Raw genomic sequence first — 115,343 nt, forward strand, 5'->3', positions numbered from 1 at the left:
GACTGGTGTCCGTTCGGGCAGGTCGGCATGTCGGAGCTTCCCTCTCTTGCGGGCTTGTCGCGCGGTTGTTGTGCGTCACTTCTTTACACGAACAGTCTTGGTGGACCGGGTCTCGAGAGTCATCTCGTCGGCCTCCTCGACCTTCGCTTTCAGTCGCACAGTACCTGCCGCCGCGTCCACCACGTCCACCACCTTCGCAAGCAGTTTCGCCGTATCGGCGTTTCCGGAGGCTCCGGCGAGCTGAACCGCGCGGCCCAGTTTGGCCGTTGCTCCGTCGATGTCTCCCGCTTTGCGCAGATCCAGCCCTTGCTGGATGGCTTGTGCCAGTTCGGCCTGCCCGGTGTAGTGGGCGACTTGGGGGTTGATCGACGTGGAGGCGGCCATGTCGTCGGTCCACACGGCCCGTACGAGACCCTGCGCACCGAGGTTCTGGACGCTGCCCCCGGGCTCCGGGATGACCAGGGAGACGCGGGCGGCCAGCATCTCCTGGCCGAGCCCGGCGGCCGGTACCTCCACGCAGACGTGGTAGTCACGGGACTCGTCGCCCCAGGAACCGGTGGGGTAGTCGCCGGCCCGCGGCCCCGCCTCGGTACGGCGGCCGGTCAGCTCCTCGACCGTCGGCGCGACCTGCTTGACGAATTTCACCGTGGTGCCGACCGGGGTCCACAGGCGCAGCGCGACGTCCGCGACCTCCTTGCCCATGGCCGTCTCCATCATCCGCGTGAAGTCGGCGGCCAGACCGGCCGGGTCGGCGACGATGTCGGCGGTGCCGAGCAGGGCGGAGGCGATCCCTGTGACTTCTTTCACTTCCCAGTCGGTCCCCACGCCGCGGGCGTCGCACGTGAAACGCCCGGCGCAGGAGTCGAGCGCCGCTCTGAGGTCCTCGGGCGACTCGTGCTCGTTGCGGCCGTCGGTGAGCAGGATGCCGTGCCGGATGGCGACGTCCGCGGTGGCCAGCAGCCGGTCGGCCAGCCGCAGCCAGGTGCCGATGGCGGTGCCGCCGCCCGCACCGAGGCTGCGCAGCGCCTGCTTGGCCTGCGCCCGGGTGGTGGCGTCGGCGACCGCGAGCCGGCCGCCGCCCGGGTAGACCTCCTTGGCCACGTGGGTGCCGGCCACGACCGTGAAGTGGACGCCGTCGCGCAGGGTGTCGATCGCGGCGGCCGTGGCGTCGCGGGCGTTGCGCATCTTGGTCGGCGGGTAGTCCATCGAGCCCGAGCAGTCGACCATCAACGCCACGGCGGCGGACGGTCCCTGGCCGGGCGAGTACAGGTGGGGCGCGGCGAGGGCGCTCCCGACCGTGCCGCCGCCGGTCGCGGTGACCGTGACGATGGCGTTGACCTCGCGGCCGCCTTCGGGCAGGTACTCGTTCTGGTAGACGTCCACCGCGAACTGCGGCACGTTCGACTTCGAGAAATTGGCCATGCCGGATCGCATCCCCCTCTACGTCCCCCCAGCGGGGGGCCTGGCTCGTTGTGCGCGGACCGCCCCCTGCGGTCCGCGAGGCCGCCCCTGAAACCCGTGCCCGTGCGGGGGCCTCAGGCCGATCCTGCCCCCTGCGGCGGGGCCGGGAACGGCAGGAGGGCCACTGTTACGTTGTCGTGGCCCCCGCCGTCCAGCGCGTGGCCGACCAGAACGCGGGCGCCGTGCAGCGGGCGGGCGGCGGCGTCCAGGGGCACGGCCTCGGCCATCTCCTCGGCGGACTCGGCGTAGTTCCACAGGCCGTCCGTGCAGACCACGACCACGCCGGCGCGGTCCGGTTTGAACGACGCGGTGTGCGGCTCCAGTTCGTAGGCGTCGGCGCCCAGCCAGCCGGTGATCGCGTGGGCGCGCTCGTCGGCGTAGGCCTCCGCCTCGTTCATCAGGCCCGCCGCGACCATCTGCGCGGCCCACGAGTCGTCCTCGGTGAGCCGGGCGGGCGGGGTGGAGCGGTCGGCCGGCACCCAGTAGACGCGGCTGTCGCCGACCCAGCCGACGACCAGGAGACCGGCGGTGACCACGGCGCCGACCAGGGTGCAGGCGGGCGCGTTCTGGTGCGGGGCCTGCTCGCGGGCGGTGGCGGGCTCGTCGGCCAGCGCGTTGACGGCCCGCGAGGCGGCGAGGATGGCGTCGTGCATGGCCTGCTGCGGGTGCGTGCCGCGCGGCAGGGCGCCGAGCAGCGAATCGCCGGCCGCCCGGGACGCGGCGAGCGAGGCGTCGTCGGGGCGGGTCGCCGAGGACACGCCGTCGCAGACGATCGCCACGGAGGCGGGGGCGCCGTCGGGCAGCGCGGTGCAGCCCACCGAGAACGCGTCCTCGTTGCGGTGGTGGCGCAGACCGCGGTCGCTGACGGCGGCGACCGGGCCCGACTCCTGCTCCATGTGGTCGCGTTCGCGAGGCTGGGCGTGCCCGCAGTTCTCGCAGTAGCCGTCGTCGTCGACCCGGCCCGCGCGGCAGGCGACGCACACCTTCTCGGCGGCGGGCGGCCCGGCGGGCGGGGCCGGCACCTGGGCCGCGGCGCCGTGTTCGCCGGTCAGCCGCGGGTCGGGTGCCTGCAGGGGGTACTCGTCGGGCTCGTCCGGCCGGTCGAAGCGCACACCGGGCGCGGGGGACTGCGCAGCGGCCGCCGGAGCTGCGGGCGGCGCCGTCGGCGGGGCGGGCGGGGGCGGCGGCAGGAGCGGGGAGCCGCCCGAGTCGGTGCCCGGGAGTTCGGCCGCCGCGTGCAGCGGGGCGGGGTGGCCGTGGCCGTCCGAGTCCCGGGCCACGGGCCAGTCCACGCCGTCCGGCGCGGGCACCGCGCCGTTGACGGCGAGGGTGGGGCTGTCCTCGGGCCGCGCGGGCACGACGGACAGGTCGTATCCGCACGCACCGCAGAAACGGTCACCCGACTCGAGGGGTTCCTCGCAGCTCGGGCACTTCGGCACAGCGGCCTGCTGGGGCATCTGCGACATCAACTACACCCACGTCCGGGGGCGGTAACGATTGGCACGTTCCACCAGGTCGATCCTCTCCTCGCCGCCCCGCGCCAGCCGGGCCAGCGTGCGGTACGAACGCTCCAGGCCGAAGCGCAGTGCGCGTTCGTCCAGGCCGCTGCCGAGCAGCGTCCGTCCCCCGGCGGCGGGAGGGACGGAACCCCGACCTCCGGAGAGTACCCAGTCCAGCGCGCAACCGAGGACCTCGGCCGACAGTTGCTCGCGCCGCGCCGGATCCAGACCGTACTCGTCCAGCGCCTCGACCTGCCGCGCGGCGGCGACCAGATCGTCCAGGAACTCCAGGTCGCCCGCGGCCGCGGTGCGCTGCCGCAGCCGCGCCCGCACGGCCGCCACGCGCGCCCCGGTGCAGTGGACGGACGACTCCGGCACCGACTCCAACGTCCGTACGGCACCGGCCCGGTCGCCGCCGGCCAACTGGACCCGGGCCAGACCGAACGCCGCGCTGACATGGCTCGGGTCGGTGGCCCACACCAGCCGGTAGTACTCGGCGGCGTTGTCCAACTGCCCCAGCACCTCGGCGCACAGGCCCAGCGCCAGCTTGGGCGCGATCTCGCCCGGGAAGGCGTCGTAGACCGCGTCGAAGGCCAGCGCGGCGTCCTCGTGGGCGCCGGTCACCAGCGTGACCAGGCCCCGGTACCAGACCACCCGCCAGTCGTCGGGGCGTTCGTCCTCCAGGTCCCCGAGGACGGCCAGCGCGCCGGACGCGTCGCCGTTCTCCAGGCGGGCCCGGATCTCCCGCAGCCGCGTCTCGGCCGACGGCGCCGGCGCGGCGGCCAGCGCGGTCAGCAGCTCGGCCGGCGCGGACGCCATCAGGCCCGCCAGGAAGCCCGCGTTGGGGTCCGCGGCGTCCACCCGGGGGACCGGCAGCGCGAGCGTCGCGGTGGGCGCGTCGGCCGCCTTGACCAGACCGGAGGCTGCGGTGCCGAGACCGCCGACGGTGCTCACGGCACCCGGCAGCGACGCGCTCGCGCCGCCCGGTGCCCCCGTGGTGCCCGCGGGACCGGTGCCCACCGGCGGGGCGTGTGCGACGGTCCCGCCCGGCGCACCCACGGCGGGAACGGTCCCGCCCGGCAGCGCGGGGGCCGGCCCTCCGTCCGGCTCCGGTGCCGGTCCCGAGCCGCCCCGGCGGCCCCTCGTACGGACCGGCCTCGCCCCGAGCCGCGACACCTCGCCGTCCAGGCGCGGGAACAGCTCCGTGTCCGTCACCCGCACCTCGGGCCCGAACAGCGTGGAGACGGCGGGCCTCGCGCGGCCCGTCTGGAGCGAGACCACCTCGCGCAGCACGCCCGTCAACTGCTCCGCCATCTCCTGCGCGGAGGCGAACCTGCGGGCCGGATCGGGGTCGGTGGCCCGCACCAGCAGCCGGTAGAACGACTCGTACCGCCGGAAGACGTCGATGTTGTCGGGGTCCGGCAGGGAGTCCGCGTAGACGGTGGTGTAGCCCTGGAAGTCGAAGGTCAGCACGGCGAGCGTGCGCCCCACCGTGTACAGGTCGGACGCCACCGACGGGCCGACGTCGGCGACCTCCGGGGCCTGGTAGCCCACCGTGCCGTAGATGGCCGACTCGTCGTCGTCCATGCGGCGGACCGCGCCCATGTCTATGAGCTTGAGCTGGTCCTCGGTCTGGATGGCGTTGTCGACCTTGAAGTCGCAGTACAGCAGCTTGCGGCTGTGCAGGTGGCCGAGCGCCTCCAGCGCCTCGATGCCGTACGCGCAGGCCTGCTCGACCGGCAGCGGGTCGCGCCGGCCCTGCGGGGAGCGCCGGGCGTTGGCGATCTCCTTGAGCGACTTCCCGCCGACGTACTCCATGACGATGTAGCCGTCGAGGGAGCCGGTGCGCTGGTCGAGGTGCTCGACGAAGTTGTAGATCCGCACGATGTTGGCGTGCTCGATCTCGGCGAGGAAGCGCCGCTCGGAGATCGCCGCCGCCATCGCGTCCTGGTCGCCGGTGTCCAGCAGGCCCTTGAGGACCACCCAGCGGTCGGAGACCGCCTTGTCGACGGCGAGATAGATCCAGCCCAGGCCGCCGTGCGCGAGGCAGCCCACCACCTCGTACTGGCCGTGCACGACGTCCCCGGCTTTCAGCTTGGGCACGAACGAGTACGGGTGGCCGCACTTGGTGCAGAAGCCCTCCGTACGGCCGGGCCGCTCGCCGCGCGCCCGGCCGACCGGCGCCCCGCAGTCCGAGCGCGAGCAGAACCGCTTGCGCTCGGGCACCTCCGGGCGGTCCATGACCATCTCGCGCGGGTCGGGCCGCGGCACCGCCGGCACCTCGACCAGACCGACGCCGAGGCGCCCGCGTCCGGTGGAACCGGCGCCCGAACCCGAGCTGCGCACCGACACCGAACGCCCCGTGGAGCGGCCCGACACGGCCCGCGAGAGCCGGCCCGACACCGAGCGCCGGGACTTCGACGACTGCGACGACGTACGGGAACTGCGGGAGCTGGAGCGGGAACCGCCGCTGCCCGACGAGCCGCGCGAGCCCCGGCCCGCTCCGGCGCCTCCGGTGACGCCGGTCGGCGTGGAGCCGAGCGCGCCGCCCGCCGCGACGACCGGCGCGAGACCGCACGTGTCGCAGTACAGCTCGCCGCCGCCCATGTCCTCGTAGGTCCCGTCGCAGCCGGGACGCTGACACGTCCGCCCTGCCTCACTCATGCCGCTGCCTCCCCCTGCTCACTCCCGCGCCGGTCCTCACTCCCGTGCCCGCCGCCCTTCGTGCGCCGGTCCTCACTCCCGTGCCGGTTCTCGTTCGCGCCCCGGTTCTCGCTCGTGCGCCGGCCGTGTTCATGCGCCGGGTCCCGTCCGGTCCGCCGGGCCGCCCTGGCCGGGTACGCGGGGGCGGTGGTGGCGAGCAGTTCGGCCGCCGCCTGCTGGTAGCGCAGGACCGCCTGTTCGGCGACGCGCAGGTCGCAGGGCGCGCTCCACAGCATGCGGCGCGCCCTCTCGTACTTCTCGGCCAGCTCCGGGTCCTCGGCGTGCCCCAGCCGGGCCATCTTCGCCTTGTACGCGTCCAGCCGGCCGCGCAGCTCGGCACGGACCGCGAGCGGCGCGGTGACCGCCGTCAACGACTCGCGGGCCCGCAGCAGTTCGTCCTCCGCCTTCTCCTCCAGGGACTCCAGGAGCGGTGACAGGCGGTGCCACTGGGCGTGTCTGCGGTACTCGGCGGCCGCCGCCAGCTGCTCCTGCAGCACGATCGGCGGGCCGCCGACCACCGGCACCTCCGTCGCGGCGATCTTCGCCAGCACCTCGCCGCGCGCGGTACGCGCCTCGGCCAGCGTGCGGTCCGCGCGCGAGAGCACGTCCCGCAGCCGCAGGATCCGCTGCTCCGCGTCCTGGCGCACGGCCAGCACCGCGTCGATCTCCCGGCGCACCTCCTCCAGCGCCCGCGCCTCCCGGTCGTACACCGTGGTGTCGGGGCGGCCGCCGCCCGGCGCCGAACTGCCCTCGGCGGGAGTCCAGAAGGCCAGCGGGTCGGAGATCACCTGCTCGCGCAGCCGGGTCAGGGTGCGGGTGATCCGCTCCAGGTCGTCCCCGGACGGGTGCTCGCCGGGGCGCACGCCGACCGAGTGCGCCAGCTTGCGGGTGCGCTGGAGCTCGGCGGCGAGTAAATCGATCCGGGCGGGCAGCGCCGACCACACCGCGTCGGCGGCGACCACCATGTCCAGGGAGGTCGCGTAGAGCTGGTTCATCCGGTCCACCAGCGTCGCCAGCGTGTACCGCTCGCTCAGCCGGCCCGGACCGCCGGGCGGCGCGGGCGCGTTGGCGGTGGCCGCGGCGCCGCCGGACACGGTGACGGCCTCGCCGCGCAGCAGCTCCGTCAGCTCCACCAGGTCCTCGCGGCTGGACCAGCGGCGTCGGGAACGGATCTCCCGGGCGGTGCGCAACGCGCCCGTGTACGCGTCGAAGTAGGTCCACAGCAGCGTGATCGACGCCTCCGCCGCGCTCCAGCGCTCGGCGGTGACGCCGGTCAGCTCGGCGCCCTCGAGGAGTCTGCGGCCCGCGTGGTCCTGGAGGGCGAGGAGCGAGGTCTCGATCGCCTCGTGCTCCGCGCCGAGCCGCGCCAGCGCACGGTCCACCTCGTCCCGGTCCATCACCGGCCCGGTGGGTCCCGTGTCGCCCATCGATCACCTCTCGCCGTAGCGGTTTTTCCTGTGCCGTGCGTGTGTTCTCTCGTGGCCCGCGCCGCGCCGCCGGTCAGCTCCCGCGCAGGTACTGCGGGGTCGGCGGCAGCGACTTCGCCGCGTCGTCCATGGTCTCCGACAGCCACCGGTCGTACGAGTGCTGCCACCCCCCGGTCCGGTCCGCGCGCCACTGCTCGAGGACCCGGTTGACCCGGCGTACCAGATCGTCGGCGTCCTTCTTCATCGCCACGCCGTAGTACTCGGTGGTGAAGGCGTCGCCCTTCAGCTCGACCGTCGGGTCCTGGGCGGCCTGGCTGGCGGCGAGGGCGCCGTCGGTGACGACCGCGTCGACCTCGCCGAGCTGGAGCCTCACCAGGCAGTCCAGTTGGTTGGGCACCGTGGTGCGCAGGTCGACGCCCTCGGGCAAGGTGCCGTCCTCCCGGTCCCGCTCCAGCGTGCTCAGCGCCGTCGAACCCGCCGCCGTGCAGATCTCCTTGCCGGCCAGGGTGCCGTCGTAGCCGGTGATCTTCGAGGACTTGGGCGCCAGGACCTGCTGGCCGGTCCGGAAGTAGGGGGCGGAGAACGCGACGTCCTCCAGCCGGTCGCAGTTGATCGTCATCGTGCGGACCACCATGTCGACCCGGCCGTCCTGGATGGCGGGGACGCGCTGGTCGGTGGGGATCGCCTTGAACTGCACGGCGTCCGCGTCACCCAGGATGTCCTCGGCGATCCGGTGCGCCAGGTCGATGTCGAAGCCCTCCAGTTCGGCGTCGCCGCCGCTGTTCGGGTCGCGGTAGCCCCAGCGGTAGCTGTTCTGGTCGACGCCGACGATCAGCTTGCGCTTCTCGCCCTCGCGGGAGCGGATCTCGTCGATGGTCGGCCCGTCGTCGCCGGAGGGGGCGAGGGTCTGCTTCTCCGGGTCCGTGCACGCCTGCGCGGCCCGCGCCTGACTGCCGTGGGCGACGCCGTGGCCGTCGTCGTCCGTGCCGGCACCGCCCCCGCCGGACGAGTGGATCACCGGCAGGAGCAGGGACGCCAGCACCGCGAGGACGCAGGCGAGGGCCATCGCCCCGACTCCGCCCCAGCCCTTCAGGCCGGCTCGCAACCGCCCGGCACGCATCCTCACGCCCCCTCTCCGGGGTACTTCCTCCCTGGGCCTCACCGACCCCCCTTCCCACCGGCTCGCCGGGCCCGCGCCCCGCCTCACCGGTACTCCGACAGCCTGCGGCCGATGCCGATCAGCGCGCCGGCCGCGCCCAGCCCGGCGAGCACGCCGGCGCCCTGCGGCAGATAGCCCATCGCGTCCAGGCCGTCGCCCGCCGCCTGCTCGAACTCCGCCTTCTCGTGGTCCAGCGCGGTGGCGAGCGCGGCGTCCACGCCGTCGAAGCACTCGACCGTGGCGCCGTCGCCGCCGATCACCAGGTCCAGCGCCTGCTGGTAGTTGCCGTTCTCGTCCTGCTCACGGGCCGAGGAGTGCCGCTTCTTCCACTCCGCCATGTTGCCGTTGGCCGTGCCGACCGGCTGCTCGCCGGCCGCGTCGTCGGCGAGCCGCCCCGCCTCGGCCAGCGCCTTGCCGAGGGCGTCCATGTTCTTGCCGAAGGCCAGGTCGTAGGCGTCGTACGTCTTGCCGTCCACCTTGGTGGTCTCCGCGCCGCGGGAGACCAGGGTCAGGTTCTCGTTGCCCCGGGCCTTGAGGGAGGCGATGCGCGCCTCGTTCAGCGCATTGAGGGAGCGCACGCCGTGCTCGTAGGAGTCGGTCAGGTTCGAGCGGGCGACGCCGTGGCCGACGACCAGCCAGAGCAGCACGATCGCGGAGGCGGCGGTCGCGGCGACCAGACCGTGGTTCAGCACCCGGTTGGTGCGCCGGTAGTGCCGGTGCTGGGCCCAGGCCAGCGCGGCGAGCAGGACCACGCCGAGGGCGATCGCCGCCCAGGGGTAGGGCTTGGCGTCGCCGTAGTCGGCGCTCAGCCGCTGGTTCTCCTTGGTGTACAGGTCCTCCGCCGCCGGGAGCATCTCCTTCTGCATCTTCTCGTTGGCGTAGCGCAGATAGGCGCCGCCGACCGGGAAGCCCTGCCGGTTGTAGGTGCGGGCGCGCTCGACCAGGCCCTTGTACTCGGGCAGCAGGCGGTTGAGTTCGGCGATGGTCTGCGCCGCCGGGGACTTCGGCTCGGAGTTGGCGGCGGCCGTCACGAGGCCCTCGGCGGCGGCGCGGATCCCGTTGTCGTACCGCGTGCGGGAGTCCTCCGTCTCCTGGCCGCCGGCCAGGAAGCCGCTGGAGGCGGCGGTGTTGGCCTCGGCGAGGGAACGGTAGATGCCGGCCGCGGCGGAGCTGAGCGGCTGGCTGCGGGTCAGCACGTCGTCGGCCGCCGCGGTCCGCTCGTTCATCTGCCAGGCGGTGACGGCCCCGAAGGCGACCACGAGCGCGGCGAGCAGCGCGCCGATGATCCGCAGCCGCCCCGGCTCGGTGACCGCCGCCGCGCGCAGCCGGTCCACACCCTCCGCGAACGCGGTGCGCCTGCGGGGCGGCGCGGACCGCGGGGGAGCGGCGGGCACACCGCCCGAACGCTGCCCCGGCACCGGCGCGGAGCGCGGCGGCACGGCGGGCGGGCCGGACGCACCGGTGCCCGGCGGCGGTGCCGCGCTGCCCTTCGGCGGTTGAGTCACCCTGACCTCCCCCATGGTCATCCGTCGCCGCAAGTATCGCTGCCCGCACCGGCATTCGCACCGGCCTTCACCCGATCTTGATGCGATCCCGGTGCAACGTGCAACGCACCACCCCTGCCCATGAATACGCCACGGGAACCGGTTCGGTTCCCGTACTGGTTCCCGTACCGGTTCCCGTCCGCCGACACGGCGGGTGAAGCGGGCGGCTCAGGCGGCGAAGTGCTCCCGGACCCGCTCACCGGCCCCGGGCGTCGCGCCCACGTGGTCGAGGCCCAGCAGCACCGCCCCCAGCACCGGCGGCGCCGTCACCACGCGCGGCACCGCCTTGGGGGCGCGGGCCGCCAGCAGCTCCCGTATCCGGCCGTCGAGCCGGGGGTGCCGGGCCGCCAGCACACTGCCGCCCAGCAGCACCGGCGCCGGTTCGGCCAGCAGGTCGAGCCGGGTCAGCGCGACCGTGGCCATGGCCACCACCTCGTCGGCCTGCCGGTCCACGACCGACCGGGCGAGCGGGTCGCCGCCGGCCGCGGTGGCGAACAGCACGGGGGTCAGCTCGTGCCGCCGTACCGGATCGATCCGCCGCAGGTGCAGGGCCTCGATGAGGGCGTACATCGAGTCGAGGCCGAAGTGCGCGGGCAGGGTCCGGGCCAGCTCGGTCGGCCCGCCGCGGCCGTCCTCCGCGCGCGCGGCGTGCCACAGCGCCTCCTCCGCCAGGCCCCAGCCGCCGCCCCAGTCGCCGGAGATGCGGCCGATGGCGGGGAAGCGGGCGGTGCGGCCGTCGGGGCGCATGCCGACGCAGTTGACGCCCGCCCCGCACACCACGGCGACGCCCAGCGGTTCGGCGACACCCGCGCGCAGGATCGCGAACGTGTCGTTGCGGACCTCCACGCCCGCACCCCACCCGCGCGCGTGCAGCGCGGCGGCCAGCTGCTCCCCCTCCACGGGCAGGTCGGCGTTGGCCAGGCACGCCGACACGTGCTCGACGGAGGTCACCCCGGCCGCCTCGAAGGCCCGCGTCACCGCCTCCGCCAGGGTGTCCACGGCCCGTTCGACCCCCACGGCGGGCGGGCGGAAGGCCCCGCCGCGTGCCGTGGCGAGGACCTCCCCGTCGCCCGTCACCACGGCCACGTCGGTCTTGCTGTTGCCCGCGTCGACGGCGAGCACGCCCCCGGTCAGGCCCACGCCAGGTGCTCCCGGTTGTGCGCGATCAGCCGGTCGGTGAGCTGCTCGGCGTACGCGTACTGGCCGACGAGCGGGTGGGCGAGCAGCGCCCGGAAGACCCGGTCCCGCCCGCCGCGCAGGGCCGCGTCCAGGGCCAGGTCCTCGTACGCGGTCACGTTGGCCATCAGCCCCGCGTACAGCGGGTCCACGTCCGCCACCGGCAGCGGGGAGGCACCCTTGCCGCCCACCGCCGCCGGCACCTCGATCACCGCGTCGTCGGGCAGGAAGGGCAGCGTGCCGCGGTTGTAGGTGTTCACCACCTGGTACGGGGAGCCCGTGCCGCCGAGCAGTGCGGCGGCGAGGTCGACGGCGGCCTCGGAGTAGTAGGCGCCGCCGCGCTTGGCGAGCAGCTCGGGCTTCTCGTCCAGGGCCGGGTCGCCGTACATTTCCAGCAGTTGCCGCTCCATCTGCGCCACCTCGGCGGCCCGGGACGGCTTGGTGCGCAGCTCGTCGACGACCTCGTCGTGGGCGTAGTAGTAGCGCAGGTAGTACGACGGCACGACACCCAGGCGGTCCAGGAGCGGCCGGGGCAGGCGCAGGTCGGCTGCGACCGTGTCCCCGTGCTCGGCCAGCAGACGGGGCAGCACGTCCTCGCCCTCGGGGCCGCCGAGCCGTACGGCGGTCTCCCAGGTGAGGTGGTTGAGGCCCACGTGGTCCAGGTGGACGTCGGCCGGCGCCACCCCGAGCAGGCCGGCGAACTTGCGCTGCAGCCCGATGGCCACGTTGCACAGCCCGACCGCCCGGTGCCCGGCCCGGAGCAGGGCGCGGGTGACGATGCCGACCGGGTTGGTGAAGTCGATGATCCAGGCGTCCGGGTTGGCCCGGCGCACCCGCTCGGCGATGTCCAGCACCACCGGCACCGTGCGCAGCGCCTTGGCGAGCCCGCCCGCGCCGGTCGTCTCCTGCCCGACGCAGCCGCACTCCAGCGGCCACGTCTCGTCCTGCTGCCTGGCGGCCTGACCGCCGACCCGCAGCTGGAGCAGTACGGCGTCGGCACCGTCGACGGCCGCGTCCAGGTCGGAGGTGGTGACCACGCGGCCGGCGTGCCCCTGCTTGGCGAAGATGCGGCGGGCGAGGCCGCCCACCAGCTCCAGCCGGTCCGCCGCCGGGTCGACGAGCACCAGCTCCTCCACCGGCAGCGTGTCCCGCAACCGGGCGAATCCGTCGATCAGTTCGGGCGTGTAGGTCGAACCGCCGCCGACCACGGTGAGTTTCATGAAGTCATCAACCCTTTACTCCGGTCAGTGTGACGCCCTCGACGAACGCCTTCTGCGCGAAGAAGAACACGAGGATCACGGGGGCCATGACCAGCACGGTGGCGGCCATGGTGAGGTTCCAGTCGGTGTGGTGGGCGCCCTTGAAGGACTCCAGGCCGTAGGAGAGGGTCCAGGCGCCGGGATTCTCGGAGGCGTAGATCTGGGGCCCGAAGTAGTCGTTCCAGGCGTAGAAGAACTGGAAGAGGGCCACGGCCGCTATGCCCGGCTTCGCCATCGGCAGCACGACCCTCAGCAGGGTGCGCAGCTCCCCGCAGCCGTCGACCTTCGCCGCGTCCAGGTACTCGTCCGGGATGGTCAGCAGGAACTGCCGCAGCAGGAAGATGGAGAAGGCGTCGCCGAAGGCCATCGGGATGATCAGCGGCCACAGCGTGCCGGACAGGTCCAGCTGCTTGGCCCAGAACAGGTACATCGGGATGACGATCACCTGCGGGGGCAGCATCATCATCGAGATCACCAGCATCAGGGACAGGTGCCGGCCCCGGAAGCGGAACTTGGCCAGCGCGTACGCCACCGGGATCGACGACGCCACGGTCAGCACGGTGCCGAGGCCCGCGTACAGCAGCGTGTTCTTCCACCAGGTGAGGAAGCCCGGCGTGTCCAGCACCGCGCGGTAGTTGCCCCACTCCCAGGTGTGCGGCCACAGGTCCCGGGTGAGGGCCTGCTGGTCGCTCATCAGCGAGGTGAGCACCACGAAGACGAACGGCAGCGTGAAGAAGAGCGCGGCGGCCACGCCGAGGGAGTGGACGGCGATCCAGTGCAGAAGCACGCGCCGACGGGCGGTGCGCTCCTCGGCGGGCGGCGGGCTGCCGGCCGCGAGGGGCCGGGCCGGCACCTCGGCCGTCGGTACCTGGGTGGTCATCGGTCACCTGCCTGGATCAGACCGCCCCGGCGGCGCATCAGCAGCGCCGTGAACGCCATCGCCAGCGCGAACAGCACGAGCGCGACCACGCAGGCGGAGCCGTAGTCGAAGCGCTGGAAGCCGAGGTTGTAGACGAGCTGGGGGAGGGTGAGGGTGGACTTGTCGGGATAGCCGGGCTCGAAGGACTGCCCGGAGCCGCCGATGATCCCGGAGGCGACCTTCCCGGCGACCAGTGGCTGCGTGTAGTACTGCATGGTCTGGATCACGCCCGTGACCACGGCGAACAGCACGATCGGCGAGATGTTCGGCAGCGTCACGAACCGGAACCGCTGCCAGGCCGAGGCCCCGTCCAGCTCGGCCGCCTCGTACTGCTCCTTCGGCACGTCGAGCAGCGCGGCCATGAAGATCACCATCAGGTCGCCCACGCCCCACACCGCGAGCGCGGTCAGCGCCGGCTTGGACCAGGCGGAGTCCGTGAACCAGCCGGGCGCGGGTACGCCCAGGCCCTCCAGGACCGAGTTGACCGGCCCCGTACCGGGGTTGAGGAGGAAGACGAAGGCGAGCGTCGCGGCGACGGGCGGGGCGAGGTAGGGCAGGTAGAAGAGGGTCCGGAAGATCCCGGCACCCGTCTTGATCTTCGTGATGAGCAGCCCGACCCCGAGCCCGAACACCACCCGGCAGGTCACCATCACCAGGACCAGCCAGAGGGTGTTGCGCAGGGCGGGCCAGAACAGCGGGTAGTCCTGGAAGACGTACGCCCAGTTCTCCAGCCCCCGGAACTCCGGGACGCCGAAGCCGTCGTACTTCATCAGCGAGAAGTACACGGTGGACACCAGGGGATAGGCGAAGAAGACGCCGAACCCGACGAGCCACGGCGACATGAAGGCCGCCGTCCGAAGCGCCGAGGAACGGCGCTTCGCGCGGAGCGTGTTGGTGGCCATGGACCGCTACTTCGTCTGCTCGATGTCGCGGTCGATCTGCTCGGCGGTCTTCTCCAGTCCCGCCTTGAGGTCCTTCACCTTGCCCGACTCGTACTGGTAGCCGAAGTCCTGGAGCGTGAGCTGGTACGTGGCGCCGTTGACGGAGGCCGGCGGGGAGTTCGACTCGGGGTGCTGGGCGATGTCCAGGAAGGTCTTGAACGCCGGGTCGGTCTTCAGGCCGGGCGACTTGAGGGCCGGGAAGGTGGAGGGCACGTTGCGGATGGCGTTGGCGAAGGCGACGACGGCCTCGGTGTCGGTCGTCATGTACTTCACCAGCTCCCACGCCGCGTTCTGCTTCTTGCTCTGCGGTGCGATGCCCATGACGGTGCCCGAGAGGAAGCCCTTGCCGTACTCGTCCACCTCGTCGTCGGCGACGGGCATCGGCGCGGTGCCGATCTCGAAGTTAACGCCGGCGTCCTTCGCCATGCCGAGCCGCCACTCGCCGTCCAGCTGCATGGCCACCTGGCCGGTGTGGAAGGGGTGTTTGGCGCCCCACTCGTCGCCGAAGGTGTTGCGGTACTTCTCCAGCTTCTCGAAGCCGCCGAGGTCGTCGACGAGCTTCTTCTGGTACGTGAACATCTCGGCGAAGGCCGGGTCCTCGGCGACGCTGGACTTGCCGTCCTCGTCGAAGTAGGCGTGGTCCCACTGGGACATGTAGTGGTCGACGACGGTCTCGTAGCCGTGGTAGTTCGGCATGAAGCCGAGCTGCTCGTACCCGTCGCCCTTGGTCTTCGTCAGCTTCTTCGCCACCTCGGCGAATTCCGACCAGGTCTTCGGCGGCGCCTTGATCCCGGCCGCCTCGAAGGCGTCCTTGTTGTAGTAGAGGCCGTAGGCGTCGCCGAGCAGGGGCAGGGCGCAGCGCGTGCCCTCGAACTGGGTGTAGTCCAGCATCGGCTTCGGGATGAGCGCGTCCAGGTCGAGCTTCGACTTCTCGACGAACGGCTTCAGGTCGAGGAAGGCGCCCGAGGAGCAGAACTTGCCGATGTTCGAGGTGGTGAACGAGGACACCACGTCGGGGCCGCTCGAACCGCCCGCGCGCAGCGCCTGGTTGAGCTTGTCGTCGTTGATGTTGCCGACGACCTTCACCTTGATGTTGGGGTGCGCCTTCTCGAACCGGTCCACGTTCGCCTGCACGGCCTTCACCTCGGCGGGGGCGCTCCAGCCGTGCCAGAAGGTGATGGTCGTCTCGGCGTTCGGGTCGTCGGAGGCGCCGGACTCGGACTGGCCGGTACAGGCGGTGGCGAGCAGGGCGAGGGAGGCGGAGGCGGCGACCGCGAGGGCCGCTTTTCGGGATATTCCGGGCATGGCGAAGCTCCCAGGGGCAGGGTGGGGACAGGTGGGTGGGGCGGGGTGGAGCCGGTGGGACGGCGCGGGGGTCAGCGCGAGGTGTCGAAGACCTCGTCGCGGGTGGTCGCGAGCGCGCTCTCCAGTGCGCCGCGCAGGACGGGGTGCTCGGTCACGTCGCCGACGGCGAGCCGGGGCCGGGAGGCGGCCAGTTCCTCCAGCTCGTCCCGGACCAGGTCGCGCAGCGCCTCGCCGCCGGCCGTGAGCGAGGTGCCGCTCAGGACCACCAGCTCGGGGTCCAGTACCGAGACGAGGGAGGCGAGGCCGGTGGCCAGGCGGGTGGCGTAGGTCTGGAGCAGCCGCCGGTGCGGGCCGTCGTCGGAGCCGGCCCGCGCGGCGCGGGCGACCAGGGCGGCGGCGACCTCGGTGTACGGGCCCGAGGGCACGTCCGTGACCCCCGACTCCCGGGCCAGTCCCGCCAGCGCCTGGGAACCGGCCAGCTCCTGGAAACCGCCGCTGCCGGTACGGCTGACCTTGCGGACCAGCGGGGCGCCCGGCACCGGCAGGAACCCGACCTCGCCGGCGCCGCCGGTCCACCCGCGGTGCAGCCGGCCGCCTAGCACCAGGGCGGCGCCCAGGCCCTCCTGGTTCCACAGCAGCACGAAGTCCTCGTGGCCCCGGGCCGCACCGAGGCGCTGCTCGGCCACGGCGGCGAGGTTCACGTCGTTCTCGTACTCGACCGGCATCGGCAGCGCGGCGGCGAGCTCGTCCAGCAGGGTTGGGGAGTGCCAGCCGGGCAGGTGGGAGGCGTAGCGCAGCCGTCCGGTGCCCGGGTCGAAGGCGCCCGGGGTGCCGATGACGAGCCGGTGCACGGCGCTCCGGTCCAGCCCCGCCGCCTTCACCGCCCCGTCGAGGGCGTCGGTGACCTGCTGGACGACGGGGGCGGCGGGGCGCCGGCCCGGGGTGGGCAGCTCGAACCGCCCGACCGTGCGCCCGGTGACGTCGGAGACGGCGGCCAGGATGCGGCCCGGGGTGACGTCGAGTCCGGCGGCGTAGGCGGCGGCGGGGTTCACCTCGTAGAGCTGGGCGCCGGGCCCCGGACGCCCCTCGGTCGTGCCCCCCGCCAGGACCAGCCCCGCCGCCTCCAGCCGGGCCAGCAACTGCGAGGCCGTCGGCTTCGACAGCCCGGTCAGTTTGCCGATCCGGGTCCGGGACAGCGGCCCGTGCTCCAGCAGGAGGTCGAGTGCGGCCCGGTCGTTCATGGCGCGCAGGACGCGCGGGGTGCCCGGCGTACCGGCGGTTCCTGCCATGCGTGTCCACACCTGCCTCTCGACCGCTCAGCTTTTCAGGGGCGGTGGGACAAGTCCACCGCGCGGATCACGGGAAACGTCCTGACCGTCAGTCTGCGCGTGTCTGTTAGGAAAGTTTCCTGTTGGACGGAGAACGTAGGCCTGCCCGCCGGGAGCCGTCAAGAGACCGTCCCCGAGGCAACGCAGTCGTTACCTGGGGGCGAAGAGTCCGGGGCGGAGACCTGCGGCGGCGGCCCGTCCTTGGCGGCGGCCCGTCCTTCTCGGCCCACGTGCGGGGTGATCAGCACGCGTGCCCGTGCGGGACGGCCGCGAGCCTCCGGCTCACGACGGCTACGAGGGCCGCCATCCGCGCGATCGCCCGCGACGCGGGCATCGATCCGTCGATGGTGACGCGTGAACGCCGAAGGGCGCCGCCCCTGCCGGCGTACGGCTGACGCGCGTACGTGCGGCGGGGGCGGCGCCCTCGGTCAAGCGGGGTGGCGGGAGGTCAGGCCTTCGCGTCGGCCTTGACCTTGGCCTTGGTCTTCGTGCCGGGCGTCTTCACCAGGTGGTCCGGGTGAGACCGGTCCAGGACCATGACCAGGCCCGCGATGATCGCGAACAGCGCGAGCGGGGCCAGGACGTAGAGCCCCAGCGTCTCGACGACGCTCAGGCCGGTGCCGGGGTCGTCGCCGTCGTCGCGCGTCAGCGCGAGCGCGGGGGACGACATGAGCAGCATCATCAGCGTCGTACCGGCTGCCAGGGCGCCGGCGCGCAGGGCGTTCTTCTTGTCCACGGTGCAAAGTTAGCGAACGCTCGCGGCGGCCGCGCGCCCGGGGTGCCCGTACGGGGCCCGCGGGCATCCCCGCTCAGTCGTCCCGGACGCCGCCGCGCCCTCGTACGGCATCGCCCGCAGCGTCGCGTACGACGTCGACCAGGGCGTGCAGCCGGGGCGAGGCGGCCAGGTCCTCCAGGGTCACCGGTCGGCCCTCGGCGTCGGCGACGGGCAGCCGCCAGTTCGGGTACTGGTCCCAGGTGCCGGGGAGGTTCTGCGGGCGGCGGTCGCCGACGGCGTCCGGGAGCCAGATGCCGGCCATGCGGGCGGGGGTGCGCAGCAGGAACCGGTGCACGGCCTGGATCTCCGCCTCCTCGGCGGGCGTTCCGGTGTCGCCGCCGGTGCCGCGCAGCAGCCCGAGCCCGGCCAGGACCTCCAGCCACTCGGCGGTGTCGGCGGCGGCCTCGGCGCGTTCCTCCTCCAGCGGGCGGGTGAGCAGGCCGAGGCGGTCGCGGAGTTCGACGTGTTCGCCGGTGAGGCGGGCCGCGGTGGACGGCAGGTCGTGGGTGGTGGCGGTGGCCAGGCAGTCGGCGCGCCACCGCTCGGGCGGCAGGGGGCGGCCGTCGCCGGTCCAGTCCCGTTCGAACCAGAGCACCGAGGTCCCCAGCACCCCGCGCTCGCGCAGCGCCTCGCGCACCCCGGGCTCCACGGTGCCCAGGTCCTCCCCGATGACGACGGCACCGGCCCGGTCGGCCTCCAGGACCAGGACGGCGAGCATGGCCTCGGCGTCGTAGTGGACGTAGGTGCCCTCGGTGGGCGGGCGGCCCCCGGGGACCCACCAGAGCCGGAACAGGCCCATGACGTGGTCGACGCGCAGCGCCCCGGCGTACCGGAACAGGCCGCGCAGCAGCTCCCGGAACGGCGCGTACCCGGACTCGGCCAGGCGGTCGGGGCGCCAGGGCGGCAGCCCCCAGTCCTGGCCCCGGGAGTTGAAGGCGTCCGGCGGCGCTCCCACCGACATGCCGGCGGCGAAGTACTCCTGCTGGGCCCAGGAGTCGGCGCCGCGCGGGTGCACCCCGACGGCGAGGTCGTGGACGATCCCGACCGGCATGCCGGCCTCGCGGGCGGTGCGCTGGGCGGCGGTCAGCTGGGTGTCGGTGAGCCAGGCGAGGCGGGAGTGGAAGTCGACGCGGTCCATCAGCTCGCGGCGGGCGCGGCCGGTCGCGGCGGAGCGGGGGTCGCGCAGGCCCTCGGGCCACCGGTGCCAGTCGGAGCCGTGGATCTCGGCGAGGGCGCACCAGGTGGCGTGGTCCTCGAGGGCGGTGCCCTGGGCGGCGAGGTAGTCGCAGTAGGCGGCGCGACGGCCGGGTCCGAGGGGGACCTGGTGGAGCAGCTCCAGGGCGTCGCGTTTCAGCTCCCAGACGGCGTCCCGGTCGATGAGGGCGTCCTTCTCCAGCACGCCCTCGCGCAGCCGCCGTGCCCGTTCCCGCAGGGCCCGGGCGCGCTCGGGGTCGGTGACGTACGCGAACTCGGGCACCTCCTCGACCCGCAGGTGCACCGGGTCGGGGAAGCGGCGCGAGGAGGGCCGGTACGGGGAGGGGTCGGTGGGGGCGCCGGGCACGGCCGCGTGCAACGGGTTGACCTGGACGAATCCGGCGCCGAGGGCGCGTCCGGCCCAGGCGGCGAGTTCGCCGAGGTCGCCGAGGTCCCCCATGCCCCAGGAGCGCCGCGAGAGGAGGGAGTAGAGCTGGACGAGGAGGCCGTAGGAGCGCACGGCGGGGGCGGGCAGCCGGGCGGGCGCGACGATCAGGTGCGCCTCGGCGGTGCGCCCGTCGGGTGCGGTGGCGGTCAGCCGGTGGACGCCGGGCGGCAGCGGCTCGACGCCGTCGCGTCGCTCGCCCTGCTCGGTGTCGACGCGCAGCCGGGTGCCGGCGGGCAGAGTGGCCAGCGCGTCCGGGGTGCCGCCGCCCTCCCAGCACACGACGGTGGGCGGCAGCAGCCGTTCGCGCAGCTCGGTCTCGCGGGCGGTGAGGGCGGCCCGTACGGCCCCGGGGGTGCCCGCGTCCACGCCGAGGGCGGCCAGCGCGAGCGTGACGGCGGCGGCCGAGGCCCGGACGGTGCGGTCCGGGGAGGGGCGGTAGGAGGTGGCGACGCCGTGCAGGGCGGCGAGCCTGGTCAGTTCCTCGGGAAGATCCTCGGCGGGGGGCTCGGCCGGCTGCGCTGCGGGCATCTGCTTCCTCTACGACCTCGTGGGTTCCGGGACGGGGACGGCGAAGGAGGGGCCGCCCTGCTCCGGCACGTCGGCCGTGAGTTCGGGCGAGGACTCGCTGGTCAGCGGTACGGCGTCGGCGAACGGCGACTCGCTGGTGAGGGGTTCGGCGTCGGGCAGCGGCGGTTCGCTGGTCAGCGGGGTCTCGGCGCAGCTGCCGGTGGCGCCGAAGACGCAGTAGTGCGGGGTCTCGGAGGCGGCGGAGGGCTCCGCCCAGGGGGTGGACGGCTCCGCCACGGGTTTGGAGGGGGCCGGCAGCAGAAGGGGCGCCAGTGCAGCCACGGGGGTCTCCTTTGGATCAGGCTCTGGGTCGGACGGTGGAACGGGCCCGTCATCGGGCCCCGGGTCGGGCGTTGTGTCGAGCACGCTTGTGGCGAGTTACGGCAGCCCCTACCCAGTCCGCGCGAGGACAGACGCCCTGATACCGCCAACGTGTCCCTGGTCACATCCACCCCCTCCCGAATCGACGCAGAACCGGCCAAAAAATCACCTAACCCGAGCGCGGATCGCCCAAACCGGTCACGTGCGCCCGCAGCTCCCCACCAGAACCCCTTCAGCTATTCACTCAGTACATGTACTCAGTGAATACTGATCGCCATGAGCACCCGTCACATCCTCCTGGGGCTGCTCGCTTCGGGGCCCAGCCACGGCTACGACCTCAAGCGGCGGCACGACGAACGCTTCCCCCAGGCCCGCCCGCTGGCGTACGGGCAGGTCTACACGACGCTGCAGCGCCTGGTACGGGACGGACTCGCCGAGGTCGACGGCACCGCGTCGGACGGCGGCCCGGAGCGGACCGCGTACCGCGCCACGGACGAGGGAGCGCGCGAACTGGAGCGCTGGGCGGGCGAGATCGCACCGCCCGCGCCCTTCGTGACGAACGAGATCTTCGCCAAGGTCGTCGTCTCGATCCTCACCGGTGGCGACGCGGGCGCCTACCTGCTGGCCCAGCGTGCCGCGCACATGGGCCGGATGCGCGAGCTCACGGCACTCAAGACGGCCCCTGGCGCGGATCTCACCACCGTGCTCTCGGCCGACTACGCCCTCAGCCACCTCGACGCCGACCTCCGTTGGATGACGACCACGGCGGCCCGGCTCACCACCCTGACCACGGAGGTCCGTACCGCATGACACACGGGGACACGGCCACGGCCACGCACGGCACCGCGGCGCCGCCGCTGCTCACGGCCCGCGACCTGGTGAAGGCGCACGGCAGGACCGAGGCCCTGCGCGGCGCCTCACTCGGCCTGCGGGCCGGGGAGATCCTGGCCGTCACCGGGGCCAGCGGCAGCGGGAAGTCGACGCTGCTGCACTGCCTGGCCGGGATCGTGCGGCCGGACGCAGGTTCGGTGACGTACGGCGGCCTGCGGCTGGAGGAACTGCCGGAGAAGAGGCTGAGCGAGCTGCGTCGCACCGACTTCGGCGTGGTCTTCCAGTTCGGGCAGCTGATCCCGGAGCTGACGGCGGTGGACAACGTGGCCCTGCCGCTGCTGCTGGCCGGCACCACCCGCGCCGAGGCCCGGGCGCGGGCCGGGGAGTGGCTGGAGCGGTTCGGGGTGCGCGGGCAGGAGGAGCTGCGGCCGGGCGAGATGAGCGGCGGCCAGGCGCAGCGGGCGGCGCTGGCCCGCGCGCTGGTCACCGGGCCGAAGGCGGTGTTCGCGGACGAGCCGACCGGCGCGCTGGACTCGCTGGCGACCGAACAGGTGATGACGGCACTGGCGCACACGGCCCGGGAGTCGGGCACGGCGGTGCTGCTGGTCACGCACGACGCCCAGGTGGCCGCGTACGCGGACCGCGAGGTCCGGCTGCGGGACGGTGCCGTGTCCCCGCTGGAGGTGACGGCGTGACCACGCTGACCTCGGACATCCGGCTGGCCCGGCAGCTCGTCCACGGCTCGGACCGCCGGGAGTGGTGGCGGATCGCGCTGACGGCGGCGGGCGCGGCGGCGGCGACGGGCTTCGCCCTGGCGGCGGTCACGCTGGCGTCGGTCCCGTCCGGCTACACCGTCTCCCACTTCCACGGCCTGCTGACCGGCGCCGGCACCCGCGGCGGGGTCATCAGCGGTCTGCTGCTGCTCCTGGTCCCGGTGCTGGCCTTCCTGGGCCAGTGCACCCGGATCGGCGCGGTGCACCGCGACCGACGGCTGGCCGGGCTGCGGCTGGCCGGGGCGACGCCGTGGCAGGTACGCCGGATCGCCGCGCTGGAGACCGGGCTCGCCTGCCTGCTGGGCTCGGCGGTGGCCACGGTCTTCTCCGCCTTGTCCGTCCTGCGCCTGTGGAGCGGACCGACGGCCGCGACCTGGGTGGGCTTCGCCCTGGTCGCCGTCGGCGTACCGGCGCTGGGCGCGGTGGCCGGCGCGGTGGCGCTGCGCCGGGTGGTGGCCTCGCCGCTGGGCCGGGTGCGCCGGACCGTGCGGCGGTCCGGGCGCGGACCGGGCCTGTTGTTCCTGAGCGGACTGACGGTGCTGGTCGCGGTGGCTCCCCTCGCCATGAACAGGGGCCATGTCGCGGGCAACCGCTTCGACTGGCACACCCCGCTGACCGTCTTCTGCCTCGTCGTCGCGCTCGGCGCGGGCGTGGTGTGGCTGGCCGGGGCCACGGCCCGGTTCACCGGCCGACTGCTCGCCGAGCGGGCCCGTACGGCGGCGCCCCTGATCGCGGCGGAACGACTGCGCGACGATCCGTGGGCCCCGGCCCGCACCCATGCCGCGGTCCTGCTGGTGACGGTGGCCGGCACCGCGTTCCTGTGCATCCGGCACGCACTGCTCACCGACCTGCACGCCATGGCTCCGGACCACCGCGCCGCCGACCTGGCGTACTACACGACGGGCCTGGACCTGACCGGCGCGGCCGTACTCGTCGCCCTGGCGATCACCCTGTCCGGCCTCGCGGTGGGCACCGCCGAGTCCCTGGCCACCCGCCGCCGCACCCTGGCCGCCCAGGTCGCCGCCGGCGTCCCCCACACGGTCCTCGGCCGCGCCCTCCTCCTGGAAACCGCCCTCCCCCTGGCCCCCGCCCTGCTGCTGGCCGGCGCCGGAGGCATGGCGATCGGCACCTGGTACGCGACCCTCACCAGCGACGGCTCCCTCCCGTGGACGGCCCTCCTGGTGGCCCCGGCGGTGTACGCGTCCTGCCTGCTCGCGGCGGCAACGGCTCTGCCCCTGCTGAGGCGTTCGGTGCGGCCGGGGGAGCTGCGGTACGCATGAGGGTTTGCGGCGTGAGCATGCGGCGGGCACCTGTTATCGGGTGCTCACGTTCTTCAGGACGAGGGCGCCGGGGCCAGGACACAGGACGGACCTCACGAGGATGCGCATGACGTCACTGCCGCACCGGATCCTCCGGGCGCTCGACCGGTTCAACGCCACTCACCCCTGGGACCACAACGCCCACTACCACCGCTGGATCCTGCGGCAGCTCCCCCGCCGGTTCGGCAGCGCGCTGGACGTCGGGTCCGGCACCGGCGACCTGGCCCGCCTGCTCGCCACCCGTGCCGACGAGGTCCACGGCGTCGACTCCGACCCCGTGATCGTCTCGCGGGCCCGCAGGCTGACCCCGGAGGCGACGGCGGCGTCCTTCACCGTCGCGGAGGCCCCGGCCAGACTCCCTGCCGGACCCCACGACGTCATCACCTGCGTCGCCACCCTCCACCACCTGCCGTTCACCGAGGCCCTCGACACCTTCCGCAGGCATCTTGCTCCGGGCGGCACCCTGATCGTCGTCGGCCTCTACCGGCCGCAGACCGCAACGGACCACCTGCTCGCCGCGACGGCGATCCCCCTGAACGCCGCCACCGGGTGGCTCAAGAACAAGGGCCGGAGCACCGCCCCGCCCGCCTCGATGACCGCCCGGACCCGGCCGGCCGACATGCCGTTCTCCGACATCACCGAAGCGGCCCGCACGGTTCTGCCCGGCGCCCGCCTACGCCGTCGCCTCTTCTGGCGCTACACCCTCACCTGGCGTCGCCCCTGACCGTCCCGCCCGCCCCAACTCCCCGCGAACCGCGCCCACGTCTGCGGCGCGAGGCGGATCATCGGCCCGCCGCCGGGGTTCTTGGGCCTGACGGTCGAGAGCTACCGCGAGGGCCGCGCCCGCCCCGACGGCTCGCCGGTCCCCAGCCACGCCTTCGCGGGCGCGGGCGAATGGGCCGACCCCGCCCCCGTCCTCATGGTCGTCGAGGTCACCTCGTACGACTCGGACACCGACCGGCGCAGCCGCGTCGACAGGCCCGGGCCTATGCCGAGACGGGCATCCCGGTGTACCTGCTGATCGACCGGGACACCTGCGAGGTCACGGTGCACAGCCGCCCGGACGGGGGACGGTACGAGACCGTGCAGACGCTGCCCTTCGGCAAGGAGGTCGTCCTGCCCGAGCCGGTCGGGATCAGCCTGGACACCGAGCCGCTGGAGAACTGGGTGCGCTGATCCGGAGCGAGGACAGACGCAGGCCCGGACCGTCAGGCGGAAATGCCGTCGATCCGGGCCATGGCGTCCTCCGCGCCGTACGGCTGCAAGTACGGCAGCCAGCGCGGGTCCCGGTGTCCCGTGCCGATGATGCGCCAGGCCAGTCCCGTCGGCGGGGCCGGTTTGTGGCGCAGGCGCCAGCCCAGTTCGACCAGGTGGCGGTCGGCCTTGACGTGGTTGCAGCGGCGGCAGGACGCCACCACGTTGTCCCACGCGTGCAGGCCCCCGCGGCTGCGCGGGATGACGTGGTCGACGCTGGTGGCGACGGCGCCGCAGTACATGCAGCGGCCTCCGTCGCGGGCGAAGAGGGCGCGGCGGGTGAGCGGTACGGGGCCCCGGTAGGGCACTCGTACGAAGCGCTTGAGCCGGACCACGCTGGGTGCGGGCACGGTGACGGTCGCGCTGTGCAGATAGGCGCCGGACTCCTCGAGGCACACGGCCTTGTTCTCCAGGACGAGGACGAGCGCGCGGCGGAGCGGTACGACGCCGAGTGGCTCGTACGACGCGTTGAGGACCAGGACATGCGGCACGGGTGCCTCCTTGGGCGTCGGCGGCGCGTGGCTCGCGCCGGGACGATCTGGTTCAGTCTCCCCTCATGGCTGGTCGTAGCGCCACCATGTCCCGGTAACGGGCTGGAAGTGTTTTCGACCACACGGGCCGCCGGGGCGCGGGCGTGACCAGTTCAAGCGCGGGTGAGCAGGGTCTCGCCCGCCCGTTTCGGGCCGAACCGCGTCCGGTGCCCCGTTAGTGTGGTGCATCTGCCCGTCCGGTGACCTTTCCGTGACCTTGGACCGGACCTCGGACCGGACCGCGCAGGACGGGCCGCCGCATCTGGAGGTTTCCGCCGTGTCCCTGTCCGCCGCCGTCCCGCCCCTGCTGGCCGCCGGTTCGTCGTCTGCGTCGTCGCCTTCGCCGTCTCCGACCCCGTCGGCGCCGACCGTGCCCTCGCTGCGGGAGGCCCACGAGAGCGCGACGAACGCCGCGGGCTGGGTCGAGGAGAACTGGTCGACGTGGCTCGCGATCGGGCTGCGGGTGCTGCTGATCGTGGTGATCGCGGTCGTGCTGCGCGCGGTGGTGCGGCGGGCGATCACCAAGCTGATAGAGCGGATGAACCGCAGGGGCGGGACGTCCGGCGGCACCGCCCTGAGCGGGCTGCTGGTCAACGCCGAGCGGCGCCGGCAGCGCTCCGAGGCGATCGGGTCCGTCCTGCGCTCGGTGGCCAGCTTCCTCATCCTGGGCACCGCGGCCCTGATGGTGCTGGGCACCTTCCAGATCAATCTGGCCCCGCTGCTCGCCTCCGCCGGTGTCGCGGGCGTCGCGATCGGCTTCGGCGCCCGCAACCTGGTCACCGACTTCCTGTCCGGCGTCTTCATGATCCTTGAGGACCAGTACGGCGTCGGCGACAGCATCGACGCGGGCGTGGCCTCCGGCGAGGTCATCGAGGTCGGGCTGCGGGTGACCAAGCTGCGCGGCGCCGACGGCGAGATCTGGTACGTCCGCAACGGCGAGGTCAAGCGCATCGGCAACCTCTCCCAGGGCTGGTCCACGGCCGGGGTCGACGTGACCGTCCGCTCCGACGAGGACCTGGACAAGGTGAAGGAGACCCTCACCGCGGTCGGCGAGCGGATGAGCAAGGAAGAGCCCTGGAACGAGATGCTCTGGGGCCCGATCGAGATCCTCGGTCTGGACTCCGTGCTGCTCGACTCCATGGTGGTGCGGGTCTCCGCGAAGACCATGCCCGGCAAGTCCCTCACCGTCGAGCGCGAGCTGCGCTGGCGGATCAAGCGGGCCTTCGACGCGGCCGGCATCGCGATCGTCGGCGGCGCCACCGTCCCGCTGGAGGGCGCCCCGGCCGCCGCCGACCCGACGGCGGGTGTCGCGGCGCCGTCGGCCTACGCGAGCACCGTGTCGCCGCAGTCCATCGCGGCGTCCCCCATTCCGCCGCCCAGCACCAGCAAGTAGCCCCTCGCCTCCCCCCGCCTACCTCTCGGTACCGGCGAGGAGCTCCCGCAGCAGGTCGGCCAGTTGACCGGCTCGTTCCGGGGCGAGGGAGGACAGCGCCTCGGTCTGGGCGGCGAGGCCCGCGCCGACCGCCTCGTCGATCAGCTCCAGCCCCCGCTCGGTGAGGGTGACCTGCAGTCCCCGGCGGTCGTGCGGGTCGGGGGAGCGGCGCAGCAGTCCCGCCCGTTCCAGCTTGTCCAGCCGGCCGGTCATGCCGCCGGTGGTGAGCATCAGCGTGGCCGACAGCTGCCGGGGGGAGAGCGTGTACGGCTCGCCGGAGCGGCGCAGGGTGGCCAGGGCGTCGAACTCCCCGCGCGAGATGCCGAAGCGGGCGTACGCCTGTTCCATCCGGTCGCCCATCGCCCGCGCCAGCCGGAAGACCCGGCCGAACACCTCCATGCCCGCCGTGTCCAGGTCGGGCCGCACCACCGCCCACTGGTCGATGATCACGTCGACGGGGTCCTTGGGGTGCTCAGTCATGGGACGAGTATCGAGGCGATGCCGGTCGGCCGCAAGAAAGTAGCTTTACGAAAACTTGCTTAGAAGTAAGCTACTTCCAACCGAGCTTTTCGTGTCGGGTTCTGCCGGCCGAGTCGCTTCTCCCGTCCGCCGAAGGGTGCCCTCATGGCCGCCGCCCGCCCCACCGTCATCGCGCTCACCGCCCTCGCCCCCGTCTCCTGGGGCACCACCTACGCCGTGACCACCGAGTTCCTGCCGTCCGACCGGCCCCTGTTCACCGCACTGGCGCGGGCCCTGCCCGCCGGTCTGCTGCTGCTCGCGCTCGCCCGGGTGCTGCCGCGCGGCGCCTGGTGGGTGAAGGCGGCGGTGCTGGGCGCGCTGAACATCGGGGCCTTCTTCCCGCTGCTGTTCCTCTCCGCCTACCGGATGCCGGGCGGCATGGCCGCCGTCGTCGGCTCGCTCGGACCGCTCCTCGTCGTCGGGCTCTCGACGCTGCTGCTCGGGCAGCGGCCCACCGCCCGTTCCGTGCTCACCGGCGCCGTCGCCGCCTTCGGCGTCAGCCTGGTGGTGCTGGAGGCGGCCGGAACACCGGACCCGCTCGGCGTGCTCGCGGCCGTCGCCGCCACCGCGGCCATGTCGGCGGGCACCGTGCTCACCCAGCGCTGGGGCCGCCCCGACGGTGTCGGCCCGCTCGCCCTCACCTCCTGGCAGCTGACCGCGGGCGGCCTGCTGCTCGCCCCGCTCGCCCTCCTGGCCGAGGGTGCCCCGCCCGCCCTGGACGGCCCGGCGGTCGGCGGTTACCTCTACCTGGCGCTGGCCAACACGGCGCTGGCGTACTGGCTCTGGTTCCGCGGGATCGGCCGGCTCTCGGCGACGCAGGTCACCTTCCTCGGCCCGCTCTCGCCGCTGACCGCCGCCGTCGTCGGCTGGGCGGCGCTCGGCGAGGCGCTCGGCCCGGTGCAGCTCGCGGGCATGGCGCTGGCGTTCGGAGCGACCCTGGCGGGGCAGCGGGCGCCGCGCGGGCGGACGGTCGCCGCCGCCGAACCGTTCGGTTCTGCTTCAAAGAACGGTCGGAAAGATTCGATGGACCTGACGGGTCCGGCCCTGCGACGGTAGGCCCGCCAGGCCTCCGACCAGGAAAGGACCTTCGTGGCCACAGCCGCCCACCGGAACCCGGCCCAGAGCGTCAGCCCCCGAGACCCCCGAGACCGCCGAGACCCCCGAGGGACCGCAGCGACGCGGCCGACGGCGCCCGTCGCTCTCGGGCTCGCGCTCGCCGTCCTCGCCACCCTCGTCTGGTCCGGCAGCTTCGTCACCTCGCGGGCCCTCGGCGACAGCGTGCCGCCGGTCCAGCACGCGTTCTGGCGCTGGGTGGTGGCCCTCGCCGTCGTCGCCCCCTTCGGCGCGCGGCGGGCCTGGCGGCAGCGGGCGCTGATCCGGCGCCACCTCGGCTTCGTGGTCCTCGCCTCCCTGCTCGGCGTGACCGTCTACAACACCCTCGTCAACCAGGCCGGCGTCACCACCCCCGCCGCCAACATGGGCATGATCATGGCGGCGTCTCCCGTACTCATGGCCGTCTACGAACGCGCGGGCGGCGTCCGGCTCGGCGCCCGCCGGGTCGCCGGGCTGGTCATCGCCTGCGCGGGCGTCCTGCTGCTCGTCGGCGGTGACGGGGCGTCCTTCTCGGCCGGCGACCTGTGGATGATCGCCGCCGCCTGCTGCTTCGGGTCGTACAGCGCGCTGCTGCGCCGCAGGCCCGAGGGGCTGGACGGGGCGGGCTTCCTGTTCACCACGTTTCTGTTCGGCACCGTCCTGCTGCTGCCCGCGCAGGGCGTCAGCCTCGCCGTGCAGGGCGGGTTCGACCCGACGCCGGACACCGTCTGGCCGCTCCTCTACGTCGGTGTCGCCTCCTCCGCGGTCGCCTTCTTCGCCTGGAACAAGGCGATCTCCCTGATCGGACCGACCCGCGCCGGGGTCGTCTACTACCTCCAGCCGGTGTGCGTCGCCCTGCTGTCCTGGGCCCTGCTCGCCGAACCGACCGGCTGGGCACAGGCGGGCTGCATGGCGCTGATCCTCGGCGGCGTCGTCCTCGGCGCGGGGGCCCGCCGGTAGGCGGCGGCGTCCGCCGGTGCGTCGCGGGGCCCGCCGGTGTGCGGCGGGGGTCCGCCGGTAGGTTGCCGCCATGGCCGACTGGGACATCCGCAAGCTGCGGATCCTGCGCACGCTGCGGGAGAGGGGCACGGTGACCGCGACGGCGGAGGCACTGCACATGACGCCGTCCGCCGTCTCGCAGCAGCTGACGAACCTCTCCAGGCAGCTCGGCGTGGAGCTGCTCCGGGCGCACGGCAGAAGGGTGCGGCTGACGGACGCGGCCCGGCTGGTGCTGCGCCACGCCGAGGCGGTGTTCGAGCAACTGGAGCGCGCCGACGCCGAACTGGCGGCCCACAGGCGCGGAGAGGTGGGCGAGGTCAGGGTCGGCGCGTTCGCCACCGCCGTCCCCGCCCTCGTCGTCCCGGCCGTCACCGCCCTGCGGTCCGGCAGCCCCGGGATCGCGGTGCGGGTAAGGGAAGCCGAGGCACAGGAGGCGTACGAGCTGCTGGCCGCCGGGGAGGTGGACCTCGCGCTGTCGCTGGCCGCGCAGGCGCCGACCGCCGCCGACCCGCGCTTCACCCGCGTCCCGCTGCTCGCCGACCCGCTCGACGTCGCCCTCCCCGGCGACCACCCGCTGGCCCGCGCGGAGGGACTGCGGCTGGCCGACCTCGCCGCCGAAGCGTGGATCTTCGGCGGCAGCGGGCCCTGGTCCGACATCACGCGTGCCGCCTGCGAGGCCGCCGGGTTCCGGCCGCACCAGGGCCACGCGGCGGCGGGCTGGCCGGCCATCCTCGCCATGGTCGGGGCGGGCATGGGCGTCGCCCTGGTCCCGCGCATGGCGGCCGTGCCCCGGGACGGGGTGGTGATGCGCGAGCTGGGCGAGGACCACCCGGTCCGGCACGTGGTCGCGGCCGTGCGCAGGGGCGCGGAGGAGGCCCCCGCGATCGCCACCGTCCTGACGGCCCTGCGGGCGGCGGCGGAGGGACGCGCCGCCTGAAGCCCACGAGGCGGAGCCGCGCGTCGACGCGGCCGGGCCGGCGCTCCTGCCCCCGAGCACGCGCAGAGGGGGCGCCCCGTGCGACACGGGGCGCCCCCTCGTCCGTACTGGACGTACCGACCGTACCGACCGCCTACTGGGCCGCCGCCGCGTCGGCCGCCTGTGCCTTCAGCGCGCGCTCGACGCCGGAGCGGGACTCCGAGACCAGCCGGCGCAGGGCCGCGTTCGGCTCGGCGGAGGCCAGCCACGCGTCCGTGCGGTCCAGGGTCTCCTGGGAGACCTGCACCGCCGGGTACAGACCGACCGCGATCTGCTGGGCCATCTCGTGCGAACGGGACTCCCAGACGTCCTTCAGCGCCTCGAAGTACCGCTCCGTGTACGACGCCAGCAGCTCGCGCTGGTCGGTCTGGACGAAGCCGGCGATGACCGCCTCCTGGACGGCGTTCGGCAGCTTGTCGGACTCCACGACCGACTCCCAGGCCTCCGCCTTGGCCGCCTCCGTCGGGCGGGCCGCCCGCGCGGTGGCCGCGTGGCGCTCACCGGCGGCGGTCTTGTCGCGCTCGTACTCGGCCGCGATCTCCGACCCGCCGAACCGGCCCACGGCCGCGAGGCGCTGCACGAACGCCCAGCGCAGCTCCGTGTCGACGGCCAGGCCCTCGATCGTCTGCGTGCCGTCCAGCAGCGCGTCGAGGAGGTCCAGCTGCTCCGGCGTCCGCGCCGTCGCCGCGAAGGCCCGCGCCCACGCCAGCTGGTGGTCGCTGCCCGCCTCGGCGGCCCGCAGGTGGGCCAGCGTGGCCTCGGTCCAGCGGGTGAGCAGCGCCTCGCGGGCGGTCGGGGCGGCGTACTGGTCGATGGCCAGCTTCACCTGGCGGTGCAGCGACTGCACGACACCGATGTCGGACTCCTTGCCGATGCCCGACAGCACCAGCGACAGGTAGTCGCGGGTCGCCAGCTCCGCGTCCCGGGTCATGTCCCACGCCGACGCCCAGCACAGGGCGCGCGGCAGCGACTCGGTGAAGTCCCCCAGGTGCTCGGTGACCACGGCCAGGGACTGCTCGTCCAGACGGACCTTGGCGTACGACAGGTCGTCGTCGTTCAGGAGCAGCACCGCCGGGCGGGGCTTGCCCACCAGCTGCGGCACGGCCGTCAGCTCGCCGTCCACGTCCAGCTCGACCCGGTCGCCGCGCACCAGCTTGCCGTCGCCGTCGAGGTCGTAGGCGCCGATCGCGATGCGGTGGGGGCGGAGGGTGGGCTCGCCCTTCGCCCCGGCGGGCAGCGCGGGGGCCTCCTGGCGGATGGCGAAGGAGGTGATGACGCCGTTCGCGTCGGTCTCGATCTCCGGGCGCAGCACGTTGATGCCGGCGGTCTCCAGCCACGCCTTCGACCAGGTCTTCAGGTCGCGGCCGGAGGTCTCCTCCAGCGCGCCCAGCAGGTCGGACAGGCGGGTGTTGCCGAACGCGTGCCGCTTGAAGTACGCCTGCACGCCCCGGAAGAACGCGTCCTCACCGACGTACGCGACGAGCTGCTTGAGGACGCTGGCGCCCTTGGCGTACGTGATGCCGTCGAAGTTGACGAGCACGTCGTCCAGGTCGCTGATGTCCGCCATGATCGGGTGCGTGGACGGCAGCTGGTCCTGCCGGTACGCCCAGGTCTTCATCTGGTTGGCGAACGTCGTCCACGAGTGCGGCCACTTCGAGCCCGGCGCGTCGGCCTGGCAGGCGGCCTCGGAGTAGGTGGCGAACGACTCGTTGAGCCACAGGTCGTTCCACCACTCCATGGTGACCAGGTCGCCGAACCACATGTGCGCCAGCTCGTGCAGGATCGTGGCCGCCCGGCCCTCGTACGCGGCGTCCGTCACCTTGGAGCGGAACACGTACTGGTCCCGGATGGTCACCGCGCCCGCGTTCTCCATCGCGCCCGCGTTGAACTCGGGCACGAAGAGCTGGTCGTACTTCTTGAACGGGTACCGGTAGTCGAACTTCTCCTGGAACCAGTCGAAGCCCTGCCGGGTCACCTCGAAGATGGCGTCCGCGTCGAGGTGCTCGGCCAGCGAGGGACGGCAGTAGATGCCGAGCGGGACGGACTGGCCGTCCTTCTCGTACACGCTGTGCACCGAGTGGTACGGGCCGACGATCAGCGCCGTGATGTACGACGAGATGCGCGGGGTCGGCTCGAACTCCCAGACGTTGTCCTTCGGTTCGGGCGTCGGCGAGTTGGAGACGACGGTCCAGCCCTCGGGGGCCTTCACGGTGAACCGGAACGTCGCCTTCAGGTCCGGCTGCTCGAAGCTGGCGAAGACCCGCCGCGCGTCCGGCACCTCGAACTGGGTGTACAGGTACGCCTGGTCGTCCACCGGGTCGACGAACCGGTGCAGGCCCTCGCCGGTGTTGGTGTACGCGCAGTCGGCGACCACGCGCAGGATGTTGCGTCCCGGCAGCAGGCCCGGCAGGGCGATGCGGGAGTCCTGGAACACCTCGGCGGGGTCGAGGGCGTCGCCGTTCAGCGTCACCTCGTGGACCGTCGGCGCGACCAGGTCGATGAAGGACTCGCCGCCGCCCTCGGCGACGTCGAAGCGCACCGTGGTCACGGACCGGTAGGTGCCGCCCTCCTGCGCGCCGGTGAGGTCGAGATCGATCTCGTACGAGTCAACGGTCAGCAGCGTCGCCCGCTGCCGCGCCTCTTCGCGAGTCAGGTTTGTGCCAGGCACGCGGTCATCTCCTCGTTATGTGTGGGTTGCGCCATCCTTCCACGTGGCCGGGAGGGAACGCGATGTCCATTTTCCGCCGGTGCCCGGCGCGCCCGCGCACGAGGCTGGATCCCATGAACGGCCACACCGCACACCCCATTCCGCCGGGCGTCCTCCAGGAACTCCGCGCCACCGACGACGCGGGCCGCCGCCCCGTCCCCGTGACCGACGAGGAGGGCGGCGCCCCGCTGCGCTGCTGCCTGCGCCACAGTCGCGCCGGTGAGCGCATCGCGCTCGTCTCCTACGCCCCGCTGCGCCGCCGGGCGGCGGCCACGGGAGCCGACCCGGGCCCGTACGACGAGCAGGGGCCGGTCTTCGTCCACGCCGAGGAGTGCCCGGGTCCGGAGACGGACCGCCTCCCCTTCACCAACTCGCACCGCGTCCTGCGCCGCTACTCCGCCCACGGGCACATCCTGGGCGGGCGGCTGGTCGGGGACCCCGGCGCCTTCGGGTACGCCCTCCGGGAAGCGTTCGACGACCCGGCCGTGGCGTTCGTCCACGTCCGGGCCGTCGAGTACGGCTGCTTCCTCTACGAGGTCACCAGGGACTAGGGGGGCGGGTCAGCCCTTCAGCTCCGCCGCCACCAGTTCCGCGATCTGCACCGCGTTCAGGGCCGCGCCCTTGCGCAGGTTGTCGTTGGAGACGAACAGGGCCAAACCGTTGTCCACGGTCTCGTCCCGGCGGATGCGGCCCACGTACGACGGGTCCTGGCCGGCCGCCTGGAGCGGGGTCGGCACCTCGGTGAGCGCCACGCCGGGGGCGCCGGCCAGCAGCTCCTTGGCGCGCTCCACGCTGATCGGGCGGGCGAAACGGGCGTTGATCTGCAGGGAGTGGCCGCTGAAGACGGGCACGCGCACGCAGGTGCCGGACACCTTCAGCTCCGGGATCTCCAGGATCTTGCGGGACTCGTTGCGGAGCTTCTGCTCCTCGTCCGTCTCGTGCAGACCGTCGTCCACGATGGAGCCGGCCATCGGCAGCACGTTGTACGCGATCGGCGCCACGTACTTCTGCGGCTTCGGGAACTCGGCGGCCGAACCGTCGTGGGTCAGCTTCGGGGCGTCCGCGCCGACCTTCTGGACCTGCTCGAACAGCTCGTCCACGCCGGCCAGACCGGAGCCGGACACCGCCTGGTACGTGGCGACGACCAGGGCCTCCAGCCCCGCCTCCGCGTGCAGCGGACGCAGCACGGGCATCGCGGCCATCGTGGTGCAGTTCGGGTTGGCGATGATGCCCTTGGGACGGTCGGCGATCGCGTGCGGGTTCACCTCGGACACCACCAGCGGGACCTCGGGGTCGCGGCGCCAGGCGGAGGAGTTGTCGATCACGACGGGGCCCTGCGAGGCGACCTTCTCGGCCAGCGCCTTGGAGGTGGCGCCGCCCGCCGAGAACAGCACGATGTCGAGCCCGGAGTAGTCGGCGGTGGCCGCGTCCTCCACCGTCACGCCGTCCAGCTCCTTGCCGGCGCTGCGCGCCGAGGCGAACAGGCGCAGCTCGGTGACCGGGAAGTCGCGCTCCGTGAGGATCCCGCGCATGACCGTGCCCACCTGACCGGTGGCTCCGACGATTCCGACCCTCACGGTGACTCCTTCTCCGTTTGTGCGCGTGTCTTCACGCGCGCTTTGCTCGGCCGAGACTTTTCCATCATGGGGCGAAGCCCGGCCCGCCTGTCCAATCCATTGCGCGGTGTGCCCGCACACTGGGACGCGGCGGCTCGGACATGGGGTGTGGTCCTTGCGCACGAACCCCGGCTGAGCTGCAGAAATTCCGTCGCCCGGTCCCCGCGCCGCAAGCTGTGCTGTTCCGCCCCTGCCCACCCCCTCCCGCCTCACACGGCGATGTGACGTACACCTCGCACCGAAAGGCGGCCGCCGGGGCGAACGTTCCGGGCTCCCCGTGCGTCGTAGGAGAAACGTGGCCGGGGGAGGAGTGGCTTTGCTGCGCAGAAGGGCCCGCCGCGGCCAGGGGGACGACGTACGCGACGACCCCCTGGACGCGGCTCAGGAACGCCGGGTGCGGGCGGTGCTCGCGCTGGGCGGGGTGCCGCAGGCGGACCTGCCGGACGGGGTGCAGCAGGTCCGCCTGCGGCTGCTGGAGCGGACGGCCAGTGGCCGCGAGGCGCCGCGCGACGTGTCCGCGTGGGCGGCGGTCGTCGCCTCCAACCTGGCCATGGACTGGCACCGGGCCAGGCGCCGCCAGGACCGGCTCGGGGAACGCCTGGCCGCGCTGCGCCAGACGGAGCACCCCCGCGACGAGGACACCAGCGTCCTGTCCCTCGCCGTCGCCCAGGGTCTGGACGAGCTGCCGGACGCCCAGCGCCAGGTCCTCGTCCTGCGCTTCTACGCCGATCTGCCGGTGCGCGGCATCGCCGAGGAGCTGGGCATCCCCGAGGGCACGGTCAAGAGCAGGCTGCACACGGCGGTACGGGCCCTGCGCGCCCGCCTGCACGAGGACGAGGTGGTGTGAGATGGCCGCCGAACGGCACCCCGGTGGGTACGACGCGCTGATGGCCGCGATCACGGGCGAGCCGCTGCCGCCGGACGCGGGGGCGGACGCCCGCGGCGAGCACCGGTCGGCGACGGCCGACGTGGCGCTGCTGCGGGAGCAGCTGCACCTGCTCGGCGACGCCCTGGGCGAACCCGTCGCGCGAGAACGCCCGAAAGCGGCGGCGGCACCACCGCCCCGGCGCCGCCCCTTCCGTCTCGCCCTGGGCGTCCTCGCGGCGGCCTGCGCCGGTGTGGTGGTCACGGGCCTGGGCTGGCTGGTGGTGCAGAGCGGCAGCGGTGCCTCGCAGGACGCGGCGAGCGGCAGCGCGGCCGACAAGTCCGCGGTGCGGCCGTCGAGCCCGTCCGCGGGCCAGGAGGCCGCCGCGGTCTTCGGCACCCCCCGCTACCTGGCCTGCGCCCGTCTCGTCGCCGAGGGCACGGTGACCGCAGCCGATCCGGTGCCCGGCACCGCACGGCACCGGATCACGCTCCGCGTGACGCAGGCCTACGCACCCGAGGGGAGCACCGGGACGGCGACGACGTTCGTCCTGGACGACGCCCTCGCCCGCCTCGCCCCCGGCGACCGGGTCCTGGTCGGCGTCCTCCGGGACCGCCCCACCGCCGACACGGTGATCACCGGTGACCGGAACATCGCCACCGTCCGCACCCGGATCACCGCCTCCCTCCCCGAGTCCCGCACCCTCACCTGCGACTGAGCCACCCGGGGGGCAAGCGAAAGGGGCGGGCGCCCGGCAAAGCGCGCCCGCCCCCTGGGGCCTGTCCGGCCCGTACCGCACCGGACTACGGCACGACCTTGCCGATCCGCACGCTGCCGAGGCCCGCGACCGTGCCGTGGGCGTTCACCAGCTGGACCCGGCCGAAGAACTCACGGCCCCCCGGGGCGGCGGCCAGGGCCGTGACGCTGCCCGTCACCGTCGCCGAGTCGCCCGTGCCGAGCCGCACCGTCGCGGCGTCGTCCACGGTGACCGAGCCGAGACCGGCGGAGAAGTACACGTCCCGGTAGTCGTACTCCGTGCTGCCCGACGGCACCGAGTAGCCCGCGACCGCCACGGTGTACGTACCGGCGGCCGGCTTCGCGAGGGAGACCGACTCCTCCGAGTCGCCGTCGGCGGACTGGGCGACGACGGCGCCGTCCTTGTAGACCGTCAGGTCCAGGTCGGCGGACGCGTCGGAGACGCCCCCGATGGCGACGTCCAGCGACTCGGCGCCCTCGGGCACCTCGACCGTGGAGGTGGCCGTCTCACCCTGCTTGATCGTCGGGCGGGACGACTCGGACGAGCCGAGCGGGCCGCCGACCAGCTTGCCCTCCAGGGCGGCGTACTCGTTGGTCACCGTCCAGGAGGCGTCCGCCGGGGTGCCCGCCTCGGCCTCGGGCACGGTGACGACCTGCGGGTCGAAGGCCGCGCCGAGCACGGTGACGTCCAGCCGGTAGGGGTTGTCGAGCAGCGGCGAGGTGCGCCGGGCCTCGACCTCGACCTCCCAGACGCCGGGCTGCGGTTCGGCGTACGCGCGCACGTCGGGGCGGCAGCCGTTGCCGTCGAGGTAGTTGTTGTAGCAGTACGGCGTGGAGGTGTTGTCGGACGGGACGCCGTACGGGTGGATGGAGATGAAACGGGTCTGGCTGTCGTCCTTGAGCCCGCCGATCGCCACCTCCAGCGACTTCGCGCCCTCGGGGACGGTCACGAAGTACGACTCGGTGCTGTTGCGCTGCACCGAGCCCTTCGCGGAGAAGTCGTACTTCAGCGGGGCGGAGACCACGACCGTGGTCAGGACCTGCCGGTCGACGCCCTCGGTGCTCGGGTCGTCGACCTCCAGGATCGCGCTCTTGAGACCGGCGGAGCCGGGCCGCGCCTCGACCTTCACGGTGACCGGCTCGTTCAGCGGCAGCTTCACCTCGTCCCGGCCGACGATCCGGAAGGTGTGCCCCGCGTTGTTCTCGAAGTCCAGCTCGTGCCGGACCGCCCGGTCCGGTCCTGTGGTGCGGGTGAGCGTGATCTCGTACGTCTTCTTCTGCCCGGCCTTCAGGCCGCCCTCGCGGTCGTACAGGCCGGTGCCGTAGCCCGGGGTCTCGAGGAACTGGTCGATCGCGGTGTCGACCGGTGCCTCGACCGTGTACTCGTGGGCGGTGGCGCCGTGCCGGATCGCCTTCCAGGCCTCGGGAACGTCGATCAGGCCCGCGCCCTCCTCGTACGCCTGCACGCCCTTGATGTGGTCGGCGGTGGAGGTCAGCGCCGTGCGCAGCTTGGCCGGGGTCAGGTCGATGCGGGCCTGCTCGGCCGCCGACAGGAGCAGCGCGGAGGCGCCGGCGGCCTGCGGGGACGCCATCGAGGTGCCCTGGAGCATGCCGTAGCCGGCGGGCAGGTCGTAGCCCGCCTCGGGGACCGGGGCGCCGGGCATCCAGGTCTGGATGGAGTTGATCGCGGCGCCGGGCGCGGTCAGCGTCGGCGTGAAGCCGCCGTCCTCACGCGGGCCGCGCGAGGAGAACGGCATCATCTGGTACTTGGTCCTCACGGCGGAGCCGTAGTTGGCGGCCCAGGTCTCGCGCGAGATGGACGCGCCGACCGAGATCACCTTGTCGGCGAGGCCCGGGTCGCCGATGGTGTTGGCGCCGGGGCCGGAGTTGCCCGCGGAGATGACCAGCTGCACGCCGTAGGTGTCGATGAGCCGCGTGTACAGCTCGGCGCGGGCGTTGTTGCCGTCGTTGAGGGCGGGCAGGCCGCCGATCGACATGTTGACGATGTCGACGCCCCGGTTGACGACGAGGTCGAACATGCCCTCGGTGAGGGCGACGTTGGTGCAGCCGCCGCTCCACGTGCACGCGCGGGACGACACGATCTTCGCGCCGGGTGCGGCGCCGTCCATGCGGCCGCCGAACAGCCCGTTGGCGGCGGCGAGTCCGGCGACGTGCGTGCCGTGTTCGGACTCGATGACGCCGATGTTGACGAAGTCGGCCTTGGCGCCCGCGGAGTTGTAGACGACGTCCTTGCGGATCTCGACGACGAAGGGCTGGCGCTCGGCCACGTCCGTCTTCGGGTCGTCGGTGCCGAAGTACCCGACCTGGAAGCCGTCCTTGTACGGCTTCATCGGGGTGTCGTCGGAGAAGTCGTGGTTGTCGTTCAGGTCGACGCGGACCGTGCCGGCCTCGGCGTCGTACAGCACGCCCCAGGAGTCGGTGGTGTCGCCGTCCCGGTTGGCGTCGCCCGCGGCGTCACCGCCGGTGGTGTACGACTCCAGGAAGGTGCTGACCCGGTACGAGCCCGCGGGCGCGGTCCAGGTCTGCCCGCCGTAGGTGAAGGTGGGGCCGGAGACCGACGTGGTCATCGGGCGCCAGGTGCGGTCGCCGTCGACGACCGGGTCGGTGGCGGTGACCCAGTCGACGATCTTGCGTTCGCCGGTGGTGGTCTTCTGCAGCGCCGGGTGGCCGAGGTCGACGCCGGAGTCGAGGATGCCGATGGTGACGCCGCGGCCGTCCGCCTTCGGGTGCTTCTTCACGAAGTCGACCGCGCCCGTCTCGAAGGACGGGTTGTACGGGTTCTTCGCCGGGGTCCAGCGGTCCGGGCCGCGGTAGTGGTCGCGGCCCTGGTGCGAGGCACCGCCCTTCGCCCCGTCCGCGCTCGGAGTCGGGTCGTCCAGCGGGATCTCGTCGCGCAGGTCGATGCCGTGTACGGAGGAGAGCTTCGCGGCGGCGGCGATGGCCGAGTCCGCCTTGGCGGTCGGGACGGTGGCGCGGACGTAGCCCAGCTCGTCGTAGGTGCGGCCGACGGTGCCGCCGGCGACCGAGTCGAGCTCCTTCGCCACCTGCTCGGTCCGGCCCGGCGCGGTGGCGACCATCATCGTGACGTTCTTCTCGCCGTCGGCCTTCGCCTCGGCGAGCAGGTCCGCGTCGTCGGAACCGAGCTTGTCGTGGGCGGACTTGACGGCGGCGTCGGCCGGGGGCGCGGTCGTCGCCGGTCCGTCGGCGGCGAGGGCCACGGGCACGGGCCCGACCGCCGCCAGCGCGGCGACGAGGCCCGTGGCCAGGACGATCCGTGCCGCGCGTCTTGCGCCCGGTATCGGTTCCCGCTGGGGGGTGTGGGTCATCGGCATCCCTTGAAGAGGAAGGAACATGCGGATCGACCGGAATCGATCGGTCCCGGCCGAAACGGTCCGGAATCCGATCCCGGACGACCGCTCAGCCTTACGCAAGGGGACGCCGTTTGGGGAGAGTTGTCCGAGACGGGATGGAGTGATGGCGTAATTCCGCCATACGCCATCAGGGACACAAGGGGCGGCCGGTGACAACCCCGGTGCAGGAGGCCGAATTGTGCTCAACCGTCCCCGACCCCGGCAACCTTCCCTCCACCCGCCCGGTCTCTCCCCCCGGACCGACCGGAACGCGAAGACGGAACGCGAAGACGGAACGCGAAACAGGACTCAAGAAGAGGACGGGGAAGAAGACATGACCGTACGCGTACGCACCACCCTGCTGGCGGCCACCGCGGTGGCACTCTCGGCGGCCCTCGCCGCCCCGGCCGCGGCGGCACCGAGCCCCGGCGGCCACGACGCGACCCGCCACGCCCTGAAGGCCGCGGTCGCGGACGGCGTACCCGGCGTGACCGCGACCGCCCGCGAAGGCCGCCGCACCTGGTCCGGGACCGAGGGAGTGGGCGACCTCAGGACCGGCGAGCCGCGCTCCGAGCGGGACCGCTACCGCGTGGGCAGCATCACCAAGACCTTCGTCGCCACCGTCGTGCTCCAACTGGAGGCCGAGGGCCGGCTCTCACTGGACGACACCGTGGACGAGTGGCTGCCGGGCGTGGTCGAGGGCAACGGCAACCACGGGGACCGCATCACCCTGCGCCAGCTCCTGAACCACACCAGCGGCATCCACAACTACACGGCCGACGAGGAGTTCGTCCGCACGTACTTCGCCAGGGACGGCTTCCTCGAGCACCGCTACGACACCGTGACGCCGCGGCAGCTGGTGGCGATCGCCACGGCCCACGAGCCGGACTTCGAGCCCGGGACCGACTGGAGGTACTCCAACACCAACTACATCCTGGCCGGCATGGTGATCGAGGAGGCCACCGGGCGCCCGTACGCCGAGGAGGTGCGCCGCCGGATCATCGACCCGCTGAAGCTGCGCGCCACGTCGGTCCCGGGCACCCGGGTCACCCTGCCGCGGCCCAGCAGCCGCGCCTACTCCAAGCTGGCCGAGACGGCGACGGGCCCGACGTACGACGTCACCCGGCTGAACCCGTCCCTGGCCGGCTCGTCCGGGGAGATGATCTCCGACTCGGCCGACCTGAACCGCTTCTACACCGCCCTGCTCCGCGGCCGGCTGCTGCCCGCGGAGCAACTGGCCGAGATGACCACCACGGTCCCCGCGATGCCGGGCGCCTCCTACGGCCTCGGCCTGATCAAGCGGGAACTCGACTGCGGCGTGACCGTCTGGGGCCACGGAGGAGGCATCCACGGCTCCTCCTCGGAGGCGGTGACGACCCGGGACGGCCGGCACGCGCTCGCCTTCAACTTCAACGGCGACTGGTCGGGCGACAGCGACGCGGTGATCGAGGCGGAGTTCTGCGGCGACTGACGGCCGGGCGGCCGCCCCGGTGGTCCCCGCGCCCACGGGACTACCGGGGCAGCACCACGACGTACGCGGCGGGCTCCCGGTCCCCGGCCGCCATCAGGGCGGTGCGCACGACGGCCGCCTGGTGCTCGGCGCAGTCCCGCAGCTTGCGGGGGGTGAGGTGCACGACCGTGATGCCGAGCCGTTCCAGATGCTCGCGCTTGCGGGCGTGCTCCGCCCAGGCGTCGTCGTCCTCCCGCGTCCGGTGCGCCCGGGTGTCCAGCTCCAGCGCCACCGCCTGCTCGGGCCAGAAGGCGTCCACACCTCCCAGGTGCGGCCCGCCGGGCAGGCGCAGGTCGACGTTCCAGACCGGCTCCGGCAGACCGTGCTCGCGCACCATCCGGTACAGGCGCTGCTCGGCCAGCGCCCGCCCCTCGGCGACCAGCGAGTCCACGGCGTCCACCACGTGCGGGCGGCTGAGCAGCCGGGCCCGGTTCAGCTCCCGCACCACCGCGGCCGGTTCGCAGTGTCCGCCGCGCACCGCCTCCGTCAGCAGCCGGCGCACGGTGCCCGGATCGGTCAGCTCCGCCACCGCGTCCGCCAGGGCCCGCGCCACCGGCGCCACCGGAACCCCGGCCAGCTCCACGGCGGTCGGCAGCGCCGCGGTGCGTACGACCCGCGCGCAGCCCGTCGTGCGCAGCCGGCGCAGCCGCGGGACCAGGACGTCGATGAGGTCCAGGGACGGCAGCGGGGGAGCGGCGGAGAACCCGTGCAGCGTCAGCGCGGCCAGTCCCGTGATCATCGCCTCCGCGTAGGCGGGCGCGGGCGGCTGCTGTCCGCCCGGCTGGACCGGCACCGAGACGGACACCCCGGGCGCCGCGGCGGAAGCCGTGCCCGTGCCGCGGTCCCGTGCCGCGTAGAGGAGCACCGCGTGCAGGCGCTCCTCGCTGGTCGGCGGGCCCGGGTGCAGCAGGACGACGTTCGGCAGGAGCTGTTGCCAGGGGCCACCCGGCCGGCACTGCTCGTTGGTCTCCGCGGCGGAGACGCCGTGCGCCCGCAGCTGGGCTGCCGTCATCAGCGGACGCCGGCCGTCGGCCAGGTCGTGGAGCGGGCGGGGGCGGGGGGAGAGCGGGGTGTTGTGCGTCATGACCGGCAATTTCCCGCGCCCGATCGGCCCCTTAACCGCTGTTACACGTCCATCGCCGAACCGGGACAAGCCCGCCCTAAAGGACGCCTGTTCGGATGCCGAAAACCCCTGGTCCGCCACAGTGCGGCCCAGGGGTTACGGCTGCTATTGCCCGCATTCCGTAACGACGACGGAACGCTCAATCGTTGGCCATGACTCGTCGGCGCGGGGCGGGGCGACGCCCTCAAGGGGGCGCGGGGCTGCATCGATGTGCGGCTCCGCCGCGTGGGCGCGATCAACCACGACGCACCCGCGCCCGACGGACAACCGGACCCGGCGGCTCACCGACCGCCGGAGGCACCGTCGCACGCCTGCGCCCGCAGAGCCCGCGCCAGATCGTCCCGCGCCTCCAGCACCAGCCTCCGCAGCGCCGGCGCCGCGTCCTCGTGCGCGGACAGCCACGCGTCGGTCGCCTCCAGCGTGTCCTGGGAGTCCCGCAGCGACGGGAACAGGCCCCGGACCACGTCCATCCCGATCTGGATGGACCGCTCGGCCCACACCCGCTCGATCGCCGCGAAGTACTTCTCGGTGTACGGGGCCAGCAGCTCCCGCTGCGAGGGCTGCGCGAAGCCGGCGATGGTCGCCTCCACCAGGGCGTTGGACAGCACGTCGGACTCCACCACCTGTGCCCAGGCCTGCGCCTTCACCGCCTCCGAGGGCCGCGAGGCCAGGCAGCGCACCTGGTGCCGCTTGCCGGAGGCCGTGTCGTCGCGGGCCAGCTCGGCGGCCAGGACGCCCTCGTCGGCGGCGCCGTGGGCCGCGAGCGGGGCGAGGAACGTCCAGCGCAGCTCCTGGTCCACGTCGAGCCCGTCGATCTTCTCCGTGCCCTCCAGCAGGCCCCGGAGCAGCGCCAGGTCCGCCTCCTCGGCCGCCACCGACGCGAAGAACCGCGCCCACGCCAGCTGCTGCTCGCTGCCCGGTGCCGCGTCCCGCAGCTCGCGCAGCGCGCCCTCGGCGAGCAGCCGGCCGCCCGTCTGCCGCCACTCGGGGGCGGCGTAGTGCACCAGCGCCGAGCCGGTCCAGGCGTGCAGCATCTGCAGGACGCCGATGTCGGACTCGCGCCCCGCGAACCGCAGCACCAGCGCCGCGAAGTCCCGCGCCGGCAGCAGCGCGTCCCGCGTCATGTTCCACAGCGCCGACCAGCACAGGGCACGGGCCAGCGGATCGGTCACGGAGCCCAGGTGCTCGCGCAGCGTCGCCAGCGAGGTGTCGTCGAAGCGCGTCTTGCAGTACGTGAGGTCGTCGTCGTTGACCAGGACCAGCTCCGGCGCCTCGGCCCCCGCCAGTTCGGCGACCACCGTGCGCGGCCCCTCGACGTCCACCTCGGCGCGCGCGTACCGCTCCAGCGCGCCCTCGGCCGTACGCCGGTACAGGCCCACAGCGACGCGGTGCGGACGCAGTTCGGGGTGCGACTCGGCCGCCTCCTGCACCACGGCCAGCTCGTCGACCGTTCCGGCCCCGCTCAGCAGCACCTGCGGCGTGAGCGAGTTGACGCCGGCCGTCTGGAGCCAGGACCGTGCCCAGGCCGCCATGTCCCGTCCGCTGGTCTCCTCCAGGACGGACAGCAGGTCGCCCAGGCGCGTGTTGCCGTACGCGTGCCGCTTGAAGTAGCGCCGCGCGCCCTCCAGGAACGCGTCCTGACCGACGTACGCCACCAGCTGCTTGAGCGCGGAGGCGCCCTTGGCGTAGGTGATGCCGTCGAAGTTCAGCTTGGCGTCCTCCAGGTCACGGATGTCGGCCGTGATCGGGTGCGTGGAGGGGAGCTGGTCGGCGCGGTACGCCCACGCCTTGCGGCGGTTGGCGAAGGTGATCCAGGCGTCCTTGAAGCGGGTCGCGCCGACGTTGGCGAACGCGCCCATGAAGTCGGCGAAGGACTCCTTCAGCCACAGGTCGTCCCACCACTCCATGGTGACCAGGTCGCCGAACCACATGTGCGCCATCTCGTGCAGGATCGTGTTGGCGCGGCCCTCGTACGACGCCCGCGTCACCTTCCCGCGGAAGATGTACTCCTCCCGGAAGGTCACCATCCCCGGGTTCTCCATCGCGCCGAGGTTGTACTCCGGCACGAACGCCTGGTCGTACTTCCCGAAGGGGTACGGGAAGTCGAAGTGGTCGTGGAAGAAGTCGAAGCCCTGCTTGGTGATCAGGAAGACGTCGTCGGCGTCGAAGTGCGGGGCGAGCCCCTTGCGGCACAGGGCGCCGAGCGGGATCTCCAGCCGGGTGCCGTCCTCGAAGACGCGCTCGTAGGAGTCCGTCACGTAGTGGTACGGACCGGCCACGACACACGTGATGTACGTCGAGATCGGCTTCGTCTCCGCGAACCGCCACACCCCGCCCGCCCGTCGCCCACCACCACCCTTCTGCGGAAGCGCTGCGCGCCCTTCTTCTCTGCGCTCGCCCGCGCCGTTGGACCACACCGTCCACTCCTCGGGCGCGCGCACCTCGAAGCGGAAGGGCGCCTTGAGGTCCGGCTGCTCGAAGTTGGCGAAGACCCGACGGGAGTCGGCCGGCTCGTACTGGGTGTACAGGTACACCTCGCCGTCCTCGGGGTCGACGAAGCGGTGCAGGCCCTCACCGGTGCGGGAGTAGGCGCACTGGGCGTCGACCACCAGCTCGTTGTCGGCGGCCAGGTCCTCCAGGGCGATCCGGGAGCCGTCGAAGACCTCGCTCGGGTCGAGGTCGCGGCCGTTCAGGGAGACGGCGGTGACGCTCGGTGCGACCAGGTCGGCGAAGCTGCTCGCGCCGGGCTCGTTGCAGCGGAAGCGGATCGTGGTGACGGACCGGAACGTGCGCGGGCCCTCGCCCTGCGCCTCGCCGACCGCCGAGCGCACGTCGAGGGACACCTCGTACCCGTCGACGGACAGCAGTGCGGCCCGCTCCCGGGCCTCGTCGCGGGACAGATTCTCACCGGGCACGGGCGGCACTCCTCGGATGGTGTTCGGTATACGGGGTCGGTATACGACTGGTGTTCCGTGGTGTTCAGTATGCGGACAGCACCGATCCTGCCATGTGCCCCTGACGCGCAGCAGCCGGGAATGGGCGGGCGGGCCGGCCGGTTGCCCCGAGAAACGCCTACTAGCGCGCCTCATGAGGAGAGACATGTCGGAGAAGACGCCTGTCGACTTCTGGTTCGACCCGCTGTGCCCCTGGGCCTGGATGACCTCCCGCTGGGTCCTGGAGGTGGAGAAGGTCAGGGACATCGAGGTCCGCTGGCACGTCATGAGCCTCGCCGTCCTCAACGAGGACAAGCTCGACGAGCTGCCCGCGGAGTACCGCGAGATGCTCGAGGTCAAGGCGTGGGGCCCGGTCCGCGTCGTCATCGCGGCCCAGCAGGAGCACGGTGCCGAGGTGCTCGGCGACCTCTACACGGCGCTCGGCACCCGCATCCACAACCAGGACCAGGGTCCGGGCAAGGAGACGGTCGCCGCCGCCCTGAAGGACGTCGGCCTGCCCGAGTCCCTCATGGACCACTGGGACGGCACCCCGTACGAGCCCCAGCTGCGCGCCTCCCACAAGGAGGGCATCGACAAGGTGGGCCAGGAGGTCGGCACCCCGGTCATCGCCGTACCCGGCGCCGACGGCGAGCAGCTCGCCTTCTTCGGCCCGGTCGTCACCCCCGCCCCCAAGGGCGAGGAGGCCGCCAAGCTCTGGGACGGCACCCTCGCGGTGGCCTCCGTGCCGGGCTTCTACGAGATCAAGCGGACCCGCACCAAGGGCCCGGACTTCAGCAACCTGTAGGTCCCCCGTGCACAGAAGGCCCCCGCGAGTCACGTCCTCGCGGGGGCCTTCCTCATTCCGCCTGCCCGGTGAAGGCTGAGAAGACGATCACGAGGCAGGACGATCAGGCGCGGCCGGCTCTCAGGGAGCCAGCAACAGCGCGTCGGTGCGGGACTTGGCGGCCTCGTAGCGCCTGGCCACGTCCTGCCAGTTCACGACGGCCCACATGGCGTCGATGAAGTCGACCTTCTGGTTCTTGTACTGCAGGTAGAAGGCGTGCTCCCAGGCGTCGAAGACCAGGATCGGGGTGGAGCCCTGGCCGACGTTGCCCTGGTGGTCGTAGATCTGCTCGACGATCAGCCGGCCGCTCAGCGGCTCGTACGCCAGGACGCCCCAGCCGGAGCCCTGGGTGGTCGCCGCGGCCTTGGTGAGCTGGGCCTTGAAACCGGCGAAGGAGCCGAAGGACTCGGCGATCGCGTCGGCGAGGTCGCCCACGCCGTCCGCCGCCAGGGGCTCGCCGCCGCCGTCGCCGGTCATGTTGTGCCAGTAGATCGAGTGCAGGATGTGGCCGGAGAGGTGGAAGGCCAGGTTCTTCTCCAGGCCGTTGATCGAGCCCCACGTCTCCTTGTCCCGCGCCTCGGCGAGCTGCTCCAGTGTGTCGTTGGCGCCCTTGACGTACGCCGCGTGGTGCTTGTCGTGGTGCAGCTCGATGATCTCGGGACTGATCACCGGAGCCAGCGCGGAGTAGTCGTACGGCAGTTCAGGAAGCGTGTAGACGGGCATGGCGGATCCCCTCCGACCCTCTTATTGCAAAAGGCTTGCAAGTGCACGCTAGCAGCAAGAGGCCGGGAAGGCGCGGGGGCGTGCCGCGGGCACACGAAAGGGCCCCCGCACGCGACCGTGCGGAGGCCCTCGGGGAATCGGGCGCCGTGCGTCAGCCGATGCGCGCCCGCCGGCGCTGCCGGGCGTAACCGACGGCCGCCAGGAACAGCGTCATCCCGCCCGTCGAGTACAGCTGCACCCGGGTGTCCGGCTCGCGGGCCATCAGGACGAACACCGCGGCCATGCCGGCCAGCGCCACCCAGGTCAGCCACGGGAAGCCCCACATGCGCACGACCAGCTTCTCGGGCGCCTCCCGCTCCAGGCGGCGGCGCAGCCGCAGCTGCGAGGCGGCGATGAAGATCCAGACGACCAGGATGACCGCGCCGATCATGTTCAGCAGCCAGGAGAAGACGTCGTCCGGACGCCAGTAGCTGAGCAGCACGCAGCCGAAGCCGAACAGGGAGGAGACCAGCACCGCGATCCGCGGCACCCCGCCCGACACCCGGCCCAGCACCTTCGGCCCCTGGCCCCGTTCGACCAGCGAGTAGCCGATGCGGGAGGCGCCGTAGATGTTGGCGTTCATCGCACTGAGCAGCGCGACCAGGACCACGACGTTCATGAGCTGACCCGCGCCCGGGATGCCCAGCTCGTCGAGGGCGGCGACGTACGGGCCCTTCTCGACCACCTCGGGCGAGTCCCACGGGACCAGGGTCACGATGACCGCCATCGAGCCGATGTAGAACAGCGCGATCCGCCACATCGCCGTCCGCACCGCGCTCGCCACGCCCTTGACCGGGTTCTCCGACTCGGCCGCCGCGATGGTCACCGTCTCCAGGCCGCCGTAGGCGAACACCGAGGCGAGCAGGCCGATGATCAGGCCGTCGCCGCCGTTGGGCAGGAAGTCGCCCAGGTGGGAGGTGCCGGGCGAGTCGGTGCCCGGCAGGACGCCGCAGATCGCCAGCACGCCCAGCACCAGGAACAGCGAGATCGCGCCGACCTTGAGGGCGGCGAACCAGAACTCGAACTCGCCGAAGTTCCTCACGGCGGCCAGGTTCGTCCCGCAGAACACCACCATGAACAGCGCCACCCACGCCCACTCGGGCGTGCCCGGCAGCCAGCCGTGCACGATCTGCGCCGCGCCGATGCCCTCCAGGCCGACGGCCGTGCACAGCAGCACCCAGAACGCCCAGCCCGCGGTGAACCCGGCCCACGGGCCGATCGCCCGCTCGGCATGGGCGGAGAAGGAACCGGACGACGGATACGCGGCGGACATCTCGCCGAGCATCCGCATCACCAGCATCACGAGGAGGCCGGAGATGGTGTAGGCGACGACGATCGAAGGCCCGGCGGCGGCGATACCGGCCCCGGAGCCGACGAACAGCCCGGCGCCGATCACCCCGCCGAGCGCGATCATCGACAGGTGGCGCTGCTTGAGGCCGTGGGAGAGGGAGGCGTCCGCCGGCTGCTGCGGCGCCTTGGTGGTGGTGCTGTTGGACATGGAGCGGCTCGTCCAATGCGTGGGGGAGCGGGTGGGGGTGCTGCGGGGAGTTGGGGGACGCGGGCGGGGCAAAAACGCCCACAGTCTCCGGTCTCGCGCCGCCCCGCGACAGCGGCTGCCCACGATACGGACGGCCGGACCACGCAACGTGATCACCCGGACACGGCGCCCGTCCGCCGTGACGACCGCCTCACCTCCTCGGTGACCGGTGTCACGCGGACGCGGCGTGTATCCCGCCCCCTTTGTCGGGAGCCCACCAAGCCGACGAGCGGGCCTTTGTCGAGCGCTGCCGGTGATCGGCTCCGGGCGGCTGGGATAGCGTCGCGGTGTCCCGACATGTCCACACCACCGCGGAGTCCCCATGAGCACCGCTGCCGTTTCCGCCCGCCGATCCGGGCAGGTCCTCGCCGACCTCATCCCCGCCTCCCGAGTCCGGGACGTCGCGCTCGTGGCGGGCGGCGCCGCGCTCACCGGCGTCGCGGCCCAGATCGCCGTGCCCGTGCCCGGCTCCCCGGTGCCGGTGACCGGCCAGACCTTCGCGGCCCTGCTGGTCGGCACCTCGCTCGGCGCCGGCCGCGGCCTGCTCTCGCTCGCGCTGTACGCCCTGGTCGGCATGGCGGGCGTGCCGTGGTTCGCGGAGGGCGGCTCCGGCACCGCCGCCCCGTCCCTCGGCTACGTCTTCGGCATGCTGCTCGCCGCCACGGTCGTGGGCGCCCTGGCCCGCCGCGGCGCCGACCGCTCGATGCTGCGCACGGCCGGCACGATGCTGCTCGGCGAGGCGGTCATCTACGCCGTCGGCGTGCCGTACCTGGCCCTCGCCGCCGACATGTCCCTCAGCGCCGCCGTCGCGGCCGGCCTCACCCCGTTCCTGATCGGCGACGCCCTCAAGGCCGCGCTGGCGATGGGCGTCCTGCCCGCCGCCTGGAAGCTGGCCGACAAGCGGTAGCGGCCTTCGGGCCCACGAAAGAGGCTCGCCGGAGCGCGGACAGCGCCCCGGCGAGCCTCTTTCGTGCGTCCGCGAGGGACGGTCAGCCCTTCTCGGCGCCGGCCACGGCCCTCCGCGCGGCGATCCGCTGCTTGACGAAGGCGACGACGAGGACGACCGCGGCGACGAGCAGCGTCAGCAGGACGGTGCTGCGCCCGTCGTGCTCGGTGTCGGTCAGCATGTAGCCGAGCACGAAGACGATGACCGCGACGGCCGCCCAGGTCAGGTACGGGTAGAGCCACATCCGCACGACCAGCTTCTCCGGGGTCTCGGCCTGGATGATCCTCCGCAGGCGCAGCTGTGAGAAGCAGATGACCAGCCAGACGAGGAGCGCCACCGCGCCGGAGGAGTTGAGCAGGAAGAGGAAGACCGTGTCGGGGAACTTGTAGTTGAAGAAGACCGCGACGAAGCCGAAGACGACGGACGACAGGATCGCCGTCTGCGGCACTCCGCGCCGGGTGGTCCGGGCGAAGGCCTTCGGCGCGTCCCCGCGCTCACCGAGCGAGAACGCCATGCGCGAGGCCGTGTAGAGCCCGGAGTTCAGGCAGGACAGCACGGACGTCAGCACGATGAAGTTCATGATCTCGCCGGCGTTCGGGATGCCGAGCGAGTCCAGTGCGGCGACGTACGAGCCCTCGTCGACGATCGACTGCGCGTCCCAGGGCAGCAGCGTGACCACGACGAAGATGGACCCGAGATAGAAGACGGCGATGCGCCAGATGATGCTGTTGGTCGCCTTGGTGACGGCCCGCTGCGGGTCCTCGGACTCTCCGGCGGCGAGGGTGGGGATCTCGCTGCCCATGAAGGAGAAGACGACGAGCAGGACGCCGGTCAGGACGGCCCCCGGCCCGTTCGGCAGGAATCCGCCGTGCCCGGTCAGATTGCCGAGCCCCGCCTGGTCGCTGTCCACACCCGGCAGCAGCCCGAAGACGGCCAGCCCGCCGACGACGATGAACGCGGCGATGGCGACGACCTTGATCCCGGCGAACCAGAACTCGAACTCGCCGTAGGAGCCGACCGAGGCGAGGTTGGTGGCCGTGAGCACCACCATCACGATCAGTGCCCACCCCCACTGCGGCACGGCGGGTATCCACCCCTCGAGGATCTTGGCCCCGGCCGTCGCCTCCACGGCCAGCACCACGACCCAGAAGAACCAGTAGAGCCAGCCGATGGAGAATCCGGCCCAGGGCCCGAGGGCCCGGTCGGCGTGGGCGGAGAACGACCCGGAGGTCGGATTGGCGGCCGACATCTCCCCGAGCATCCGCATCACCAGCACCACGAGCGTGCCGACGAGGGCGTACGAGAGAAGGATGCCGGGACCCGCGGTGGCGATCCCGGAACTGGAGCCCACGAACAGCCCGGCTCCGATGACGCCGCCGATGGCGATCATCGTGAGATGGCGGTTCTTGAGCCCTGCCTGAAGCCCGGATCGGGGCGGGGACGAGTCTGCGGACCCGTCCTCGGGTTCGGTCGTCAAGGTCGGCTGCGAAGTCATGGGGAGGGTTTTCCTTTGCGCCGGTCGAGCACTGTCCCGTACGAGCGGAGTACGAGCCGGACCAGTGAAACGGAGGGGAACGAATTCAGGAACCTTTGAATCCGGATCGTTACTTGAGCTTTCCCTGAGCTTTTAAAGTTTTACATCTCTTTTTCCCAGTCGGCACCCGAAGAGTCCGCGTCCCGGCCCGCGTGTCACACTCGACGCATGCGCGTGTATCTCGGCTCGGACCATGCGGGCTTCGAACTCAAGAACCACCTCGTCGAATGGCTCAAGGCGGCGGGGCACGAGCCCGTCGACTGCGGCCCGCACATCTACGACGCCCAGGACGACTACCCGCCCTTCTGCCTGCGCGCCGCCGAGCGCACGGCCGCGGACCCCGACGCCCTCGGCATCGTGATCGGCGGCTCCGGCAACGGCGAGCAGATCGCGGCGAACAAGGTGAAGGGCGTGCGCGCGGCGCTCGCCTGGAGCGAGGAGACGGCGTCGCTGGGCCGCCAGCACAACAACGCCAACGTCGTCGCGGTCGGCGCCCGGATGCACACGCAGGACGAGGCGACGAAGTTCGTGGAGACCTTCCTCGCCACCCCGTTCTCCGGCGACGAGCGCCACATCCGCCGCATCGACATGCTCACGGCCTACGAGACGACGGGCGACCTCCCCCCGATCCCCGCCCACCACCCGCAGCAGTAGTAGACCTCCGCCGCCCTGCCGCCCCCGCCGCACGCCCGCCGGGGGCGCACGGTTCCGCGGGAACGGGGCACGGGAAAGGACACCGCACGTGCCAGAGGGGCACACGATCCACCGGCTGGCCCAGGACTACACCGCCGCCTTCGCCCGGACGGCGGTCCGCGTCACCAGCCCCCAGGGCAAGTTCGCCGACTCCGCCGCCCTCCTCGACGGCACCGTCCTGACCACCGCCGACGCCCACGGCAAACACCTCTTCCTCGGCTTCGGGGACCTCCACTGGGTCCACATCCACCTCGGCCTCTTCGGCAAGGTCACCTTCGGCCCCGCCCCCGCACCCGCGCCCACGGACACCGTCCGCCTCCGCCTGGCGAACGGCACCGCCCACGTCGACCTCCGCGGCCCCACCACCTGCGCCCTGATCACGGAACCCGAGAAGCAGGCGATACACGACCGCCTCGGCCCCGACCCCCTGCGCCCGGACGCCGACCCCGCGGCGGCGTACCGCCGGATCTCCCGCAGCCGCACCACCGTCGCCGCCCTGCTCATGGACCAGAAGATCGTCGCGGGCGTCGGCAACGTCTACCGCGCCGAGGTCCTCTTCCGCCACGGCATCGACCCGTACCGCCCCGGCAAGGACCTCACCCCCGCCGAGTGGGACGCGATCTGGCAGGACCTCACCGAGCTCATGCGCGAGGGCGTGCGCAACAACCGCATCGACACCGTCCGCCCCGAGCACACCCCCGAGGCCATGGGCCGCCCGCCCCGCGTCGACGACCACGGCGGCGAGGTCTACGTCTACCGCCGGGCCGACCAGCCCTGCCACCTGTGCGGCGGCCCGGTCGCCACCGCTGACCTCGCCGCCCGCAACCTCTTCTGGTGCCCGAGCTGCCAGAAACGGTAGAAGGCCCCGCTCAGAACCCGTGCGGCAGCCACGGCGCCACGTCCGACCCGAACCCCACCGACGCCGCCGCCAGCGCCCCGGACCGCACCTCACGCACCCGCCCGGCCGCGGCGAGCGAACCCAGGCTCACCCCGCCGAGGTACGCGGCCCCCAACTCCCGCACGGACAGAACGAGATCCGCCGCGTCGGCCGTACGCTCGCAGGACGCCCCCTTCGCGTCGCCGCTCAGCCGCCAACGCCCCGCGTTCCAGGGGCAGAAGGCGTCCTCGACCTCGAACACCACGTCCACCGGCGCCTGGTAGGTCCGCGCCGCGAGCGCCGCCCCCACGTCCACCAGCCGCACGTACAACGCGTCCCGCAGCGCCGGCCGGCACCGCCGGACGTCCGACACCTGGTGCTGCCACGCCTCGTCGACCGGCCGCCCCCGCACCGTCAGCGTGGAGGTCAGGTCGATGTCGTACAGGAAGCGCCACAACGCCGCCTCGGTCGCCGGGTCGAGGCCGGCCAGGGCGTCCAGGACCACCGTGCCCTTCGGCCCCTGGGTCCCCCAGGCCGGCCGCACCCGGAACCGTGCGAACCCGGTGACCTCGCCGCCCCGCCGCGCGAGCACGCACTGCAGGGGCGACGCCCCGTCCCGCCCGCTCTCCGGGTCCAGCACTCCCAGCCGCTCCCAGCCGGGCCGCCGGGCCAGCATCCCGGGCCGCGCCGGCACCAGCCGCGCGTACACCGCCTCGCACGCGTCGAGCACCTCGGCGGGCGCCGCGTACCGCAGCCGTACGTCATCCGTGCCGGGCGGCACCGACAGCCTGACCCGGCTCGTGTCGATCTCCGCGCCGAGCTCGAAGGTCGCGGCGCCGTAGCCGAACCGGCCGTAGATCGCCGGCTCGGAGGCGGTCAGCACGGCCAGCGGCTCGCCCCAGGACCGTACGTCGTCCAACTGCCGCCGCATCATCGACGTCAGCACGCCCCGGCGCCGGTGCGTGGCGGCGACGCTCACCATCGTCACGCCCGCGGCGGGCACCTGCGCGCCGCCCGGCACGGTCATCCGGAAGGCGAACGCCCCCGCCGTCCCGACGCACTCCTCGCCCTCCCACACGCCGATCGACCGGTCGACCTGCGTCAGCTCCCGGAACAGCTCCAACTCCTCGGCCGGTCCCGCGATCCCGCCGAAGGCACGGATCAGCGTCCCGTACCAGGTCTCCCACTCCTCGCGCCGCAGCGCCCGCGGCTCCGCGGCCGCCGTCGTCGTCACACCGTCACCGTCGTCATCACCCGTGGACCGTCCCATGCAGCATGCGTACCAGGACCGCACGGGACGGGCGAGGCAATTTCCGCGGGGTTGCGGCGCGGAAGCCGTTCGTGAAGTTCACTGTGAAGTCCGGCCCCGGACGGGGGACAAGTGGGACCTCCCGTGCCAAGCGGCCGGTCCGATGGATAGGGTCCCGAACTAATGGCAGCAGGACGACAGCGGCGCGCGGAGGCCGAGACGTTCACGGCCCGGTGGAAGAAGCAGTGGCACCGGGCCCGCGTCGGCGTGCGCCGAGCCGCCGTCGACTACTTCCGCGGCGACGGCTCGGACTGGATCGCGCTCGCCGGACTGCTGCTCACGATCCCCGTCATCGCGGCCACCACGATGGCCAACTCCGTGTGGTGCTCGCCCTCCGCGCTGGTCATCCCGATCGTCGCGGGCGGCCTGCTGCTGCGCCCGGCGAGCCTGCTCGGCCTGTACGCGGCGGCGGCCACCGCGCTGATCGTGGAGTCCGTACAGCTCGGCCCGTACACCGAGGGCCCGTCCCGCGTCACCCCCGGCGTGGTCCTGGTGGTCGCGGCCTGCGGCTTCTTCGGGCTGCTCGTCGCCCAGTTCCGCAGCCGGGTCGGCGTGCCCTGGCGGCGCGGCGGCACCATGCTCTTCGACCTGCGCGAACGCATCCGCGTCCAGAGCAAGCTGCCCCGGCTGCCCAAGGGCTGGCACCGCGAGATGGCGCTGCGCCCGGCCGGCGGCCAGTCCTTCTCGGGCGACTTCGTCGTCGCCGCCCGCACGAACGGCGGCCGCACCCTGGAGGTCGTCCTCACCGACGTCTCCGGCAAGGGGATGGACGCGGCCTCGCGCGCCCTGCTGCTGTCGGGCGCCTTCGGCGGGCTGCTGGGCAGCCTTCCCCCGCACGCCTTCCTGCCGGCCGCCAACGGCTATCTGCTGCGCCAGGACTGGGACGAGGGCTTCGCCACCTCCATCCACCTCGTCCTGGACCTCGACTCCGGCGACTACGAGTTGTACTCCGCCGGACATCCGCCGGGCCTCCAGCTCAGCGCGGGCACCGGCCGCTGGGAGGAGAAGTCGGCCGAGGGACCGCTGCTCGGTGTGTACGACGGTGCGCAGTTCGACCAGGTGAAGGGCACCCTGCGGCCCGGAGACGTGCTGATGCTGTTCACGGACGGCCTGGTGGAGACCTCCGACCGGGACATCGCCGAGGGCATCGACCGCCTCACCGGCGAGGCCGACCGCTATGTCGCGGGCGGCTTCCACGGCGCGGCCTGGCACCTGATCGAGGCGGTGGCCAAGGACGTCAACGACGACCGGGCCCTGCTGCTGATCTGCCGGGAGGGGCCCACGGCCCAGTCCGCGACCGCGACGGACTGAAAGCCCGCGCCGGCGCGCCGACATACTGGGCCCATGTCCCACGACTCCCGTTCCCCCGCCCCCGCGCCGCTCTCCCTCGCCGAGGTCGAGGCCACCGCCCGCGCCGCCCACGACGGACAGACGGACAAGGCGGGCCGGCCGTACGCCGAGCACCTGCGAGCCGTGGCCGAGGGCGTACGGCGACGCGGCGGCGACGACGAGCAGATCGCCGCCGCCTGGCTCCACGACGCCGTGGAGGACGACGCGCTGACCGAGCGATGGCTGGAGGAGGCGCCGCTGAGCCGCCGTACCAAGGACATCGTCCTGGCCCTCACCAAGCGGCCGGGGGAGCCGCCGGAGGCGTACGCCGCGCGGATCCTCGCCACCCCCGGCGCGCCGCTGGTCAAGGAGGCGGACCTGGCGCACAACGCCGACCCCGCGCGGCTCGCCGTCCTCGACGAGGCCACCCGCACACGTCTGGCCGAGAAGTACGCGCGGATGCGCGCACTTCTCGGCCAGGGGGACGGGGGATGAGCGACGGGCGCCGCGCCGGCGGGGGGAGCCGGCCGGAGAGCTAGACGGGGACCTTCTCGCCGCTGCCGTTCGGCGCGGTGGCCTCCGCGGACGTCTCGCGCGCGCCGCCGCCGTCCTTGTCGCGCTTCTCCCGGCCCCGGGCGGCGTCGCCGGGGTCCCGCTTGAAGGCCCAGTCCATCCGCGGCTCGACCACGTACCGCATGACCCGCTGCACGGGCTTGGTGCACAGCAGGGTGATGACGGTGGCGCCGAGGACGGTGAGCCCGATCTCGCCGAGCGGCGTGTCCAGGAAGGAGTGCTGGAACCAGCCGGTGTAGCTGCCCTCCTTCACCAGGAAGCCGTGCAGCAGGTAGCCGTAGATCGTGCCGGCGCCGAGCGCGGTGAACCACATGCGCCGGCCGGGCACCCAGGCGAAGAAGCACGCGGACAGCACCACGGAGCAGCCGAAGAGCGCCAGTGTCAGGACCGGCCCGGACCACCAGGGGCCGCCCGTGTCCTGTACGGCGGCGTTGCGGTAGAACCAGCCGGTCTCCATGCGCGGCACCGACCACCAGCCGACGACCAGCGCCGCCGCGACCACCGGCACGGACCAGATCCGCACCGCGCGGCGCCGCACCAGTTGGAAGTGCTCGGGGCGCAGCAGCAGACCCAGCACGAAGCACGGCAGGAACTGCAGCACGCGCTGCATGTTCAGGTCGTTGTCGACGGTGGGCGTCACGGAGGCCAGCGCGGCGATGCCCAGGGCGATCGGGAGCGGCCAACGGACCGTCTGCCAGATGGGGGTGGTCAGCCGCCAGACGAACAGCGCGCACAGGAACCACAGGAGGTAGGTCGGGTCCAGCAGGCTGAAGTCGCTCTGCGGGTCCTCGCTGACGCGGCGGTGCAGCGTGTAGGCGACCTCGAAGACGAGGTACGGCACGGCGACACCGGTGATCAGCCGTTTGACGCGCTTGGGGCTCAGGTCGAAACTGCGCGAGAAGTAGCCGGAGATGATGATGAACGCCGGCATGTGGAACGTGTACAGGACCCGGTAGAGGGCCTCCACGGTCCGGTTCCCGTCCAGGATCTGTCCCCAGGCGTGGCCCACACCGACCAGTACGATCGCCAGGTACTTGGCGTTGTCGAAGAACGCGTCGCGCTGCCGGCTCGGCTGGGCGCGTCGGGACGGCGACTTCCGGTCGCCGTCGGATCGCAGCGAGCTAGTCATGCCACCCCCCGCCGAAAACCGGCGAGTAGTCACAGGACCTCGCTGCTCTGGTGGGGGACGAGGCAGCGTAGAACATCTGAGGCACCCTAGCGTTCTCCGTGTGATTCCGTAAAACCCTCGACGTCATTCCTGTATTTCAGGTCTTGAGTACGGTGTGAGTACCGTGCGAGTACCCCCGTATTCGGGGAACACGGCCTCTCCGGGTGCGTGACGGCTCCCACATCACGTGATGCCGTGCCAGGCCGAAGCGCCGCATGACGGGCCCCACTTGTCGTGACAAGTCCTGACTAAGAACCGCATAAGGCCGGCGGGCGACTCCGCTGGAATGTCCGCTTCAATGCGCTTACGGGGTCGGTGGGTGATCCTGTGTTCTCCCTGTGTCGATCCTGTCGGTGAACGGGCCGAGGCCTCCGTCGATGTCTCCGTCGATGCCCTGTCGATGTGTCCCCCGTGACAATTCGAATTACCTGCGAACGCATTGTGTGGGCATTGAAACGAAGCGGTCGGAATTCTTCGTACGGACGTTCCCTCGAAATCGTGTACGGGAGTGTGGGACCCGGTGCGCCCGCGTGCGCGGGGGCGTGTGCCGTCGGCGGAACCGGCCGGACGATGTGTCAGCCGCCGCATGAGGGGGCCCGGTTGGTGGCACGATGGTTCTGGCGGGGGTGTGCGGTTCCGCACCTCCGGGCCGGGAGAGCGGACCGACCGAGGGTGTGATCAGTTGTGGCCATTTCGCTGTCAGTGGTGCTGCTGTTGGCGATCATCCTGGTGGTGCTGCTGCGGGGAGGGTCCATCAAGGCGGGGCCGGCGATCGTCGCGGTCCTCTTCGGCTTCTTCCTGGCCTCGACCGGCATGGCCGACGACATCCAGCGCTTCCTGGACTCGATAGCCGACATGGTCAACTCGATCCAGTTCTAGACCGGCGGACCGCGTCCGGAGCGCACGAAGGCCTCCGGCCCGATCCCTGGGGGACCGGGCCGGAGGCCTCTCGGAGCGGGCGACGGGAATCGAACCCGCGTAGCCAGTTTGGAAGATCGCGTACGCGATTGTCGGCTGACCTGGCGAAGCGCTGACCTGCGCGACCGCTAGAACATCGCTGGTAGTCCCCGTGGCTCCCCCTGGCGTGCCTCTTGTTCGGGCACGCCAGGGGCACGCTGTCGAGCGTCACATATAGTGCAGCAGCAGGACTGCCACACCTGTCAGGGCAGTGATCAGGCTGGCGATTGCCGAGATCAACGCGGCGGTCTGGGGTGGGTGAGTTGCAGGATGAGATCTCATTGCTGTACTCTCCGCCGTACCGTTAGACGCATTGGATTGCAATGCATCTGACGGGTTGGTGGGCTCCTTGGGCAAAGGGTGCTCCATCTGGTTAAGCCAACAGGCGTCTGCGCGCGGTCAGAGGTGACGCAGGCGCCTATTTGGCGTGTCCTGAGTTGTGGATGCGCACTTTACCATGCGAGTGACTGCAACCCGTAGGCGCTATTGGCGACTTGGGCGTAAGCGGTCGACTGCTTCTGGACCGGTCGGTTCGGCTAGCGCTCACTTCCGGGTGCAGGGTGCTTTGTCTCAGACGTATTCGATCAACTCACATCAACCCACCACTCTCCCAGGCTCCCATCCCGTCCGCCGTCGACCCACACACCGTGGAGCGGGCGTGGTTCAGGGCGTCCAGGTGGAGCGCGCCACTGTACGAACGACCTGGACGCCCTGGGCCGCGTCTGCTCGGCTCTGCCTGGGTCGACGGTGGACGGGATGGGAGCACCCTACGCACGCCCTCTACGGGCCCGCGGCCGGCGACGGTGCCCCCTCCATCCCGGTGCCGGCCGATCCCCCGCCGGAGGCATCGTCTTTGACCGTCACACGCTATGCGGGCTCTACCCTCGGGCCGTAACTCGCTTGCGGCCACATGGGTCGGACCCCTGCGCCGAAGGCGTGTGGGGGGCCGACCCAAGGGGCCAGCCCGCGCCTTGCGCGGGCCCTTGATGAGGTAGAGAAACCTGTAACAGCCCTGTTCAGGCGGTCGGGGAGACGTAGCACACCGCAGGGATGGTCTCGCCGCTGCCGAAGTGGTGGATGGTCTCGCCGATCTTCCGCCAGCCAAGCCGTTCGTAAAGGCGGATAGCGGATGCGTCCTTCACCATGACATCGAGGACAAGGCGAAGCCCTTGTGCATGGGCGTGGGACACGGCGGCTTCCATGAGGCGTCGGCCGGCTGCTTGTTTCCTGGCCGACTGCACCACGAACAGCCGTGCCAGCACGCCCACGTGGTCCAGGTTGGCGCCGCTCTGTTTGACCCAAAGGTCTGCGGCAGCTTCGCCCTGCGGTTTCATCACCGCCACGTGCCCCACAATCCGCCCGCCGCTCTCCGCGACCCATGCCGCCAGAGTGTCTTCCGACTTAATCCATGCCTCGGGATCGTCGACACCCTCCACCGGATAGCCGTCCGTGTCGTGAACCTCGACTAGCGCCGCTGCGGCGCCGGACAGATCGTCGTCGGTGAACGGACGAACGGTCACGGAATCCAAGGTCAGTCCTCCTGCTCGACGGGGAGTTCGTAGAGCAATCCGGTTTGGTCAGCGCGATGGACGTACCGCGACACCTCGAAGGGGACGCCGTCCTGATCGAGGCTGGTGTGCAGCACTTCAAGGACAGGTACCCCAGGCAACAGTTCCAAGACTGCGGCCTCTTCGGGGGTCGGCATCCGCGCACTGATCTCGTCACGGACGCGTGTCATGACGTGCCCAAGATCTTGAAGGCGGCCGTAGATGCCGTCCTTGCCGGTCTTGCGCTGCATGAGCAGCGTCCCTTGGGCCTCGTCCCACCGCAGATACGTTGAGACGATCTGCACCGGCTCGTCGTCGGCGAAGTAGTGGTTCTCCCGGTGGACCACACTTTCGTCGTCGGCTGGTACGCCCAGGCGCTCGGCCACGTCCGCCGGCGGCCTTTCCCGTTCGATCGACGGCACCTCGATCCTCGCTACCTTGCCTTGCCGCTTCGCCTCTAGGCGGAACGGGGTTAGTCCCGTCTCCCGGTTCTTGAGCGAGTAGCGGTCACTGCCGAAGCGGAACAGCCGTTGCGGGGTCCGGACGAATACACCGCTGCCGTGTTTGGCAGTCACGAGCCCTTGTTCAGCGAGCAGGCGTACGGCTTCACGTGCGGTGTTGCGTGCTGCTCCGTACTGCTCGGCGAGCTTCCGTTCGGATGGCAGCTTGGCGCCGCTTCGCAGTGTTCCGGTCTCGATCTGGCGGCGTAGGTCTTCGGCGATGCGCCTGCTTGGTGGCTGTTGAGCCGAGGCGCCGGACGGGGTCATACGCCCACTCTAGCAACTGGCTCAAGCCAGATGCTTGACCGTCAAGTCCACCTGTGCTCAACTGGCTTAAGCCAGCAAGTGGCTCAAGCCAGTTGGGCGCGTAACACTCGCGTGCCCTCGACTGAGGGAGTGACGCATGCCGTCGTTCAAGATCGACCTCTCCACCGCTGTCGTGTTCGTGGCGACCGCGCCGGAACCGAAGATGGCGAACAAGAAGACCGGTGAGCGGGCCATCGACCGGGACACCGGTGCGGGTCTGTCGACCGTGGGCCTGCTGGTCTCGGACGAGGGGGAGGGCAACCTCTACCAGGTGACCGTGCCCGAGACCGGGGTCCCGGAGAACCTCCAGCCGGGTATGCCGGTGGCGGTGACCAGCCTGAAGGCGCGTGACTGGGAGAACGAGTTCAACGGCCAAAAGCGGCACGGGATCTCGTTCCGCGCGGTCGCGGTCACCCCGCTGGGGGCCTGACCATGAGCGACCTGACGATGTGGCTGGAGGCCACGGGCGCCTTAGCGGGTGCCGGCGGTCTCGGCTACGCGAAGCAGCGGGCGCCGCGCGTGTACTGGTCGACGGTGGGCCTGCCGCTGACGTGGGGCCGGTTCACCTTCTCGTACCGGTCCACGATGGACGTGTGCGGGCTGACCGTGCAGCCGTCCGGGCTGCGGGCCTTTATGACGCGCAACCTGTCCCGCCGTGAGGTGCGGCCGGTGCCGCCGAAGGTCCGCCGGATCCGGCCCACCTCGACCGGACTGCGCATCACGCTGCGGCTCCCGGCCGGCCTGGAGCCCGCCGACGTGGCCACCTCCTCGGAACGGCTGCGCCACGCCTTCGGTGTCCAGTCGGTGACCGTGGCGGAGACCAAGCCGGGGTTCGTGGAGCTGCGGATGACGGGCTACGACGTGCTGCGCCGGGTCCGTCTCCCGCGCTCCGCACAGCCGTCCGGCCTGCGGGTTCCCGTGGCGTTGCGGGAGGACGGCACGGTCTTCGAGCGGGACTACCGCGCGGTCCCCATGGCGCTCACCCTCGGCGCCACGCTGTCCGGGAAGTCCGTCTACCAGCGCAACCTGGTCAAGGGCCTGGCACAGCTTCCGGTCGGGTTGATCGGCATCGACTGTAAGCGCGGTGTCGAGCACAGCCGGTACGCGCCGCGTCTGTCGGCCCTGGCGACCGATCCGGAGATGGCCGGGCGGCTGATTGACGCGCTGGTCCTGGAGATGGGGGAGCGGTTCGATCTCCTCGCCCTGCACGGTGTCTCGGACGTGTGGGACCTGCCGTCGAAGCTGCGGCCGGTGCCGCTGGTCGTCCTGATCGACGAGGTGGCAGAGCTGTTCTTCGTCACATCGAAGAAGGACGAGGCGGCGCGGGACCGGACGGTCATGCAACTGGTGCGGTTGGGTCAGATGGCCCGTGCGGTCGGCATCTACCTGGAGGTATGCGGGCAGCGCTTCGGCTCCGACCTCGGCAAGGGTGCCACCGCTTTGCGGGCCCAGCTCACCGGCCGTGTGGTCCACCGGGTCAACGACAAGCAGACCGCCGAAATGGGCCTGGGGGACATCGCCCCGGATGCGGTTATGGCGGCGACCTCGATCCGGCCCGATCGTCCCGGTGTCGCGGTGGCCGGTGACACCTCCGGCGGCTGGTCCCGCATCCGCACCCCGGAAACTACGCCGGCCGAAGCGGCGGCCGTGTGCCGGGAGTTCGCGCACCTGACCCCGGAGCTGCCGTTTCTCGCCCCGTTCCGGCCGCCCACGCAGCAGGTGGTGCCGCCGATGCCCACCGTCCCACCGCTGATCGCCCCGCAGCCCTGACCGGAGGGAGGTGAAGAGTCGTGATCCGCTCGATCCGCATCGACGCCGTACTCATCCAGGCCGTGATCGCCGGGGCTCTGTCCTTCGCCCACCTGCACGACCTCGCCGAAGCGGCCGGACAGACCGGATGGAAGGCATGGGCCTACCCCGTCTCCGTCGATCTCCTCCTGGTCGCGGTATGGCGCCGGCTGCGCACCGAACGCTCGAAGCTGGCCTGGTTCTGGTTCCTGGTCGCCCTGGTCGCCTCCCTCGGCGCGAACATCGCCACCGCCGGGCTCCTCGACCTCGACCACGTTCCGGCCTGGCTGCGCATCCTCGTCGCCGGCTGGCCCGCCCTGGCCTTCCTCGGCGGCACCCTCCTCGCTCACACCCCCACCGACCACGCACCGGCCCCGACACCCGAGCCTGCGTCTCGGCCCGTGCCGGTCGTCGACCGCCCCTCGGCGCCCGAACCGGCCCCGGAGCCCGAACTCGCCCCGGAGATCGCAACGCCGGAGCATGCCCCGGCGCTGCCGCAAGCCCCGGCTCCCGCGGTGAGTGTGCCGCCCGCGCTGGTCGACCACGCGCGCAAGGTCGCCAGCGAGCACCGCACGCGCACCGGGGCCGACATCGACACGGCCACCCTGCGCGCTCGCCTCGGCGTCCCGGAAGACCTCGCCGGCGCGATCGTCGCCCAACTCGCCTGAAAGGAGGTGACCCGCATGCGCCCGAACCGCTTCTACGACGTGATCCGAGTCGGCCCGGTCCGCGTGGCCTCGTTCAACAACGGCCGTGGCCAGACCCGGCACACCGCCGCCTGCACCGCTCCGGAGTGCGGTTTCTCCAACGAATACGGCGACCGGTCGGCCGCCGAACTCGCCGCCCGCACCCACCGCTGCACCTGAAAGGAGGCACGCCGTGCAGTTGCCCGAAGACCAGATCCGCGCCGGACACATCCCCGCCGACCTCTACCGGCAGATCCCGCCCGGCACCGATATGCGACGCGTCGTGATCGTCCAAGAGGCCCCCCGCTCCTACAAGGGCCCGATCGTCCTGACACTCGTCGTCCTCGCCGGGTCGGTCGCGGTGCTGCTGGTGATCGCCTTCGTCGTACAGGTCGTCGCCGGCGCCGCCATCGGCGTTCTGTCGGCCACCGGCGGACTCAGCTACACGATCAACCGCACCACCAAGCGCAAGCACGTGCTCAGCAAGTAACGCCGTCCGGGGCGGCCTCTCTCGCCAAAGATCCGCCGCCCCGGACGGCTCCACCCATCCAGATCCAACGGACCCGACAGGGAAGCCTCATCATGCCCCAGCACGCCCAGAACACGCGCGTCTGCCGCGACTGCGACGGCTTCGCCACCGTCGCGATCACCACCGGCACCCGCCACGCCGACGGCTCCCGCGCCACCCTCCGCGTCGCCTGCCCGAGCTGCAAGGGCACCGGCGACACCGCCCCCGCCGCCCTGACTCAGATCGGGCGGTGACCGACATGGCTACGTCGACCCAGCCCCAGATCCTCGACTTGTTCGCCGGCCCCGGTGGCTGGTCCCAGGGCTTGCGCGCCCTCGGCCTGCGGGATGTCGGTATCGAGATCGACCCGACCGCCTGCGCCACCCGCGCCGCCGCCGGACACACCACGATCCGCGCCGACGTCGCCGCCTACCCCACCGCGCCCTTCCGCGGGAAGGTCTCCGGGCTGATCGCGTCCCCGCCGTGCCAGACGTTCAGCGCCGCTGGCCTGCGCGCCGGAAACACCGACCTGCCCCTGTGCCATCAGGTCCTGGACGACCTCACCCGCGGGCACGACACCCGCGACAGCGTCCGGGCCGCCTGCACCGACCCCCGGTCCCTCCTCGTCGTCGAACCGCTCCGCTACGCCCTGGAGCTGCGGCCGGAGTGGATCGCCCTGGAAGAGGTCCCCGCGGTGCTGCCCCTGTTCGAGCACACCGCCTGGTCCCTCGCGGCGGTCGGCTACTCGACGTGGACCGGGGTCCTCAACGCCGCTGACTTCGGTCTGGCGCAGACCCGCCGCCGGGCGTTCCTGATCGCCTCGCGCACGTGTCCGGCCCTGCCTCCGGAGCCCACCCATGCCGACGGTGGCACCGCTGCTGACCTTTTCGGTGACGGACTTCCCGCCTGGCGGTCCATGGGGGATGTGCTGGGCTGCCCGCCCGGCGAGGTCGTCACGCGCGGCAATCACACCACCGGTGGCAGCCGCTTCCCGACCACCGGCCCGTCCTGGGCGCTCACCGGCCGCGCTCGGTCCTGGCTGCTCCGCTCCGGGCAAGGCTGGAAGTCGGGCACCGGTCGGTCCGTCGGCAGCACGAGCCGGTTTGAGCGTGTGATCGGCGAGCCCTCTTTCACCATCACCGGCACGGCAAACCGCTGCAAGTGGGTGGGAGACGGTGTCGAGGAGCGCAACCTGACCTTGACGGAGGCGGCGGTCTTGCAGTCGTTCCCAGGTGACTATCCGTTCCAGGGCTCTCGCACCTCCCGGTTCCAGCAGATCGGGAACGCTGTCCCGCCCCTGCTCGGCGCTGCCGTCCTGCGCCCCCTCGTGCCGGCCGCCCTGGAGGTGGCCGCGTGAGCGACTCCGCCATCATGGCGGGCCTGGACCCGGCCACCCTCGCCGACGTGCTGAGGATGGCCGGGTCCACCGGCTTCGACCGCATCCAGGACCAGATCCGCCGTACCGGCGGCTGCTCCGACCCCATCCACCTCCAGGGCTCGACCGTCACCCGTGACGCTGCCACCGGCAAGGTGCTGCACTCCTATTCGACCGACACCGAGCCCGGCGGACGGCTCCGCGTCGCGTGCGGCAACCGGCGTGCCTCCCGCTGCCCGGCCTGCGCCTGGACCTACGCCGGCGACACCTACCACCTCATCCGTGCGGGCCTGGTCGGCGACCCCGCCAAGGGCACCCCCGAGACGATCCGGGATCACCCGCGGGTGTTCGCCACCCTGACGGCCCCCTCGTTCGGTCCGATCCACAACCGGCCCGGAAACCGTCCCTGCCGCTGCGGTGTCCGCCACGGCGAGGACGCCCCGGAGCTGGGCACCCCGCTCAACCCGGATGCGTACGACTACGCGGGCGCGGTGCTGTGGAACAACCACGCCTCCGAACTGTGGCGCTACTTCACGATCTACCTGCGCCGCGAGATCGCCAAGCACGCCGGACTCACCCAGAAGGCCGCCAAGGAACAGTCCCGAGTGTCCTTCGGCAAGGTCGCCGAGTACCAGAAGCGCGGCGCCGTGCACTTCCATGCCGTGATCCGCTTCGACGGACCCGCCGGGCCAGACGATCCGCCGCCGGCGTGGGCCACCCTCGACCTGCTCACCGACGCGATCCATGCCGCAGCCGCCCGCGTGGAAGTCGACGTAGACCCCGCCGGGGACCAGCCCGCCCGCACCCTGCGATGGGGCACACAGCTCGACGTGCGCCCCATCCGGGCCTTCGGCGACGGGGAGGACATCACCGAACAGGCTGTGGCCTCCTACGTCGCCAAGTACGCCACCAAAGCGGCCGAGACCACCGGCACCGTAGACCGCCGCATCGGCAGCAAAGACGCCCTCGTCCTGCTCGGCGTGCCCGACCACCCGGCCCGGCTCATCGCCGCGTGCCTCGACCTGCACGCGCTCTACCCGGACCGCAAGCTCCGCGACTGGGCCCACATGCTCGGCTTCCGCGGCCACTTCTCCACGAAGTCCCGGCGCTACTCGACCACCCTCGGCGAACTGCGCCAGACCCGCGCCGACTACCGCGCCGCCCAGCAACGCACCGCCCTCGGCCTGCCCGACCCCGACGACGAGGGCGCCACCACCCTCACCCTCGCCCACTGGTCCTACGCCGGCCACGGCCACACCCCCGGCGAATCCTGGCTCGCCGCCAACATCCGCCGCGACATCCAGCACAACCGCGAAACCGCCCGCGAAGAACTCGCCGCCCTGCGTGAGGAAGGACAGCAAGCCCATGAATGAGCGATACCTCAACGTGGTTCAGGTCGCCGAACTCCTCGGCACCACCGTGCGCTTCCCGCGCCGGCTGATCGAAGAGCGCCGCATCACGTACGTGAAGGTAGGTCGTCACGTGCGCATCCCCGAGAGCGCAGTCCGCGATTACATCGCTGCGAACACGGTGCAGCCTCGCCGACGGGGTACCGCTGCTCTTCCGGGGGTGGCTGCCTGATGGCTGGCAAGCGTCGACAGTTCGGGCGGGTCCGCAAGCTCCCGTCCGGTCGCTATCAGGCCCGGTACGTCGGCCCTGACGGCATGCTCCGCCCGGCCCCGGAGACGTTCCGGACGAAGAAGGACGCGGATGCCTGGCTCGCCGACAAGCAGACCGAGATGCGGCGCGGCGACTGGCACGACCCCGATGCTGGGAAGGTGGCGTTCGGCCCGTACTCGGCTGCGTGGATCGAGGAGCGGGAACTGACCACGCGGACGCGGCAGCTCTACGCCTCGCTGCTGCGGCACCACCTTGAACCCACGTTCGGCGGGGTCAACGTCGTGGACATCTCGCCCCCGCTCGTGCGTCGCTGGCGTGCTGACAAGCTCACCGCCGGCACTGGGCCGACGACTGTCGCGAAGGCATACGCCCTGCTCCGTGCAGTCCTGCACACGGCCGTTGCCGATCAGATGATCCGGCGCAACCCGTGCACCATCAAGGGCGCGAGCGTGGTGCACACCCCTGAGCGACCGACCGCGACCGTGCAGGAGGTGTACGACATCGCCGACGCCATCCAACCGCGTTACCGGGCGCTCGTCCTCATGGCGGGCTTCCTCGGTCTTCGCTGGGGCGAACTGATCGGCTTGCACCGCCGGGATGTCGACCTGGACCACGGCGCCGTGCGCGTCCGCCGATCCGTCGCCGAACTCAACAACGGTCAACGTGAGATCAAGGCGCCCAAGAGTGCGGCGGGCAAGCGCACGGTGTCCATCCCCACCGCGATCGTCCCGGACATCCGCGAGCACCTGAAGCGGTACGCCGAGCCGGGCGCCGACGGCCGAGTGTTCATCGGTGCAAAGGGTGCTACTCCGCGCCGCAACCACTTCAACCGGCTGTGGCGCAGCGCGTGCACCGATGCCGGCATCAAGGGCCTGCACTTCCATGATCTTCGGCACACCGGCAACACCCTCGCTGCCTCGACCGGGGCGAGCACGCGTGAGCTGATGGCGCGCATGGGCCACAGCACCGCCCGGGCCGCGCTGATCTATCAGCACGCCAGTGCCGAGCGTGACCGGCTGATCGCCGACGCCGTGTCCGGGCTCGTCGACAAGGGCCGGAAGAAGAGCGGGAAGGGCAAGAAGAAGAAAGATCGAAAGCCCAAGGGGCACGCCGGGGACACGACCGACTGATCGGAGCCCCGGAAAGCGATCAGGGCCAGGCGGAGGAATGATCCTCTGACCTGGCCCTGAGTCGTTTGGAGCGGGCGACGGGAATCGAACCCGCGTAGCCAGTTTGGAAGACTGGGGCTCTACCATTGAGCTACGCCCGCACAGCACGCGCCGCAGGTCGGTGACCGCGGCACTGCACGCATCGTAGCGGGTCGTCCCCCCTCACCGCACACCCCTTCCGGTCCGCGCCGGACCTTCACGGGCGCCCGGGAAACTCTGCGGCCCCCGGTGCCCGGCTGCATGTACCCTCTGTGTCGCACCAGACGGGGTGTGGCGCAGCTTGGTAGCGCGTCCGCTTTGGGAGCGGAAGGCCGTGGGTTCAAATCCCGCCACCCCGACCACCGGCCGATCACCGGGTGATCGCCTTTTGGGCCGTGTAGTCGCTGCCGTTACTATGCAAGCTGCACGCCCGTGTGTCTCAGCGTCTGAAGTCTCCGGGCGGCGAAATTTGCCGGACACTCTCTGGTTCCGGCAGAACCCAAGAAGTCAGCCACCAAGGAGACCGAACCGTGAAGAGCGCCGTGGAGACCCTGAACCCGACCCGGGTTCGGCTCACTGTCGAGGTGCCCTTCGAGGAGCTCAAGGACAGCCTCGACGCGGCGTACAAGAAGATCAACCAGCAGGTCACGGTGAAGGGCTTCCGCAAGGGCAAGATCCCGGCCCGGGTCATCGACCAGCGGTTCGGCCGCGGTGCGGTTCTGGAGGAGGCGGTCAACGACGCGCTTCCCAAGTTCTACACCGACGCGGTCAACGAGGCCGAGCTGAACCCGCTCGGCCAGCCCGAGGTCGACATCACGGAGCTGAAGGACGGCGAGACGCTGAACTTCACCGCCGAGGTCGACATCCGCCCCTCCATCGAGATCCCGGACTACTCCGGCATCGAGGTCGAGGTCGACGCCGTCGAGGTCACCGACGAGGACGTCGAGAAGTCCGTGGAGCAGCTGCGCGAGCGCTTCGCCTCCACCTCCCCGGTCGAGCGCGCCGCCGCCGAGGGCGACGTGGTCACCATCGACCTGCAGGCCAAGGTCGACGGCGAGGTCCTGGAGGACGGCGTCGCCGACGGCGTCTCCTACACCATCGGCTCCGGCGAGCTGCTGGACGGCATCGACGACGCCGTGAAGGGCCTGGAGGCCGGTGGCGAGGCCACCTTCACCTCCGAGCTCAAGGGCGGCTCGGCGGCCGGCAAGGAGGCCGAGGTCACCGTCAAGGTCACCCAGGTCGCCGCGCGCGAGCTGCCCGAGCTGGACGACGACTTCGCGCAGCTCGCGTCGGAGTTCGACACGCTGGACGAGCTCAAGGCCGACAGCCGCAAGCGCCTCGAGAACATGAAGCAGTACGACCAGGCCACCCAGGCCCAGGAGCGCGTGCTGGACAAGCTGCTCGAGCTGGTCGAGGTCCCGGTCCCCGAGAAGCTCCTCGAGGACGAGATCAACACCCGCAAGCACAACCTCGAGCACCACCAGCTCGGCCAGATGGGTCTCGACCTGGAGAAGTACCTGGAGCTCCAGGGCAAGACCGCCGAGGAGTTCGAGACCGAGACCCGTGAGGCCGCGGTCAAGGGCATCAAGACCCAGTTCGTCCTCGACGAGCTGGTCAAGCAGGAGAAGCTCAACGTCAGCCAGGAAGAGCTGACCGAGCACCTCATGCGCCGCGCCGCCTCCTCCGGCATGTCCCCCGACCAGTTCGCCCAGGCCGTCGTCGAGCAGGGCCAGGTTCCGCTCCTCGTCGGCGAGGTCGCCCGCGGCAAGGCCCTGGCCTCCGTGGTCGAGAAGGCCACGGTCAAGGACACCAACGGCGAGATCGTCGACCTGGACGACGAGGAGGACGAGGAGACGGAGGCCGCCGAGGCCGCCGCCGAGTCCACCGACGCCGAGAAGGCCGACGACAAGGCCGAGGAGAAGACCGAGGGCTGATCCCCTCGCGCCGTTCCCGACGGATGTGAAACGGGCCCCGGACGTTCCGACGCCGGGGCCCGTTCGTCGTACGGCCGGACATCCCACCCAGGGGTGCGGGGCTGTATCGATGTGCGGCTCCGCCGCGCGGGCGCGATCAACCACGACGGACCCGCGCCCGGCGACGAGCGCGCACCCCGACGGCGAGACCCCGCATCCGCACCCGCACCCTGCGTACCGCTACGCCCCCGGCGAACACCCGCGGAACCGGGATGGCACCGCAGGGTCACCGCGTTAGGGTCCATGAATACGAGGGCAGGGGAGTCCCCGAAAGCGGCTCCAGCCCCGCAGGGAAACGTGAGACGGCCCGGCGCCGTCGTAAGACGAGCAGGTGGATACGTGACGAATCTGATGCCCTCAGCCGCCGGCGAGCCCTCCATCGGTGGCGGCCTCGGCGACCAGGTCTACAACCGACTGCTCGGCGAGCGGATCATCTTCCTCGGCCAGCCGGTCGACGACGACATCGCCAACAAGATCACCGCGCAGCTGCTGCTCCTTGCCGCCGACCCGGACAAGGACATCTTCCTGTACATCAACAGCCCGGGCGGTTCGATCACGGCCGGCATGGCGATCTACGACACCATGCAGTTCATCAAGAACGACGTGGTGACGATCGCGATGGGTCTCGCGGCCTCCATGGGACAGTTCCTGCTCAGCGCGGGCACCCCCGGCAAGCGCTTCGCGCTGCCGAACGCCGAGATCCTCATCCACCAGCCCTCCGCCGGCCTCGCCGGTTCGGCCTCGGACATCAAGATCCACGCCGAGCGACTGCTGCACACCAAGAAGCGCATGGCCGAGCTGACCTCCCAGCACACCGGCCAGACGGTCGAGCAGATCACCCGCGACTCGGACCGCGACCGCTGGTTCGACGCCTTCGAGGCCAAGGAGTACGGCCTCATCGACGACGTCATCCCCACGGCCGCCGGCATGCCGGGCGGCGGTGGCACGGGCGCCTGAGCCATCCCCCGCCCCGAGCCGACCGCCTCAGCCCCTTTACAGGAGACACTGTGAACGACTTCCCCGGCAGCGGCCTGTACGACCGCATGCAGGCCACGCAGGACATGCGCGCCGCCGCTTCCCAGGGCCGCTACACCGGCCCGACCGCCGAGTCCCGCTACGTGATCCCGCGCTTCGTCGAGCGCACCTCGCAGGGCGTGCGCGAGTACGACCCGTACGCGAAGCTCTTCGAGGAGCGCGTGATCTTCCTCGGCGTCCAGATCGACGACGCCTCCGCCAACGACGTCATGGCGCAGCTGCTGTGCCTGGAGTCGATGGACCCCGACCGGGACATCTCGATCTACATCAACAGCCCCGGCGGCTCCTTCACCGCGCTCACGGCCATCTACGACACGATGCAGTACGTGAAGCCGGACATCCAGACGGTCTGCATGGGCCAGGCCGCCTCGGCCGCCGCCGTCCTGCTGGCCGCCGGTACGCCGGGCAAGCGCATGGCGCTGCCGAACGCCCGCGTCCTGATCCACCAGCCGTACAGCGAGACCGGCCGCGGCCAGGTCTCCGACCTGGAGATCGCCGCCAACGAGATCCTGCGGATGCGCTCGCAGCTGGAGGAGATGCTGGCCAAGCACTCCACCACGCCGGTCGAGAAGATCCGCGACGACATCGAGCGCGACAAGATCCTCACGGCCGAGGACTCGCTGAGCTACGGCCTGATCGACCAGATCATCACCACCCGGAAGATGGACAACTCCTCTCTCCGCTAGGCGGGAGGCTGTATCGTCTGCCGCTCCTTGGCACGGTTTGACGCGATTCACGTCAAAGCGAACCGTGCCAAGGGGGGCCCGGACGAGGGGCCCGGCAAGGTACCGTCGGACATAAGGCAGCACCAGGAGTCCGCCCGCCGTTGACGTGACGTCGGCGTACGGGAGTCTCCCAGGCGAAGGGGAAGCACACCGTGGCACGCATCGGTGACGGCGGCGATCTGCTCAAGTGCTCGTTCTGCGGAAAGAGCCAGAAGCAGGTCAAGAAGCTCATCGCAGGGCCCGGTGTGTACATCTGCGACGAGTGCATCGACCTCTGCAACGAGATCATCGAGGAAGAACTGGCGGAGACCAGCGAGGTGCGCTGGGAGGAGCTCCCGAAGCCCCGCGAGATCTACGAGTTCCTCGAGAGTTATGTAGTCGGCCAGGAGGCGGCCAAGAAGGCCCTCTCCGTCGCGGTGTACAACCACTACAAGCGGGTCCAGGCCGGCGAGAACGGCGGCGCCCAGGGCCGCGAGGACGCCATCGAGTTGGCGAAGTCCAACATCCTCCTGCTGGGCCCCACGGGCTCCGGCAAGACCCTCCTCGCCCAGACCCTCGCCCGCATGCTGAACGTCCCGTTCGCGATCGCCGACGCGACGGCGCTCACCGAGGCGGGGTACGTCGGCGAGGACGTCGAAAACATCCTGCTGAAGCTGATCCAGGCCGCCGACTACGACGTCAAGAAGGCCGAGACCGGGATCATCTACATCGACGAGATCGACAAGGTCGCGCGGAAGAGTGAAAACCCCTCCATCACGCGCGACGTGTCCGGCGAGGGCGTCCAGCAGGCCCTGCTGAAGATCCTCGAGGGCACCACCGCCTCCGTCCCGCCGCAGGGCGGTCGCAAGCACCCGCACCAGGAGTTCATCCAGATCGACACGACGAACGTCCTGTTCATCGTGGGCGGCGCCTTCGCGGGCCTGGAGAAGATCATCGAGGGCCGGGCCGGCGCCAAGGGCATCGGCTTCGGCGCGCAGATCCGCTCCAAGCGGGAGATCGAGTCCAAGGACCAGTTCGAGCAGGTCATGCCGGAGGACCTGGTCAAGTTCGGCATGATCCCCGAGTTCATCGGCCGACTGCCCGTCATCACCTCGGTCCACAACCTCGACCGCGAGGCGCTCCTCCAGATCCTGGTCGAGCCGCGCAACGCGCTGGTCAAGCAGTACGAGCGCCTCTTCGAACTCGACGGTGTCGAGCTGGACTTCGAGCGCGGGGCCCTGGAGGCCATCGCCGACCAGGCCATCCTCCGCCAGACCGGAGCGCGCGGCCTGCGCGCCATCATGGAGGAAGTCCTCCAGGGCGTGATGTACGAGGTCCCGTCCCGCAAGGACGTCGCCCGCGTCGTCATCACCGCCGACGTGGTCCTCTCCAACGTCAACCCGACGCTGATCCCGCGGGATTCGCGGGGACGCGGCTCGGGCGAGCAGAAGACGGCGTAGCCGCAAGGAGGAGGCCGCCCCCGACATCTGCCGGGGGCGGCCTCGTCCTGTGCAGGTGTGTGCCTGATTTCTTATGCCCACGAACAGGCGGTCTTCGCTATGCTGGCCTTTACCTTGAGGGAGACGAGCCCCGTGTAGCACATCGCGTTCGGCTTAGCATGACCGGCGATGTCTATGAGGTGAGGCCAGCCACAGGCACTGACTACCCCGGGCCCAACGATGTACCCGTGGCTGCTTACTACGCCAGTGCACTGTCCGACTGAGGCGGACGCGGGCGCTGCCGTTGCCAGAGGGATGGCTACTCCCGCAGCAGTGAGGCCGGCTACGGCAAGTGCTCGCTTAAGCATGGAGGAACTCCTCGATCGATTCACGGTCATGACCATGACCGCGACGGTGCGTTACAGGAGGCCGACGGAGTGTGTGTCCTTCTTGGTCGCTAGCGTCACGAACGACGCTCGATATCAGTCAACTTGTGCGCGCCCTTGGTGCAAGATGAGCAACCGTTTCAGTGTTCGGCGGCGCCTGGCGTGCAACTCCGGCAACCACGTATGCGGAGGGGCCCGGCGACTGACCGGGCCCCTCCGTTGTGCCGTACGCGTCGTCAGGACTTGACGCGGACCTCGTCGCGCAGCTTCGTCGTGATGTCGATCGCGGTCTCCTTGTTCACTCCAGTACCGGAGTTGTCGCCCGGCGAGACCATGGCGATGGTGCTGTAGTCGGCCCAGGCGCAGAACCAGTCGGTCGACTCCTTCTTGGTGAGCGCGTTGGTGGCCTTGGTCGACTGGCACTTGGCGACGGCGCCGTCGATCTCGACCTCCTCGGGCTCGCCGACCAGTTCGGCGTTCTGCATGCCGCCGGTGTCGCTGGTGGAGCTCTCCTTGACTTCCTTCTGGATGTTGGCGAAGAACTTGTCCAGGACCGCCTGGGGCTCGGCGATCTCGCCGTAACCGCCGATCATCGTGATGCCCTTGGCGGTCAGCAGCTCCGACTTGTCGGGGAGGGTAGACGGATCCTCCGGGTCGTAGCCGCTGAGGTCGGCGGTCGACCACTGCCCGATCACGGCCGTGCCGTTCTTGACGCCGCTCTTCTCCATGTCCTTGGCGGTGTCGGAGTCGCTGCCCTCCTGGCCCTTGACCTTCGTGTACTCACCCAGCGCCTTCGCGGGCGTCGTCAGCTTGTGGGCGCCGTCGTCCTCCAGGCCGCCCGCGCCGCCGCCTCCGCCGAATACGAAGTACGCACCCACGCCGATCGCCGCCACGACGGCGACCGCGCCGATGATCAGGCCGGTCTTCTTCTTGCCGCCGCCCGGTGCGGGGGGCTGGGGCATGCCGTAGGGCTGCTGGCCGTAGGGCGGCTGCTGGCCGTACGGGGCCTGCTGGCCGTAGGGCGGGGCCTGCGGCGGGACGCCGCCCGGCTGGGGCTGCTGCGGGTAGCCGTAGCCCGGCTGAGGCGGGGGCGTCTGCTGGGGGTAGCCGTAGCCGGGCTGGGGGGCCTGAGGCGGCTGCTGGCCGTACGGGCCCGGCTGGCCGTACGGTCCGGGCTGCTGGGGCTGCCCGCCGTACGGGCCCGGCTGGTTGTGACTCATTTCTGGGTTCCCCCTCGGATGCTTTACGTGGTTCTGACATCCTGACTCAAGCCTGGCGTGCGCAGGTCACCGGGGGCCGCACCGTTACAGAAGAAACGCGTTTCGGGACAGCGCCGTGACGCCCGTAAACTGACCCCCGTGACCGAGAACTCTCAGCAGCCGCAGCCCGCACCCAGCACCGAACTGCCGACCCAGTACACGCCGGCCGAGGTAGAGGGGCAGCTGTACGAGCGCTGGGTAGAACGGGGTTACTTCGAGGCCGACGCGAAGAGCGACAAGCCTCCGTACACCGTCGTCATCCCGCCGCCGAACGTCACGGGCAGCCTGCACCTCGGGCACGCCTTCGAGCACACGCTCATCGACGCCCTGACCCGCCGCAAGCGGATGCAGGGCTACGAGACGCTGTGGCAGCCCGGCATGGACCACGCCGGCATCGCCACGCAGAACGTCGTCGAGCGCGAGCTGGGCAAGGAGGGCAAGTCCCGGCACGACCTGGGCCGGGAGGCCTTCGTCGAGCGCGTCTGGCAGTGGAAGGGCGAGTCCGGCGGCCAGATCAGCGGCCAGATGCGCCGCCTGGGAGACGGTGTCGCGTGGTCGCGCGAGCGGTTCACGATGGACGAGGGGCTCTCCCAGGCCGTCCAGACCATCTTCAAGCGGCTCTACGACGACGAGCTGATCTACCGCGCCGAGCGCATCATCAACTGGTGCCCGCGCTGCCTGACCGCGATCTCCGACATCGAGGTCGAGTACCAGGACGACGACGGCGAGCTGGTCTCCATGAAGTACGGGGAGGGCGACGAGACCATCGTCGTCGCCACCACCCGCGCGGAGACGATGCTCGGTGACACGGCGGTCGCCGTCCACCCCGAGGACGAGCGGTACAGGCACCTGGTCGGCAAGCAGATCAAGCTGCCGCTGACCGACCGCTCCATCCCGGTCGTCGCCGACGAGCACGTCGACCCCGAGTTCGGCACCGGTGCCGTCAAGGTGACGCCGGCCCACGACCCGAACGACTTCGAGATCGGCCAGCGGCACGGCCTGCCCTCCATCGCCGTGATGGACGAGCACGCCGTCATCACCGCCCACGGCCCCTTCCAGGGCCTGGACCGGCTCGAGGCCCGCTCCGCCATCGTCGCCGCGCTGCGCGCCGAGGGCCGGATCGTCGCCGAGAAGCGGCCCTACGTCCACAGCGTCGGCCACTGCTCGCGCTGCAAGACCACCATCGAGCCGCGCCTGTCCATGCAGTGGTGGGTCAAGGTCGGCCCGCTGGCGAAGGCCGCCGGTGACGCGGTCCGCGACGGCAAGGTCAAGATCCACCCGCAGGAGATGGAGAAGCGGTACTTCGACTGGGTCGACAACCTCCACGACTGGTGCATCTCCCGCCAGCTGTGGTGGGGCCACCGCATCCCCGTCTGGTACGGCCCCGAGGGCGAGGTCGTCTGCGTCGGCCCCGACGAGGAGCCGCCGAGCGGCGAGGGCTGGCGCCAGGACCCCGACGTCCTGGACACCTGGTTCTCCTCCGGCCTGTGGCCGTTCTCCACGCTCGGCTGGCCCGAGCAGACCGAGTCGCTCGCGAAGTTCTACCCGAACTCCGTCCTGGTCACCGGCTACGACATCCTCTTCTTCTGGGTCGCCCGGATGATGATGTTCGGCCTCTACGCGATGGACGGCACCCCGCCGTTCCACACCATCGCCCTGCACGGCATGGTCCGTGACCAGAACGGCAAGAAGATGTCCAAGTCCTTCGGGAACGTGGTCAACCCGCTGGACTGGATGGACAAGTACGGCTCGGACGCCCTGCGCTTCACCCTGGCGCGCGGCGCCAACCCGGGCGTCGACGTGCCGATCGGCGAGGACTGGGTCCAGGGCTCCCGGAACTTCGCCAACAAGATCTGGAACGCCACCCGCTTCGCGCTGATGAACGGCGCGACGGTCGAGGGCCCGCTGCCCGACGCGTCGAAGATGTCGTCGACCGACCGGTGGATCCTCTCCCGGCTCAACTCGGTCGTCGCCGAGGTCGACGCGTACTACGAGGACTACCAGTTCGCGAAGCTCTCCGACGCGCTGTTCCACTTCGCCTGGGACGAGGTCTTCGACTGGTACGTCGAGCTGTCCAAGACCACCTTCCAGGCGGGCGGCGAGCCGGCCGAGGTCAGCAAGCGCGTCCTGGGCGAGGTCCTGGACGTGACGCTGCGTCTCCTCCACCCGGTCGTCCCCTTCGTCACCGAGACGCTGTGGACGACGCTCACGGGCGGCGAGTCGGTCGTCATCGCCGAGTGGCCCACCGACTCGGGCTTCCGCGACGCCGACGCCGAGCGGGAGATCGAGACGCTGCAGTCCGTCATCACCGAGGTCCGGCGCTTCCGTGCCGACCAGGGGCTGCAGCCCGGCCAGCGGGTCCCGGCCCGGCTGACCCTCGCGGGCAGTCCTCTCGCGGCCCACGAGGCGGCCGTCCGGCAACTGCTGCGGCTCCAGCCGGAGGGCGACGGGTTCACCGCGACGGCGACGCTGCCGGTCGCGGGGGTCGAGGTCGCCCTCGACCTCTCCGGGGTCATCGACTTCGCCGCCGAGCGCAAGCGGCTGGCGAAGGACCTCGCCGCGGCGGAGAAGGAGAAGGCCCAGGCCAACGCCAAGCTCGGCAACGAGGCGTTCCTGGCGAAGGCGCCGGACCACGTCGTGGACAAGATCCGGGGCCGCCTGGCCAAGGCGGACGAGGACATCGCCCGCATCACCGCCCAGCTGGAGAAGCTGCCGGAAGCGTAACCGCCGCAGCCTGCGGGCAGTCGTGCCGCTGGGGCGGCACGGGTGGGCGCAGGCGGCACCCCGCAGGCCCGGCGCTGACGGGGTGCCGCCGCGCCCACCCGTGCCGCCCTGGGGGTACCTCCCAGGCCGTTCAGGCACTGGGGGAGGCACGACTGCCCGCGGTTACGGGGGCGGGGGTACGTAGACTGGTGCCCGTGAGCGACAACCCCGGCCAGAACGACCAGCCCGACCCCCTCGACTCCTTCGACGAGATCATCGACGCGGAGACCACCCGCGACCCCGACCTCGCCGTCATCGAGGCCGGCAGCCGCACTCTGCGCACCCAGGGCGGGCGCCCGCAGGCCGACGTCCCCGGGCGCCCGGAGGACCCCGAGGTGGACGCGGCGCTGCGCGGTGTCGAGACGGAGCTGGCGACCCGCTGGGGCGAGACCAAGCTGGAGCCGTCCGTCGCCAGGATCGCCGCGCTGATGGACGTACTGGGCGAGCCGCAGCGCTCGTACCCCTCCATCCACATCACCGGGACCAACGGCAAGACCTCCACCGCCCGCATGATCGAGGCGCTGCTCGGCGCCTTCGAGCTGCGCACCGGTCGGTACACCTCGCCGCACGTGCAGTCGATCACCGAGCGGATCAGCCTGGACGGGGCGCCGATCTCCGCCGAGCGGTTCGTCGAGACGTACCAGGACGTCAAGCCGTACGTGGAGATGGTCGACGCGCAGCAGGAGTACCGGCTGTCGTTCTTCGAGGTGCTCACCGGCATGGCGTACGCCGCCTTCGCCGACGCGCCCGTGGACGTGGCCGTCGTCGAGGTCGGGATGGGCGGTTCCTGGGACGCCACCAACGTCATCGACGCGGACGTCGCCGTCGTCACCCCCATCGACCTGGACCACACCGACCGGCTCGGCGGGACGCCCGGCGAGATCGCGGTCGAGAAGTCCGGGATCATCAAGCAGGACGCGACCGTGATCCTGGCCCAGCAGCCGGTGGACGCGGCGCAGGTGATGCTGAAGAAGGCCGTGGACGTCAACGCCACCGTGGCCCGCGAGGGGCTGGAGTTCGGCGTCGTCGCCCGCGAGGTCGCCGTCGGCGGTCAGCAGGTGACGCTGCGCGGGCTCGGCGGCGAGTACACCGAGGTCTACCTGCCGCTGCACGGCGCGCACCAGGCGCACAACGCGGCGGTCGCGCTGGCCGCCGTGGAGGCGTTCTTCGGCGTCGGCGCGCAGCGTCCCGAGCCGCTGGACGTCGACACCGTACGCCAGGCCTTCGCCTCGGTCGCCTCGCCGGGGCGGATGGAGGTCGTGCGGCGCTCGCCGACCGTGGTGCTGGACGCCGCGCACAACCCGGCCGGCGCCCGGGTCACCGCCGACGCGGTGGGGGAGGCCTTCCAGTTCAGCCGGCTCATCGGTGTGGTCGGCGCCAGCGCCGACAAGAACGTGCGGGGGCTGCTCGAAGCCTTCGAGCCGGTCTTCGCCGAGGTCGTCGTCACCCAGAACTCCAGCCACCGCGCGATGGACGCCGACGAGCTGGCCGCGGTCGCCGTCGAGGTGTTCGGCGAGGACCGCGTACAGGTCGAGCCGCGGCTGCCGGACGCCCTGGAGGCCGCGATCACGCTGGCCGAGGAGGAGGGCGAGTTCGCGGGCGGCGGTGTGCTCGTCACCGGTTCCGTCATCACCGTCGGCGAGGCCCGACTGCTCCTGAGGAGGGGCTGAGAAACCGTGCGTACGCTCTGTGCTTCGACGCTGATCGGCGAGTTCTTCGTGATCGGCTTCGCCGGCCTCGTCGCCATGAAGGACCCGGACCTGTCCATGGGGACGGTGTGGACGGTCAGCGGCATCGCGATGTTCCTGTGCGTCGCGCTGTGCGGGGTCATCACCCGCCCCGGCGGCGTCGTCCTCGGCTGGGCGCTGCAGGTCGCGCTGATCGCCTCCGGTCTCGTCGTGCCGACCATGTACTTCCTGGGCGCGATCTTCGCCGCCCTGTGGTGGGCCTCCGTGCACTACGGGCGGAAGATCGACGAGGCGAAGGCGAGGTTCGCCGCCCAGGCCGAGGCCTCCGCGCCGGACCCCGCCTGAAGGCGCAGGACCTCCACGGACGTGGTCGTCGAGGCGGCCGGACCCGGTATCCCTGACGCTGCGTGACAGGCGTCGCGACACGCCCGGTAACCTCAGTCATCACCCGCACGACCGCACATCTCGAACCTTTTCTAGGGAGCCCTCGTGACCCAGCGCAGCCTCGTCCTCCTCAAGCCCGACGCCGTCCGTCGTGGCCTGACCGGCGAGATCATCAGCCGTATCGAGCGCAAGGCCGGCTGGCAGATCACCGCGCTGGAACTGCGCACCCTGGACACCGAGACGCTGGAAGCCCACTACGGCGAGCACAAGGGCAAGCCCTTCTACGAGCCGCTGGTCGAGTTCATGGCGTCCGGCCCGGTCGTGGCGATGGTCGTCGAGGGCGAGCGGGTCATCGAGGGTGTGCGCGCGCTGGCCGGTCCGACCGACCCGATCGCCGCCGCGCCCGGCTCCATCCGGGGCGACTTCGGTGTGATCGTCCGCGAGAACCTGATCCACGCCTCCGACTCCGAGGAGTCCGCCGAGCGCGAGCTGAAGATCTTCTTCCCGGGCCGGGTCTGATCCTCGTTCGGGACACGCCGGGAACGCCTTTTTTCTGACGTCACGTCAGCCGAATGGACCGGGCGAAGCCGGGGCGGTCGCGTAAAAGCGACCGCCCTGTGGCATATGCGCGCCTGTTCGGGGGAACGGATGCCACCGCTGGCCCGTCTCCACGAGCGAGGCGGCGCGCCATCTGCTGACAATGGCGAAGACCCTCGCGCAGTGTTCGCGAAAGCGCGTCTACGATGGAAGCCTCCACGCGTCACTGCACCCACTTCGCCTACCTGAAAAGCCCTCAAAAGCTCCTGGGAAGGCCAGTCGAATCCTGATGGGGAACTCAATGTCGTTCATCGGCCGTGACATGGCTGTCGACCTCGGGACCGCCAACACGCTGGTGTACGTCAGGGGTCGCGGGATCGTACTCAACGAGCCGTCCGTCGTCGCGATCAACACCAACACCGGTGGCATCCTCGCGGTCGGCGCCGAAGCGAAGAAGATGATCGGGCGCACGCCCGGCAACATCGTTGCCGTGCGTCCGCTGAAGGACGGCGTCATCGCCGACTTCGAGATCACCGAGCGGATGCTCCGCTACTTCATCCTGAAGATCCACAAGCGGCGGTATCTGGCTCGGCCGCGGGTCGTCGTCTGTGTGCCCTCGGGCATCACCGGCGTCGAGCGCCGCGCCGTCATCGAGGCGTCGTCCCAGGCCGGCGCCCGACAGGTGCACATCATCGAGGAGCCCATGGCCGCGGCCATCGGCTCCGGCCTGCCGGTCCACGAGGCCACGGGCAACATGGTGGTGGACATCGGCGGCGGCACCACGGAGGTCGCGGTCATCTCGCTCGGCGGCATCGTCACCGCCCAGTCCATCCGCGTCGCGGGTGACGAGCTGGACAACGCGATCATCCAGCACGTGAAGAAGGAGTACAGCCTTCTGCTGGGTGAGCGCACGGCCGAACAGATCAAGATCACGATCGGTTCGGCGTACGACCTCGACTCCGACGAGCACACCGAAATCCGCGGCCGGGACCTCGTCTCCGGGCTGCCCAAGACCGTCGTCATCTCCGCCGCCGAAGTGCGCAAGGCGATCGAGGAGCCGGTCAACGCCATCGTCGACGCCGTCAAGACGACCCTCGACAAGTGTCCGCCGGAGCTGTCCGGCGACATCATGGACCGGGGCATCGTCCTGACCGGCGGCGGTGCGCTGCTGCGCGGGCTCGACGAACGGCTGCGCCGGGAGACCGGAATGCCGATCCACATCGCCGAGGACCCGCTCGACAGCGTCGCGCTCGGCAGCGGCAAGTGCGTCGAGGAGTTCGAGGCGCTCCAGCAGGTGCTGGACGCATCGCCCCGCAGATGACGTAACACTTCGGTTCCGCCGTACGAGACGATCTCCTCTCGTGCGGCGGATCGTTGATATAGAGGGTTGCGGCAGTGGATGTGCGTGAAGGACCCGATGCGCCGCACACGCCCGAAGTGCCGAATCACCCAATTCCTGAACACCGCCACGTACATTCCGAGATTCCCGGATTTCGACGAGGAAGGCACGGCCGCCGCACGTGAGGGACACGAAAGAGAGCCGGCTGCTCCTGGTACTGCTGATCGCCATCGCGTTCGCACTGATCACGGTGGACATCCGCGGTGGGGAGGACTCACCGGTCGACGGTGCCCGGCAGGCCGCGGCCACCGTCTTCGGTCCGATCGAGAACGGCGTGTCGTCCGCGGTCGACCCGGTCGGCAACGCCGTCTCCGCGATCCGCGACTCCGGCGACCGGCACGACCGGCTCGCACGGCTGGAGACGGAGAACGCGGCCCTGAAGGCGAAGCTCGGCAGCGACGAGCGCGGCCGCAGTCGGCTCAAGCAGTTCGACAAGATGCTCGGGCTCGCCGGAGCCGGGCAGTACGGCATCAAGGGCGCCCAGGTCATCGCCATAGGAGCGGCCCAGGGCTTCTCCTGGACCGTCACCATCGACGTCGGCGCCAACGACGGCATCGAGCGCGACATGACCGTCCTCAACGGCGACGGCCTCGTCGGACGCGTGACGACCGTCGGCCCGAACACCTCGACCGTGCTGCTCGCCAACGACCCGGACTTCACCGTCGGCACCCGGATGGAGTCCGGCGACGAACTCGGCTTCGCCTCCGGCCAGGGCAGCCGCCCCCTGCGCGTCGAACTCCTCAACGGCAAGGCCGACGTCAAGAAGGGCGACCGCCTCGTCACCTTCGGCTCCCAGGCCGACAAGCCGTTCGTGCCCGGCGTGCCCGTCGGCACCATCACCCGCATCGACCCCAACGGCGGCGACCTCACCCGCATCCTCGACGTCACGCCGTTCGTCAGCTTCACCAAGCTCGACATCGTCGGCGTCGTCGTCCAGGCCCCGGCGAAGGACCCGCGCGACGCGGTGCTCCCGGACAAGCCGAAGCCGGAGCCCACGCCGACCGTCACGGTGACCGTGACCCCGGGGGCCGACCCCGAGGGCCGGGCCCAGGACGGCGAGAACGACGCCACCGGTCAGAACGACGCCACCGGTCAGAACGACGCCACCGGTCAGAACGACGCGGCCGGGCAGAACGACGCCGGCGGTCAGAACGACCAGACCGACCAGCAGAACGAGCAGACCGAACCGTAGGAGCCCTCACCCCATGCGCGTCAACCGGATCCTGCTGTCCGTCGCCCTGGTCGTCGTCGCCCTGGTGATCCAGGTGAGCGTCCTCGCCCGCCTCCACCTGCCCGGCGCCGTCCCCGACCTGATGCTGCTCACCGTCCTCGGCCTCGCCCTGGTCTACGGCCACGTCGGCGGCGCCCTCGTCGGCTTCGGCGCCGGACTCCTCGCCGACCTCGCCCCGCCCGCCGACCACGCCGCCGGCCGCTACGCCCTCGTGCTCTGCGTCGTCGGCTACCTCGCCGGCCTCGCCAAGCCCGACAACGGACGGCTCCGCTCGGCCACCGGCCCCATGGTCGTCGTGGTCGCCGCCGCCGTCGGCACCACCCTGCTCTACGCGGGCGTCGGCGCCCTCGTCGGCGACACCGCCGCCCGCCACGTCGGCCTGCCCAGCCTGCTGTTCACGGCCGCCCTGTACGACCTGCTGCTCGCTCCGTTCGTCGTCCCCGGCGTCATGGCGCTCGCCCGCCGCGCCGACAACGACCCGCTGGCCGACACCAACTCCGCCGCCCAGAGCCCCGACATCTCCTCCGGCTGGCTCTCCGGCGGCACCGGCCTGCGCATCGGCAGACAGCGCAACGCGCTGCGGGTGAAGACGGCCCGCGCCCGCGTCGCCCGGGCCGGCCGCATCAAGGGGGTCAAGCGCCTGTGACGACGCGGCAGCACACCAGCAGCACAGCCATCGTGAGGGGGAGCCAGAACCTGTGACCGCCCACTCGTCGCCCACCGCCACCCTCGACCGGACGGGCTGCGCCCATGACTAACATCCCCGAGACCGGCCGCAGCAACCGCGTCCAGACCCGCCTCGTCGTCATCCAGGTCCTCGTCCTCTCCCTCCTCGCCACCCTCGGCGGCCGCCTCTGGTACCTCCAGATCCGCCAGGGCGACGAGTACGCCGCCGAGGCCTCCGGCAACCACGTCCAGCAGGTCGTCCAGCCCGCCACCCGCGGCTCGATCCTGGACGCCCGCGGCGTCGCCCTCGCCGACAACGAGACCCGGCTCGTCGTCTCCGCCTCCCGCACCGACCTGCTGAAGATGAAGGACGACGGCAAGGCCGTCCTCACCAAGCTCGCCGGCGTCCTCGGCATGAAGCCGCAGGACGTCATCGACAAGGTCAGGCTCTGCGACGCCGAGACCCCCCAGCCCTGCTGGAACGGTTCGCCCTACCAGCCCATCCCCGTCACCGACGAGGCCACCGTCAAGCAGGCCCTGCAGATCCGCGAGCGGGCCGAGGACTTCCCCGGCATCACCGCCGAACCCATGGCCGTACGCCGTTACGCGGCACCCGGCGGCTCCAACACCGCCCAGGTCCTCGGCTACCTCTCGCCGGTCACCGACGAGGAGCTGAAGAAGGCCGAGGACACCGACTCGCCCTACCTGCGCTCCGACCAGGTCGGCCGCTCCGGCCTGGAACGCCAGTACGACAAGGCGCTGCGCGGCAAGGCCGGCGTCACCCGCTACGAGGTCGACAACCTCGGCCGCGTCATCGGCAAGGCCGAGTCCGACCCCGGCACCCCCGGCGCCAACCTCGTCACCAGCATCGACGCCCGCGTCCAGCGCGTCGCCGAGTACGAGCTGAACGAGGCGATGAAGGCCGCCCGCAAGGAGATGGACCGCAACACCAACCGGCTCTACGAGGCCGACGCCGGCGCGGTCGTGGTGATGGAGGCCAAGACCGGCCGCGTCGTCGCCATGGCCTCCAACCCCGACTACGACCCCAACGCCTGGGTCGGCGGCATCTCCGCCAAGGACTACAAGAAGCTCACCGGCAAGGAGTCCAACTACCCGCTGCTCAACCGCGCCACCCAGGGCCAGGCGGCCCCCGGCTCCATCTTCAAGGTGGTCTCCTCGGCCGCCGCGGTCGAGGCCGGCTACGACTTCGACGGCAACTACGACTGCTCCAGCGCCTACAACGTCGGCGGCCAGGTCTTCAAGAACTTCGAGTCGGCCAACGAAGGCATGATCACCATCGGCCGCGCCCTGGAACTCTCCTGCGACACGGTCTTCTACCGCCTGGCCCACCAGGAGTGGAAGAAGGACGGCGGGATGAACCCCAAGGACCCCAACGACTACTTCTACAAGGCCGCCCACCAGTTCGGCCTCGGCGCCAAGACCGGCATCGACCTGCCCAACGAGGTCACCGGCCGGGTTCCCGACCGCCAGTGGAAGCAGGACTACTGGGAGGCCAACAAGGACGCCTGGTGCAAGTCCGGCAAGAAGGACGGCTCCTACGTCGAGAAGATCGCGTACGAGAACTGCCACAGCGGCAACAAGATGCGCGCCGGTGACTCCATCAACTACTCCATCGGCCAGGGCGACACGCTCGTCACCCCCATCCAGATGGCCACCATCTACGCGGCCATCTCCAACGGCGGCACCCTCTACGACCCGAGCATCGGCAAGGCGATCGTCAGCCCCGACGGCAAGAGCGTCCGCGAGATCGAGCCCACGGCCCACGGCAAGCTGCCCATAAGCAAGACCACGCTGGCCAAGATGGACGAGGCCCTCGCCGGCGTCGCCAGCCGCGGCACCGCCGCCTGGCGGTTCGCCCAGGTCGGCTGGCCGCAGGACAAGATCCCGATGCACGCCAAGACCGGTACCGCCGAGGTCTACGGCAAGCAGACCACCTCGTGGTTCGCGACGTACACCAAGGACTACTCGATCGTCATGACGATCTCCCAGGGCGGCACCGGCTCCGGCGCCTCGGGACCCGCCGTCCGCAACATCTACGACGCGCTGTACGGCGTCTCCGACGACGGCGACATCGACCCGAAGAAGGCCCTGCTGCCCAAGCCGCAGGCGAGCCTCCCGAAGATCAAGACGGACGGGACGATCCTCTCCCCGAAGATGCCCAAGGACGTCGTCAAGGAACTCCTGCCCGACGAGAAGGCCTCCCCGGACGAGGAGTACGCCCCCGTCGAGGAAGGGACCCAGCCGGCCACCACCCCCAACCAGAACGGGGAGAACCGCGACACCCGCCGCCACCGACGGCGAGGCGGCGCAGGCGGCGCACGGCGCGGCACCCGGCGCGGCGGCAACGGAAGAGGCCGGAGGGCACGCGCATGACCGGCAACAGCTTCCAGGTCTCCGGATACGGCCCCGACAAGGCCGGCTGGACCCGCCTCTTCGCCCGGGACTCCATGGCCAGGCGCCTCGACTGGCCGATACTGCTGGCCGCGATCGCCCTGTCCCTGATGGGCTCGCTGCTCGTCTACTCCGCGACCCGCAACCGCACCGAGCTCAACCAGGGCGACCAGTACTACTTCCTCACCCGGCACCTGCTGAACACCGGCATCGGGCTCGCCCTGATGGTCGCCACCGTCTGGCTCGGCCACCGCGCCCTGCGCACCGCCGTACCGGTCCTCTACGGCGCGTCCGTCTTCCTGATCCTGCTGGTGCTCACCCCGCTCGGCTCGACCATCAACGGTGCCCACTCCTGGATCAAGCTCCCCGGCGGCTTCTCGCTCCAGCCCTCGGAGTTCGTGAAGATCACGATCATCCTGGGCATGGCGATGCTGCTGGCCGCCCGCGTGGACGCCGGGGACCGGCCCCATCCCGACCACCGCACCGTGCTCCAGGCCCTGGGCCTGGCCACCGTGCCGATGCTCATCGTGATGCTCATGCCCGACCTCGGGTCGGTCATGGTCATGGTCATCATCGTGCTCGGCATCCTGCTCGCCTCCGGCGCCAGCAACCGCTGGATCTTCGGACTGCTCGGCGCCGGCACCGCCGGGGCGCTCGCCGTGTGGCAGCTCGGCATCCTGGACGACTACCAGATCGCCCGCTTCGCCGCCTTCGCCAACCCCGCCCTCGACCCCGCGGGCGTCGGCTACAACACCAACCAGGCCCGCATCGCCATCGGCTCCGGCGGGCTCACCGGCTCCGGCCTCTTCCACGGCTCGCAGACCACCGGCCGGTTCGTCCCCGAGCAGCAGACCGACTTCGTCTTCACCGTCGCCGGAGAGGAACTGGGCTTCCTCGGCGCCGGCCTCATCGTCGCCCTGCTCGGCGTGGTCCTCTGGCGCGCCTGCCGCATCGCCCGCAGCACCCCGGACCTGTACGGGACCGTCGTCGCCGCCGGGATCGTCGCGTGGTTCGCCTTCCAGACCTTCGAGAACATCGGCATGACCCTCGGCATCATGCCGGTCACCGGCCTGCCCCTGCCCTTCGTGTCCTACGGCGGCTCCTCCATGTTCGCCGTGTGGATAGCGGTCGGCCTGCTCCAGTCGATCACCGTGCAGAGACCGATGTCGGCGTAGCCCGGCACCCGGGGCGTGAGCGGTGGGGCGCCCGGGGGCCGCGCGGTAAGGGGGACCGGTCCGGCCGGGTTAGGCTGGATGGTCCCCCTTGTCAGCACACGAAGGTCCCGTGAGATGCCTGCCGAAGCCTCCCCGGCCGCCGAGTCCGTGTTTCCGCAGTTGGAAGCCCTGCTCCCGCACGTGCAGAAGCCGATCCAGTACGTCGGCGGAGAGCTGAACTCCACGGTCAAGGACTGGGAGTCCTGCGACGTCCGCTGGGCCCTGATGTACCCCGACGCCTACGAGGTCGGCCTGCCCAACCAGGGCGTCATGATCCTCTACGAGGTGCTCAACGAGCAGCAGGGCGTCCTCGCCGAGCGCACCTACAGCGTCTGGCCGGACCTCGAGGAGCTGATGCGGGAGCACTCCGTCCCGCAGTTCACCGTCGACAGCCACCGCCCCGTCGGCGCCTTCGACGTCTTCGGCCTCTCCTTCTCCACGGAGCTGGGCTACACCAACATGCTCACGGCCCTGGACCTGGCGGGCATCCCGCTGGAGGCGAAGGACCGCGGCATCGACGACCCGATCGTGCTGGCCGGCGGCCACGCGGCCTTCAACCCCGAGCCGATCGCCGACTTCATCGACTGCGCGGTCATCGGCGACGGCGAGCAGGCCGTCCTGGAGATCACCGCGATCATCCGCGCGTGGAAGGCCGAGGGCCGCCCGGGAGGCCGCGAGGAACTGCTCCTCCGCCTGTCCAGGACCGGCGGCGTCTACGTTCCCGCCTTCTACGACGTCGAGTACCTCCCCGACGGCCGCATCTCCCGAGTCGTCCCCAACCGCTCCGGCGTCCCGTGGCGGGTCAGCAAGCACACCGTCATGGACCTCGACGAGTGGCCCTACCCCAAGCAGCCCCTCGTCCCGCTCGCCGAGACCGTCCACGAGCGGATGTCCGTGGAGATCTTCCGCGGCTGCACCCGAGGCTGCCGCTTCTGCCAGGCCGGCATGATCACCCGTCCGGTGCGCGAGCGCTCCATCACCGGCATCGGCGAGATGGTCGACAAGGGCCTCAAGGCCACCGGCTTCGAAGAGGTCGGGCTCCTGTCCCTCTCCTCCGCCGACCACACGGAGATCGCCGACGTCGCCAAGGGCCTCGCCGACCGGTACGAGGAGGACAAGATCGGCCTGTCCCTCCCCTCCACCCGCGTGGACGCCTTCAACATCGACCTGGCCAACGAGCTGACCCGCAACGGCCGCCGTTCCGGCCTCACCTTCGCCCCCGAGGGCGGCTCCGAGCGCATCCGCAAGGTCATCAACAAGATGGTCTCGGAGGAGGACCTCATCCGGACCGTCGCGACGGCCTACGGCAACGGCTGGCGCCAGGTGAAGCTGTACTTCATGTGCGGCCTGCCCACGGAGACCGACGACGACGTCCTCCAGATCGCCGACATGGCCACCCGCGTCATCGCCAAGGGCCGCGAGGTCTCCGGCTCCGGCGACATCCGCTGCACGGTCTCCATCGGCGGCTTCGTCCCCAAGCCGCACACCCCCTTCCAGTGGGCGCCGCAGCTGTCGGCCGAGGAGACGGACGCCCGCCTCCAGAAGCTCCGCGACAAGATCCGCGGCGACAAGAAGTACGGCCGCTCCATCGGCTTCCGCTACCACGACGGCAAGCCCGGCATCGTCGAGGGCCTCCTCTCCCGCGGAGACCGCCGCCTCGGCGCCGTCATCCGCGCCGTCTACGACGACGGCGGCCGCTTCGACGGCTGGCGCGAGCACTTCTCCTACGACCGCTGGATGGCCTGCGCCGAAAAGGCCCTGGAGCCGACCGGCGTCGACGTCGACTGGTACACCACCCGCGAGCGCGGCTACGAGGAGGTCCTGCCCTGGGACCACCTGGACTCCGGCCTCGACAAGGAGTGGCTCTGGGAGGACTGGCAGGACGCCCTCGACGAGACCGAGGTCGACGACTGCCGCTGGACCCCGTGCTTCGACTGCGGGGTGTGCCCCGCGATGGACACCGAGATCCAGGTCGGCCCGACCGGCAAGAAGCTGCTGCCGCTGACCGTGGTCAAGTAGCGGCCGCCCGGCGTGACGCCGCGGGATCCGGAAGGGATCTCGCGGCGTCTTCATGTTCATGGTGGATCTGGAGAAGGCGCCCGCGGCGCGGCCGCAGGGGGAACCGGTGCGTCGATCGGACGCCGAGGGGTGTCTGGCCGTGGCGGTCCGGATTCCGGTGCGGATCGTCGTGCTGGTGCTGGTCGTGCCGGTGCGCATGGTGTGGGACGCGCTGGTCGTCGGGGGACGGTTCCTGCGGGACACGGTGCTGCGTCCCGTCGGGCGGGCGCTGGCGTGGCTCGGGCGGGCGGTCATCGTGTGGCCGCTGGTCGCGCTGTGGCGCCATGTCGTCGTGCCGCTCACCCGGGGCGTGGCCTGGCTGGGGAACGTGCTCCTCGTCGTGCCGGCGGTCTGGCTGTACCGGTGGGTGCTGACGCCTGCCGGGCACGCGCTCGCCCGGTTCCTCACGTGGGCGGGCGCGGTGCTCGCGGCGGCCGGGCGCGGGCTGTACGCCGGTCTGGCGTGGCTCGGGCGGTACCTGGTCGTCGTGCCGGGGGCGTGGTTGTACCGGTGGGTGCTGACCCCGGTGGGGCACGGGCTCGCCCGGTGCGGCAGGGCGCTGGCCTGGTGCGGCAGGCAGGTGGCGCGGGGTGTGGGGCTCGTCGTCACCGGTGTCGGGTTCGTTCTGTACTGGCTCGTCCGGGTGCTGCTGGTGCTGCCGGCCCTCGCCGTGTGGCGGTGGGTGCTCGCACCGGTCGGCCGGGCCCTCGCCGTCGTCGGACGGGAGGTGCGGGACGCCCTCGGGCACGCCTGGCGGATCGCCGGGCACGTCTCGCGTGCCGTCGGACGGTTCCTCGGCACGCTCCTGCGGTGGACCGTGGTGGAGCCGGTGCGGTGGGTGTACCGGAGCGTGCTGACCCCGGTGGGGCACGCCGTGCGGGACGCCGTGCTGCGTCCCCTCGCCGAGGCCGGGCGCGGCGCCGCGCGGGCGGCCCGGCAGGCGCTGGCCTCGGCCCGTCGCTCCGCCCGGCAGGCGCGTGCCGACGTGCGCCGGATGCTCTTCGGTGAGCCCGCCGAGCGGGAGCCGGTGGACCGGCGGGAACCATCCGGCGCCGAGGCACGTACTCTTGGTAGCAGTACGACCGCTCTCACGAAGGACTGAACGACACTGGGCAAGCGACAGCCCGTAGGCCCGCCGCCCGTTCCCGCGGTGCAGCGCATCCGACTGCGTTACACCAAGCGCGGCCGCCTCCGGTTCACCAGCCACCGTGACTTCCAGCGCGCCTTCGAGCGTGCGCTGCGCCGCGCCGCGGTGCCCATGGCGTACTCGGCGGGGTTCACCCCGCACCCGAAGGTGTCGTACGCCAATGCCGCACCCACCGGCACGGGCAGTGAGGCGGAGTATCTGGAGATCGCGCTCACCGAGGCGCGCGACCCGGAGCGGCTGCGGCTGCTCCTCGACGAGTCGCTGCCCGCCGGGCTCGACGTCGTCGACGCGGTCGAGGCCCGGACCTCCGGGCTCGCCGACCGGCTGACGGCCTCCGTGTGGGAGCTGCGGCTGGACGGGGTGGAGCCCGCCGAGGCCGACGCCGCCGTCGCGGCGTTCAACGCGGCCCCGGCGGTGGAGGTGCAGCGCCGTACGAAGAACGGCGTCCGCACCTTCGACACCCGCTCCGCCGTCGCACACCTCGAGAGCGTCACCACGCACGGCTCACCGGCTGATAGGCCGACCGACCGGCCCTGTGCGATACTGCGGCTGGTTGTTCGGCACGTGACGCCTGCCGTACGACCCGACGACGTCCTGTCCGGTCTTCGCGCCGTGGCCGACCTGGCGCCGCCGGTCCCCGCAGCGGTGACCAGGCTGGCGCAGGGGCTGTTCGATGAAGAGACCGGTGCGGTGACCGACCCGCTCGCGCCCGACCGCGAGGCGAAAGCGCCCGAGCCGCAACCGGCCGCCGCTTCCGCCGCCGCGAAGGCGCCGGCGTAAGGAAGGTTCCGCGTAGGGACGGACGTCGTAGCGCCGCCCTCGAACTCGGGAGCCACCTGGGTCGGGCAGCGCACCGACCACAAGACTTTCGCCAGGCCGTGCACGACAAGGGGTACGGAACCGGCGAGACAAGACACGGATGAGCTTCCGAGCGGCGCCCGCGCCCCGGACGGCGGCGACCGCGCACCGCGCGAGCCGCGGACGTCACCGGCGGTCGACATGTCGATGCCGGACCAGGCGCGGCGCCCGGGAGCCTGACGGGAGAAACCCCCGCATGCTCGAACCGACCGAACCCACCGGGTCCGCGACCAGCTCGACGGACACCGAGTCGAACACCCCCAGCGACACCCTGCCGCCGCGCCGCCGGCGCAGGGCCGCGTCCCGCCCGGCGGGCCCGCCGTCCGGCGCCTCCGAGGCGCCGGCGGAGACCGTCACGCCGGCCGAGCCGGCCCCCGCAGAGCCCGCCGAGGCCTCCGAGCCGGCTCCGGAGCCGGCCGCCCCCGCCCGGCCGCGGCGCCGTGCGGTGCGTCGCGCCTCCGCGCCCGCCGGGGCTCCCGCGTCGGCGGAGGCGGCCGAGACCGTCGTGCCCGCGGCCCCCGCCGCCGAGACGCCGGCCCCGGCCGAAGAGGCTGAAGAGGCGGAAGAGGCCGCACAGACCACCGAGACCGTCGAGGCGCCCGCCGAGAGTGCCGCGCCCAAGGGGCGTACCCGGCGGCGTGCCACGCGCAGCGTGACCTCGGCCGCCGAACCGAGCGCCGAGGCGGCCGCCGTGGTGGCTCCGGAGCCGGTCGAGGCGCCCGCGCCCGCCGCGGAGGAGACCCGGGGCGAGGCCGAGAGTGCCGCGCCCAAGGGGCGTACCCGGCGGCGTGCCACGCGCAGCGTGACCTCGGCCGCCGAACCGAGCGCCGAGGCGGCCGCCGTGGTGGCTCCGGAGCCGGTCGAGGCGCCCGCGCCCGCCGCGGAGGAGACCCAGGGGGAGGCCGAGAGCGCCGCGCCCAAGGGCCGGACCCGGCGGCGTGCCACGCGCCGCGTCTCCGCCCCGGCCGAGGCGCCCGTCGAGGCCGCCGCCGAAGCGGGCGAGCCCGAGGCCGCCGCCCCGACCGCCGCGACCCCCGAGCCCGCGAAGTCCGCGGAGCCGGCCGCTTCCGCCGCGCCGGCCGAGAGCGCCGAGTCCGGGGAGGACGCCGCGCCGCGTCGTGCGCGCCGCCGCTCCACCCGTAAGGCGGCCTCCGGTTTCGCCGCCCCGGCGCAGTCCGCCGCCGCGGCGTCCGACGAGGCGGACGCCCCCAAGCGCCCCTCGCGTCCCGCGGTCGCGGTGTTCCAGGCGCCCGTGTTCGCCGAGCCCCAGTTCCAGACGCCCGAGCGCGCCGCGGCCGAGGCCGCCGCCGAAGCGGCCGGTGCCGAGTCGGCGAAGCCGGCCGAGGAGAGCGCGGAGTCCCGCGAGGAGCAGTCCGCCGGCTCGCGCCGCCGCCGCAAGCGTCGGGGCGCCGCCGCCGAGGAGGCCGCCGAGGAGCGGGCCACGGCCGCCGACAACCGGGACGAGCCCGAGGCCGACGCCGACGCGAAGGGCGAGGAGGAGGCCGAGTCCGACGCGTCGGGCGACGACCACGACGACGCCGAGGGCTACGAGGAGTCCGGTTCGCGCCGTCGTCGTCGCCGGGGCGGCCGTCGCCGTCGCCGGGGTGACGCCGCGGACGGCGACCTGACGGATGGCGAGGTCGAGCAGACCGCCGCCGAGCAGGCCGCCGAGGACGCCGAGGACACCGCCGAGCAGGCGGAGGAGGACGCCGAGGACAGCGGCGAGGAGGCCGCCGGAGAGAGCGGTGGCTCCAGCAGCAGCCGTCGCCGTCGTCGCCGGCGCCGCCGGGCCGGGGACTCCTCCGGAGACGGCGAGTCGTCCGCCGACGACCCCGAGCGCACCGTCGTCAAGGTCCGCGAGCCGCGCCCGAAGCCCGAGCCGTCCGACGAGGTGCAGTCCATCAAGGGCTCGACCCGTCTGGAGGCCAAGAAGCAGCGCCGCCGCGAGGGCCGCGAGCAGGGCCGCCGCCGTGTGCCGATCATCACCGAGGCGGAGTTCCTGGCCCGCCGTGAGGCCGTCGAGCGGGTCATGGTCGTCCGCCAGCACGGCGAGCGCACCCAGATCGGCGTCCTGGAGGACGGGGTGCTCGTCGAGCACTACGTCAACAAGGAGCAGGCCACCTCGTACGTCGGCAACGTCTACCTCGGCAAGGTGCAGAACGTGCTGCCGTCGATGGAGGCCGCCTTCATCGACATCGGCAAGGGCCGCAACGCCGTCCTGTACGCCGGCGAGGTCAACTTCGAGGCGCTGGGAATGGCCAACGGCCCGCGCCGCATCGAGTCCGCCCTCAAGTCCGGCCAGTCGGTCCTCGTGCAGGTCACCAAGGACCCGATCGGCCACAAGGGCGCCCGCCTGACCAGCCAGGTCTCGCTGCCCGGCCGCTACCTGGTCTACGTGCCCGAGGGCTCGATGACCGGAATCAGCCGCAAGCTGCCCGACACCGAGCGCTCCCGCCTCAAGACGATCCTGAAGAAGATCGTCCCCGAGGACGCGGGCGTCATCGTGCGCACCGCCGCCGAGGGCGCCAGCGAGGACGAGCTGCGCCGCGACGTCGAGCGGCTCCAGGCGCAGTGGGAGGACATCCAGAAGAAGGCCAAGGGCGGCAGCTCCAGCGCGCCCACGCTGCTGTACGGCGAGCCGGACATGACCGTCCGGGTCGTGCGGGACATCTTCAACGAGGACTTCTCCAAGGTCGTCGTCAGCGGTGACGACGCCTGGCAGACCATCCACGGCTACGTGTCCCACGTGGCGCCGGACCTCGCCGAGCGGCTGTCCAAGTGGACGAGCGAGGTCGACGTCTTCGCCACGTACCGGATCGACGAGCAGCTCGCCAAGGCGCTGGACCGCAAGGTCTGGCTGCCCAGCGGCGGTTCGCTGGTGATCGACCGGACCGAGGCGATGGTCGTCATCGACGTCAACACCGGCAAGTTCACCGGTCAGGGCGGCAACCTCGAGGAGACGGTCACCAGGAACAACCTGGAGGCGGCCGAGGAGATCGTGCGCCAGCTCAGGCTGCGCGACCTCGGCGGCATCATCGTCATCGACTTCATCGACATGGTGCTGGAGTCCAACCGGGACCTGGTGCTGCGGCGCCTGCTGGAGTGCCTGGGCCGGGACCGGACCAAGCACCAGGTCGCCGAGGTGACCTCGCTTGGCCTGGTCCAGATGACCCGCAAGCGGGTCGGCCAGGGCCTGCTGGAGTCGTTCTCGGAGACCTGCGTCCACTGCAACGGCCGCGGTGTCATCGTCCACCTCGACCAGCCGTCCGCGGCCGGTGGCGGTGGCGGTGGCAAGCGCCGCAAGCGGGCGCGGGCCGGGGCCGACCAGCCGCACGAGCACGAGGCCGTCGCCGGGGCCGAGACCGGCCCGACGGCGGAGCAGGAGGCGGAGACCGAGTCCGAGGCCGAGGTGGCCGCCGAGGTGGCCGAGCCGGTCGCGCTCCCGGCGCCCGACTTCAGCGCGGACGAGGAGCTGTACAGCAGCGCCGCCGAGGCCGAGGCCGCCGCCACGCGCGGTCGGGGCCGGCGTCGCGCGAGCCGTCGGGCGTCCGCCCCGGCGGGCGCGCCCAGGGCCGCGAGGACCGACGCGGCGCAGACCGGGACGGCGCAGGCCGAGGAGGCCGCGAAGGCCGAGACCGCGCCCGCCGAGGTCCCGACCGCGCAGGACGTCACGGTGCGGGAAGAGGTCGAGCGTCCCGTGCGGCGGGAGCCCGCCGCCGAGGTGCTGGCCGAGCCCGCCGCCGTCGAGGACGCCGTCTCCGGCGCCCCCGCCCCGGCTCCGGCCGAGTCCCCGGCGCCCGCCTCGGACGAGGCCGCGCCCAAGGGCCGTACCCGCCGCCGGGCCACCCGGAAGGTGTCCGCACCGGCCGGTTCGCCCGAGGGTGCGGAGGCCGCCGTCCTGACGGTCCCGGAGACTGCCGGCACGGTGGCCGAGCAGCCCGCCGAGCCCGAGCGGGCGCCGGAGGCCCCGGCCGCCGGCGAGGCGGCCGAGAGCGCCGCCCCGGCCCGTCCGCGGCGCCGCGCGGTGCGCAAGCCCACCACCTCCACCGCGTCCGAGGAGGCGGCCGTCGTGGTCGTCCCGTCGGCCACGGCGGAGGAGGCGCCGCAGGCTCAGCCCGAGGCCGACGAGGCGGCTCCGGCCAAGAAGGCGGCGGCCCGCAAGACGGCCAAGAAGGCGACGGCGAAGAAGGCCGCCACCAAGAAGACGGCGGCCAAGAAGACGACGACCGCCAAGAAGGCCACCGCCAAGAAGGCGGCCAAGACGACGACCGCCAAGAAGGCCACGGCCAAGAAGACGGCGTCGAAGAAGACCGCGGCGGCCGCCCAGCAGGCACCGTCCTCGGTCACGGCCGCCACCGACGAGGGCTGACCCGGTGCCCGCCTGATCCGGCACCTGTCGCAAAACGTGTGGCCCCGTCCGTTCGGATTCCGTTCGGACGGGGCCGCACGTTTCCCCGGACGTTCCCGGGCGCATCATCAACGACAGGCCCCCGCCCGCGAGGAGAGAAGACCACGTGCCGGTACTGACGAGGCTCATCCCCTCGCCGCTCGTCGTGGACGTCCGGCCGGGCGCCCTGGACGACCTGGCGAGCGTCCTCGCGGACCAGCGGATCTCGCAGTCCGGGATGCTGGCCGTGGCGATCAGCGACGGCTCGGGGGCGCGGCTGCGCAGGAGGCTGGAGCCGTCCCTGCCCGGCGCCGACTGGTTCGAGGTCGGCGGCGGCACCATCGACGACGCGGTGCGGCTGGCCGACGGCATGAAGTCGGGGCGCTACGACGCGGTCGTCGGCCTCGGCGGCGGCAAGGTCATCGACTGCGCCAAGTTCGCCGCGGCCCGTGTGGGCCTGCCCATGGTCGCGGTGGCCACCAACCTGTCCCACGACGGCATCTGCTCGCCGGTCTCGATCCTCGACAACGACGCGGGCCGCGGTTCCTACGGCGTGCCGACGCCCATCGCGCTCGTCGTGGACCTCGCGGTGATCCGGGAGGCGCCGATCCGCTTCGTGCGCTCCGGCATCGGCGACGCCGTCTCCAACGTCTCCGCCGTCGCCGACTGGGAGCTGGCCCACCGGGTGAACGGCGAGAAGGTCGACGGCCTCGCCGCCGCCCTCGCCCGGCAGGCCGGTGAGGCCGTGCTGCGCCACCCGGGCGGCTGCGGCGACGACGGGTTCCTGACCGTGCTGACCGAGGGTCTGGTGCTGTCCGGCATCGCCATGACCATCGCCGGGCACACCCGCCCCTCTTCCGGGGCCTGCCACGAGATCAGCCACGCCCTCGACCTGCTGTACCCCGGGCGTGCGGCCAGCCACGGCGAGCAGGTGGGCATCGGCGCCGCCTTCGCGACGTATCTGCGCGGCGACCGGGAGGGCTCCCTGCTGATGGCGGACACGCTGCGCCGGCACGGGCTGCCGGTGACGGCCCGGGAGATCGGGTTCGGCGACGAGGAGTTCGTACGGGCCGTGGGGTTCGCGCCGCAGACCCGGCCCGGCCGGTACACCATCCTGGAGCACCTCGAGCTGTCGCCCGCGCGGGCGGGGGAGGCGTACGGCGAGTACGTCGCGGCGGTCTCCGGCTGACCGCCGGCGGCCCCGGTCGCGGGCCCCGGGGGCCCGGTTTGACCCCTGTCGTGCGGCCCCGTAATCTTGACCGTCGGCGTGTCGACTGGCGCGTCACATCCCCGTAAACCTCTTTCCTTCCGGGTGTGCCCTCGCGGGCTGCGGCCGGGAGAGGCCGTCCGTGTGTCACCGGGCGGCTGGACTGCGGGGGTGCCGTCCCGAGCGAGAGAGTGAGATCCGCGTGTACGCCATCGTGCGCAGCGGTGGTCGCCAGCACAAGGTTGCTGTCGGCGACATCGTTGAGGTTGACAAGATTTCCACCGCCAAGGTCGGCGACACGGTCGAGCTCTCGACCCTGCTCGTCGTCGACGGCGACGCTGTGACCAGCGACCCGTGGGTGCTGGCCGGCATCAAGGTCCAGGCCGAGGTCGTGGACCACCACAAGGGCCAGAAGATCGACATTCTGCGCTACAAGAACAAGACCGGCTACCGCCGTCGTCAGGGCCACCGCCAGCAGTACACGGCGATCAAGGTCACTGAGATCCCCGCGGCTGCGAAGTAAGGGACTGAGGAGACATGGCACACAAGAAGGGCGCATCGTCCACCCGGAACGGTCGCGACTCGAATGCCCAGCGGCTCGGCGTGAAGCGCTTCGGCGGTCAGGCCGTCAACGCGGGTGAGATCCTGGTCCGCCAGCGTGGCACCCACTTCCACCCGGGCGCCGGCGTCGGCCGTGGCGGCGACGACACGCTGTTCGCCCTGCAGGCCGGTGCGGTGCAGTTCGGCACCCACCGCGGCCGCAAGGTCGTGAACATCGTCCCGGTCGCCTGACCGGACACTTTCGCGAGGCGGGCCTCACTTCCCCGAGGGGAAGCGGGTCCGCCTTTCGCGTGTTAACCAAGAGACATTCCCGCAGTAGGCAGTAACTGGAGGCACATCCCATGACCACCTTCGTGGACCGCGTCGAACTGCACGTCGCCGCGGGTAACGGAGGCCACGGCTGTGCCTCCGTCCACCGTGAGAAGTTCAAGCCGCTCGGCGGCCCGGACGGCGGCAACGGCGGCCGGGGCGGCGACGTGATCCTCACCGTGGACCAGTCGGTGACCACGCTCCTCGACTACCACCACTCCCCGCACCGCAAGGCCACCAACGGCAAGCCCGGCGAGGGCGGCAACCGCTCCGGCAAGGACGGCCAGGACCTGGTCCTGCCCGTGCCCGACGGCACCGTCGTCCTCGACAAGGCGGGCAACGTGCTCGCCGACCTCGTCGGCCACGGCACCTCCTACGTCGCCGCACAGGGCGGCCGGGGCGGCCTCGGCAACGCGGCGCTGGCCTCCGCACGCCGCAAGGCGCCCGGCTTCGCGCTGCTCGGCGAGCCCGGCGACCTCCAGGACGTCCAGCTGGAGCTGAAGACCGTCGCCGACGTGGCGCTGGTCGGCTACCCGAGCGCCGGCAAGTCCTCGCTGATCTCCGTGCTGAGCGCGGCCAAGCCGAAGATCGCCGACTACCCCTTCACGACGCTCGTCCCGAACCTGGGCGTGGTGACGGCCGGCGAGACCGTCTACACCGTCGCCGACGTCCCCGGCCTCATCCCGGGCGCCAGCCAGGGCAAGGGCCTGGGCCTGGAGTTCCTGCGGCACGTGGAGCGGTGCAGCGTGCTGGTGCACGTCCTGGACACGGCGACGCTGGAGTCCGAGCGCGACCCGCTGTCCGACCTGGACGTCATCGAGGCCGAACTGCGCGAGTACGGCGGCCTGGACAACCGGCCGCGGATCGTCGTCCTCAACAAGATCGACGTGCCCGACGGCAGGGACCTCGCCGAGATGGTCCGGCCGGACCTGGAGGCGCGCGGCTACCGGGTCTTCGAGGTGTCCGCGGTGGCCCACATGGGCCTCAGGGAGCTGTCCTTTGCGCTGGCCGAACTGGTCGCCAAGGCGCGTGCCGCCCGGCCCAAGGAGGAGGCGACGCGCATCGTCATCCGGCCCAAGGCCGTGGACGACGCCGGCTTCACCGTCACCCGCGAGGAGGACGGCCTGTTCCGGGTGCGCGGCGAGAAGCCCGAACGCTGGGTGCGCCAGACCGACTTCAACAACGACGAGGCCGTCGGCTACCTCGCCGACCGGCTCAACCGCCTCGGTGTCGAGGAGCGGTTGGTGAAGGCGGGCGCCCGCAGCGGCGACGGCGTCGCCATCGGCCCCGAGGACAACGCGGTCGTCTTCGACTGGGAGCCCTCGATGTCGGCCGGCGCCGAGATGCTCGGCCGCCGTGGCGAGGACCACCGCTTCGAGGCACCCCGCCCGGCCGCGCAGCGCCGCCGGGACCGGGAGGCCGAACGGGACGAGGCCGACCAGGGGTACGAGGGATTCGACCCCTTCGCATCGTAGTGGGGCTTCGCAGTGGACTCGCGGGGTGTGGTCGCGCGGGAGAGGGCTGAAGACGGTGGCCCGTAGAGACTGGTAGCGAACGTCGCTATGGGAGAACATCCCGGTGTTCTCCCATAGCGACGGATCCGTGCGGCGAGTGGGTGCCTGTCAGGCGATGTCGCTCCGAGCCCAGGTCCAGCTGCGGTTGCCGTCCGCGCTGTCCCACACCTTGACCGGCCTTCCGAAGCCGGTCCCCGTGCTCGTGAACGTCAGCAGGCCGGTGCGGTTGCCGCTGCCGTCGGCCAGGGCACCGTAGTCGTAGAGCACGGCGACGTCGTCTCGGCCGTCACCGTTGAAGTCGCCGGAGACCGTTTTCGAACGGCTCCACGTCCAGCTGCCACTGTCTGCGCTGTCGTAGGCCTTGACCGGGTCGGCGAAGACCGAACCGGTGCTCTTCAGCGTCCACAGCACCGTGCGGTTGCCTCCGCCGTCCGCCCGTACACCATTGTCGTAGAGCACGCCGACGTCGTCTCGGCCGTCGCCGTCGAAGTCGCCGGAAAGCGGCTTGGAGTTGGCCCAGGTCCAGCTGTGGTCGCCGTCCGCGCTGTCCCACGTCATGACCGGCTTGCCGAAGCCGGATCCCGTGCTCGTGAACGACCACAGGCCGGTGCGGTTGCCGCTGCCGTCGGCCAGGGCCCCGTAGTCGTAGAGCACGGCGACGTCGTCTCGGCCGTCACCGTTGAAGTCGCCGGAAAAGGGCTTGGAGTTGGCCCAGGTCCAGCTGTGGTCGCCGTCCGCGCTGTCCCACGTCATGACCGGCTTGCCGAAGCCGGATCCCGTGCTCGTGAACGTCAGCAGGCCGGTGCGGTTGCCGCTGCCGTCGGCCAGGGCCCCGTAGTCGTAGAGCACGGCGACGTCGTCTCGGCCGTCGCCGTTGAAGTCGCCGGTGATCGCCTTGGAGCGGTTCCAGGTCCAGCTGCCGCTGTCGGTGCTGTCGTATGCCTTGACTGGCTTGTCGAAACCGGACCCGGTGCTGTTGAAGATCCACAGCGTTGTGCGGTTGCCTCCGCCGTCCGTCCGTGTGCCGTTGTCGTAGAGCACGCCGACGTCACTGCGGCCGTCTCCGTTGAAGTCACCCGAAAACGTCTGCGAACGGCTCCCGTTCCAGCTGCCCCAGCCCTCGCTGTCCCACTTGCGCTGCGGCTCGGCGAACCCGGACCCGGTGCTGGTGAGCGACCAGAGAGACGAGCGGAACCCACCGCCGGTGACAGCGCCGTTGTCGTACAGCACGCCGACATCACTGCGGCCGTCACCATTGAAGTCGGATGCAGGGGTCCTTACGGCATTCTCGGCGATCCAGTCGCTCAGGTCGTCGACCCGGGTGCCAGTAGCCTCGGAGGTGGTTCCCTCCGCCGATTCGATGCCGAAGCAGCCCACCTGGTTCGACCGACTGTTGATGCCGACGAGCGTGGGTCGGCCGTCGGCCATTCGGAACACCGGGCCACCTGCGTCGCCCTGGCAGACGGATGCGCCGTCCTTGCCGCTCAGGGACAGGTCACCACCGCTCACGGCAGTGAGGGCGAACGTGCCGGTGTGTTTGTCGAGCGGCGCCCATTCCTCCGCCGTACGGCCGTGACCGGCAATGGTGAGATCCTGCCCGGCGGCCGGTGCGGTGGGGGACACCTTGATGGGGTCCACGCCCGTCACCGGCTGCGCGAGACGGGCCAGCACGAGATCGCGCTCGCCGTGGGGGAGAAGCTCCACGATGTCACGGGTCTGGCCGCCGGGCAGTGTGGCGATGGTCTTCAGCCGGGGTGCGCCGGCCGCAATCGTGAGATCGGCGGCCGGATTGTCGGCGAAACAGCTGGCGGCGGTGAGCACCCATTCGGAAGATACCAGGGTGCCCGAGCAACCATGTTCGTAGTCACCGATCAACAGCCGGGCGGTGAAGCCGTAATCGGTGTCCTGGCTCGGCGTCCCGACTACCGCGTGCGAGGGTATGGCGCTCAGGAGGAGCAGCGGCGCTGCACCGACCACCGCCGCGGCCCTGGCCACGAAGCCCAGAGCACCGGGTCGTCTGAGGCGTGTTGGTTGTACGGCTGTGCTGCTGGATGGCTTCATTGGAGTCCTCTGGGTCGGCCTGGCTGACAGCCGCGGCCCGTCGACTGCAGTTCGTTCACAAGAAGACACGCACGCCCAGAAGTGCACACCGCCCGAGCCCCACCCTCTGAACCTCAGCCGTCAACGAGGAGAGCGTCTCCGCTCAAGGCGTGCACATCAACGCCCGTATCCGCAGCCTTAGTTATTCTATGGCGGCCCTTGATGATCTCGTCCAGTGGTTGAATCCACTAAATTGGCTGTACGCTCCACTTGCTCCGTGGCATAAATCACCCCGCATGGTTGCGGCGGCGTGGGGTGAGTGCCGTGCGCATCCTCCGATTCCGGTGCTCAGTCGGCACGTGCGCGGTTTGTGATGAGGGCAGCGGCCGTACACGTGTCTCCTGCTGTCAGCCTCCTACGTAGTAGGCGGCGAGGCCGACGAGTACTGCCATGGAGCAGGCTGCCTGCAGCGTCCAGGGACCCGTCGCCTCGCCGTACGGCACATCAGGGTCCGCAAGGACCTCGCGCAGTGCCTTGTGGTGTCCCAGAATGCCCATGGGCACGGAGACGACCAGTGCGCAGTAGATGGGGAGCATCTCCGTGAAGGGCTCCTCGGCCTTGAGGCTGTACGCGACCAGGGGGACCAGGGCCAGCACCGGGCCGAGCGAAACCAGCGCCTTATGCTTGCGCGTGGGCATCGCTCGCAGCATTACCGCAAACCAAAGCACGATGCTGATGGCGGCGAAAAGCCACCACCACGGAGAATTTCGCAAGTGTCGTCCTTTCCCGACGAGTGGGGCACGGCCGAGGCCCTGCCCCACTCACCATGTGTGACCGTTTAGGACGTGAACCAGCCCACGACGGAGGAGACCGTGTCGTGCACGCCCTTGATTGCGGCCTTGCCCACATTACTGACCATGGAGTTGGCAGCCAGACTGCCCACTCCTCCAAGGCCCAGGGTAAGAGCGATGCCGGCAACACTGGTGGCGAATGCTGAACCCCAGCCGTAGGCCTTGAGGTTGTACAGCGCGCTGGCGCCGGCGAACACCAGTGAAGCGCCGGCGAGTCCGGCCGCCACCAGCTGACCACCAGGAATGAACGCGGCCACCACCGCGGCACCACCCAGGACCGCGCTCACTCGCCCCATGTACGTGGCGGCCGCTGCGGCACTGTCGACGTTCTCTTGGTCGATCTTGTCGAAGTCGACCTTGTCGTTGGCCGGCGAATCGGCAGGGTTGATGTTGTTCTCTGCGTTGTACTTGGCCTTCTGAGCGGCCTCGGCCGCCTGCTGCCTTATTTCCTGCTGACGCTTTTCCTGGTGGGCCGCCTTCGCCTCCAGTGAGGCGGCCTGGGCTGCATCAGCGTCCTTGCCTGCCGCGATGGCATCCGCGTAAGCACGGTCCGCCGACGCCCGGGCGCTGTCCGCGGCGGCGACTGCGGTGTTGGCAGATGCGATGGCCTGGTTGGCCGAGTAGTTGGCCTGTCGGCTGGCCGACCGAGCGGTTGCCGCCGCGTCGGAAGCCTGCTTGGCGGAGGACGCCGCTGCTGCGGCCGATGCGTCGGCTTGGGTGGCCGACGCTGCCGCGTCCGCAGCGTAGTCCTTCGCGTCCTGAGCCGAGGCCGCCGCCTGGGTGGCCCACTTCTGGGCGTCTTCTGCGGAACCGCGGGCATCGGCCGCCGCCTTTGCCGCTTCGGCGGCCTCCTCGAAGGCCTTGGCCGCAATGGCGGCGGCGCGGGCGATCTGTGCCTGAATGGAGGCCACGTGCGTGGCAGTGTCCTGATCGGCTTGCCGTGCCTTGTGCAGCGCGATCGTCACAAACCGCTCGAGCATCCACTGGGGCCCTTCGAGCGCCGCTTGGGCCGCGGCTTCTACGTTGGGACCGGCATCCTTCAGCGCCGCGACGGTGGCGACACGGTCGTCCTCCTGCTTGGCGGCAGGGTAGCCGCTGAGCAGGTAGGCATGCAGTGCTTCGACACTGCCGTCGTCCAGAGCCTCGTTGGCGGCCGTGGTCACGGCCCGGCCGGCTCCCTGCAGAGTTCTGAGCACCTCTACGCGGTAGTCGTCGGCTTGAACGGCCAGGGCGCCTTCGGTGAGGAAGGTGGTCACGGCCTGCTGGCCGGAGTCAGCGAGTACCTTCTGCGCCGCGTCGGCAAGCGCGGCGTTTCCCGCGGTGGCGAGGGTGAGCACCCGCTCACGATCGTCCAGTTGCGTCGCCTCGTCGTGTGCCTGGGAGACCCAGTCGACCATCGCTTGGTCGTCACCGGCCAGCGCGTCCTGTGCGGCCTCACGAGTCCAGGTACCTGTGGCATCCATGAGTCGGGCCGCAGCCTTGCGACCCAACGCGGCCACCCGTGCGGGATCGCTCTCCGCCCGGGCCTGGGCCAGCAGGTCCCGGGTCTCCTGGTCAGTGAGTTCGTGTTGGGTCTGAACCTGTTCGGTTCTGGCCCGGTAGTCCTCTTCCTCCTCCTTGAGCTGCCGGGCCATCTCGATGGCCCGGGCACGTTCCTCGGCGAGCCACGCTGTCTCTGTCTCGCGGGCGAGTGCCGCGATGTTCTGCGCCTGTGTGACAGCGTCGGCGGCGTCCGTAGCCGCAGTGACGGCCTTGTCTGCCTGCAGCGTCGCTTCGTTGGCCCAGTCCTGTGCCTCGCCGGCGTGCTCGGCTGCGTCGTCGGCAGCCGCCGCTGCGGCATCCGCGTGGTCGGCAGCGCTGTTGGCGGCCTTGTGAGCGTCGCGTGCGGCGACGGCCGCCCTGTCCGCGAGGCTTCCCGCCCTGTTGGCTGCGGCTGTGGCCGTGTTGGCGGCACTCGTTGCCAGCGCAGCGGCGTCCCGGGCTCGCTTGGCCTGAGCCTGCGAGACACCGGACGCGGCCGCGGCGTCGGCCGCTGCGTTGGCTGACGCGGCGGCGTTCTGCCCCGCCCTGGCCGCGGCCGAACTCGACGTCTTGGCTTGTGCACTGGCATCAGCGGCCGCGGACGCGGCCGCGGCGGCGGTGCGCGCCTTCTTCGCAGTGTCTCGTGCCACTTCGGCGGCCTGTCGAGCAGCCGAGGCCTGGCCTGCGTCCTTGGAGGCTGCGGAAGCGGCACGGTAGGCACGGACCGAGGCCCGTGAGGCTGCGGCGGCTGCGGCGGCCGCAGCCTGAGCCGCACTTGCGGCTGTGTGGGCTGCGGAGATCGCGGTGCGGGATGCCGCGACGGCGGTGCGCGCAGCGGCGGCTGCGCCGTTGGCCGCATCTGCGGCCCGTCCGGCGGCGCGCGACGCCTTGAGGGCGTCGTCCTTGGCAGCGAGGCTTTCCTCGGCGGCCAGCAGGGCGGCCTTCTTGGCCTCAATGGAGGCGGCTTCGGCGTGTTCTGCTGCTTCCTTGGCCTTGACCGTGGCCTCGTGGGCCCGGGCTCCCGCGTTCTGGGCCTGGAGAACCAACTGTCCGACAGTCAGTTGCTCCTGATCACGTGCACGAGCGAGGTGCTGCCCGTGCCTGAGGAACTCGCGTATGTCAGCCGCTGTGCCGTCCAGGGCCCGATTGATCGCCTGGGTCAGGTTTGGCCCTGCGTCGGACAGCATGCTGATTGTTTCAAACCGATCGTCCTCCTCGCGCGCTGTGAACTGGCCCTTCTCCAGGAAGGCGTCCAAGGCTTCAGGCGAACCGTCGTCGAGGGCCTTGTTGGCTTCTCGCACCACGGCCCTGCCGCCGGCGCCGAGAACGGTCAGGACGGCGACACGCCGGTCATCAGCCAGGGGTACGGTGTAGCCCTTGGTGACGAACGCGTGCAGGTCGGCGTCCGTGCCGCTGAGGGCCAGCTGGGCCTCCCGCCGCACGCCAGGACCCGCGTAATTGAGCATCTCCAGGACGGAGATGCGTTCGTCCTCGCGTCGTGCCCGGGCCAGCCCCGTGGCGAGGAAGGCCGACAGGGCTTCCGGGGTTCCGATCAGTGCCTTCTCCGCCTCGCCCCGCACAGCGCGGCCACCGAGCAGCCAAGCGTCGACGGCTCGCTTCCGGGGACCGTCCTCGGGGTTTCCGTCGGCCGCGATCGCCGGCGAGTTTCTCGTCCCCACCACCGAAACCGCGGTAGCGGCGACCGCCAGCGTCAGAAAGCGTCTGCGTGAGGGGCCCCATTCGGCTACTCCTGGCTTCGATGCATTGCGTCTCAGCATGTGTATTCGGCTTCCCTTGGCCTGAAATCGTGTGTACAGGCGCTCGCGTGCACCTCTTTGCAAGTTTCGCTCGACAATATTCCAGGGGCATCGACCTTTCAGCAAGAGGGCAATCGCGGCTCGCCCTCTTCTTGTGTTGTGTCGAAATGAGAGTGAATTGTCGGATAAGTCCATTATTGAGTGCTTTGATTTCTGTTAATGGCAAATCGCGGCATTGATTAATATTTCGCAGCAGAATGTGAGACGCGTTGAATCCGGGGTCGAGATCACGAATTGGTGAAGGTGGGCAGGGTGTGGCTACTCGTGGACCTAGGGTGAAGGCGTGTGTTTTCCAGGTCGGCCTTTTGTGAAGGAGCGGACGAGTGAAGATCGCGAAGCATCTCTTGGTGGCAGCCGGCGTGCTGGCCGTTGCCGTCGCGGGCATTGAATTCGGAACGGCGCAGGGGGGAGTCGAGTCTCCGCGCGTTGAAAGCGTGGTCGACGGTGTTCCCGGCTATGCGGTGGAAGATTTCAACTATCCGCAAGCGGACAAGATTCTTGAGGAACGTGGCATTGTTCTGAAGCGTGGCGACGGGCACATTATTCTGGCGGACTGCGGAAGTCAGGAAGGGCTGCTGGTGGTTTGGTCGCGGAGCCGGGAGAGTGTTTGTTTCCGGGTCACCGGAGACTCTGGATTCCTGACCATGGAGATGCCTGCAGTCTACGCAGTCCGGGGAAACTCCTACGAGACGGATGTGACGATGACTGTGGGGGAGGAGGAAAAGCACTTTGAAATCACTAAAAATGCCTGGACGAATGTCGGTGAAGCGGCTGACCCCGAGGATGGCGACCACATGTTGGTAGAGATCACGACCAACAAGTAGGAAGAAGAAGATGGACAACAGATCGATCAGGCATTCTCTGATTTTTCGGGCTCTGCTCGCAGCGTCCGTTCTTTCCCTGCCACTGGCTGTCACTGGTTCCCCCGCTCAAGCTGTCGTAGGGTCCCCGGTCGTCGACAACGACTACACCTTCACCGCCAAGCTGGTCGTTGGCGAACACGCCCGCGGTTGTTCCGCCGCGCTGGTGTCCAAGGAGTGGCTGCTGAGCGCGGCCAGTTGCTTCGTGGGCGACCCCGCGGCCGGGATCGCCGTCCCCGCTGGCAGGCCCAAGTCGGAAACGGTCGCGACGCTGGGCGACGGCTCCTCCTCTGTCCCCCGGCAGACCCGCGAGGTAGTCGAGCTTCGGCAGTATGGACAGCGTGACCTGGTGCTGGCTCGCTTGGCGCAGCCCGTGATCGGCATCGAGCCGGTGACAGTCTCCGCAACAGCGGCCGCGGCTGGGCAGGAACTGACGAGCGTCGGATACGGCCGCACGGCAGAGGAGTGGGCGCCGGTCAAGCCGCACGCCGGCAGCTTCACCGCCGACGCGGTGGACAACGGCGAAGTGACCGTCAGCGGTAAGGACAACGCTTCCATCTGTATGGGCGACGCCGGTGGGCCCGTACTTCGAGCAGCCAACGGCAAGCCCGAACTCGTCGCCGTGAGCAGCCGCTCGTACCAGGTCGGCTGCTATGGCGTGGAGAGCCCGGAAGGTACACCGAACACGGCAGTCGCCACCCGTGTCGACGACGTGCGTGCCTGGATAGCCGACAACGCCAAGCAGACGCCGGCCCAGGACTACAACGGCGATGGCCGCAGCGACGTGGCCACGTGGTACGACTACGCCGACGGCAGCGACAAGGTGCACCTCTGGGACGGCGGTATGCATGGCGCCATGCAGCTGCCCACCGTCGCGTACTCGGCCGACGCCGGCACCTGGAACGAGGACGACGCGAAGCTGGTCACCGGTGACTACAACGGTGACGGCCGCAGCGACATCGGGTTGTTCTACGGCTACTCGGACGGCACGGTGAAGCTGTTCACCAAGAACGCCAAGGCCGACAGCACGTTCGAGGGGTCGGTCGTTTCCTGGACCGACACCGACTGGACCTGGGGGCGGATGCACCCGTACACCGGCGACTTCAACGGTGACGGCCGCGACGACATAGCCGTGTGGTACGACTACGCCGACGGCAGCGACAAGGTCTTCACCTTCCTCTCCAAGGAAGACGGAACCTTCAACAAGCCCTTCACTGCTTGGAGCCGCGCCAGCGGTTGGACCTTCGACCACATGAAGGTGTCCACGGGCGACTTCAACGCCGACGGTCGCGACGACCTGGGGCTCATGTACTTCTACGACACCGGAGAGGTGAAGACCATCACCCTTCCCTCGTTGGAGACCGGGGCCTTCCAGCACGACCAGGTGGAGGGGTGGACCAGCGGCTCCTGGGGATCGGCGGAGCGCACCAGCGTCCAGTCCGGGGACTTCAACGGCGACGGCCGCGACGAACTGGCTGCCTGGTACGACTACAGCGACGGCTCGGACGCGGTCATCAGCTTCTCGTCGACTGCCGCGAACGGAGCCCTCACCGCGCGCAAGGAGATCTGGCGGGCGGACGCCGGCCGGTACACGCGTGACCACATGCGCGTCGTCGGCGGCGACTACAACGGTGACGGTCGGGACGACCTCGCCACCCTGTACGGCTACGACGACGGCAGCCTCAAGATGATCACCTGGGCGGCCAATGCGGACGGCACGCTCAACGAGCCGCTGCACGGCGCCGAGAAGACGACCGGGTGGAACTACGACCGCGTCAGCGTCTTCATGCGCTGACCCACCGGTCGTCCAGGACGGCCGAGCCCGGTACACCACCGGACTCGGCCGTTCCGCTCGTCTGGACACGGTCCGACCTCAGGACTGTGCCGCACGGGGCAAGGGCACTACAACCGTTCGACGGTTTTGTGAGTCTTTCATGAGAAGATTGTGGCCTCGCCGGGGATGCCCCCCTTCCCCGCCGGAAGAGATTACGTGGGATGAAAATAGCCTTCATTGTCAGCAACCTCTGCCACATCGGCGGAGTGGTGAGCGCCACGCAGAACCTGGCCGGGGCGTTGGCGGAGAAGCACGAAGTCGAGATTGTCTGCCTGCGCAAGTCGCGCGACGAGTCCTACTTCCCGCTCGACGCACGGGTCAGGGTCAGGGTCCTCACGGACCTGCGTGGCAACTCCCCGGTCTCGGATCTGGACGATCCGTTGATCAAGGTCGCGCCCAAGGTCTACCCGGCGCCGCCGGACGAGAAGGACCCCTGGATCAGCCGACTCGCCGAGCTCAGGCTCCTTGAGTGGCTTGCGAACACCGACGCCGACGCGGTGATCAGCTCAAACCCTCGCATCACGGTCATGCTCAGCCATGCGCGCAGGGGACCGCTGCTCCTGGCTCAGGAGCACTCCATGCCGGCCATCTACGCGGAGTGGGAGAAGAAACCGCTCTTCCGTACCTATCACGGGCTGGACGCCATTACGGCTCTCACTCCGGAAGAGGTTGCGAGCCTGGGCGAGCAGGTCCCCGCCGTACGGAACCGGCTGGAGGCCATGCCTAACTGCGTCCCGGCCTCCACGCACCGGTCAACCGGTGACAACAGGGTGATCATCGCGGCCGGCCTGCTGAAGGAGAACAAGAACTTCGCCATGGCCATCGAGGCGTTCGCGCCGGTGGCCGCCAAGCACCCCGGCTGGAAGCTGCGGATCTACGGCAACGGTTCGGAGAAAGCGAAGCTCCGTCAGCAGATCGAGGAGCTCGGTCTCTACAACGACGTGCTGCTAATGGGACCGGCCACGCCGGTGTCACCCGAGTTCGCCAAGGGCTCGGTCTTCGTGATGCCGTCCAAGCGCGAAGCATTCGGCAACGTCATCGTCGAGGCGATGGCTGCGGGTCTGCCGGTCATCAGCACGGACGCCGACCACGGCCCGCGGAACATCATCACTCACGGTGAAGACGGGTTCGTCGTGCCCAAGGGCGACGTCGCCGCCATGACCAGCGCGATGATGGAGCTCGTAGAGGACGACGAGCGGCGCAGATCAATGGGCCGGGCCGCGATCCGCAACGCAGAGCGCTTCCACGAGACCGAGAGCCGTGAACGGTTCGAGGCCATTCTGGAGCGCGCTCTTCTGCGCCGTCGCCTGCCCAGCAGCGCCAATGTCCGTGTGCAGCAGGACGGTTCCCTCTCTTTCACCACCGACCGGATGCCTCTCGGTCTTCCCGGGGCCGAGATCGTCTGCCGCAGGATCAACAAGGACGCGGCCGAGCGCCGCTTCCCGTTGTCCCCGGCCGGTGAAGCGCTGGTGCCGTGGAGCGAGGGACTGCCCGAAGGAGAATGGGAGGTGCTCGCCGGGACCTCGGGTGGCGTGGAGGTGCCTCTGACGGCCGACGGGTTCGGCATCGACACCCGCGACCTGCTGGCCGTGTCGCTGCCGCGCACTACCGGTCCCGCGCTTTCTCTACTGTTGCCGCACCGTCAGGACGACGGCCGCTTGCGCATCCGCAGCCGGGTCAGGGAGCGGCACGCCGAAGTGGCGCGGCTCCAAGTCGACGGGCTTACGCTGCGCATCGTGTCGGCGTTGTGGGGCGCCGCGGCGGATGGCGCCGTGGTCGAGGCGACACGACGCGGAAAGCAGTCGAAGACGCTGTCCTTCGAGGCGCGGCCGAACGAGGACGGAGCCCTGGTGGCCGTCGTCGACAGTCTGCGTCTGATCAACGAGCACAACGCCAAGGAAGCCATCTGGGACCTGTGGCTCAGACCGGCCTCCGGCGACGGCCGACTTCCGCTGAGCAAACTGGCCACTGATGTCCTCAGCCCGATGGACGTCTTCACCTACCCGCGGCCTGTCCACCGGCCCCCCGTCCCCGCCGTACCCGAACCACCGGCCAAGCGGTTCCGCCGTACGGCAAAGAAGGCGGAGGTGACTTCTGCTGCTACGCAACCCGCGGCGGCCGTCGAGGTCCGGCCGTACTTCAACAGCGAGGCCCAGCTCTCGGTCAAAACAGTGACCATCTGAAACGTACGGGAGGGGGCAGGCCAGCCATGGGCGGCCTGCCCCCTCCCGTACGTGTGGTTCAGATCTTGCGGTCGAACCGGCGCGCCTGTTCGAACATCAGGTCCGCGACGCGACCGGCGGCGTGGCCGTCGTCCAGGTCACAGAACAGCCTGTGGAACTCCTCGTACTCCGCCCGGTACTTCTCCGACACGGTGTCGATGTCCCTGATGGCGTCGATGAGTTCCCCGGAAGTGGGGATCAGCGGGCCGGGAGCGTCGTGTTCGAAGTCGAAGTAGAAGCCACGCAGCCGGTCCCGGTAGTGCTCCAGGTCGTAGGTGAAGAAGAGCATCGGCCGGCGCAGGTGGGCGTAGTCGAACATCACGGACGAGTAGTCGGTGATCATCAGATCCGCTGCGAGGTACAGATCCGCGATGTCCGGGTACTCCGAGACGTCGAAGACGAAGCCGTTGCCCGCGCCGGGGATGCTGTCCACGACGTTCGAGTGCCTGCGGATCATCAGCACGTGGTCGTCGCCGAGCCGCCGCCGTGCTTCTTCGAGGTCGAGACGGAGTTCGAACTTGAACTGGCCCCGACGGTGCGAGAGATCGTCACGCCACGTAGGTGCGTACAGGACGACCTTCTTGCCTTCGGGGAGCCCGATCCGCCTTCTGATCTCGGCGGCCTGCTCCTCACGGTCCGAGGCGTAGAGGTAATCGTTGCGGGGGTAGCCCGTCTCGACGATTTCGCCGTCGTAGGCCATGGCCCGCTTGAGGATCGGGGTGCTGAAGCGGTTGGAAGAGACCAGCATGGACCAGTTGGCCGCCTCCTGCTTGAGCTGCTCGTGATAGTCCGGGTTGAACTTCGGAGCGGCGATGTCGAGGCCGATCTTCTTCAGCATGGTGCCGTGCCACGTCTGCACGACCACCTGCTCCGGCCGGCGCTCGATCCAGTGCGGCAGATGCGCGTTGGTCACGATGTAACGGCAGCGAGCCAGCGCGTCGTACCATTCGGTGCTCTGGAAACGCACCGGTTTGACCGTGGACGGCAGTTCCACCTGGCCGTCGCGTACCAGCCACAGGTGCTCAACGTCCGCGCCCCGGCGCAGCAGTTCCTCGTGCATCGCCCGAGGGCTGTCGGAGTACTGCTTGCCGTTGTAGCTGATGTAGAGGACGGCCTCGCGCAGTGGCTTGCTGCGGCCCGCCATGTATACCTCGCGCTTCAAACGCTCCTGGTGGTAGGCGCCGCGTTCCTCCATGGTGAGGTCCGGCAGGCAGTGCAGCTGCGGGTGGTCGAACCAGCGAGCCTCGAAGTCGTACTGCCGTCCGTCCTGCTCGCCGGATACCGGCAGTGTGGAGCTGGCATGCCGGTCGAGGACGCAGGGCATGTCCGGACCGTCGTCCGACGATCGCAGGAAGAGGTTCCAACGGCCGGTCTTGAGCGGCAGCTTCTTTGAGGCGCCGGACATGCGGGACGGCGTGAAGTGGGCCTCGAAGTGTCCACTTGAGTCGGTCGTCAAGGGGACGAGCTTCTCGTCGAAGTAGTCACGGGCCTTGACCAGGAAGGTCCAGCCACTGACATCCCGAGGGGCCTCGCCGTACACGGAGAAACGGCCGTCTGCCCAGCGAACATCCGTGATGCGGGCACGCAGGGAGCGGCTGGAGAACTTCAGGTAGCCGGTGTTTCCGGCCAGCACTGAGAGTTCGAAGCGGTCGACGGCCTCTCCCAGCGAAAGGGGCAACCGGATCTGGAGATCCGGAAGGCTGTCCGCCATCACGGTGCCGAACTTCCGCGTGCGGCCGGCCTGGTCCGTGGCCACCAACTGCGTCGACCAGTTGCGCTGGGCCGCCTGAGCGGGGTCGGCACCGCCGCTGGACACATCGGTTCCGGTCGCGTCGATGTGCTCGGGCAGCAGCGCGACGTCCTGCAGCGGAACGCGAACACGGAACGGCGTCCGCTCGCCCAGGGACGGGCTCAGTTCCGCTTCGTAGTCGAGACGTTCGCCGCTCTTGCGGTTGGTCACGGTCAGGGAGAGCGTTTCGTCCTTCGCCAGGGGGACGCGTATCTCGCCTTCCAGCTCAAGGAGGTCGTCGATCTGGCGACGCGCGGTGATGAGGGCGCGAACCCGCTCGACACGCAGCTTGAGGGAGCCCGTGGCAGTGCTGGGCAGCAGGCGGAAGTCGTCGTCCAGCCACTGATAGGTGGCGTGGTTCTGGGCGGCGGCCCCACTGGTGTGGATCGCCCGCTTACGCACCAGGCCCGAGGCGGCGATGCCTATGCCCAGGTGCCAGGTGCCCTCCTGCCAGGTCTTGCCGCGCCGCAGCTTGGCCGGGTCCAGCTCGTACTCCCAGCCTGCCCAGTCGTAGTTGTACTGCCGCTGCCCGGACAGCGTCGTGCACTCGGGGGCGTGCACGTTGCGCAGGGGCAGGACGGTGCGCTTGCGCGAGCCGTCCTTCTTGATCGCCAGGACCTTGACGGCACTGCGCGCGGAGGACTGGTCCACGCGGTTGATCCACGCGTGACCGGCGATACGCAACTTGCCGTCGCGCCACTCCAGCTCACGCAGCGGGGCGGTGGCCTTCATGTCGCGGTCGATGCGCAGCGCGCGCTTGGGCAGCCGGACTGAGCTGTTCTCCAGCGCCGAGAACGCGGCGTACTTGCGCAGCAGGCCCTCGATGCGGACGCGGTCGCCGCGCCGCTCGGACTCGAAGAGGTCGAGCAGTTCGGTGAGAGCGTGCTTACGGACGAGCAGCCACTTGACTCGGGCCGGTGTGGGCAGCTCCATCACCAGAGCCGGGTCGACCTGGTCGAGGTAGGAGTTGACCACTCGGAAGAACTCGGTGTGGAACTCTTCGTCACCTTGAGGCAGCACGTTGAGGAAGATCCGCAAGTCACCGGAGAGCGCGGTGCGGTCGTACTCGCGCTTCAGCTCGGCCGCGGCCGGCTCCGGGCGCTTGCCGAAGAAGCGGCTGACGGACTCCACGGCGGCCGTGCGGTCGCGGACGGCCTTCGGTTCCGCACGGCGCTGCGTGATGGACGGGGCGGCCTCACCGTCCCGCAGCCGCCAGTAGTAGGTCGGCGCGCTGATGACGTCGACCGACTTCGCCAGGAACTGGGCCGGGACGATCACCGGGGTGTCCTCGTACAGGACACCCTCCGGGAAGCGGAAGTCGTGCTTCTCCCAGAAGTCCCTGCGGAAGATCTTGTTGCAGGCTATTCGGTCGGTCAACAGACGCAGGTCTCGCGAGACGTGCGTGCCCTGGACGGCACCGCGCGACAGGATGCGGTGCATCGGCGACTGCCAGATTTTGCTGCTGTTGATGTGCAGTACGTTGCCGGTGGCGAAGTCGGAGCCGCTCGCGTCCAGGCTCGCCAGCATCAGGCGGTAGGCATCCGACGGGATGATGTCGTCACTGTCGACGAAGGCGATGAACTCGCTCTCTGGCGAGAGATGTTCCAGGCCCGTGTTGCGCGCAGCGCCCAGACCACCGTTCTCCCGCCGTATGAGCCGGAACCGTGAGTCCTGTGCGGCGAACTCCTCGGCTATGTCGGCGGAGCCGTCGGGGGAGCCGTCGTCGACCATGACGACTTCCAGGTCCGGCATGGTCTGCGCCGCGAGTGAGTTCAGACACGCGGACAGATAGCGTTCTACGTTGTAGATGGGGACGATGACACTGAGCCGAGGGGCCATGGCTTGGTGGTCTCCTTTCGGGGTCAGGCCCGCTCGACCAGTTCGAGCGCCTGGGCGGGGGTCGGGGCGTGGTGGCGTTCGTCGAACGGGACGATGGGCGGCAGGCTCTCTTCACCGAGGAAGACGCGTCGCACGACCCGTTCGGCTGCGTGTCCGTCGTCGAATTCGCAGAAGCGCCGGCGGAAGGTGTCCCGGCGCTCCGTGGTCTCCGGGCTGTCGTAGGCCCCGGAGGAAAGCAGCTTCAGCAGCTCCGCCTGCGTCGTGGCCACCGCGCCGGGCGGTTCCTGGAGCAGGTCGAAGTAGGTGCCGCGCACCGCGGAGTAGACGTCCCAGTCGGGGACGTAGCTGATGATCGGGCGGTCCAGCACGGCGTAGTCGAACATCGCCGAGGAGTAGTCCGTGATCAGCGCGTCGGCCGCGAGGTACAGCTCCTCCACCCGGGGGTGTGCGGAGACGTCGACGACGCGGCCGGTGCGGCGCAGCTCGTCGACGTGCGGGGAGTTGCCGTAGAAGTAGTGGCCGCGCACCAGCAGGGTGGCGTCGGGACCGAGTTCGCGGGCGAACCGGCCCAGGTCCAGGGGCGGGGTGAAGCCCGGCTGGTACTCGCGGTGCGTCGGCATGTACAGGAAGGCCTTGGCGCCGTCGGCCAGGCCGAGCGCGGCGCGGGCCGCGCGGACCTCCTCGGCGCCCGCGTTGACCAGCACGTCGTTGCGCGGGTAGCCGGTCTCCAGCGTGGTGTACGAGCAGGGGTAGACCCGCTCCCAGATCACGGTCGAGAACTGGTTGGCGCTGATGCTGTAGTCCCAGCGGTCGCACCGCTCGAGGAGCTTCTCGAAGTCCATGTCGGTGGAGGCCGGGTACTTCTGCTGGTCCAGGCCCATGGTCTTGAGCGGCGTGCCGTGGTGGGTCTGCACGTGGATCTGGCCCTCGCGCTTGACCACGGAGTCCGCGAAGTTCACGTTGTTCACGAGGTACTTGGCGCGGGCCACGGCCGCCCAGTAGTCGCGCGAGCCCACCCGGACGACGTTCACCCCCTTGGGCACCCGGCCCGCGTTGTCCGCGCGGACCGCCCAGACCCGGCGCATGTGCGGTGCCAGACGGGCCAGTTCGGCGTCGATCGCGGCGGGGTTGCAGGAGACGCTGCGGCTCCAGTAGGCGGAGAACAGCACCAGGTCGTCGTCCAGCGGAAGCCTGAGCTGCGACTGGTAGAAGGCACCCATGGCGCCGCGCTTGGACCGGTTGAGCGCGGTGCGGGTACGTGACTTGACCCGCTGGCGCAGCTTCACCGCCGCCAGGGCGCTCATCATGGTCGCGTAGGCGTCGCGCTCCAGCATCCCGTACTTGTGGCCGCGGCCGCCGCCCGGGCGGGTGAAGCCCTTCGGCAGGCGGGCGCGGTAGTCGGCCGAGGCCCGGTGGAAGAACTCGGCGCGCGCGTCCTGCGGCAGGCGGCCCGGGCGCTCCAGGACGGTCAGGTAGTGGTCGACCATCTTGCGGAACAACGGGGCGCGCCACTTGGCGAGTTCCTCGTGCGCGTCGAGGTAGTCGAAGACCCGCTGGTACTGGTCGAAGACGTCGAAGTGCTTGCGGCTGACCGTCTTGAGGATGTTGCCGCCCTCGCGCCGCTGCCGGTAGTAGACGCAGACCCGGTCCAGGACGGCGATCCGCTCGGTGCTGATCAGCGAGCAGAACGTCCAGGGGGCGTCCTCGTAGTAGCCGGGCGGGAAGGTGAGCCCGGTGCGGGTGACGAAGTCGCGGCGGTAGGCCTTGTTCCACACGATCTGGAGCAGGTCGAGCAGTTGGGGGCGCTCGGCGAGGGAGAAGGTGTCCGGGCCTTCTTCCTTGAGCAGGTCGGCCCGCAGGTTCGGGCGGACGCGGCCGTCCCAGTAGGTACGCGCGTAGTCGAAGATCAGGATCTCGGGGTCGCCCGTGGCCTCGATCCGGTCCCGAATGGCCGACAACGCACCGTCCGACAACGTGTCGTCACTGTCCAGGAACAACACGTAATCGCCTGTGGCCTTTTCCAGTCCCGCGTTGCGTGCGCGACCCAGCCCCACGTTTTCCGTGAGGTGAATCACATGAATCCGGTCGTCGCGTTTCGCGTACTCGTCGAGAATGGCCCCGGACCCGTCGGGCGAACAGTCGTCGACCGCGATGATCTCGAAGTCCGTGCAGTCCTGTCCGAGTATGGAGTCAAGGCACTCGGGCAGATAGCCCTGCACCTTGTACACGGGGACAACGAGAGAGAGCTTGGGCATCCTTACAACCTGTTCCGAGAACTGACCACGGGACCGCGGGCTGGGACCGGAACGCGCTCCGGGCACTGCTCGGGCCTGGAGCGCGCCGCCGCATCAGCGTAAAGGATTCACGCGGAGTTTCCGCGGGCACGGTAGCCGGACACCCTGTGCCCCGCCACAGCGGGAAATGGCCGCACCGGCCGCCCGAATGGGCCGCGCCGAAGCGGCTGGAGAACTTCCTCACATTCGGTCCCCCTGTCCTCTTTACCGACTTGCGCCGCTTTCCGCCCCATGTGCCCGACTCGATTTCCGCGGGCCGCGGGCGAGGCCGCGCCCGGTGCGGATGCGCGGTGGGCGGGGGAACGAGCTGGCTGGTCACCGGGGTCGGCGGGGCGCACGGGACGCGCGCTCCGGCCGGGGCGGTGAAGGTCTGGGCGAGGCGGCACGCCTTGTCCTCGGCGTGCGCGCCGGCGGCACGGCCGTGCGCGGGGGAGAGCCGCCGCCGGCCGGGGACGGGCGGCCCGCCCCGGCCGGAGGACGTGTTTCGTGACCAGGCTGTGACAGGC

General features: G+C 71.1%; 89 protein-coding genes, 2 tRNA genes and 2 pseudogenes (1 of these 93 running past the window's edge). 56 read left to right on the forward strand and 37 right to left on the reverse strand.

From position 1 onward, the window contains the following. From NI25_RS25735 to NI25_RS25750, 4 genes are all read right to left on the reverse strand, one after another. Window positions 1-29 carry the 5' end (the start) of an FHA domain-containing protein gene (locus tag NI25_RS25735; RefSeq protein ID WP_061444713.1) on the reverse strand. The gene continues 1,792 nt to the left of window position 1, outside the view, so 29 of the gene's 1,821 nt are visible here — the first part of the coding sequence; it begins with the start codon at window positions 27-29; its stop codon lies beyond the left edge, outside the window. A 46-nt stretch (window positions 30-75) separates the two neighbouring features. After that, window positions 76-1,422, reverse strand: coding sequence for a vWA domain-containing protein (locus NI25_RS25740; protein WP_061444714.1), 1,347 nt, complete (start codon window positions 1,420-1,422; stop codon window positions 76-78). 113 nt (window positions 1,423-1,535) lie between these two features. Further along, window positions 1,536-2,927: a PP2C family serine/threonine-protein phosphatase gene (locus NI25_RS25745; protein WP_061444715.1), complete on the reverse strand. Its 1,392-nt coding sequence runs from the start codon at window positions 2,925-2,927 to the stop codon at window positions 1,536-1,538. 3 nt (window positions 2,928-2,930) lie between these two features. Next, window positions 2,931-5,231, reverse strand: coding sequence for a tetratricopeptide repeat protein (locus NI25_RS25750; protein ID WP_420710763.1), 2,301 nt, complete (start codon window positions 5,229-5,231; stop codon window positions 2,931-2,933). Window positions 5,232-5,274: 43 nt separating this feature from the next. Between NI25_RS25750 and NI25_RS40805 the strand changes: the two genes are divergently transcribed. Next, complete coding sequence (locus tag NI25_RS40805) at window positions 5,275-5,577, forward strand: hypothetical protein (RefSeq protein WP_420710764.1); 303 nt, start codon at window positions 5,275-5,277, stop codon at window positions 5,575-5,577. Between the two features lie 176 nt (window positions 5,578-5,753). On the opposite strand, the pseudogene NI25_RS25755 reads toward NI25_RS40805, so the two are convergent. From NI25_RS25755 to NI25_RS25810, 12 genes and pseudogenes are all read right to left on the reverse strand, one after another. Beyond that, window positions 5,754-7,090 (reverse strand): annotated as a pseudogene (locus NI25_RS25755) (hypothetical protein). Window positions 7,091-7,163: 73 nt separating this feature from the next. Continuing rightward, a complete protein-coding gene (locus NI25_RS25760; protein ID WP_061444717.1) occupies window positions 7,164-8,210 on the reverse strand; it encodes a glutamate ABC transporter substrate-binding protein in 1,047 nt (348 codons plus the stop codon). An 83-nt stretch (window positions 8,211-8,293) separates the two neighbouring features. Beyond that, entirely contained in the window at window positions 8,294-9,754 is a 1,461-nt protein-coding gene (locus NI25_RS25765; protein WP_078884901.1) for a hypothetical protein, read from the reverse strand. A 207-nt stretch (window positions 9,755-9,961) separates the two neighbouring features. Further along, on the reverse strand, window positions 9,962-10,933 hold the full coding sequence (locus tag NI25_RS25770) for an N-acetylglucosamine kinase (protein ID WP_061444719.1): 972 nt from the start codon (window positions 10,931-10,933) through the stop codon (window positions 9,962-9,964). Further along, window positions 10,924-12,189, reverse strand: a complete 1,266-nt coding sequence (locus tag NI25_RS25775) for a 6-phospho-beta-glucosidase (protein WP_061444720.1) — start codon at window positions 12,187-12,189, stop codon at window positions 10,924-10,926. Before NI25_RS25775 ends, NI25_RS25770 begins: the two co-directional genes overlap by 10 nt. A 7-nt stretch (window positions 12,190-12,196) precedes the next feature. Continuing rightward, window positions 12,197-13,108, reverse strand: coding sequence for a carbohydrate ABC transporter permease (locus NI25_RS25780; protein WP_061444721.1), 912 nt, complete (start codon window positions 13,106-13,108; stop codon window positions 12,197-12,199). Then, complete coding sequence (locus NI25_RS25785; protein WP_061444722.1) at window positions 13,105-14,049, reverse strand: carbohydrate ABC transporter permease; 945 nt, start codon at window positions 14,047-14,049, stop codon at window positions 13,105-13,107. Before NI25_RS25785 ends, NI25_RS25780 begins: the two co-directional genes overlap by 4 nt. A 6-nt stretch (window positions 14,050-14,055) precedes the next feature. After that, window positions 14,056-15,393, reverse strand: coding sequence for an ABC transporter substrate-binding protein (locus tag NI25_RS25790; RefSeq protein WP_061444723.1), 1,338 nt, complete (start codon window positions 15,391-15,393; stop codon window positions 14,056-14,058). A gap of 71 nt (window positions 15,394-15,464) precedes the next feature. Continuing rightward, a complete protein-coding gene (locus tag NI25_RS25795) occupies window positions 15,465-16,682 on the reverse strand; it encodes an ROK family transcriptional regulator (protein WP_061444724.1) in 1,218 nt (405 codons plus the stop codon). Between the two features lie 487 nt (window positions 16,683-17,169). Beyond that, window positions 17,170-17,457, reverse strand: a complete 288-nt coding sequence (locus NI25_RS25800; RefSeq protein ID WP_061444725.1) for a hypothetical protein — start codon at window positions 17,455-17,457, stop codon at window positions 17,170-17,172. 73 nt (window positions 17,458-17,530) lie between these two features. Continuing rightward, window positions 17,531-19,666 (reverse strand): 4-alpha-glucanotransferase, encoded by a 2,136-nt coding sequence (malQ, locus tag NI25_RS25805; protein WP_061444726.1) that lies wholly within the window; start codon window positions 19,664-19,666, stop codon window positions 17,531-17,533. Between the two features lie 9 nt (window positions 19,667-19,675). Continuing rightward, window positions 19,676-19,987: a hypothetical protein gene (locus NI25_RS25810; RefSeq protein WP_061444727.1), complete on the reverse strand. Its 312-nt coding sequence runs from the start codon at window positions 19,985-19,987 to the stop codon at window positions 19,676-19,678. Between the two features lie 315 nt (window positions 19,988-20,302). Here NI25_RS25810 and NI25_RS25815 point away from each other — a divergent pair, with 315 nt between their 5' ends. The 5 genes and pseudogenes from NI25_RS25815 to NI25_RS25835 all read left to right on the forward strand — a co-directional run. Next, entirely contained in the window at window positions 20,303-20,836 is a 534-nt protein-coding gene (locus NI25_RS25815; protein ID WP_061444728.1) for a PadR family transcriptional regulator, read from the forward strand. Further along, window positions 20,833-21,552 carry an ABC transporter ATP-binding protein gene (locus NI25_RS25820; protein ID WP_061444729.1) on the forward strand — a complete coding sequence of 240 codons (720 nt, stop codon included), beginning with the start codon at window positions 20,833-20,835 and terminating at the stop codon, window positions 21,550-21,552. Before NI25_RS25815 ends, NI25_RS25820 begins: the two co-directional genes overlap by 4 nt. Next, window positions 21,549-22,910: an FtsX-like permease family protein gene (locus NI25_RS25825; protein WP_061444730.1), complete on the forward strand. Its 1,362-nt coding sequence runs from the start codon at window positions 21,549-21,551 to the stop codon at window positions 22,908-22,910. The genes NI25_RS25820 and NI25_RS25825 overlap by 4 nt, the downstream gene beginning before the upstream one ends. Window positions 22,911-23,016: 106 nt before the next feature. Continuing rightward, window positions 23,017-23,673, forward strand: coding sequence for a class I SAM-dependent methyltransferase (locus tag NI25_RS25830; RefSeq protein ID WP_199561029.1), 657 nt, complete (start codon window positions 23,017-23,019; stop codon window positions 23,671-23,673). An 84-nt stretch (window positions 23,674-23,757) separates the two neighbouring features. After that, window positions 23,758-24,125: pseudogene (locus tag NI25_RS25835) on the forward strand (Uma2 family endonuclease); the annotation flags it as partial. Window positions 24,126-24,157: 32 nt separating this feature from the next. On the opposite strand, the gene NI25_RS25840 reads toward NI25_RS25835, so the two are convergent. After that, window positions 24,158-24,694 carry an HNH endonuclease gene (locus tag NI25_RS25840; protein ID WP_061444733.1) on the reverse strand — a complete coding sequence of 179 codons (537 nt, stop codon included), beginning with the start codon at window positions 24,692-24,694 and terminating at the stop codon, window positions 24,158-24,160. Window positions 24,695-25,010: 316 nt separating this feature from the next. Between NI25_RS25840 and NI25_RS25845 the strand changes: the two genes are divergently transcribed. Then, complete coding sequence (locus tag NI25_RS25845; protein WP_061447097.1) at window positions 25,011-26,126, forward strand: mechanosensitive ion channel family protein; 1,116 nt, start codon at window positions 25,011-25,013, stop codon at window positions 26,124-26,126. An 18-nt stretch (window positions 26,127-26,144) separates the two neighbouring features. Here the strand turns inward: NI25_RS25845 and NI25_RS25850 are convergent, their stop codons facing one another. Beyond that, window positions 26,145-26,645 (reverse strand): MarR family winged helix-turn-helix transcriptional regulator, encoded by a 501-nt coding sequence (locus NI25_RS25850; RefSeq protein WP_061444734.1) that lies wholly within the window; start codon window positions 26,643-26,645, stop codon window positions 26,145-26,147. Window positions 26,646-26,789: 144 nt separating this feature from the next. On the opposite strand from NI25_RS25850, the gene NI25_RS25855 reads away from it, so the two are divergent. The 3 genes from NI25_RS25855 (at window position 26,790) to NI25_RS25865 (ending at window position 29,712) form a co-directional block, all read left to right on the forward strand. Further along, a complete protein-coding gene (locus NI25_RS25855; RefSeq protein ID WP_061444735.1) occupies window positions 26,790-27,740 on the forward strand; it encodes an EamA family transporter in 951 nt (316 codons plus the stop codon). 33 nt (window positions 27,741-27,773) lie between these two features. Then, window positions 27,774-28,736 (forward strand): DMT family transporter, encoded by a 963-nt coding sequence (locus tag NI25_RS25860; protein ID WP_061444736.1) that lies wholly within the window; start codon window positions 27,774-27,776, stop codon window positions 28,734-28,736. Between the two features lie 70 nt (window positions 28,737-28,806). After that, a complete protein-coding gene (locus tag NI25_RS25865) occupies window positions 28,807-29,712 on the forward strand; it encodes a LysR family transcriptional regulator (RefSeq protein WP_061444737.1) in 906 nt (301 codons plus the stop codon). A gap of 133 nt (window positions 29,713-29,845) precedes the next feature. Here the strand turns inward: NI25_RS25865 and pepN (NI25_RS25870) are convergent, their stop codons facing one another. Further along, a complete protein-coding gene (pepN, locus tag NI25_RS25870; RefSeq protein WP_061444738.1) occupies window positions 29,846-32,419 on the reverse strand; it encodes an aminopeptidase N in 2,574 nt (857 codons plus the stop codon). A gap of 113 nt (window positions 32,420-32,532) precedes the next feature. On the opposite strand from pepN (NI25_RS25870), the gene NI25_RS25875 reads away from it, so the two are divergent. Beyond that, the gene (locus NI25_RS25875) at window positions 32,533-33,009 is read left to right on the forward strand and encodes a DUF1203 domain-containing protein (RefSeq protein WP_061444739.1); all 477 of its coding nucleotides are present in this window, start codon (window positions 32,533-32,535) and stop codon (window positions 33,007-33,009) included. 9 nt (window positions 33,010-33,018) lie between these two features. On the opposite strand, the gene NI25_RS25880 is transcribed toward NI25_RS25875, so the two are convergent. Further along, a complete protein-coding gene (locus NI25_RS25880) occupies window positions 33,019-34,035 on the reverse strand; it encodes an aspartate-semialdehyde dehydrogenase (protein ID WP_061444740.1) in 1,017 nt (338 codons plus the stop codon). 349 nt (window positions 34,036-34,384) lie between these two features. Between NI25_RS25880 and NI25_RS25885 the strand changes: the two genes are divergently transcribed. After that, complete coding sequence (locus NI25_RS25885; protein ID WP_007449855.1) at window positions 34,385-34,921, forward strand: sigma-70 family RNA polymerase sigma factor; 537 nt, start codon at window positions 34,385-34,387, stop codon at window positions 34,919-34,921. Between the two features lies 1 nt (window position 34,922). Next, a complete protein-coding gene (locus NI25_RS25890) occupies window positions 34,923-35,657 on the forward strand; it encodes a hypothetical protein (protein WP_061444742.1) in 735 nt (244 codons plus the stop codon). An 85-nt stretch (window positions 35,658-35,742) separates the two neighbouring features. Here the strand turns inward: NI25_RS25890 and NI25_RS25895 are convergent, their stop codons facing one another. Continuing rightward, a complete protein-coding gene (locus tag NI25_RS25895) occupies window positions 35,743-39,042 on the reverse strand; it encodes a S8 family serine peptidase (protein WP_061444743.1) in 3,300 nt (1,099 codons plus the stop codon). A 358-nt stretch (window positions 39,043-39,400) separates the two neighbouring features. Here NI25_RS25895 and NI25_RS25900 point away from each other — a divergent pair, with 358 nt between their 5' ends. After that, window positions 39,401-40,537, forward strand: coding sequence for a serine hydrolase domain-containing protein (locus NI25_RS25900; protein ID WP_199561030.1), 1,137 nt, complete (start codon window positions 39,401-39,403; stop codon window positions 40,535-40,537). 40 nt (window positions 40,538-40,577) lie between these two features. On the opposite strand, the gene NI25_RS25905 is transcribed toward NI25_RS25900, so the two are convergent. Next, window positions 40,578-41,660, reverse strand: a complete 1,083-nt coding sequence (locus NI25_RS25905) for a hypothetical protein (RefSeq protein WP_061444744.1) — start codon at window positions 41,658-41,660, stop codon at window positions 40,578-40,580. Between the two features lie 320 nt (window positions 41,661-41,980). After that, window positions 41,981-44,614 carry an aminopeptidase N gene (gene pepN / locus NI25_RS25910; RefSeq protein ID WP_061444745.1) on the reverse strand — a complete coding sequence of 878 codons (2,634 nt, stop codon included), beginning with the start codon at window positions 44,612-44,614 and terminating at the stop codon, window positions 41,981-41,983. A gap of 184 nt (window positions 44,615-44,798) precedes the next feature. Between pepN (NI25_RS25910) and NI25_RS25915 the strand changes: the two genes are divergently transcribed. Further along, window positions 44,799-45,437 (forward strand): DsbA family protein, encoded by a 639-nt coding sequence (locus NI25_RS25915; protein WP_061444746.1) that lies wholly within the window; start codon window positions 44,799-44,801, stop codon window positions 45,435-45,437. Window positions 45,438-45,557: 120 nt separating this feature from the next. Here the strand turns inward: NI25_RS25915 and NI25_RS25920 are convergent, their stop codons facing one another. Together NI25_RS25920 and NI25_RS25925 are read right to left on the reverse strand one after the other, a co-directional pair. Then, window positions 45,558-46,199, reverse strand: coding sequence for a superoxide dismutase (locus tag NI25_RS25920; RefSeq protein ID WP_061444747.1), 642 nt, complete (start codon window positions 46,197-46,199; stop codon window positions 45,558-45,560). Between the two features lie 151 nt (window positions 46,200-46,350). Continuing rightward, window positions 46,351-47,736, reverse strand: a complete 1,386-nt coding sequence (locus NI25_RS25925; protein WP_061444748.1) for an amino acid permease — start codon at window positions 47,734-47,736, stop codon at window positions 46,351-46,353. Between the two features lie 361 nt (window positions 47,737-48,097). Between NI25_RS25925 and NI25_RS25930 the strand changes: the two genes are divergently transcribed. After that, window positions 48,098-48,682: a biotin transporter BioY gene (locus NI25_RS25930; RefSeq protein WP_061444749.1), complete on the forward strand. Its 585-nt coding sequence runs from the start codon at window positions 48,098-48,100 to the stop codon at window positions 48,680-48,682. 82 nt (window positions 48,683-48,764) lie between these two features. Here the strand turns inward: NI25_RS25930 and NI25_RS25935 are convergent, their stop codons facing one another. Further along, a complete protein-coding gene (locus NI25_RS25935) occupies window positions 48,765-50,216 on the reverse strand; it encodes an amino acid permease (RefSeq protein WP_061444750.1) in 1,452 nt (483 codons plus the stop codon). A gap of 207 nt (window positions 50,217-50,423) precedes the next feature. Here NI25_RS25935 and NI25_RS25940 point away from each other — a divergent pair, with 207 nt between their 5' ends. Both NI25_RS25940 and NI25_RS25945 read left to right on the forward strand, forming a co-directional pair. Continuing rightward, window positions 50,424-50,909: a ribose-5-phosphate isomerase gene (locus NI25_RS25940; RefSeq protein WP_061444751.1), complete on the forward strand. Its 486-nt coding sequence runs from the start codon at window positions 50,424-50,426 to the stop codon at window positions 50,907-50,909. An 88-nt stretch (window positions 50,910-50,997) separates the two neighbouring features. Continuing rightward, window positions 50,998-51,807, forward strand: coding sequence for an Fpg/Nei family DNA glycosylase (locus tag NI25_RS25945; RefSeq protein WP_061444752.1), 810 nt, complete (start codon window positions 50,998-51,000; stop codon window positions 51,805-51,807). Window positions 51,808-51,817: 10 nt separating this feature from the next. Here NI25_RS25945 and NI25_RS25950 read toward each other — a convergent pair whose 3' ends face one another. Next, the gene (locus tag NI25_RS25950) at window positions 51,818-53,095 is read right to left on the reverse strand and encodes a GNAT family N-acetyltransferase (protein WP_107071849.1); all 1,278 of its coding nucleotides are present in this window, start codon (window positions 53,093-53,095) and stop codon (window positions 51,818-51,820) included. A 162-nt stretch (window positions 53,096-53,257) separates the two neighbouring features. Here NI25_RS25950 and NI25_RS25955 point away from each other — a divergent pair, with 162 nt between their 5' ends. Beyond that, window positions 53,258-54,445: a PP2C family protein-serine/threonine phosphatase gene (locus NI25_RS25955; protein WP_061444753.1), complete on the forward strand. Its 1,188-nt coding sequence runs from the start codon at window positions 53,258-53,260 to the stop codon at window positions 54,443-54,445. Window positions 54,446-54,478: 33 nt separating this feature from the next. After that, window positions 54,479-54,958 (forward strand): HD domain-containing protein, encoded by a 480-nt coding sequence (locus NI25_RS25960; RefSeq protein WP_061444754.1) that lies wholly within the window; start codon window positions 54,479-54,481, stop codon window positions 54,956-54,958. 40 nt (window positions 54,959-54,998) lie between these two features. Here NI25_RS25960 and NI25_RS25965 read toward each other — a convergent pair whose 3' ends face one another. Beyond that, entirely contained in the window at window positions 54,999-56,165 is a 1,167-nt protein-coding gene (locus NI25_RS25965; RefSeq protein WP_061444755.1) for an acyltransferase family protein, read from the reverse strand. 723 nt (window positions 56,166-56,888) lie between these two features. Here NI25_RS25965 and NI25_RS25970 point away from each other — a divergent pair. Beyond that, entirely contained in the window at window positions 56,889-57,083 is a 195-nt protein-coding gene (locus tag NI25_RS25970; protein ID WP_007449834.1) for a hypothetical protein, read from the forward strand. A gap of 1,094 nt (window positions 57,084-58,177) precedes the next feature. Here NI25_RS25970 and NI25_RS25975 read toward each other — a convergent pair. Then, window positions 58,178-58,681, reverse strand: coding sequence for a GNAT family N-acetyltransferase (locus tag NI25_RS25975; protein ID WP_324610082.1), 504 nt, complete (start codon window positions 58,679-58,681; stop codon window positions 58,178-58,180). A gap of 11 nt (window positions 58,682-58,692) precedes the next feature. Then, window positions 58,693-59,475 (reverse strand): GntR family transcriptional regulator, encoded by a 783-nt coding sequence (locus NI25_RS25980; RefSeq protein ID WP_061444757.1) that lies wholly within the window; start codon window positions 59,473-59,475, stop codon window positions 58,693-58,695. A gap of 136 nt (window positions 59,476-59,611) precedes the next feature. Between NI25_RS25980 and NI25_RS25985 the strand changes: the two genes are divergently transcribed. From NI25_RS25985 to NI25_RS26030, 10 genes are all read left to right on the forward strand, one after another. Further along, window positions 59,612-59,944 carry a hypothetical protein gene (locus NI25_RS25985; protein WP_061444758.1) on the forward strand — a complete coding sequence of 111 codons (333 nt, stop codon included), beginning with the start codon at window positions 59,612-59,614 and terminating at the stop codon, window positions 59,942-59,944. A gap of 2 nt (window positions 59,945-59,946) precedes the next feature. Beyond that, window positions 59,947-61,284, forward strand: a complete 1,338-nt coding sequence (locus NI25_RS25990; RefSeq protein WP_061444759.1) for an FtsK/SpoIIIE domain-containing protein — start codon at window positions 59,947-59,949, stop codon at window positions 61,282-61,284. Between the two features lie 20 nt (window positions 61,285-61,304). Beyond that, a complete protein-coding gene (locus tag NI25_RS25995; RefSeq protein ID WP_061444760.1) occupies window positions 61,305-61,970 on the forward strand; it encodes a DUF2637 domain-containing protein in 666 nt (221 codons plus the stop codon). A 15-nt stretch (window positions 61,971-61,985) separates the two neighbouring features. After that, entirely contained in the window at window positions 61,986-62,168 is a 183-nt protein-coding gene (locus tag NI25_RS26000; RefSeq protein ID WP_061444761.1) for a mobile element transfer protein, read from the forward strand. 13 nt (window positions 62,169-62,181) lie between these two features. Further along, window positions 62,182-62,478: a hypothetical protein gene (locus NI25_RS26005; RefSeq protein WP_061444762.1), complete on the forward strand. Its 297-nt coding sequence runs from the start codon at window positions 62,182-62,184 to the stop codon at window positions 62,476-62,478. 92 nt (window positions 62,479-62,570) lie between these two features. Continuing rightward, a complete protein-coding gene (locus NI25_RS26010) occupies window positions 62,571-62,750 on the forward strand; it encodes a hypothetical protein (protein ID WP_061444763.1) in 180 nt (59 codons plus the stop codon). Window positions 62,751-62,755: 5 nt separating this feature from the next. Next, a complete protein-coding gene (locus NI25_RS26015; protein WP_061447100.1) occupies window positions 62,756-63,853 on the forward strand; it encodes a DNA cytosine methyltransferase in 1,098 nt (365 codons plus the stop codon). Window positions 63,854-63,867: 14 nt separating this feature from the next. Then, complete coding sequence (gene repSA / locus NI25_RS26020; RefSeq protein ID WP_199561125.1) at window positions 63,868-65,244, forward strand: replication initiator protein RepSA; 1,377 nt, start codon at window positions 63,868-63,870, stop codon at window positions 65,242-65,244. Next, window positions 65,237-65,452 carry an excisionase family DNA-binding protein gene (locus tag NI25_RS26025; RefSeq protein WP_061444765.1) on the forward strand — a complete coding sequence of 72 codons (216 nt, stop codon included), beginning with the start codon at window positions 65,237-65,239 and terminating at the stop codon, window positions 65,450-65,452. The genes repSA and NI25_RS26025 overlap by 8 nt, the downstream gene beginning before the upstream one ends. A gap of 83 nt (window positions 65,453-65,535) precedes the next feature. Beyond that, complete coding sequence (locus tag NI25_RS26030; protein ID WP_233520777.1) at window positions 65,536-66,621, forward strand: tyrosine-type recombinase/integrase; 1,086 nt, start codon at window positions 65,536-65,538, stop codon at window positions 66,619-66,621. 66 nt (window positions 66,622-66,687) lie between these two features. On the opposite strand, the gene NI25_RS26035 is transcribed toward NI25_RS26030, so the two are convergent. Then, window positions 66,688-66,761 (reverse strand) — tRNA-Gly (locus NI25_RS26035). 163 nt (window positions 66,762-66,924) lie between these two features. On the opposite strand from NI25_RS26035, the gene NI25_RS26040 reads away from it, so the two are divergent. The 5 genes from NI25_RS26040 to clpX all read left to right on the forward strand — a co-directional run bounded on the left by NI25_RS26040 (window position 66,925) and on the right by clpX (window position 71,811). After that, window positions 66,925-67,001 (forward strand) — tRNA-Pro (locus NI25_RS26040). A 168-nt stretch (window positions 67,002-67,169) separates the two neighbouring features. Beyond that, window positions 67,170-68,573 (forward strand): trigger factor, encoded by a 1,404-nt coding sequence (tig, locus tag NI25_RS26045; protein ID WP_061444767.1) that lies wholly within the window; start codon window positions 67,170-67,172, stop codon window positions 68,571-68,573. Between the two features lie 390 nt (window positions 68,574-68,963). Continuing rightward, on the forward strand, window positions 68,964-69,569 hold the full coding sequence (locus NI25_RS26050; protein WP_051005918.1) for an ATP-dependent Clp protease proteolytic subunit: 606 nt from the start codon (window positions 68,964-68,966) through the stop codon (window positions 69,567-69,569). A gap of 50 nt (window positions 69,570-69,619) precedes the next feature. Beyond that, window positions 69,620-70,333 carry an ATP-dependent Clp protease proteolytic subunit gene (locus NI25_RS26055; RefSeq protein WP_061444768.1) on the forward strand — a complete coding sequence of 238 codons (714 nt, stop codon included), beginning with the start codon at window positions 69,620-69,622 and terminating at the stop codon, window positions 70,331-70,333. Between the two features lie 191 nt (window positions 70,334-70,524). Continuing rightward, window positions 70,525-71,811 carry an ATP-dependent Clp protease ATP-binding subunit ClpX gene (gene clpX / locus NI25_RS26060; protein WP_061444769.1) on the forward strand — a complete coding sequence of 429 codons (1,287 nt, stop codon included), beginning with the start codon at window positions 70,525-70,527 and terminating at the stop codon, window positions 71,809-71,811. 601 nt (window positions 71,812-72,412) lie between these two features. Here clpX and NI25_RS26065 read toward each other — a convergent pair. Further along, on the reverse strand, window positions 72,413-73,396 hold the full coding sequence (locus NI25_RS26065) for a hypothetical protein (RefSeq protein ID WP_061444770.1): 984 nt from the start codon (window positions 73,394-73,396) through the stop codon (window positions 72,413-72,415). 138 nt (window positions 73,397-73,534) lie between these two features. Between NI25_RS26065 and NI25_RS26070 the strand changes: the two genes are divergently transcribed. The 17 genes from NI25_RS26070 (at window position 73,535) to obgE (ending at window position 97,731) form a co-directional block, all read left to right on the forward strand. Further along, window positions 73,535-76,159: a valine--tRNA ligase gene (locus NI25_RS26070; RefSeq protein WP_061444771.1), complete on the forward strand. Its 2,625-nt coding sequence runs from the start codon at window positions 73,535-73,537 to the stop codon at window positions 76,157-76,159. 194 nt (window positions 76,160-76,353) lie between these two features. Next, the gene (gene folC / locus NI25_RS26075) at window positions 76,354-77,868 is read left to right on the forward strand and encodes a bifunctional tetrahydrofolate synthase/dihydrofolate synthase (protein WP_061447101.1); all 1,515 of its coding nucleotides are present in this window, start codon (window positions 76,354-76,356) and stop codon (window positions 77,866-77,868) included. A 6-nt stretch (window positions 77,869-77,874) separates the two neighbouring features. Then, entirely contained in the window at window positions 77,875-78,231 is a 357-nt protein-coding gene (locus NI25_RS26080) for a DUF4233 domain-containing protein (RefSeq protein WP_061444772.1), read from the forward strand. Between the two features lie 144 nt (window positions 78,232-78,375). Next, window positions 78,376-78,789, forward strand: coding sequence for a nucleoside-diphosphate kinase (gene ndk / locus NI25_RS26085; protein WP_061444773.1), 414 nt, complete (start codon window positions 78,376-78,378; stop codon window positions 78,787-78,789). Between the two features lie 319 nt (window positions 78,790-79,108). After that, window positions 79,109-80,128 (forward strand): rod shape-determining protein, encoded by a 1,020-nt coding sequence (locus tag NI25_RS26090; protein ID WP_007449816.1) that lies wholly within the window; start codon window positions 79,109-79,111, stop codon window positions 80,126-80,128. A 199-nt stretch (window positions 80,129-80,327) separates the two neighbouring features. Further along, window positions 80,328-81,398: a rod shape-determining protein MreC gene (mreC, locus tag NI25_RS26095; RefSeq protein ID WP_061444774.1), complete on the forward strand. Its 1,071-nt coding sequence runs from the start codon at window positions 80,328-80,330 to the stop codon at window positions 81,396-81,398. Window positions 81,399-81,411: 13 nt separating this feature from the next. Then, complete coding sequence (gene mreD, locus NI25_RS26100) at window positions 81,412-82,083, forward strand: rod shape-determining protein MreD (protein WP_061444775.1); 672 nt, start codon at window positions 81,412-81,414, stop codon at window positions 82,081-82,083. 104 nt (window positions 82,084-82,187) lie between these two features. Continuing rightward, window positions 82,188-84,497, forward strand: coding sequence for a penicillin-binding protein 2 (mrdA, locus tag NI25_RS26105; protein WP_061444776.1), 2,310 nt, complete (start codon window positions 82,188-82,190; stop codon window positions 84,495-84,497). Further along, window positions 84,494-85,690, forward strand: coding sequence for a rod shape-determining protein RodA (rodA, locus tag NI25_RS26110; protein WP_061444777.1), 1,197 nt, complete (start codon window positions 84,494-84,496; stop codon window positions 85,688-85,690). The genes mrdA and rodA overlap by 4 nt, the downstream gene beginning before the upstream one ends. Window positions 85,691-85,804: 114 nt before the next feature. Then, on the forward strand, window positions 85,805-87,748 hold the full coding sequence (locus NI25_RS26115; protein ID WP_061444778.1) for a TIGR03960 family B12-binding radical SAM protein: 1,944 nt from the start codon (window positions 85,805-85,807) through the stop codon (window positions 87,746-87,748). 52 nt (window positions 87,749-87,800) lie between these two features. Beyond that, entirely contained in the window at window positions 87,801-88,889 is a 1,089-nt protein-coding gene (locus tag NI25_RS26120; RefSeq protein ID WP_061444779.1) for a hypothetical protein, read from the forward strand. 48 nt (window positions 88,890-88,937) lie between these two features. Beyond that, entirely contained in the window at window positions 88,938-89,714 is a 777-nt protein-coding gene (locus tag NI25_RS26125; protein WP_061444780.1) for a TIGR03936 family radical SAM-associated protein, read from the forward strand. Between the two features lie 274 nt (window positions 89,715-89,988). Continuing rightward, a complete protein-coding gene (locus tag NI25_RS26130) occupies window positions 89,989-94,161 on the forward strand; it encodes an Rne/Rng family ribonuclease (RefSeq protein ID WP_061444781.1) in 4,173 nt (1,390 codons plus the stop codon). Between the two features lie 145 nt (window positions 94,162-94,306). Further along, the gene (locus tag NI25_RS26135; protein ID WP_061444782.1) at window positions 94,307-95,368 is read left to right on the forward strand and encodes an iron-containing alcohol dehydrogenase family protein; all 1,062 of its coding nucleotides are present in this window, start codon (window positions 94,307-94,309) and stop codon (window positions 95,366-95,368) included. A gap of 220 nt (window positions 95,369-95,588) precedes the next feature. After that, a complete protein-coding gene (rplU, locus tag NI25_RS26140; protein ID WP_004931419.1) occupies window positions 95,589-95,909 on the forward strand; it encodes a 50S ribosomal protein L21 in 321 nt (106 codons plus the stop codon). 14 nt (window positions 95,910-95,923) lie between these two features. Further along, a complete protein-coding gene (rpmA, locus tag NI25_RS26145) occupies window positions 95,924-96,178 on the forward strand; it encodes a 50S ribosomal protein L27 (RefSeq protein WP_003976205.1) in 255 nt (84 codons plus the stop codon). A gap of 110 nt (window positions 96,179-96,288) precedes the next feature. Next, window positions 96,289-97,731 carry a GTPase ObgE gene (obgE, locus tag NI25_RS26150; protein ID WP_061444783.1) on the forward strand — a complete coding sequence of 481 codons (1,443 nt, stop codon included), beginning with the start codon at window positions 96,289-96,291 and terminating at the stop codon, window positions 97,729-97,731. Window positions 97,732-97,878: 147 nt separating this feature from the next. Here the strand turns inward: obgE and NI25_RS26155 are convergent, their stop codons facing one another. From NI25_RS26155 to NI25_RS26165, 3 genes are all read right to left on the reverse strand, one after another. Further along, window positions 97,879-99,765 (reverse strand): trypsin-like serine protease, encoded by a 1,887-nt coding sequence (locus NI25_RS26155; RefSeq protein WP_061444784.1) that lies wholly within the window; start codon window positions 99,763-99,765, stop codon window positions 97,879-97,881. A gap of 452 nt (window positions 99,766-100,217) precedes the next feature. Continuing rightward, window positions 100,218-100,508, reverse strand: a complete 291-nt coding sequence (locus NI25_RS26160) for a hypothetical protein (RefSeq protein WP_148315161.1) — start codon at window positions 100,506-100,508, stop codon at window positions 100,218-100,220. Window positions 100,509-100,648: 140 nt separating this feature from the next. Beyond that, window positions 100,649-103,960: an ALF repeat-containing protein gene (locus tag NI25_RS26165; protein WP_158508467.1), complete on the reverse strand. Its 3,312-nt coding sequence runs from the start codon at window positions 103,958-103,960 to the stop codon at window positions 100,649-100,651. Window positions 103,961-104,322: 362 nt separating this feature from the next. Here NI25_RS26165 and NI25_RS26170 point away from each other — a divergent pair, with 362 nt between their 5' ends. From NI25_RS26170 to NI25_RS26180, 3 genes are all read left to right on the forward strand, one after another. Further along, entirely contained in the window at window positions 104,323-104,823 is a 501-nt protein-coding gene (locus tag NI25_RS26170; RefSeq protein ID WP_199561031.1) for a hypothetical protein, read from the forward strand. Window positions 104,824-104,833: 10 nt separating this feature from the next. Continuing rightward, a complete protein-coding gene (locus tag NI25_RS26175; RefSeq protein WP_078884738.1) occupies window positions 104,834-106,654 on the forward strand; it encodes an FG-GAP-like repeat-containing protein in 1,821 nt (606 codons plus the stop codon). Window positions 106,655-106,854: 200 nt separating this feature from the next. Next, window positions 106,855-108,876 (forward strand): glycosyltransferase family 4 protein, encoded by a 2,022-nt coding sequence (locus NI25_RS26180; protein ID WP_061444788.1) that lies wholly within the window; start codon window positions 106,855-106,857, stop codon window positions 108,874-108,876. Between the two features lie 58 nt (window positions 108,877-108,934). Here NI25_RS26180 and NI25_RS26185 read toward each other — a convergent pair whose 3' ends face one another. Beyond that, window positions 108,935-112,543 (reverse strand): bifunctional glycosyltransferase/CDP-glycerol:glycerophosphate glycerophosphotransferase, encoded by a 3,609-nt coding sequence (locus NI25_RS26185; RefSeq protein WP_061444789.1) that lies wholly within the window; start codon window positions 112,541-112,543, stop codon window positions 108,935-108,937. Between the two features lie 23 nt (window positions 112,544-112,566). Next, a complete protein-coding gene (locus NI25_RS26190; RefSeq protein ID WP_061444790.1) occupies window positions 112,567-114,798 on the reverse strand; it encodes a bifunctional glycosyltransferase/CDP-glycerol:glycerophosphate glycerophosphotransferase in 2,232 nt (743 codons plus the stop codon). Window positions 114,799-115,343: the final 545 nt, after the last annotated feature.

It is taken from the genome of Streptomyces sp. CCM_MD2014, assembly GCF_000772045.1.
Taxonomy (GTDB): Bacteria; Actinomycetota; Actinomycetes; order Streptomycetales; family Streptomycetaceae; genus Streptomyces; species Streptomyces salinarius.

What these genes read in the sequence shown, in the direction of transcription:
- NI25_RS25740 (WP_061444714.1), bottom strand. Translation starts at nt 1,422, where the DNA reads ATGGCCAATTTCTCGAAGTCGAACGTGCCGCAGTTCGCGGTGGACGTC.
- NI25_RS25745 (WP_061444715.1), bottom strand. Translation starts at nt 2,927, where the DNA reads ATGTCGCAGATGCCCCAGCAGGCCGCTGTGCCGAAGTGCCCGAGCTGC.
- NI25_RS25760 (WP_061444717.1), bottom strand. Translation starts at nt 8,210, where the DNA reads ATGCGTGCCGGGCGGTTGCGAGCCGGCCTGAAGGGCTGGGGCGGAGTC.
- NI25_RS25775 (WP_061444720.1), bottom strand. Translation starts at nt 12,189, where the DNA reads ATGAAACTCACCGTGGTCGGCGGCGGTTCGACCTACACGCCCGAACTG.
- NI25_RS25780 (WP_061444721.1), bottom strand. Translation starts at nt 13,108, where the DNA reads ATGACCACCCAGGTACCGACGGCCGAGGTGCCGGCCCGGCCCCTCGCG.
- NI25_RS25785 (WP_061444722.1), bottom strand. Translation starts at nt 14,049, where the DNA reads ATGGCCACCAACACGCTCCGCGCGAAGCGCCGTTCCTCGGCGCTTCGG.
- NI25_RS25790 (WP_061444723.1), bottom strand. Translation starts at nt 15,393, where the DNA reads ATGCCCGGAATATCCCGAAAAGCGGCCCTCGCGGTCGCCGCCTCCGCC.
- NI25_RS25795 (WP_061444724.1), bottom strand. Translation starts at nt 16,682, where the DNA reads ATGGCAGGAACCGCCGGTACGCCGGGCACCCCGCGCGTCCTGCGCGCC.
- malQ (WP_061444726.1), bottom strand. Translation starts at nt 19,666, where the DNA reads ATGCCCGCAGCGCAGCCGGCCGAGCCCCCCGCCGAGGATCTTCCCGAG.
- NI25_RS25815 (WP_061444728.1), top strand. Translation starts at nt 20,303, where the DNA reads ATGAGCACCCGTCACATCCTCCTGGGGCTGCTCGCTTCGGGGCCCAGC.
- NI25_RS25820 (WP_061444729.1), top strand. Translation starts at nt 20,833, where the DNA reads ATGACACACGGGGACACGGCCACGGCCACGCACGGCACCGCGGCGCCG.
- NI25_RS25830 (WP_199561029.1), top strand. Translation starts at nt 23,017, where the DNA reads ATGACGTCACTGCCGCACCGGATCCTCCGGGCGCTCGACCGGTTCAAC.
- NI25_RS25850 (WP_061444734.1), bottom strand. Translation starts at nt 26,645, where the DNA reads ATGACTGAGCACCCCAAGGACCCCGTCGACGTGATCATCGACCAGTGG.
- NI25_RS25855 (WP_061444735.1), top strand. Translation starts at nt 26,790, where the DNA reads ATGGCCGCCGCCCGCCCCACCGTCATCGCGCTCACCGCCCTCGCCCCC.
- NI25_RS25865 (WP_061444737.1), top strand. Translation starts at nt 28,807, where the DNA reads ATGGCCGACTGGGACATCCGCAAGCTGCGGATCCTGCGCACGCTGCGG.
- NI25_RS25875 (WP_061444739.1), top strand. Translation starts at nt 32,533, where the DNA reads ATGAACGGCCACACCGCACACCCCATTCCGCCGGGCGTCCTCCAGGAA.
- NI25_RS25890 (WP_061444742.1), top strand. Translation starts at nt 34,923, where the DNA reads ATGGCCGCCGAACGGCACCCCGGTGGGTACGACGCGCTGATGGCCGCG.
- NI25_RS25895 (WP_061444743.1), bottom strand. Translation starts at nt 39,042, where the DNA reads ATGACCCACACCCCCCAGCGGGAACCGATACCGGGCGCAAGACGCGCG.
- NI25_RS25900 (WP_199561030.1), top strand. Translation starts at nt 39,401, where the DNA reads ATGACCGTACGCGTACGCACCACCCTGCTGGCGGCCACCGCGGTGGCA.
- NI25_RS25905 (WP_061444744.1), bottom strand. Translation starts at nt 41,660, where the DNA reads ATGACGCACAACACCCCGCTCTCCCCCCGCCCCCGCCCGCTCCACGAC.
- NI25_RS25915 (WP_061444746.1), top strand. Translation starts at nt 44,799, where the DNA reads ATGTCGGAGAAGACGCCTGTCGACTTCTGGTTCGACCCGCTGTGCCCC.
- NI25_RS25920 (WP_061444747.1), bottom strand. Translation starts at nt 46,199, where the DNA reads ATGCCCGTCTACACGCTTCCTGAACTGCCGTACGACTACTCCGCGCTG.
- NI25_RS25925 (WP_061444748.1), bottom strand. Translation starts at nt 47,736, where the DNA reads ATGTCCAACAGCACCACCACCAAGGCGCCGCAGCAGCCGGCGGACGCC.
- NI25_RS25930 (WP_061444749.1), top strand. Translation starts at nt 48,098, where the DNA reads ATGAGCACCGCTGCCGTTTCCGCCCGCCGATCCGGGCAGGTCCTCGCC.
- NI25_RS25935 (WP_061444750.1), bottom strand. Translation starts at nt 50,216, where the DNA reads ATGACTTCGCAGCCGACCTTGACGACCGAACCCGAGGACGGGTCCGCA.
- NI25_RS25940 (WP_061444751.1), top strand. Translation starts at nt 50,424, where the DNA reads ATGCGCGTGTATCTCGGCTCGGACCATGCGGGCTTCGAACTCAAGAAC.
- NI25_RS25950 (WP_107071849.1), bottom strand. Translation starts at nt 53,095, where the DNA reads ATGGGACGGTCCACGGGTGATGACGACGGTGACGGTGTGACGACGACG.
- NI25_RS25955 (WP_061444753.1), top strand. Translation starts at nt 53,258, where the DNA reads ATGGCAGCAGGACGACAGCGGCGCGCGGAGGCCGAGACGTTCACGGCC.
- NI25_RS25960 (WP_061444754.1), top strand. Translation starts at nt 54,479, where the DNA reads ATGTCCCACGACTCCCGTTCCCCCGCCCCCGCGCCGCTCTCCCTCGCC.
- NI25_RS25965 (WP_061444755.1), bottom strand. Translation starts at nt 56,165, where the DNA reads ATGACTAGCTCGCTGCGATCCGACGGCGACCGGAAGTCGCCGTCCCGA.
- NI25_RS25980 (WP_061444757.1), bottom strand. Translation starts at nt 59,475, where the DNA reads ATGACCCCGTCCGGCGCCTCGGCTCAACAGCCACCAAGCAGGCGCATC.
- NI25_RS25985 (WP_061444758.1), top strand. Translation starts at nt 59,612, where the DNA reads ATGCCGTCGTTCAAGATCGACCTCTCCACCGCTGTCGTGTTCGTGGCG.
- NI25_RS25990 (WP_061444759.1), top strand. Translation starts at nt 59,947, where the DNA reads ATGAGCGACCTGACGATGTGGCTGGAGGCCACGGGCGCCTTAGCGGGT.
- NI25_RS26000 (WP_061444761.1), top strand. Translation starts at nt 61,986, where the DNA reads ATGCGCCCGAACCGCTTCTACGACGTGATCCGAGTCGGCCCGGTCCGC.
- NI25_RS26010 (WP_061444763.1), top strand. Translation starts at nt 62,571, where the DNA reads ATGCCCCAGCACGCCCAGAACACGCGCGTCTGCCGCGACTGCGACGGC.
- NI25_RS26015 (WP_061447100.1), top strand. Translation starts at nt 62,756, where the DNA reads ATGGCTACGTCGACCCAGCCCCAGATCCTCGACTTGTTCGCCGGCCCC.
- repSA (WP_199561125.1), top strand. Translation starts at nt 63,868, where the DNA reads ATGGCGGGCCTGGACCCGGCCACCCTCGCCGACGTGCTGAGGATGGCC.
- NI25_RS26025 (WP_061444765.1), top strand. Translation starts at nt 65,237, where the DNA reads ATGAATGAGCGATACCTCAACGTGGTTCAGGTCGCCGAACTCCTCGGC.
- NI25_RS26030 (WP_233520777.1), top strand. Translation starts at nt 65,536, where the DNA reads ATGCTCCGCCCGGCCCCGGAGACGTTCCGGACGAAGAAGGACGCGGAT.
- NI25_RS26050 (WP_051005918.1), top strand. Translation starts at nt 68,964, where the DNA reads ATGCCCTCAGCCGCCGGCGAGCCCTCCATCGGTGGCGGCCTCGGCGAC.
- NI25_RS26065 (WP_061444770.1), bottom strand. Translation starts at nt 73,396, where the DNA reads ATGAGTCACAACCAGCCGGGCCCGTACGGCGGGCAGCCCCAGCAGCCC.
- NI25_RS26090 (WP_007449816.1), top strand. Translation starts at nt 79,109, where the DNA reads ATGTCGTTCATCGGCCGTGACATGGCTGTCGACCTCGGGACCGCCAAC.
- mreD (WP_061444775.1), top strand. Translation starts at nt 81,412, where the DNA reads ATGCGCGTCAACCGGATCCTGCTGTCCGTCGCCCTGGTCGTCGTCGCC.
- mrdA (WP_061444776.1), top strand. Translation starts at nt 82,188, where the DNA reads ATGACTAACATCCCCGAGACCGGCCGCAGCAACCGCGTCCAGACCCGC.
- rodA (WP_061444777.1), top strand. Translation starts at nt 84,494, where the DNA reads ATGACCGGCAACAGCTTCCAGGTCTCCGGATACGGCCCCGACAAGGCC.
- NI25_RS26115 (WP_061444778.1), top strand. Translation starts at nt 85,805, where the DNA reads ATGCCTGCCGAAGCCTCCCCGGCCGCCGAGTCCGTGTTTCCGCAGTTG.
- NI25_RS26120 (WP_061444779.1), top strand. Translation starts at nt 87,801, where the DNA reads ATGTTCATGGTGGATCTGGAGAAGGCGCCCGCGGCGCGGCCGCAGGGG.
- NI25_RS26130 (WP_061444781.1), top strand. Translation starts at nt 89,989, where the DNA reads ATGCTCGAACCGACCGAACCCACCGGGTCCGCGACCAGCTCGACGGAC.
- rpmA (WP_003976205.1), top strand. Translation starts at nt 95,924, where the DNA reads ATGGCACACAAGAAGGGCGCATCGTCCACCCGGAACGGTCGCGACTCG.
- obgE (WP_061444783.1), top strand. Translation starts at nt 96,289, where the DNA reads ATGACCACCTTCGTGGACCGCGTCGAACTGCACGTCGCCGCGGGTAAC.
- NI25_RS26160 (WP_148315161.1), bottom strand. Translation starts at nt 100,508, where the DNA reads ATGCCCACGCGCAAGCATAAGGCGCTGGTTTCGCTCGGCCCGGTGCTG.
- NI25_RS26165 (WP_158508467.1), bottom strand. Translation starts at nt 103,960, where the DNA reads ATGCTGAGACGCAATGCATCGAAGCCAGGAGTAGCCGAATGGGGCCCC.
- NI25_RS26175 (WP_078884738.1), top strand. Translation starts at nt 104,834, where the DNA reads ATGGACAACAGATCGATCAGGCATTCTCTGATTTTTCGGGCTCTGCTC.
- NI25_RS26180 (WP_061444788.1), top strand. Translation starts at nt 106,855, where the DNA reads ATGAAAATAGCCTTCATTGTCAGCAACCTCTGCCACATCGGCGGAGTG.
- NI25_RS26185 (WP_061444789.1), bottom strand. Translation starts at nt 112,543, where the DNA reads ATGGCCCCTCGGCTCAGTGTCATCGTCCCCATCTACAACGTAGAACGC.
- NI25_RS26190 (WP_061444790.1), bottom strand. Translation starts at nt 114,798, where the DNA reads ATGCCCAAGCTCTCTCTCGTTGTCCCCGTGTACAAGGTGCAGGGCTAT.